We start from the raw sequence: 113,669 nt of genomic DNA, 5'->3' as shown, positions 1-113,669 counted from the left end.
GCCCGGTCAGCGCCACCCAGGAACCGTCCTCATGCGCAGGCGATCGGCGCACCGACACCGTGTCGGGACCGAACTCGGCGTCGACGTATGCCGAGGGATTGAACATCGGATGCAATTCGAGGACCCGCATCGCCCCTTCGATTCCGCCCGGAAGGTCGAGCGCGCGGTGGATACGTTCGGCACCCAACCCGGCCACACCGATCAGCTGCTTGGTGCAGATCTCGGTGGCCAGTTCGGTGTTCGCACCAGCCCGGGCACCCACCGCCAGAATGAACGACAGGTTCAGCAGGTGCATCTGTAGGCACACCTCATCGGCGATGCGAACCAGCGCCGAGTGCGAGAACGCCGCGAAGTCGAAGTCCGACAGCAGCGGCCCCGAGTAGTCGGACGCGCCCTCATCGGATGGGTCGATCGGATCCAAAACCGTTTGGGCCGCCCGGGTCCGGCCGATCACCTCGAGCGCCGGGATGTCGTCGACCTCCGGATAGGACTCGTCGATGATGACGGTCCAGGCGCAGTGCGGCTGCCGGTCGGCCGGGGTCCGGGGCGGCCGGTGGATCGGACGCACCTGGCATTTGCGGTTGGTGGCCAGCGCGGTGGCATCGAAGGTCGGATCTTCGATGTCGTGGCACATGCCGCGCACGTAGTCCTCACCCATCGGCTCGACGTCGAGCAGTGCCCCGCAGTGATCGAGGTGGAACTCGCCGTGCCAGCGGTCATGGACCGTGTAGCGGAAATCCATGAACTGCGGCGGGGCGCCGATGTCGAGCTGCAGCCCCTTGAAGATGGTGATGATGTCGACGCCCTCGTACTTGAGCGCCTTCTGCATCCGTCTGGTGTAGATCGGGCTGGACGCGGCCCATTCCTCGATGGCGATCTGCAGCATTTCGGGCCTGCCGAAATTGCTGATGCACCAGGCCATCCCGGAGCGGTCGATCATCTGACCCATGAGCAGCAGCTCGGGCACCAGCGTGACCAGCTGGTCGCGGGTCAGCGAGGCATACCTACTTGTCATCGAGCTCGCTCCCGGTGTTCATCTTGACCGCGGCGTTGACGTTGGCGCGCCGGTCCTCCTCGAGCCCCTTCTCAGCGGCCTTGCGGCGCTTGGCCACCACCTTGGACACCGTGCCGTTGAGACCGGAGCCGAGCGGGAAGCCGAGGTACTGGGTCAGGAAGATCGCGACGTCCTTGAGCTCTTCCTCGGTGAACTCGCCGTTGAGCAACGCGGCATTGACCTGGATCTCGGCGAGGTCCTGCGAACCGACGGCGGTCACCGCGGACAACGTCATCAGCCGCTTCTCACGCATCGACAGGCCAGGCTTGGTCCAGATGGTGCCGAAAAGGTGGTCGACGGTCAGATCGAAGTACGGATCGCCTTCGATGTTCGGCATCTCCCAGCCGTAGACCTCGTTCATCTTGGCCAGACCCTTGGCGCGCAACTCGTCCATCGTCACTCCTGATCGTTCTTGTGCGGTACGCCGAGGCCGTCGGCCAGCCTCTGCAAGGCCACTTGGGCCAACGGAAGATCCACTCCCACCACCTCACCCAGCCCCAGAGCCAGGCTGAGGTCCTTCTCCCCCAGTCCCCGGGTGTGGGTGAAGGCGTCGTAGAGCCAATGATCCGGGGTCAGCTCGGTCATGTTCTCGCGCACGATGATGGCGCCCGGACCGCTGGTCAGCGCATCGGTGTGACGCACCACGCGGCCCAGCGCACCGAGGTCCAGCCCGGCCGCCTCGGCCAGCTTCATGGCCTCGCACGCCGCGGCGTACGAGGTGAAGGTCAGCATGTTGCGGGCCAGCTTCATCCGGGTGCCGGCACCGGGCTCGCCGGCGTGGATCACCATCGTGCCGAACTGCTTGAGCGCTGGCTTGATCCGCTCGTAGACGGGCCGCTCGGCACCGACCATGATGGCCAGCTCACCCTTCTCGGCGGCCGCGCCACCGCCGCTCACCGGGGCGTCGACGATGTGGATACCTTGCGGCTTGTACTGCTCGGCGAGCTCGGCCGCGGTGGTGTCGCTGATCGTCGAGTGGATCACGATCACGGTGTCCGGCTTGACCTTTGGCGCCAGGTCCGCGATCACTGAACGCACCTGCTCGTCGTTGAGCACCGTGATGCTGATGATGTCGGCCTGGGCGACATCCGCGACGTCGTCCGCCAGTGTCGCGCCGAGTTCCTCGAACGGCGCCATGGATTCGGCCCGCACGTCGTACACGACGAACCCGCCCGGCCATTCAGCCAGGCGTTTGGCCATCGGGGCACCCATGTTGCCCAGGCCGATGTATCCGTACTTCACGGGGCTGGCCGGCTCCTCGCGCGAGCGCTCGTCGGTGCTCATGACCGGATGATCTGTCCGCCGTCGACGTTGAAGATCTGGCCGGTGATCCACTTGGCCTGATCGCTCAGCAGGAACAGGCACATGCCGACGAGGTCTTCGGGCTGACCCATGCGGGACAACGGGATTCCCTTGACGATGTCGTCCACCATCTCCTTGGGCGTGGTGGTGCGGTTGGCCTCGGTGTCGATCGGGCCTGGTGCGATGGCGTTGATCCGGATGTTCTGGCCGCCCAGCTCACGTGACAACTGCTGGGTCAGGCCGTTGATGCCGACCTTGGCCAGGCCGTAGTAGTTGGCGTACAGCCACGCCGCGGTCGAGGACTGGTTGACGATCGCGCCGCCGCCACGCTTAGCCATCTTGCGGTACACCGCGCGGGTGCAGACCAGCGCGCCGTCGAGGTTCACGCTCATGAACTTCTTGTAGTAGTCCCAGTCGACGGTGAGCAGGAAGTCGAGCTTCATGCCGCCGAAGATCGCGGCGTTGTTGACCAGGTAGTCGATGCCGCCGAACTCCGAAAGCGTCTGCGCCGCCATGTCCTTGGCCGAATCGATGTCGGAGACGTCGACCCGGACTGCCAGCGCGTTGCCACCCTCGCCCTTGATGCCGTCGGCGACCTTCTGTGCACCTTCGGTGTTGATGTCGGCCACCACGACCGCGGCACCTTCGCGGGCCAGCGCCTCGGCGTAGGCCTGGCCGATACCGCCACCGGCCCCGGTGACGATGGCCACCTTGTTATCGAACTGTCCCATCGAAAATCTCCTCAGTCCTCTAGTTCGCGAGCGTCGCGACGCACTTGATTTCGGTGTATTCCTCGAAGCCGGCCAGGCCCATCTCGCGGCCGACTCCGGACTGCTTGTAGCCGCCGAACGGGGCATCGGCCGAGTACCAGATGCCGCCGTTGACGTTGACGGTGCCGACGCGCATCCGGGCGGCCACGGCCTGAGCGCGGGCGTCGTCGCCGGAGAACACGGTGCCCGACAGGCCGTACGGCGAGTCGTTGGCGATCCGCACGGCGTCGTCGTCCCCGTCGTGGGCGATCACGGTCAGCACCGGCCCGAAGATCTCCTCGCGCGACACCCGGGCGTTGTTGTCCAGGCCGGCGATCACGGTCGGTTCGATGAAGAACCCGGTGTCCAGGTCCGCGGGACGCCCACCGCCGCAGGCGAACCGGCCGCCTTCCTGCAGAGCGAGATCGAGGTAGGACTGCACCCGGTCGCGCTGGCGGGCCGAGATCAGCGGGCCGCACACCGTCCGCTTGCTGTTGGGGTCACCGGGCTTGATGCCGCCCAGGGTGGCGGCAGCGGCCTCGACGGCCTCGTCGTAACGGGCCCTCGGCACCACCAGGCGGGTGGTGATCGCGCAGCCCTGCCCGGCGTGCATGGCCACCGTGAAGGCCGCCATCGAGCAGGCCCCGGCCAGGTCGGCGTCGTCGAGCACCAGGAACGCCGACTTGCCGCCCAGCTCGAGGAACACCTTCTTGAGCGTGAGCGCCGCGTCGGTCATCACCGCGCGTCCGGTATTCGTCGACCCGGTGAACGAAACCATGTCCACCCGAGGATCTTTGGACAGCAGCGCGCCCACTGAGTGATCGTTCGAGGTGACGATGTTGATCACGCCGGCCGGGAAATCGGTCTGCTCGGCGATGATCTGGCCGACGGCGGCGGCCGCCCACGGGGTGTCCGGGGCCGGCTTGAGGATCAGGGTGTTACCCGCGGCCAGGGCCGGGCCGACCTTGGCCAGGTTGATCTGGTGTGGGAAGTTCCACGGGGTGATGGCGCCGACGACACCGACCGCCTCCCGGGCGATCTTGCGGTTGGTCGGGATGCCCTGCGGGGTGGCGTGGCCGAGATCGGTTGTCCACTCGTAGTTCTCGGCGGTGTCGGCCGAGAAGGCGAGATCGTCGATCGGGCCTTCCAGTTGCGCCCCGGCGGTGAGCATGCGCGGGGCACCCACCTCGGCGATCGTCAATTCCCGCAATTCCTCGACATTTTCGCGCAACGCGTCACGCAACTGACGCAGGCAGCGCACCCGGAGCGCGGTGTTCGTCGACCAGTCGGTGTCGTCGAAGGCACGGCGGGCCGCTTCGATGGCATTGCCCATGTCCTCGGCATTGGCATCGGCGGCGACGCCGAGCACCTCCTCGGTGGCCGGGTTGACGGTCTCGAACACTCCGCCGCCCCCGGCGACGAGTTTCCCGTCGATAAGCAGTTGACTCTGGCGATCGGCCAGTACCGGCATCGGTGAACTCCACTTCAGAAGATTCTGGACAACTGTCCGGCTGTCTCGTTTCGAACGATAGCCGCAGACGATGTCGAGCCGCAAGGGCCGGCCCCTCCAGGGCCCATACGGCGCCAGAATATGCAGTTCATTGCCGCCTTTCGGGATCCGCACTTGCCCAACCTCGATATCGTCGGATAACTTGGACATGTGTCCAGCGATGCGGTGTCTGCAGTCACAGAACCAACTCCGGAGCCAGACAAGGAGGCCCCGCGCAACCGCCGGCAGGAGGAGACCTTCCGCAAGGTCCTGACCGCCGGAACCGAGATGTTGCGTGAATCGTCGTATGCCGATCTGACGGTGCGTGCGGTCGCCGCACGCGCCGGGGTCGCACCGGCCACGGCCTACACCTACTTCTCGTCGAAGAACCATCTGATCGCCGAGATGTACCTGGATCTGGTCAGCCGGTGCCCATACTTCACCGACGTCAACGACTCCATGACCACCCGTGTCGACAAGGCGTTGCGGGCGCTGACGCTGGTCGTCGCCGACGAGCCCGAGGTGGCGGCCGCCTGCACCACAGCCCTGCTGGGAGGCGGCAGCGATCCGGCGGTGCGCAAGGTGCGTGACCGCATCGGTGCCGAGATCCACAAGCGCATCCGTTCGGCCGTCGGGCCCGATGCCGATTCCCGGATCGTCTCCGCACTGGAGATGACGTTCTTCGGCGCGCTGGTCAACGCCGGCAGCGGCGCCTTCACCTATCACCAGATCGCCGACCGATTGACCTACGTCGTCGGCCTCGTCCTCGGGGAGGACAAATGAGCCTGAGCCTGGGAGAGGACAAATGACCTTGAATGCCGTCGAGCTGATCTTCGATCCGTACGACTACGACTTCCACGAGGATCCGTACCCGTACTACAAGCGGTTGCGTGACGAGGCCCCGATCTACCACAACGAAGAACTCAAGTTCTGGGCGCTCTCCCGGCACAGCGACGTGCTGCAGGGTTTTCGTAACAGCGTCACGCTGTCCAACCGGCACGGCGTGTCCCTCGACCCGATCTCACGCAACGACGAAGCGCACCGCGTCATGTCGTTCCTGGCGCTCGACGATCCCGGCCACCTCCGGCTCCGCACGCTGGTGTCCAAGGGCTTCACCCCGCGGCGCATCCGCGAACTGGAGGGCCGGGTCACCGAGATCGCCCACCAGCATCTCGACACCGCCCTGCAGAGCAGCACATTCGATTTCGTAGACGATTTCGCGGGCAAGCTGCCGATGGACGTCATCTCCGAGCTGATGGGTGTGCCTGAAGAGGACCGGGTTCGGATCCGGGCTCTCGCCGACGGTGTCATGCACCGTGAGGACGGCGTCGCCGATGTCCCCGAATCCGCGATCGCCGCGTCCGGGGAGCTGCTGGTCTACTACGCCGACATGGTCAAGCAGCGCCGCAAGAACCGCAGCGACGATCTGACGTCGGCGCTGGTGGAAGCGGAGATCGACGGCGACCGGCTCACCGACGACGAGATCATGGCATTCCTGTTCCTCATGGTGGTCGCCGGAAACGAGACGACCACCAAACTTCTTGCCAATGCCGCATATTGGGGCTACAAGAACCCCGACCAGCTGGCTCCGGTGTTCGACAACCACGACCTGGTCGTGCCGTGGGTCGAAGAAACCCTGCGCTATGACGCCTCCAGCCAGATCCTGGCCCGGCTGGTCACCGAGGACCTGACGTTCTACGACACCACGGTTCCCGCAGGGGATGTACTGGTACTGCTGATCGGCTCGGCCAATCGCGACGAACGCGTCTTCGAGAATCCCGACGACTACCGGATCGATCGCGAGATCGGTCCCAAGCTGGTGAGTTTCGGCAGCGGCGCCCACTTCTGCCTCGGCGCGCACCTGGCGCGCATGGAGGCCCGGGTGGCGCTGACCGAGTTGTTCAAGCGAATCCGCGGATACGAGGTGGACGAGGCCAACGCCGTCCGCGTCCACTCCAGTTCCGTCCGCGGATTCGCACATCTTCCAATCACGGTGGAGGCACGCTAAATGGCCCGTTTCGAACCCCATCCCGATCGCCGACCGGCCATCGTGGCCGGCGCGTCGTCCGGTATCGGCGCCGCCACGGCGACCGAACTGGCCGCGCACGGGTTCCCGGTCGCCCTCGGCGCACGCCGCGTCGAGAAATGCCAGGAGCTCGTCGACCAGATCACCGCTGCCGGCGGCGAGGCGATCGCATTGCCGCTCGATGTCACCGACGCCGAGTCGGTCAAGTCGTTCGTGCACAGTGCCACCGAGGCACTCGGCGACATCGAGCTGCTGGTGGCCGGCGCCGGCGACACCTTCTTCGGCCAGCTCCACGAGATCAGCACCGACGAGTTCGAGAACCAGGTCCAGATTCACCTCATCGGCGCCAATCGCCTTGCCACCGCGGTGCTTCCGGGCATGGTCGAGCGCCGCCGCGGCGACATCATCTTCGTCGGCTCCGATGTGTCCCTGCGTCCGCGCCCGTACATGGGCGGCTACGGCGCCGCGAAAGCCGGACTGCTGGGCATGGCCAAGACCCTGCAGATGGAACTGGAGGGCACCGGTGTGCGCGCCTCCGTCGTCCACCCCGGGCCCACCAAGACCGCCATGGGCTGGAGCGCGCCGATGGACAAGGTCGGCGAGATGCTGGAGGACTGGGCCAAGTGGGGCCAGGCCAGGCACGACTACTTCCTGCGCGCAGCCGATCTCGCGCGGGCCATCACCTTCGTCGCGGAAACTCCCCGCGGCGGCTTCATCGCCGAACTGGAGATTCAGCCCGAGGCGCCACTGTCCGACGTCAAGGATCGCCAGAAGCTGAGAGTGGAAGGCTGAGAGAAACATGACGAGCTCTGAACTCAAAGAAGTTCAACGGGTTTCAGGTGGCGAGGAAGAGCACGGTCACCTTGAAGAGTTCCGCACCGACCCGATCGGCCTGATGCAGCGCATTCGTGACGAATGTGGTGACGTGGGCTGGTTCCAGCTGGCCGGCAAGCAGGTGGTGCTGCTGAGCGGTGCGGAGGCCAACGAGTTCTTCTTCCGCTCCAGCGACAGCGAACTGAACCAGGCCGAGGCCTACCCGTTCATGACCCCGATCTTCGGCGAGGGCGTGGTGTTCGACGCGGACCCGGAGCGCCGCGCCGAGATGCTGCACAACACCGCGCTGCGCGGTGAGCAGATGAAGGGTCACGCCGCCACCATCGAGCACGAGGTGCGGCGGATGATCGAGAACTGGGGCGACGCGGGCGAGATTGATCTACTGGAGTTCTTCTCCGAACTGACCATCTACACGTCGACGGCCTGCCTGATCGGGCCGAAGTTCCGCAATCAGCTCGATTCCCGGTTCGCCAACTACTACCACCTGCTGGAGCGCGGCACCGATCCGCTCTGCTACGTGGATCCGTATCTGGACATCGAGAGTTTCCGGGTGCGCGACGAGGCCAGGGCCAACCTGGTGGAGCTGGTCCAAGAGGTGATGAACGGGCGAATTGCCAATCCGCCCACGGACAAGAGCGATCGTGACCTGCTCGACGTTCTGGTGTCGATCAAGGACGAGGAGGGCAATCCGCGCTTCTCTGCCAACGAGGTCACCGGCATGTTCATCTCGCTGATGTTCGCCGGCCACCACACCAGCTCGGGCACGTCGTCCTGGACTCTGATCGAGCTGCTGCGCCATCCGGATTTCTACGCCAAGGTTCAGAACGAGCTCGACGAGCTGTACGCCGACGGCCAGGAGGTGAGTTTCCACGCGCTGCGCCAGATTCCCAACATCGACAATGCGCTCAAGGAAACCCTGCGCCTGCACCCGCCGCTGATCATCCTGATGCGGGTGGCACAGGACGAGTTCGAAGTGGCGGGCTTCCCGATCCACAAGGGTCAGATGGTGGCCGCGTCCCCGGCGATCTCCAACCGGATCCCCGAGGACTTCCCCAACCCGGACGCCTTCGACCCGGACCGGTACGAGAAGCCGCGCCAGGAAGATCTGATCAACCGGTGGACCTGGATCCCGTTCGGGGCCGGCAAGCACCGCTGCGTGGGAGCCGCATTCGCCCAGATGCAGATCAAGGCGATCTTCTCGGTCCTGTTGCGCGAGTACGAGTTCGAGATGTCACAGCCGGCCGAGAGCTACCAGAACGACCACTCGAAGATGGTGGTGCAGCTGGCCCGTCCGGCAAAGGTCCGCTACCGCAAGCGAGTCAAGGATTAGTCCCATGGGCTGCTATCGCGTTGAGCTCGACGAGGATCTGTGCCAAGGCCACGCCATGTGTGAGTTGGAGGCTCCGGACGTGTTCCGGGTGCCCAAGCGCGGCGTCGTCGAGATCCTCGACTCCGAACCCCCCGACGAACTCCGCGATGCCGTGGAGATGGCCGTCGAGATGTGTCCTACCCGCGCTCTATCCATCACAGAGAAGGAATGACAATGGCGTCAAGAAACGAGCTCGAAGCCTGGTCCGACCGCTGGCTGAAGGCCAACCAGGAAGCCGAGAAGGCCGGTGACTGGAAGCCGCTGGCCGATTTCTACACCGAGGATGCCACCTACGGCTGGAACATCGGGCCCAAGGAAGACGTGATGTGCGTCGGCCGCGACGAAATCCGCGACGTGGCACTGGGTCTGGAGATGGAAGGCCTGGAGAACTGGGTCTACGAGTACCAGCGGGTGCTGATCGACGAGAAGCAGAACGAGATCGTCGGTTTCTGGAAGCAGATCGCCAACAAGAGCGACGGCAGTCGCGATGAGATCTACGGCATCGGCGGCAGCTGGTTCCGGCTCAACGATCAGTTGCTCATCGAGTGGCAGCGGGACTTCTTCGATTTCGGCCACGTGCAGAAGGCGTTCCTGAAGCTCATCGAGTCCGGCGACCTCACCCCCACCATGCAGAAGCGCATCGAGCGCAGCCTGGCCGGCGAGAAACTGCCCGGCTACTACCCGCTCGGCGAAGCTCCGGTGAAGATCTGGTAGTCCCTTGCCAAGCAGTTGCTTGGGGGTGGGTGTGACCCACGCAACTAATAGCTCTAGTCTGTGGTCAACGGCTCTAGTGGAAGGCACACGCGATGAAGACCAAAGGCGCTCTCATCTGGGAGTTCAATCAACCTTGGACGATCGAGGAGATCGAGATCGGTGACCCCGTCAAGGACGAGGTCAAGATCCAGATGGAAGCCTCCGGCATGTGCCATTCGGACCACCACCTGGTGACCGGCGACATCCCGATGGCAGGGTTCCCGGTGCTCGGCGGCCACGAAGGCGCAGGCATCGTCACCGAGGTCGGCCCCGGCGTCGACCACATCCAGCCCGGCGACCACGTCGTGCTGTCATTCATCCCGTCCTGCGGTGAATGTCCGGCTTGCCAGGAGGGCCTGCGTAACCTGTGCGATCTCGGCGCGGGCCTGCTGGCCGGCACCGCCGTGTCCGACGGCACCCATCGCATCCACGCGGTCAAGAACGGCCAGCCCGTCATCCCGATGACCCTGCTGGGCACCTTCAGCCCGTACATGGTGGTGCACAAGAGCTCGGTCGTGAAGATCGATCCGTCCATCCCGTTCGAGGTGGCCTGCCTCGTGGGCTGCGGTGTCACCACCGGCTACGGCTCGGCCGTGCGCAGCGGGGACGTCCGCCCCGGCGACGACGTCGTCATCGTCGGTGTCGGCGGTGTCGGCACCGGTGCACTGCAGGGTGCGCTGGCCGCCGGTGCGCGCAATGTCTTCGCGGTGGATCCCGTTGAGTTCAAGCGGGACAACGCGCTCAAGTTCGGTGCCACCCACGCCTACCCGGACATCTTCTCCGCGATGGCCGGCGTCGCCGAGGTCACCCAGGGCCGGATGGCGCACAAGACGATCGTCACCGTCGGCGAGCTCAAGGGCGAGGACATCGACCACTACATGAACATCACCGCCAAGGGCGGCACCGTGGTGGCCACCGCCGTCGCGAACATGGCCAGCAACGACGTGAAGCTCAACCTGTCGATGCTGACCCTGCTGCAGAAGCGCCTGCAGGGCACCATCTTCGGCGGCGGCAACCCGCACCACGACATCCCGCAGTTGCTCAGCATGTACAAGGCCGGCCGGCTGAACCTCGATGACATGGTCACCCGGCAGTACAAGCTCGAGCAGATAAACGACGGCTACGCCGACATGCTCGAAGGTCGCAACATCCGCGGCGTCATCCGTTACACGGACGCCGACCGCTAAACCCCCATCTCACGCGAAACGGCATTCCAGCAGGAGAAGTCCGACAAGACGCCTGCCGGAATGCCGTTTCGGCATATCTAGGAAGGAAACTCGTGACCGAAACACAAACCGAGACACCCGTAGTCGTCGCCTCACGCTCGTCGTGGAGGTGCGTGCAATCGGGTGATCGTGAGGGCTGGCTGGCGCTCATGGCCGACGACATCCTGGTCGAGGACCCGATCGGTGAGGCCGTCACCAACCCCGACGGCACCGGCATTCGCGGTAAAGAGGCGCTTGCGGCGTTCTATGACACCAACATCGGGCCCAATGAGCTGACCGTCACCTGCGAGGAGACGTTCCCCTCCAGCTCGCCGAACGAGATCGCTTACATCCTGGTGCTGCGCACCAAGTTTCCGAACGGGTTCACCGCCACCGTGCGTGGCGTCTTCACCTACAAGGTGAACGACGAAGGACTGATCACCAACCTGCGCGGCTACTGGAACCTGGAGGCCATGCAGTTCGCGCAGGAGGACGGGAACTGACCACCGGGTCGCTGGCCGGCCGCGGCGCGATCGTGGTCGGCGGCACCCGCGGTATCGGGCTGGCGGTTGCCGAACTCCTTGCCGCCCAGGGTGCGGGTGTGGTGGTCAACGGCCGCGACACCGACGCGGCAGAGGCGGCCGCACAGCGGATTTCCGGTGTCGCCCATGCCGGTTCACCTGCCGACCCGACGGTGGCCGATGCGCTCGTCGACACCTGCGTCGCCGAGTTCGGCCGGGTCGACATCCTGATCAACTGTGCCGGGACCGCCGAACCCGTCGGTTCATCCATTCTGAACGTGACCAGTGCCCAGTTTCACGACCTGCTCGACGCGCATCTGGGCACGGTGTTCGAAACCTGTCGCGCGGCGGCACCGAAGATGGTGGCCCAAGGCGGCGGCGCCATTGTCAACACGAGTTCCTTCGCGTTCCTCGGCGATTACGGCGGCAGCGGCTACCCGGCCGGTAAAGGTGCGGTCAACGGGCTGACCCTGGCCATTGCCGCCGAGCTCAAGGAACACGGGGTGCGGGCCAACGTGGTGTGCCCCGGTGCCCGCACCCGGTTGTCCACCGGGTCGGACTACGAGCAGCACATCGCCGATCTCAACCGCCGCGGCCTGCTCGACGACGTCAGCATGCAGGGCGCGCTGGACGCCGCTCCGCCGGAATACGTCGCCCCCACATACGCCTACCTGGCCGGCGACGAGGCCAGAGACGTGACCGGCCGCATCTTCATCGCCGCGGGCGGGTTCATCGGCGAATTCGCCCGACCCTCAACCGGTTTCATCGGCTATCGCGACCATCACAGCACCCCGCCGTGGACGGTCGAGGAACTGCATGCGACCATCTCCGGGACGTAACGGGTCAACCGGGTCAGGACGCTTCGCGCTCGCGCTTGGCGGCCTCGCGGGCCAGCAGGCGGTCGCGCTGTTCCTCGAACTTGACCACCTTCGTCTGCAGGTCCTCCAGGAACGCCCCCAGCTGATCCCGCCGGGCCTCACCGACGGGACTGAAATCGGTGCGCTCGAAGATCCGCCACTTGCGCAGGTTCGGCATCACAACCTCTTCGAGGTGCTGACGCAGGTCGTAGATCCCGTGCTTGGCCATCAGCACACCGTTGCGGCGGAAGTCCGGCATCCCCTGCCCCGGCATCCGGAAGTTCTCGACGACCGCGCCGACGGCGTCCAAGGCCTGGTCGGGCGAGAGTTCGAGGGCGGCCTCGCACATGTTCCGGTAGAAGATCATGTGCAGGTTCTCGTCCGCGGCGATGCGCTGCAGTAGGCGGTCGGCGATCGGATCGTCACAGACCTTGCCCGTGTTGCGGTGGCTGACCCGGGTGGCCAACTCCTGGAAGGTCACGTAGGCGACCGACATCAGGAATTCTGAGTTGTGCATGGCCCGCTCTTCGTCGGTGGACGTGAAGCCGTTGGTCACATGCTCCATGCGGGCTTGTTCCAGCGCGACGAGGTCGACGCCGCGGGTGACCACCAGGTAGTCCCGAATGGCGATGCCGTGCCGGTTCTCCTCGGCGGTCCAGCGATTCACCCATGCGCCCCAGGGCCCGTCCTGGGAGAAGCTTCCGGCGGCCTCACGGTGATACGACGGCAGGTTGTCCTCGGTGAGCAGGTTGGTGATCATCGCCGCGCGGGCCACGTCACTCAGTTGCGACTGCTCGGGATCCCAGTCCCGGCCCCCGGCGGCGGCGAAGCTGCTACCCGACTCCCACGGGATGTAATCGTGCGGGTACCAGTCCTTGGTGGTGGCCAGATGCCGGTTGAGGTTCTGCTCCGCTATCTGCTCGAGCTCGGCCTGCAAAACCGCATCGGTCAGCTCCTGCTGCATGAATCCCCTTAAAGCCGATGTACGACGACATCGGACTAGCTAAAATCCCCCGCCCCGTTCAGCAAACGATAGAGCACGATCGGCGATAACGACGACTCCGCGCGCCGCGTCAAACGCCCGGCAGGCCCAGATCGGGCTCTCACTATGCTTGGCGACATGGCGTCCGTCTTCACGAAGATCATCAACGGAGAACTGCCCGGGCGATTCGTCTACGAAGACGATGACATCGTCGCGTTCCTGACCATCGCACCGATGACTCAGGGCCACACGCTGGTGGTTCCCCGAGCCGAGATCGACAACTGGCAGGACGTCGAGCCCGCGGTGTTCGGCCGGGTGATGGAGGTGTCACAGCTGATCGGCAAGGCTGTGTGCCAGGCCTTCGGTGCACAACGTGCCGGCGTGATCATCGCCGGCCTCGAGGTGCCGCACCTGCATGTGCACGTGTTCCCGGCCTACAACCTGGCCGACTTCGGCTTCGCCCACGTCGACCACAATCCGTCGGCCGAATCCCTCGACGCCGCGCAGGCAAAGATCAAAGCCGCGCTGGCAGATCTGCAATCCTCGGCAAGCTGACGGTGAACCGGCAGCCCTGACCTGGCCCCGTGGTGACCTTGACGGTGCCTCCGTGCGCCAGCACCAGGGAATGCACGATCGAAAGGCCAAGGCCGGTGCCGCCGCTCGCGCGCGTTCGTGAGGTGTCCGCGCGGTAGAACCGTTCGAATACCCGGCGCGCGTCGTCCTGGCTCATGCCCGGACCTTCGTCGCACACCTCGATGATGGCGTGGTCGTCGTCGGTGCCGACGCGCACTGTGATCCCCGCGGTTTCGGGGGTGTGCTGCACCGCGTTGGCGACCAGGTTGCTCAGCACCTGACGTAACCGGGCCTCGTCGCCGAGAACCTCGGGAGTTCCGGGACCGTCGAACACCTCCATACGCACCCGCCGCTTCGGGGCGATCGACTGGGTGTCGTGCACGGCGTCGGTGGCCAGGGTGAGCAGGTCGACGCGATGCTGATCCAACGGTCGCTGGGCATCCAGCCGGGCCAGCAGCAGCAGATCCTCGACCAGCAGGCCCATCCGCCGCGACTCGCTCTCGATGCGTCCCATCAACATCTCGACGTCGCGGGCGGCTCCCTGTCGGTACAGCTCGGCGAATCCGCGGATGGTGGTGAGCGGGGTCCGCAGCTCGTGGCTGGCGTCGGTGATGAATCGGCGCATCCGTTCCTCGGACGTGCGCGCCTGCTCGGCAGAGGCGTCCGAAGACGCCACCGCCCGCTGGATCTGGGCGAGCATGCCGTTGAGCGCCGACGACAGCCGGCCCACCTCGGTACGCGGATCCCGTTCGGGCACACGGCGATCCAACTGTCCCGCGGCGATGGCCGCCGCGGTTTGTTCCACTTCGACCAGCGGACGCAAGCTCCGGTGCACGACGGCGTAGCCGACGATGCCGAGGACCAACAGCACCACAGTGCCGATGCCCACCTGCGACCAGATCAACGCACGCACCGACGACTGGACGTCGGACAGGTCGATCGCGACCGTGGTGCGTTCACCGTTCGGGCCCTGCACCGTCATCGCCCGCCACTGCACATCGGATTCGCCGACGGATTCGACGGTCACCGGGACGGGCCCGACGTCGTTGTCGTCGGGCAGTGACGGTTCCGCCTCCCGGTCGTTGATCGCGATCCAGGTTCTGCCGTCCTGGTCGACGCCGCGAACGTAGAAGTTCGACGGCGGGCGGGCCGGGTTCGGGCCTTCCAGGGGCGTCGAGGGCAGTTGACGCGGCTCCTGGGCCCAGCTTCCCGCGGCGTCGAGCAGCGTCTGGTCGATGCGGCTGACCTCGGTGTGCCGCATGATCGAGGTCACCGCGACGCCGGAGGCGAGCAGCCCGCCCGCCACCAGGACGAGGGCCACGGCCACCAGGCTGATGCGCAACGGCACACCGCGCCGTTCTACCCGGTCTAACACTCCAAAAGTATGCCGCTGGCAGCGTCAGCGTCAGCGCGGCTCGCGCAAAACATAGCCAACACCGCGCAGGGTGTGCAGCAGCCGCTTGTCGCCGGTGTCGATCTTGCGGCGCAGGTAGGAAACGTAAGACTCGACCACGTTGACGTCGCCGCCGAAGTCGTAGCGCCACACGTGGTCGAGGATCTTCGGCTTCGACAGCACGGTGCCCGCGTTGATGATGAAGTAGCGGAGCAGGGTGAACTCGGTCGGCGACAGCGATACCGGCTCGCCGGCCTTCCACACCTCGTGAGTGTCCTCATCGAGCTCGATGTCGGCGAAGGAGAGCTTGGCGCTGCGGGGTTCCTCGACGCCCCGACCGGACCGGCGCAGGATCACCCGCAGCCGGGCCACCACCTCTTCGAGGCTGAACGGCTTGGTCACGTAGTCGTCGCCGCCCAGGGTGAGCCCGGCGATCTTGTCCTGCAGGCTGTCGCGAGCGGTGAGGAACAGCGCGGGCGCGTCGATGCCGTCGGCGCGCAGCCTGCGCAGCAGCCCGAAGCCGTCCATGCCGGGCATCATCACGTCGAGGATCACCGCATCTGGCCGTACTTCCCTGGCCTTGTCCAGCGCGGCGGCGCCGTTGGAGGCCGTGTGCACCTCGAAACCCTGGAACTTGAGGCTGACGGACAGCAGCTCCACGATGTTGGCCTCGTCGTCGACAACGAGGATTCGGGCTTCGGGGACGCTCTCAGGAACTGCAGGCATGGCCATTCCCTGATGTTGATCGTGCCTGTTGAACTCAACCTGCATGCACGCTGTGCACTTCCTGTGAGTTTAGCTGTGATGCGGGTAACTACACTGACGCCCATGAACCTCGGCAAGACGCTGGTCCAGGTTGCTACCGCCCCCGTCCGCATCGGGTTGGCCGTGGCCGACGCCGGACTCGGCATCGCCAACGAGACGCTCAATGCGGTGCAGCGCGGTATCACCGATGCCAACCCACTCAACGGCAGGTCATCGATGGCCTCGCTGTTCGGCATCGACGATGCGGTCGAGCGCGCGAACCGCTTGGCGCGACTGCTGGACGACGACGCGCCGCTCGGCCGGGCACTGGCACCCGAAGGCCCGATCAACCGTTTGCTGCGCCCGGGCGGCATCGTCGACCAGCTGACTGCCGAGGGTGGCCTGATGGACCGCTTGACCGCGGACAACGGCGCCGTGGCCCGAGCGGTCGCCCCCGGCGGCCTGGTGGACCAGGTCACCATGGAAGGTGGCCTGCTGGACCGGCTGACCACCGAGGACGGCGCCGTGTCCCGGGTAATCGCGCCCGGCGGACTCGCCGATCAACTGCTGGCCAATGACGGCCTGTTCGAGCGGGTGCTGCGTGAGGACGGGGTGGCAGATCGCCTGCTGGCCGAGGGCGGCCTGCTGGACACTCTCACCGATCCCGACGGCCCGCTGCTCAAGCTCGCCGATGTGGCCGACACCCTCAACCGGTTGGCGCCCGGACTGGAAGCACTCGCGCCGACGATCGACGCTCTGCACGAGGCGGTCATCACGCTGAGCCAGGTGGTCAACCCGTTGAGCAACATCGCCGACCGCATCCCGCTACCGCGCCGATCGTCCCGGCGATCCTCCCCACGGCCGGTCGCCTCCCAGCGAATTATCGACGCCGACGACTGACCCGCTAAACTAGGCCGCGTTCGACCCGCCTCCGTAGCTCAGTGGCTAGAGCGTCGCTCTTGTAAAGCGAAAGTCGTCGGTTCAATCCCGACCGGGGGCTCCAACATTGGCGGCGGCCGCTTGTCGGTGCCTCCTCGTAGCTTCAATCCATGAGGCTCTGTCGCGGTTGCGGTTCACCACTTTCGAAGCGCAGCCAGAAGGTCTACTGCGGTAATGCGTGTCAGGCAGCAGCCCGTCGCGACGCCTGGACGAAACAGTGGCTCGAATCCGGCGAGGCACGTATCAACAGCCACCCCGGTCACTACGTCCGGGACTACATCGCCGACGCTCAATCGGGCTGCTGCGCGATCTGCGGCGCAACGAGCGTCTGGCAGGACCTTCCTCTGACGTTGGTCATGGACCACATCGATGGAAACCCGACCAACAATCGACGGGAAAACCTGCGCCTGGTCTGCCCGAACTGCGACTCGCAATTACCGACGTACAAAGCCCGCAACCGCGGCAATGGGCGCTACTACCGCCGTGAGCGCTACGCCAACGGACAGTCGTTCTGAGTGCCACCGCATTCGCAATGCTGGGATTCGGACTGCGACTCATTCAGAACCACGCGGGCACGGCAAACCAGTTCTACTACTTCGGTTTTGCTGTGTTCTTCTTGGCGCTCGTGCTGTACCGGGAGGGCCGCGCAGTGAAACCCAACGGCGACGGCCGATGATCGGTCTCAGACCAGTCCCCGGCCGATCATCACGAACGCCGCCAGGGCAAACAGGACGGTGTTGATCAGGACGCTGCGCGGTTCGTGTAACCGGCTGTGCGCCCAGGCAGCGCCGACCATCACGACGCACAATCCAGCGGCCGCCAATGGGGTCAGCGCCGCACCGATACCGGTAAGCCCGGGCGCAATCAGCCCGATCACCGCCAGAAGCTCCATCCCGGCGGTGAAACGGACGACGGGCATGGGGAACATGGCCACGCCGGTTTGACCGGTGTCCAGCAGTCGCTGCCGCGCCATCGTGAGTTTCGCGGTGCCGGAGACGGCGAATACCGCGGCCAGCACCAGTTGGGCGCTCCATAACGCGATGTTCATGGTCGTATCCCTTCTGTCTTGGTTATCTAGACCGTTGACGAGGGAGAGCGCCCGGTTGTGACAGCGCGCCACTGTCACGAAGTGCCGTGCCGGATCGTCTGGATTGGCAAGAGACGAAATTCAGGAATGCGCTGAGCTTCCCCGCAGGATCGCGATCAACTGCTCACGGCTGTTCGCCCCCACGCGCTGGGACGCCCGAAACAGGTGGCCTTCGACGGAGCGCACCGACATCGTCAACCGGTCGGCGATCGCTTTGTTCGACAACCCTTGGGCGGCAAGCGAGATGACCTCTCGCTGTCGTCCCGTGAACGGTTGCGGTGTCGCCACGGCACGCAACGCGGGCGTGAGTGCACCGTGGCATTCGTCCGCCAGCCGCTCGGCCACGGCGGCGGCACTCAATGCCGCACCGCGCAAGCCGGCTCGTTGATGCGCTATGACGGCGTGCGCTGCGGCGTCGGCGGCTGCTACCCGATCGCCGAACGCCTCGTATCGCCGGGAAGCGGCAAGCAGCCCTTCCCCGCTGCCCGCAGCGAGCGCGGCGGCGTGCGAGGCGGCAGCCGAGGCCCGGGGACCCTGCACCCGTTCGGCGAGTTCAGCCAGCCGTGCCGCAGTGGTGGCGTCGCCGAACTGTGTCGCGGTCTGCAGGAGTACCACTTCCCAGGCGGCCCGTCCGCGCGCGGCTTCACTGATCGCCATCTCCCGAACGATCGACACTGCTTGCGAGACAGCACCTTCAGCGGCACAGACCCAGGCCTCGGCGATGGACTTCTCGGCGTCCCATTCGCACGCGTCACCGTCCCACCAGTGCAGCGCTTCCAGGTCGTCCAGCGCGCGACGCGCCTCGGCCGGCTTGCCGGCCATGCCGGCGACGGTTGCCGACCACGACAGGGCGAAGCCCTTTATCTGCTTGCCCCCGCTGCCTTCCAAGCGACCGATCGTTTCGTGCAGCGCGCGTTGCGCGGCGGCGAGATCGCCCTGACTCATCGCCGACAGGCCGGCCAGGAAGCTGTGCCAGGCCTGCTGGAAGGGCACGTCGATGGTGTCGCGCCGGATGCGGGCGATCGCGGCAGTCAAGGACGGCAGCGCACCCGCGAGTCGATACGCGATGCCTTGCAGCACGGCCAGCGGCATCCGCAGGTGCGAGACCTCCGCCGACATCTCGGCGCGGCGGTAGCCCGCGTCTGCCGCCGACTCGATCCCGTCGATACGTCCGAGGTCACCCGCACCGGTGATGACGGCCCAGGTCACCAGCATGAAGGCGATGTCATTGTCCGGCGAGTCCGCGAGTACAGTCTCGGCCCGCTCCAAAGCACTCGCCGCCCGTCCCCGGACCAAGTCGATCAACGCCCCGAAAGCACTGGAGATCGCCTGTGCGCCTTCGTCATCGGCGGGCAGGACATGCAGTTCCGCTTCGGCGCCGATCGCCCGGCCCTGCGCGGCGGCGAGATTGAACGCCCGCAGGGTCGCGACCCGGATCCGGTCCGGCCCGGCCGTCTGGCCGGCCAGCTCGGCAAGGACGTCCTCGGCCTCCTCGGTCCGTTCCTGCCAGGTGATCGCCATCGCGTACACGAGTTTGGCCTCGACGCCGCCGCCGGCGGCCGCGGCCCGTTGGGCCAGCATCTCGGCGAGTGGAAGGTCCAGCAGCTGCATGGCCGCTGACGCCGCGGCGACGAGCAGCCCGGCGTGCGGTGCGAGATCCGATTCGATGACGAGCACCGCACGTCGCACGAGGTCTCGCGGATCACTCGAATCTCTTCGAGCGAGTTCGGTGGCGATCCGGCCACGTAACCGTCGCAGTTGAAGGGATCCCGTGCGGCGGACCTCGCCGAGAAGCGGGTGCGCGAGCCGCACGGACTCCGGTTGGGTACCGGCGTCGACGGTAACCAGGCCGAGCGTTTCCGCCTCGGCCACCGCGTCGGCATCGGTGACCGCGGCCAGCACATCGGTTTCCAGCGGCTCGGCCACGGTGAGGGTGTCGAGAACTTCCCGAACGGGCGCGGATACCTGCGCGATCCTCGCCTCGAGCAGTTCGGTGAGGGTCGGTGAGAGCCGCGGCCTGCCGTCCCACAGCCACATCCCCGAACGCCGGGCGAAGCGACCGGCGTCGACCTCGCTTTCGAGCAGGTGCCGCAGGTAAAGCACATTGCCCTGGGTGTACTGCCAAAGACGCTGTGCGGTAAACGATTCCACTGGCCCGTCCAGGACGCTTTCGACGAGTGTCACGATCTCCGACGGCGACAACGGCTGTAATTCCAGGCGTTCCAGGTGCTGGTCTTTCCAGATCGCGGTGATGGCGTCGGGGGCGGATTCTCCCGAGCGGATGGTGACGATGACGGTGGCCAGCCGGCGGGTGACCAGCTGATGAACCGTGAAGGCCGAGAGCTCATCCAGCAGATGCGCATCATCGACCCCGACCACCACCTCCCCGTCTCCTTCGGGCCCGGTCAGCCCGTCTATCACCTCACGTACCCGGCGCAGCGGGTCCGGGCCGAAGTCACTGGCGACGTCGGCGAACGCACCGAGCGGGACGCTGCGTGCCGATGCGGTGCCGACGATCCACCGCCGGGTCGTCACGCGCGGAACACATTGCGCCACAGCCTCTCGCGCGATGCGCGTCTTGCCCACCCCGGCGGCACCCGACAGCACGATGCCGCGAGCCCGGTCGGCAGGCGCCCGCAGCGCGTCAGCGATCACCTGCAGCTCCTCAGAGCGCCCCACCAGCGGCCACCGGCCGATCACGGCCAGAGTCTAACCGTCGCAACCGTCTTGCGAAGGCTGTCCGCGCGCGGCCGCAAGTTTGGCCTCGGCCACCCGCATGAACATCGGCAGTGCCTCCGGTGCGAGCCCGAGGCATTCGGCGATCACGTCGTCGGCAATCCCTGCCGCGCGCAAGCGCAACGCCATCGCGTACGGCAACGGCAACCGCTCAAGCGCACCGACCCGATCCGCATCGATTGCCATCAACCCAGACTGACCGCGGCTCGGGGGTGACACTGGGGTAATCCGCTACCCCAGTCACGCGGCGCGGTCAGACCCGGGTGGTCAGCTTCCGCAGGGTTTGGTACTCGCTGTCCTTGTAGGGCCGTCCATCGGGTTGCAGCAGGTCGCTGAACCACACGTTCGGCACCTTGGTGTAGGGCTTGTCCCAGGAGTCCCACGGGAAGTAAGTCTGGGTCTTGCCTGCCACCAACCCCCAGCTGTAGGCGCCGACGTTGTGTCGCTTGGCGACGGGCAGCACGCCCTCGACCGTGCTGCCCTGATCCCGGGCCAGGTATTCCGTGCACAGGATCGGCCGGCCCAGCGGGGCGAGTTCGGCTATGCGAGCCTCGAATTCGGCGGGGCCGGCATAGGAGTGGAACGAGATGACGTCGGAGTTGTCGAGTTGAAAGCTGTCCATCTCGCTGCGGCTTCCGCGATCCCAGCTGCCCTGCCAGACGCCACTGGTCAGCGGCTGCACGGCATTGACCGAGCGCGCCCAGGCGAACACCTGCGGCAGCAGACCGCCCACGGCATCGATCTTGTCCTTGCGTTCGACCTTGCGGTACTGCTTGGCGGGATTGTCCGGCTCGTTCCACAGATCCCAGCCCAGCACCCGGTTGTCGTTGCGGAACTGGCTCATCACACCGACCACGTAATCACGCAGGACGGGCCGGTAGCGGGGATCGTCGATGCGCTGCGCTCCCGGGCTCTGCACCCAGCCCGAGTTGTGCACGCCGGGCGTCGGGGCCCGTTGCGCGCCGAGCTGAGGGTTCGGGTCCCAGCACGAATCGAAGAACACGAACAGCGGCTTGATTCCCTGACGCGCCGCGATCCCGACGAAATTGGCCAGCCTGCTTTGGAATCCGGCACGATCCTGCGCCCACAGCAGATCGTGCAGGAAGACCCGGACGGTGTTGAACCCGAGGAGCCGGCACGCCCCGAGCTCACTGTCGATGCGTCGCGCATCGTAGGTGCCCGGCGAGAACATCTCGATCTGGTTGATCGCGTTCGACGTGATGAAGTTGGTGCCGACCAGCCAGCCCTGCGCCTGGTACCACGCGTTGGCCCGCTCGACCGGCCATTGGCCGGGCGCCGCGCCGGCGCGCGGGATCACCGGAAGTGGGGCCAGTACCTGGGGTAGAGCCGCTGCTGCTGCCAGTACCAGCGGGATCTTGAGGGCCGTTCGACGGTGCACTTAGTGAACATAGTGTGGCTCAGCAAAGAACCCTTGCTCACGGATGACATTGCAACCATTGAGGTTTCAGATTGTTATCAACTCGGCACCGTCAGAGCCGGCCGACCGTGAAGTCAGCGGCCTGGCCCGGCATACCGTTGAGCACATAAGCCGTGTGCGCGAAGTTGGGAACCCCGGCGGGTGTTCCGTCGCAGATGGTGTCACCGGGCTCGCACAACTCGATGGTCTTGTCCTTGTAGCGGGGACCGATGACCATCTGCGGTGCGCCGATGTCACGCATGAACTCGTCGGACGGCGTGCCGAGCAGCACCACCGAGGCCACGTGGTCGGCGACCTCAGGCGCCATGGGCGCGGGGATGTATTGCTTGTACTCGGCCGGGATACCGTCCGGCACAGTTGCCGCGGTGGTGTAGCCGGCTACCACGGCACCCTGGGAGTAGCCGCCCAGGACCACCTTCGTCTTGGGACAGTCCCTGGCCGTCGCCTTGATGTGGTCGGACGCATCCCGGATGCCGTCGACCACCGTTCGGGCGAACTCGATGCGGTCACCGAAATTTCCGCTGGCCTGATAGTTCACCGGATACACCTCGACCGAACGCTCCCCGACCCGTGCCCGCAGTGCGTCCACGAAGGACTGTCCCGGGCCACCGACGCCGGGCGGCTCATAGGTGCCTCGGGCGAACACCACCTCGACGTCGGGGCACGGTGGCTGCGCCGACGCGACGGGCATGGGTGCAATGGGGGCGGCGCAGGCGGCGATCAGCACCGCGCCCTGGAACAATTTGAAGACGTTCATTTCGACTCCACGCCTACCGGATCGTGACGAACGTTACGGTTCCCCATGCTGACACATTCCAAACCCGGATACAGCCCGTTTGGTTACGGACGGAACTATTGCAACGGTACGTCCAGGTACGGCCGCGGATCGGCTGCGCCCGGCCCGTCGAAATGCCACCACTCCCCCGAGTACACGGTCAGCCCGCCGGCGGCCATCGCCTCACGCAATCGGGTCCGGTTGGCTTGCGCGGCAGGGCTGATCCCGTCGGTCGCGTAGGCCAGACTGCGCGGCGTGAAGTCGTCGAACCCGGTTCCCATGTCGAGGAGAGAGCCACCGCCGGCGATCGTGACGTCCACCGAGCGGCCGGCCTCGTGGCTGCGCGCGTACGCCGACGGCCGGGCCACCCAGTTGGGATTGGACACCACCTCGAACATCTTGACCTGCACCTCGTGCGGTCGATAGCAGTCCCAGAACACCAGGGTCTGCGGTCGGAGCGCCGCGGCGGCGGCCGATAGGCCGGGGGCCATCGACTCGTGCACCAGACACGGCGCCCCGGGTGGGTAGAGCCGCTGGCCGACGAAGTTGTCGCTCGTCGCATACCGCAGGTCGATCACCGCGTCGGGAACCACGGTGCGCACGTCGACCAGCCCGGCTTCGGCCGCCGGCCTCGCGAACGCCGCAGGCGCCCCGACCACCGGAACGGCGACGGCCGCGGCCGTCAGTAGCGTGGCCGCCACCAGCCGGCTTGCTGCGGAAATGACACTCTCTTCTTCAGGCATATTGCTTTCCGATGTACGATAACCACACTCTTGATCAGGCGCCGGAGCCTCCGGCGGCCATTTGCTTACGCGCAGAAGTAACCGACGGATTGGAGCGATCCTATGGCGTCAGCCGTACCGGAGACCGTCGCAACCCGCTATGCCGGCAGACGGGTCGAGCGGGTCGAGGACACCCGCCTGCTCACCGGGCGTGGCACGTACGTCGACGACATCAGCCGGCCCGGCATGCTGCACGCCTGCTTCGTCCGCAGCCCCTACGCGCACGCCAAGTTCACCGGCATCGACGCCACCGCAGCCCTGGCCCTTCCCGGGGTACATGCGGTGCTGACCGCAGCCGACCTGAACCCCGAGGTCAAGGAGGCCTGGCACGCCGTCGCGGGCAAGGATGTCCCCGACACTCCGCGGCCGCCCCTGGCCGAGGGCGAGGTGAAGTTCGTCGGAGATCCGGTGGCCCTGGTCATCGCCGAGAGCCGCTACATCGCCGAGGATGCCGTCGACCTGGTCGACGTCGACTACGAGCCGCTGCCCGCCATCGCCGACTTCCGGCAGGCGCTGACGTCCGAGGTGTCGGTCCACGAAGCCTTCCCGGACAACAACGCCGGAGGTATGGCAGGCATGCCGCCGGACGAAGAGGTCTTCGGCTCCGCCGCGCACGTGGTGAAAGAGCACATCTACCAGCAGATGCACGTGCCGGTGCCGATCGAGACGCGAGGCATGGTCACCGAGTGGTCGGCAACCTCCGGCGAGCTGACCATCTGGGCCTCCACCCAGACGCCGCACGAACTGCGCGCGTTCGCGGCCCGGCTGCTCGGTATCCCCGCCCAGCACGTGCGGGTCATCATGCGCGACACCGGCGGCGGGTTCGGCCAGAAGGTCGTCCCGATGCGCGAGGACATGTGCATCATGCTGGCTGCCCGGCGCGTACCGGCCGCGCTGAAATGGATCGAGGACCGCCGCGAGAACCTGATGTCGGCCGGCCAGTCCCGCCACGTCGACGGCGACGTGCGCATGGCGTTCGACGACGATGGCACCATCCTGGCCGCCGACATCGACTTCATCCAGGACGTGGGCTCGTACCCGACCCCGTATCCGGTGCTGACCACCGCGGCCATCGGCATGTTCTTCCCCGGCCCGTACCGGGTGCCCAAGGCCAGCTTCAACTACAAGACGGTGTTCTCCAACACCGCGGGCCTGCATGCCTACCGCGGGCCGTGGCAGTACGAAACGCTTACCCGCGAAATACTTCTCGACATCGCCGCGCGCAAGATGGGCATGGACCCCGTCGAGCTGCGACGCAAGAATCTGCTCCGCCGCGACGAGATGCCGTATTTCAACCCCAACGGCATGCCTTATGACCACGTCGCCCCGATCGAGACCTTCGAGCAGGCCGTCAAGATCCTCGACCACGAGGGCTTCCGCAAGGAGCAGGCCGAGGCGCTGGCCCAGGGCCGCTATCTGGGCCTGGGCTTCTCCGCATACATCGAGCCGACCGGGGCGGCCACCGGCCACCTGGCCAGCGAGGGCTGCACCATCCGGATGGAGCCGACCGGCAAGATCAACGTCTACGTCAACGGCGGGTCCACCGGAAACAGCCTGGAAACCACCGTCATTCAGCTCACCGCCGACGCCCTGGGCGCCGACATCGACGATGTCGCGACCATCCAGGGCGACACCGCGGTGACGCCCTACGGTGCCGGCACCCAGGGCAGCCGCAGCGCCCCGATGACCGCGGGTGCGGTCAACGAGGCGGGCACCATCTTGCGCCAACAGCTCGTCGCGATGGCCGCGGCCCGCCTCGAGGTCGAGGAATCCGAGATCGAACTCGGCGGGTCGAAGGCGATTGCGCGCAACGATCCCGAAAAGCGGGTCAGTTTCGCCGATCTCGCCTTCCGCGCCCATTACGAGCCGCAGATGCTGCCGCCGGGCATGTCAGCCTCGCTGGAGGCCACCGCCCGCTACACCGCACCGCCGACAGCTCCGATCCACTGGGCCAACGCCACCCACGCCTGCACCTGCGAGGTCGATGTCGTCACCGGGCACGTCACCCTGACGCGTTACATCGTCAGCGAGGACGTCGGCCCGATGATCAACCCCAACGTGGTCGAAGGCCAGATCGCCGGCGGCACCGTGCAGGGTATCGGCGGGGCCCTGCTGGAGAAGCTGTCCTACGACGCTGCCGGAAATCCGTTGTCCTCAACCTTTGTCGACTATCTGCTGCCCACCGCCACCGAGGTCCCGACGATCGAGTACGGCCACGTCGAGATCCCCGGACCCGGTGTCGGTGGATACAAGGGTGCGGGTGAGGGCGGCGCCATCGGCTCGACGCCCGCGGTCATCAACGCCGTGAACGACGCGTTGGCCCCGCTCGGCGTCACCCTCACCACTCTGCCCGCCACCCCGGCGGCCATCGTCGACGCCATCGAACGCTCGCAGGAGAACCAAGGAAGGGATCACTGATCGTGGAGCTCAACAACGAATTCCGGGTCGCGGTACCTGCGGCGAGAACCTGGGAGGTGCTCACCGACGTCCAACGCGTCGCGCCCTGCCTGCCCGGCGCCACCCTGCTCAGTGTCGACGGCGACGATTTCACCGGTGCGGTCAAGGTGAAGGTCGGCCCGATCACGGTGTCCTACAAGGGCGATGCCACCTTCCAGGAGAAGGACGCGGCGGCGCAGCGGGTGGTGCTCAAGGCCAACGGCAAGGAGACCCGCGGCAACGGCACCGCGTCAGCGATCGTGACCGCCCAACTGAAGGACGAGGGCGCCGACTCCACACTCGTGGTGGTGACCACCGATCTGGCCATCTCCGGCAAGGCCGCCCAGTTCGGCCGCGGGGTGCTGGCCGATGTGGCAGGCAGCTTGATCGACCAGTTCGCCAAGAGCCTGGAAGCCGAACTTCTCGGCGAGACGAAGCCTGCTGAAACCGGCTCGGCCGCAACCGGAGCCGAACAGGCCCCGCAGGAGGCCGCCCCGATCAACGCGCTCTCCCTGGCAAAGGTGATGGCGGTGCCCATGGCCAAGCGATTCGCCCCGGCCATCGGCGCGGTGGCCGCAGCAGGCGTGCTCGGCTTCCTGGTCGGCCGGGCCGGGCGCGGCAAGCGGAAGAGCACCGGGGTGAGCACCGAGGACCTGCAGGCCGCACTGCTGCGGTTGGTGTCATGAAGCCCGCCCCCTTCGCTTACCATCGGCCCGCCACGGTCACCGAGGCGGTGGCGATGCTCGGCGAGTACGGCGAGGACGCCAAGATCCTGGCCGGTGGTCAGAGCCTGGTGCCGATGCTGGCCATGCGCCTGACGCACTTCGAGAACCTGATCGACATCTCGCGACTGTCTGAACTGAACGACATCTCCCTGCAGGGCAACGAGATCCGGATCGGCGCGGCGACCCCGCACGCGATGGTGGGGCTGGACGACGAGATCGCCGACTCGGTGCCGCTGCTGACCTTGGCCACACCGCACATCGGCCACTTCCAGATCCGCAGCCGCGGCACCCTCGGCGGCGCGATCGCGCACGCCGATCCGGCAGCCGAGTACGCGGCGGTCGCGCTGGCTCTCGACGCGACCATCGAGGCGACGTCGTCCCGCGGCACCCGTCAGATCCCCGCCGCCGAGTTCTTCACCGGCCTGTGGGAGACCGCGCTGGCCGCCGACGAGATCCTGACCGCCGTGCACTTCCCGGTGGCATCGGGCCGCAGCGGCTTCGGACTCGCCGAATTCGCCCGACGCCACGGTGATTTCGCGATCGCCGGTGCGGTGGTCGGATTCGAGCTCGATGAGGACGATCGGATCACCCGCTGCGGTATCGGCCTGCTCGGGCTCGGCTCCACCCCGCTGCGGGCCACCCCGGCCGAGTCGGCGGTGATCGGCACCCCGATCGGCGGTATCACCGCTGACGAGATCGGCCGGTTGGCGATGTCCGAGCTCACCGACATTCCCTCCGATCTGCAGGGCTCGGCCTCGTACCGGGCCCGGGTCGGGGCCGCCATGGTTTCCCGCGCCTGGACCCAGGCGACCACGCACGCCGAGGAGGCCCTCAATGCATGAACTGCCGGTTGCGGTTTCGGTCAACGGGCGGGACTACCAGGGTGTGGTCGAGCCACGCGTCACCCTGGCCGATTTCCTGCGGGAGAACTGCGGTCTCACCGGTACCCACCTCGGCTGCGAGCACGGCGCCTGCGGCGCCTGCACGGTCATGCTGGACGGGCAGGCGGTCCGCTCGTGTCTGGTGTTCGCGGTTCAGGTGGACGGTCAGGAAGTGACGACGGTCGAGGGCATCGCAGGCCCGGACGGGGAGCTGTCCCCGGTCCAGGCCGCGCTCAAGGAGTGCCACGGCCTGCAATGCGGCTTCTGCACTCCGGGGTTCGTCACCTCGATCACCGCGATGCTGCGCGACAACCCGAACCCCACCGATGAGGAGATCCGCGAGGGGCTTTCCGGCAACTTCTGCCGCTGCACGGGCTACCAGGGGATCGTCAACGCCGTGCACCGGGTTTGTGACCACGCCGAGGACAGCACCGAGCTCAAGCCCCTAGGTCAGCAATAACTTTCGCGATGCGACGGGCCCGGGTCTCAGCCGCCTTGGCTCCTTCCACCGACGTGACGTGTGCCTTCTGCTTGCTGTAGGACAGGCGCCCCCACTGCTCGGCAGCGCCCGGTGACCCGTCGAGGGCGGCCCGCAGATCGTCGGGCACCGTCACGGTTCGCGGCTCGGCGTCGACGGTCAGCTCCACGGCGATGGCATCCCCACCGCCGATGCCCGACTCCCTGCGGCGCTCGGCGCTGAACGGGATCAGGAACTTGCCGCCCATCGGGGCGATCGTCGAGCGGTACCGGTAGCCGTTCACGTCGACCACCACAGCCGGGCGTTTACCCGCGGCCAGTGCCTCCACCACCTCGGCGGGAACTTCGATTCCGGTGTTGTTGCCGTCCTGGAACATCACTGTCGAGAACTTCATGGCGCCTCCCGTCGCCAACGTAGTCGGTAAAAGTGGAGGTATGAAGATCGGATTCGTCGGCCTGGGCAACATGGGCGCGGCCATGGCCGCCAACCTGCTCACGGCCGGACACGAGGTCACTGCGTACAACCGCTCCCCCGACAAGGTGGCCGCGCTGGTCGCCCAGGGCGCCCGCCCGGCCGCCTCGGTCGCCGACGCCTGTCGGGGCGACGTGGTCGTCACCATGCTGGCCAACGACGACGCGGTCCGGGCCGTCACATTCGGCGATCACGGCATCGTCGCTTCGTTGTCCGAGGGCGCCGTCCACGTCTCGTCGTCGACGATCAGCGTCGCCCTGGCCGACCAGCTCACCTCGGCCCATGCCGATGCCGGGCAGGGTTTCGTCGCCGCCCCGGTGTTCGGCAGGCCCGAGGCCGCCGCGGCAGCCAAGTTGTTCGTCGTCGCGGCCGGAGCCCCGGCCACCGTGGCTGCGGCGACCCCGGTGTTCGAGGCGATCGGGCAACGCACCTTCGTCCTCGGCGAGGAACCCCGCGCCGCGAATCTGGTGAAGATCAGCGGGAACTTCCTGATCGCCTCGGTGATCGAATCTCTCGGCGAGGCAATGGCTCTCGTGGGCAAGGCCGGGGTGGACAAGCAGCAGTACCTGGAACTGCTGACCTCCACGCTGTTCGACGCCCCGGTGTACCGCACCTATGGCGGGCTGCTGGCCCGCGAGGAGTTCAGCCCGGCCGGCTTCGCCGCCACGCTCGGCCTCAAGGACGTCAAGCTGGCACTGAGCGCGGGTGAGGAGCTACAGGTGCCGCTGCCCGTCGGGAGCTTGCTGCGGGACCGCTTTCTCACGCTGCTGGCCACGGGCGGCGGCGATCTGGATTGGTCGGCGGCGGGTGCGCTCAGCGCGTGGGAGGCCGGAGGGGAGCATCCGGCCTAGCACACGTCTACTCGCTCGGGACGACTCCACGGAGGCCGTCGACGCCGTACAGCGGCTCCAGCATCCCGGAGATGTCGGGCCCGCGACGCAGGCTGTGCCCACCGTCGACACCGATGGACTGGCCGGTGATCCAGCCCGCGGCGTCGCTGAGCAGGAACACCGCGAGGTTGGCGATGTCCTCGACCTCACCGAACCGCGGCATCGGTGTGCAGGCCTGGTAATCGTCGCTGGCTGCCGGCAGCTCGAAGACCGGTCCGACCATCTCGGTCCGGGTCAACCCGGGCCGAATGCTGTTGAACCGCACCGAGGACGGTCCCATCTCGTCGGCGGCCAGTTTGAGCAGATGGTCGAACGCCGCCTTGCTGACGCCGTACGCGCCGAACCAGCGGTGGGTGTTGGTCGAGGCGATCGATGAGATGCCGACGAACGAGCCGCCGCCGGCACGGACCATCTCCCGGCCGGCGTGCTTGATCAGGTACATCGTTCCGTTGACGTTCAGATCAACGGTCTGGCGCCACAGTTCGGAGTCGATCTGGGTGATCGGGCCGATCGTCAGCGAACCACCGGCGCTGTGCACCACACCGTGCAGTTGGCCGTTCCAGGCGGTGGCCACGTCGACCGCGCGGCGGACCTCGTCCTCGTTGGTGACGTCGGCAGGCTCGTAACGCACGGATCCGGGTCCCTGGGCGGCGAGCTCGTCGGCCGCCGCACTCAGCTTGTCGGCGTTGCGCCCGATCAGCAGGGCGTTGCCGCCGGCGGCGACGATGGCAGCCGCGGCACCCTTGCCGATGCCGCTACCACCACCGGTGACCAGATAAGTTCGATCCTCTAACGAAATCTGCATGGTCATGGTGTATCACGCCGAGCGGGCTTGGGAGCCCCGAGCGTCCGCCAGTCGGGAACATCGGGCGGCATGCCCACCGGCCAGCGGTTCTCGTTGGCAGACGCCCAGTGCGCGTGCCCGAGTTCGTGGATATGGAAGGCATGACGCAGCGCTTCGGTGAAGCCCATCGCGTCGCTGGCCGCGTTCACGGAATCCTTGACCAGCAAGGCCGCCATCGTCGGCCGCTCGGCGATGCGCCGGGCGAATTCCAGTGTCTTGTCTTCGAGTTCGTCGCGTGCGAACACCTTGGACACCATGCCCAACCGGTACGCCTCGTCGGCATCGATCGAATCACCGGTCAGCAGCAGCTCTTTGGCCTTGCGGGCGCCGAACTCCCACGGGTGGGCGTAATACTCGACCCCGGGCATACCCATCCGTACCCCGACGACGTCACTGAACTTGGCGTCGTCGGCGGCCACGATCAGGTCGCAGGCCCAGATCAGCATGAGGGCCGCCGAGATCGCATTGCCCTGCACCTGGGCGATGGTGATCTTGCGCAGATCACGCCAACGCCGGGTGTTCTCGAAGTAGAAGTGCCACTCCTGCAGATAGGTCCGCTCGGTGACGCCTGCGGCGGTGGCACCGTGGGAGCGGAACGTCGGGTGCTGCGTCGGCCCCGGCTGACGCTCGGCCAGCGCCTCTTCGGAACCGAGATCGTGGCCCGCCGAGAAGTTCTTCCCACGCGCGGCCAGGATCACCACGCGGACCGCATCGTCGGCCTCTGCCCGGCCGAACGCCTCGTCGAGTTGCACCAGCAGCGTCCGGGACTGAGCGTTCTGGGCATTCGGTCGGTTCAGCCAGATCCGGGCGATGCGTCCGTCGTCGAGCGTCTCGTATTCGACCTGGCGGGCTGTGTCGTCGGGACTGACCATTTCGGACCACCTCTTAGGCAGGGTAAGCAAGTTACAGACTGCACATTACGTGTATCACGTAACCGGGCTCACACCGGGATCACAGCTATCGCGCAGGCGCTTCACAGTATCGACCGGACGTGCGCCGGAGCCGACGAAATTCACGGCCATTTACCCTTGTAGAGCGTAGGATATCGATGAGATTCGACAGAATTATCGATCGTCGTCAAACCACCGCGGCCGGGTAATCAGCAAACCATTCAAGGCCCCCGAGAGAAAGCATGGCAATGGCCATCTCCCCGCTTTTCGTCCGCCGCTTCGCCGTCGCGGCAGGCATCGCCGCGGCCATCGCCGCAGCCCCCGCCCTCACGGTGTTGTCGACACCGTCTCAGTCACTGGCCTCGTGCCCCAACGGGGAGACCGAGGACACCTTCACCAACGTGTGCGTGCCCGACATCGTGCCGAACTCCCCCGGCAATTTCAGCAGCGTCGCAGGCAATCCGGATCTGCCCGCGGTGAACGCGCCGGACGGCGGCGGCTCCATCCCCTGCACCGGCGCCAACTCCGGCGAGTGCATCGGACTGGCCGAGGAGCAGCAGGCCGAGGGTCCTGAGCCCGTCCCGCAGTCGACGGTCGGCAGCAGCCCGACCGTGCACGGTTCGATCGGCTGACACAGCCCCACCGCAGAGACCACACAGTGAACCCTCAGCAGTCCTAGACTGCTGAGGTGAATTCACGTGTCGCGGCTGCCGCGCTGTCCATCGCCGGCGCCGGTTGTGCGTTGTCCCTGTGGCTGGGGGCGCCGACCGCACACGCGACGTGCACGTCCGGTGAGGAAGAGGACGTCTACACGACCACCTGCACCCCGTTCCTGGTGCCGAATTCGCCGTCGCCGTTCAGCGGCATCCCCGGCAATCCGGATTTGCCGGCGGTCAACCTCCCCGGGGGAGGCGGAGCGATCCCTTGCACTGGCCACAATGCCGGCGAGTGCATCGGACTGGCCGAGGAGGACGAGGCCGAAGGGCCGCAACCCATTCCGCGCTCAACTATCAGCGCCAGCCCATAGCAGTCTGGGGCGGTTTCCCAGCCAACTCGTAGATCTGATGCAGATCTTTCACAGTCTCCATACAATCCCACCAACACAACAATCGAATACCTAGAGAAAGCAATGACGATGGCGACGTTCCCGATCTCGATGCGACGACTGATCTTTGCCGGTGGATTTGCGGTCGCCGCAGCCACCGCCCCTGCGATCGCAGCCTTCGCCGTACCCATGTCGTCCGGCCCGGCGGTCGCCTGCCCGTCCGGTGAAGAGGAAGACCTCTACAGCGGCCTGTGCGTCCCGCACACCGTGCCGAACTCGCCCGGCTCGTTCAGCGCCACCCCGGCCAACCCCGATCTGCCCTCGGTCAACCTGCCCGGCGGCGGCGGCTCCATCCCCTGCACCGGCGCCAACTCCGGAGAGTGCATCGGCCTGTCCGAGGAAGCACAGTCCCAGGGCCCGCAGCCGGTCCCGGAGTCCACCGTGGGCAGCAGCCCGACAGTGCACGGTTCCATCGGCTGATGGCGTGGGGCGACCGGGGCTCTCCCGGTCGCATACAGTTGTGTCATGCCTGCGAAATCTGAAACCGCCGAGATCGACGACGTCGAGCCTCTCGCCGACAGCACCGCCAGCCAGGCCCGCCGCGTCGTCGCGACCTACGCCACCGACGCTGACGAGTGCCGGATGTTCCTGTCCATGCTCGGCATTGGGCCCTCGAAAACCGAGGCGTAAGTGAGTCCGGAGGGCGGCCACACGGCCGCCTCCGGTAGCTCCGACTTTGTCGTGGTGGCCAACCGGCTGCCCATCGACATGGAGCGGTTGCCGGATGGCAGCACGACATGGAAGCGCAGCCCCGGCGGGCTGGTGACCGCGCTCGAGCCGCTGCTGCGTAAGCGTCGCGGCGCGTGGATCGGCTGGGCCGGTATCCCCGACAGCGGCGAAGAGCCCATCTACGAGGAAGACCTGCAGCTCTTCCCGGTGGAGCTGTCGGCGCAGGATGTCGCGGACTACTACGAGGGGTTCTCGAACGCCACCCTGTGGCCGCTGTACCACGACCTCATCGTCAAGCCCGTGTACCACCGCAAGTGGTGGGACGCCTACGTCGACGTGAACCGGCGCTTCGCCGAGGCCACAGCCCGGGCCGCCGCGCCCAATGCGACGGTCTGGATCCAGGACTATCAGCTGCAGCTCGTTCCCAAAATGCTGCGCATGCTGCGCCCCGACCTCACCATCGGCTTCTTCCTGCACATTCCGTTCCCGCCGGTCGAGCTGTTCATGCAGATGCCGTGGCGCAGCGAGATCGTCGAAGGCCTGCTCGGGGCCGATCTGGTCGGATTCCACCTGGCCGGCGGTGCGCAGAACTTCCTGGTCCTGGCCCGGCGCCTGGTCGGGGCCAACACCACACGGGCCTCGATCGGCGTGCGCTCACGCTTCGGCGAGATCTCCTACGGCTTCCGCACCGTCAAGGTCGGAGCCTTCCCGATCTCGATCGACTCGGCCGATCTGGACGCCAAGGCGCGCAACCGGACGATCCGGCAACGTGCCCGGCAGATCCGCGCCGAGCTCGGCAACCCGCGCAAGATCCTGCTCGGCGTCGACCGACTCGACTACACCAAGGGCATCGATGTCCGGCTGCGCGCGTTCTCCGAGCTGCTCGAAGAGCAGCGGGTCAAACGCGACGACACCGTCCTGGTCCAGCTGGCCACCCCCAGCCGCGAGCGCGTCGAGAGCTACAAGGCGATGCGCGAGGACATCGAACGTCAGGTCGGGCACATCAACGGCGAGTTCGGCGAGGTCGGGCATCCCGTTGTGCACTACGTGCACCGCCCGGTGCCGCGCGACGAGCTCATCGCGTTCTTCGTCGCGGCCGACGTCATGCTGGTCACCCCGCTGCGCGACGGCATGAATCTGGTGGCCAAGGAGTATGTGGCGTGCCGCAGTGACCTGGGCGGGGCGTTGGTGCTGTCCGAATTCACCGGTGCGGCCGCCGAGCTGCGTCAGGCCTATCTGATCAATCCGCACCATCTGGAGGGCGTCAAGGACGCCATCGAGGCCGCGCTGGAGCAGAGCCCGGAAGAGGGCAAGCGGCGGATGCGGGCCCTGCGCAGGCAGGTGCTGGCCCATGATGTGGACCGCTGGGCCCGCGCGTTTCTGGCCGCGCTGGGAAGCGCGAATTCAGCCTGAGCGCTGGGAAGCGCGCTAGATCGGGCTGATCGCGTTGATCAGCCAGTTCCCGCCGATCTTGCGGTAGTCGACCCGCAGCCGGCTGCCGTCGTACAACGGCTGGCGGGACTGGTCGGTCACCGTGCGGTTCATGTACACCAGCACCGACCCCGACTCACGTTCCGCGGTCATCACGCCGACGCCGACGACACTGATCTGGACCACGAGCTGACGCTTGCGTGCCTCAGGGATCACCTTGGCGGTGGCGTCCTGTTCGAACTTCTGCCGGAAGTCCGGGGCGAGCAGCGGATAGGTTTCGGTCAAACTGCGCTCGACGGTCTGATAGTCGTAACCGAACACCTTCGGGATCTGTTCAGCCGCCACGCCCGGCAACTCGGCTCGGGCAACCTCCTGGCCGCGCTGCACCACGCGGTTCCAGTACAACGATCCGCCGACCGCGCCGAGCGCGACGAAGGCCACCGTGAGGAGGCCGATCAGCAGACCAACGAACTTCGAACGCATCAATTTCCACCGTCTGGGTACTTGAGGTCGTATCCGGTCATGTGCCCGTTGTCGTCCTCGTGCACGATCACCCGCAGCCGGTACGGCCGGGTCGGGGAATTGACCCCGTCCATGTCGCTGACTGTCACGCGCACCGCCACCAGCACCGAGGCATTGTTGGCGATCTCATCGACCTTCTCCAGCGCCGCACCGTTGACCACGGCTTCCGAGCTGGCCTGGGTATCACGGAACAATGCCTTGAGGTTGTCGGCGTTGTTGCCCTGACTCATCATGTCGCGCAGCGGCCCACTGGTCCCGTCGATGAAGCGCTTCACGCTCTCATCGATGGTGTTCTGGGTGTAGGTGAACATGTTGATCACGGTCTGCTTGCCCGTGTCGACGAAGCGCTCGTTGCGGGCCTGCATGTCGTCGACGCCACGCTGCTGATCGCTCATGACGTAGGCCAGCGTGCCCAGCGCGGCGCTGGCCACTGCCAGCGCCAAGACCGCCACCACCGCCACGAGCCGGCTGTTGGCACGGCGGCGCGGCGGCGCCTTCAGCGGGGTGAGCTTCGGCGCTCTGGTCGCGGCGCCGGTCGATGAATCGACCGCCACAGCGGGTGCGGTCACCTCCACCGCGGCCGCGGCCCCGGTGGGGCCGGCCGCCCTGGACGCGCGCCTACGCGCCGGCCTCGCGTTCGAGGCCGTTTCTTCCGTCATCAAGCCTGCCTTGGATCCAGCATCAGGTCTACCCAGGTCTCCGCCGGGTGCAGATTGTCGGCGCCGGCTGCATACACACCGGTGCCGCCATCGGCGTCAGCGAAGACCCCACTGTGCTGATCGTAGGTGCCCGTCGCGGGTGCGCTGGCCAGAGGTGGTGCCTCGGCCGGCAACGGTGCATCCGGAGCCGGTGCGGGAGCGGGCGCCGGAGCTTCCGGTGCCGGTGCCGCTTCGGGTGCGCCCGGAGGTGTCCGGCCATACGGCGGCACGAGCTGGTCCGGCGGCGCGAAGTACGGCCACGGCGGGGGCTGCGGACCCGGCTTGTTCGGCGGCACCGGCAGCGGGAACGGCGCGTGCGGCGCGGGGCCCGGCCCCGGTTCCACACCCGGCGGCAGTTGCACCACCGGCGGGCCCGGATCCGGATCGACCTGCGGCGGGATCATCGGGAACTTGTTGGGCGGCAGGATGTTGCGCCCGTCCTCGATCGGGGTTCCGTACGGCACCGGCGGGCCACGCCACGGATTGGTACCCACCGGGATGTAGCCGTTGGGGTCGCGGCACAGCTGGACCGTGGGCGCGCGCTTCCCCGGGAACTCCTGGCACGGATAGTTACGCGCACCGCGCACCACGGCCGGATCGTTCTGCGCGGTCTTGCAGTACATGTCGGTCGGCAGATCCCGCAGCGTCAGATCGGCGGGGGACCGCGTCTGTGTCGGCGGGAGGAAGCCAGTCAGGCACGGCGGGGCGTCGCCCAGGTCGACCTTGAAGTCGAGCTTGCCGCCCTCGTCGGTGGGAACACCGCCCGCCACGGTGTTCAACGCCGCCATCAGGGCCGGGAAGATCACCAGCGCCTGCTCGAGCGACTTGCTGTAGATCACGCCGATCCGGCCGAAGTTGGCCAGGTTGGCCGCCAGCACCGGGAAGGTCGGGCGGATACCACTGAACGCGGTGTTGGCCGCCTCGGTGGTGCCGGGAACGGTCTTCAGCGTGGTACGCAGCTGCGGGTCGGCCTTGTTGACCTCGCCGGTGAACCGGGCGAGCCCGTCGGCCAGCGAGCGGATGTTGTCACCGCTGCGCATCTGGGCTTCCAGGAACGGCCCGGCCTGATCGATCAGCTGGGTCGTCTCGCCGGAGCTGGCGTTGGCCTCGTCGATCAGCAGGCGCGATGACTCGATCAGCCGCGCCAGTTCCGGCCCGGATCCGTTGAACGCCTTGAATGTCTCGCGCAGCAGGTCCTGCAGCCGGCTGTTCCCGATGCTGCTGACCAGAGTGTCGGCCTCGTGCAGCATGCCGGCGATGTCCTGGCCCACGCGGGTGTTCTGCTGATCGATGGTCGCGCCGTTGCGCAGCTTGTCGGTCGACGGGGACTCCGGCGGAATCAGATCGATGTACTGCTCACCGACGGCCGACACACTCTTGACCGTCGCGGTGACGTTCTCCGGAATCGCCGTGCTGCTGTTGAGCTGCATTCTGGCGACCACGCCGTCGGGGGCCAGCCCGACCGAATCAACCCGGCCGACCGTGACCCCGCGGTAGGTGACGTTGGCATTCTGGTAGATCCCGCCGCCGGTGACGAAGTTGGCGTTGACGTGATACGTGCCGATACCCACGGCGGCGGGCAGATGCAGATAGAACAGCGAGATCGCACTGACGGTCAGAACGGTGACGACCCCGAAGATCATCAACTGCATACGGGTCAGCCGGTCGATCATTTCGGCTTCTCCTCGTGCTGGGTGGCAGTTCCGGCGGGGATCTTGAACGGGTCGGCGGCCTGTCCGGACAGGTTGGCCATCTGTCCAGTCAGCCAGTCCGGCGGGTTGATCACCTCGTCGAGGTGCTTCATGTTCGGGTCGAACCCGCCGGTGGTGAATATCGACTCACCGAACCGGCGCAATGTCAGGTCGAAGGTGACGAACACATTCAGGTAGTCACCGCGGACCGCGTTACGCAGGTACTTGTAGTGGAACGGGAATGTCGGCAGGAACTCAAGGTCCTTGATGAAATCGTCGGCGTTGTCGTTGAACGCCTTGATCACCGGGTAAAGGTCCTTGATGTCGGCCGCGAAATCGTCCTTGGTCTGCGACAGGATGCGCGAGCCCACCTCGGCGAAGCCGCGCAGCGCGGTGAACGCCTCGACGATGTTGGACCGATTGTCGTTGAGCACCTTCAGCGCACCGGGCAGCGTGTCCAGCGTGCGACCCAGGTTGTCCTTGCTACGGGCCAGGATCGACGCGAACCGGTTCAGCCCGTCGGCGGCGGCGATGATGTCGTTGGTCTGCTGGTCCAACGACGAGGTCAGCTCGGCCAGGCGCGGGATCAGCTCGGCGAAGCTTCCGGCCCGCCCGGCCACCGCGGCATACGCCTCATCGGTGATGTCCTGCAGCGCACCGAGATTGCCCTTGTTCACCACCATGCCCAACGAGGACAACACTTCCTCGGTGGTCGGGTAGCGGCTGATCTTCGACAGCGAGAGGCTGGCCCCGTCGCGCAATTGCCCCTGGGGAGGTTCGTCCACCGGCTCGGACAACTGGACGTGCTGCGAACCCAGGAGCGACGTCTGGGCAACGCGCGCAACGGCATTCGCCGGGAGCTTCACGTCACCGTCCAGAGACAGCTGGACCGCCGCGTAGAAGGTTCCATCCGGGCGCTGCATGGCATCCAGGCCGGACACGCTGCCCACCGTGACGTCATCGACCATCACCGGCGAGTTCTGCGGCAGGGTCGCCACGTCGGGCAACTCCACGGTCACCGTGTAGGACCCCGACCCGTGGCCGGCGGTGCCCGGCATGTTGAGCGAGTTGAGTCCGCCGAACTGGCAGCCGGCCAGCAGCATCGCGCCACTGCCGATCGCCAGCGTGCGTCCGCCGAACCGGGATGCCTTACCCCTCAATGCCTTACCCCTCATCATCCGCCGGCACCAGCCTCAGCAGGAGCAGGCGCAGCCTCAGGTCCCGGTGCGGGCGCCGGTCCCGGCGCGGGACCGACTCCTGTCCCGGGTGCCGGTGCGGGTGCATCCGGCGGCAGGATCAGCGAACTCAGCGTCGCGTCGTGCGGGATCTGCGGCGGCGTCACGCCGGGATTGTTCTGCCACTGCAGGTACGGCACCGGGGTCTCCGACTTCGCCTCGGTCTGCGGGGTGTCGTAGATGATCTGCCCCTTGTAGGCCGTGATGCTGTTGACCGGGTGGAACAGCACCGGCGGGTAGTTCATCGTGATCCGGCGCAGCACCGGACCCATGCGCTGTCTGCAGATCTCGGCGCGCTTGTAGTTGTCCGGGTTGGCGCCGATGTCGAACGTGCCACCACAGATGAACTGCGTCGGGTTGGCGAAGTTGGGCAGCGACAGCAGACCACCGACGGTGCCCTGGGCCGGGTTGTAGATGTTGTAGAAGTTGGCCAGGCCGTTGGGCGTGACGTGCAGGATCTGCTCGATGTCGTCGCTGTGATCGGTGAGGATCTGAGTGAAGTCCGCGAGCTTGCCGACCTGCGCGATCAGCGCATCGTTGTTCTCGTTCAGGAACCCACGCACGTCGCCCAGTGCCTGGTTCAGCGTGGCCAGGGTCTGATCGAGACCGCTGGAGCTGTCCGCCAGCACCTGCGAGACAGATGACACGTGATTGGTGAACTGCACGATCTGTTCGTTGCTGTTGGCCAGCGCGTTGACGAGGACCTGCAGGTTCTTCACCGTGCCGAACAGGTCGGTGCGCGAATCACCCAACCGGCCCGCGGTCTGGGACAACTCACGTAGCGCGTTGCGGAACGAGTCGCCGTTGCCGTCGAACGTGGTGGCAGCCTGATCCACGAACGCCGCGATCGGGCCCTGGACCGAGTTGGCTTGCGGCCCGAGCTGCGAACTGAGCTGGGTCAGTTGCTCTTTGACCTCGTCCCATTCGACGGGGACACCGGTGCGGTCCAGGCCGATCGACGCGCCGTCGGCCATCACGTCGCCTTCGGTGTAGGCCGGTGTCAACTGGATGAACCTGGCCGACACCAGGTTCGGCGAGAGGATCAACGCCTTGGCATTGGCAGGCACCTTGATGCCGCGGTCGAGGGTCATCTCGATCTTGACGTCCGAGGGCCTGGGCTCGATCGAGTCGATCGTGCCCACCGGCACACCGACGATCCGCACCTCGTCGCCCGGGTACAGCCCGACCGCGTTGGTGAAGTACGCCGTGAGCTTGGGACCGGTCCGAGACGGCCACACCTGGTACACGCCGACGGCGAGGACCGCCAGCAGCAGCGCGGCCAGCCCGATCCGCAGCCACCGGTTGCGACCGGACACTGAACTCTCTTGTGTCATGGCGATTTCGGCCTAACGATCGTGCGTTCGGAGATGTAGCCACGCAGCATGTCGGCGAGGCTGTCAGGCAGCTTCCCTGGCTGGAAGTAAGTGTCGAGCAGAACCTCGGACATCGACGCCGGCGGCAGACCGTACAGGTTGATGTTGAAGCCCGGACCGTTGCCGACCACCTCGGCGAGCGTGGTCGCGTACGGCGGCAGCCTCTTCAGCGCCTCGCCGATGTGCTCTTTGCGCTCCAGCAGGTTGTCCATCACCAGGTTGAGCTTCTCGAGGGCCGGCTTGAACTCCTTGCGGTTGTCCGCGACGAATCCCGAAAGCTGTTTGGACACAGCGTCGATACCGGCGATCAGGTTGCTCAGCGCCTGCCTGCGCTCGTCGAGCGCGGCGAACAGCTGGTTGCCGTCGGTGACCAGTTGGTTGACCTGCCCGGCCCGCGCGGCCAGCAGATCCGACACCCGCTTGGCGTGCGCGAGCAGTCCCTCGAGGGCCTCGTCACGCTTGTTGATGCTGCGCGACAGGTTGGCGACGCCGTCCAGCGCACCTCGCAACTGCGGCGTGGCATCGCGCAGCGTGTCGGTCAGGGTCGTCAGGGCCTGCTCGAACTTCGGCTTGTCCAGTTCGGACACGTTCTGCCCGAGGTCCTGCAGCGCGGTGTTGAGCGTGTAGGGAGTCGTGGTGCGCCCCAACGGGATAACCGTCGAGGTCCCGCTGCCCTTCGGCGTCACCGACAGCGACTTCTGCCCGAGCACGGTTTCGGTCTTGATCGCCACCAGCGATTGATCGCCGATCTTGATGTTGCGGTCCACGGTGAAGCTGACCTTCGCGGTGTCGCCGGCCAGTGCCACCCCGGTGACCTTGCCGACCGCGATGCCGGAGACGTTGACGTCGTTGCCCGGGTCGATCCCGCCGGCGTCGCTGAAATACGCGTCGTACTTCTTGCCCTGCGGGAAGAAGGGCAGCCCGGTATAGCCGAAGGACACCAGCACCACACATGCCACCAGGGCGATGCCGAAGATCCCGGTGCGTAGTGCTGTATCGCCGTCGCGCTTAGCCATTGTCCGAACACCTCCCCTTCGACGGGTCCGGCGGGCCGCCGAACGGAATCAGAATGTCGCTGCCTGCCGGACCGTTGACCTTCATCCGGATCGAGCAGTAGTAGATGTTGAAGAACGAACCGTAGGCGCCGAGTCCGTTGAGCCGCAGGTAATTCTCGGCGAGCGGTTCGATGACCTTGTTGACGTCGGCCTTGCGTTCATCGAGGCGCTGCGCCAGCGGGCGCGCGTTCTCGATGACGGCCTGCAGCGGACGTCGCGACTTGTCCAGCATGTCGGTCAGGTCGTTCTCCGCCGAGGCCAGTGGTCCGATTGCGCCGGCGATCGGGTCGCGCCCCTCAGACAGGCCGGAGATCAGCTTCTGCAACTCATCGACGCTGGAGTCGAACTGCGCGCCCTTCTCGTCGACCGTGCCGAGCACCGTGTTGAGGTTGGTGATCACGTCACCGATCAGCTGGTCGCGGGCGGCCAGATTCTGGGTGAACGCGCTCGTGCTGGTCAGCATGTTGGCCAGGGCCCCGCCCTGGCCCTGCAGCATCTCGATCACCGCGTTGGAGATCTCGTTGACCTTGTTGCCGTCGAGGCCCTTGAGCACCGGACGCAACCCACCCAGCAGTGCATCGAGGTCCAGCGCCGGCTGGGTGTTCTGCTGCGGGATGGTTGAGCCGGGCGGGAGCTTGCGCAGTTCGCCGGGACCTGAGGTGATCTCCAGATACCGGTCGCCGACGAGGTTCTCGTAACGAACCTTGGCCTGGCTCGACGTGTAGAGCTGGTAGCGCTTGTTGACCAGGAACTTCACATCGACGGTGTTGTCCTGGTTGAGCTTGACGTCCTTGACCGTGCCGACCGGCACGCCCGCGATCCGGACATCCTGGCCTGCCTTCAGCCGGGACGCCTGGCTGAAGGTGGCGTGGTAGCCGTTCTCCGAGGCGAACCGGAATTCGCCGAACACCACGACCAGCATGGCCGCAACCAACAGCATCGCGATGGTGAAGATGCTCACCTTGAGCATGGTCCGGTCAGGACGCGCACTGGACGCCATCAGAAGCGATCCCTTTCCGCGAACGCACCATTGAACAAGAACTGCAGCGTCGCCGGGGCATCGAACTGCACTTCGGTGTTCGGCTGGAACGGCACATAGGCGTTGTCGGTCACCAGGAACGGCGAGTGGTACCAGCTACCGCCGAACTGCTTCGACGGAAGGTCCGGCAAGCCACGGCAGTTGGGGCCGCCGGACGCGTTCACGATCGGCAGGCTCTCCGGATAGGTGTAAGCCGGCGCGCCGGGCAGGAAGTTCGACGAGACGAACAGGCCGGGTCGGATACCACCGATGATCGGCGCGAACCGGTCGACGCCGATCGACACACCCTTCAACACACAGCCGAACTCTGGTGAGTAGTCACTGGCCACCTTCAACGGGGCGCGCAGTCGCTGGATGGCGGCGATGTAGTCGTCGGCGGCCGGCTGCAGCGTCGCGGTGCCGTTGTTGGCCAGGCCGGTCGCGGCGAGCAGGGTGGCGTTGAGGTTGGCCTGCTCATCGACGATGGTCTTGTTCAGGGCGGGCACGTTGTCGACCACGCGGGCCAGGTCCGGCCCGGCGTCGCCGTAGATGTTGGCCACCACGGCGGCCTTGGCGAAGTCCTCGCGCAGGGTCGGCAGCTTCGGATTGATCTGGGCCAGATAGCCGTTGAGGCCGGTGATGGCGGTGCCGAGGTCGTCCCCGTGGCCGCGCAGGCCCTCTCCGAGCGCGGTCAGCGTGGCGTTGAGGCTGACCGGGTCGATCTTGTTGAGCACATCCGACAGCGTCTGGAACAGGGTGTTGACCTCGAGCTGCACGTCCTTGGCGGCCACCGTGGCACCGGGGCGCAACGACGTCGACTGCGGCTTGTCGGGCGCAAGGAACTCCACCGACTTCGCACCGAAGATCGTGTTGCCCGCGATCCGCACGGTGGCGTTGGACGGGATGTACCGCATCTCACCGCGGTTGATGGACAGCGTCAGCTTCGCCTCGTTGCCCGCGTACGCGATGTCGCTGACCTTGCCGATCTGGATGCCGCGGTATTTCACCTTGGCGTCGCGCTCCATCACCAGGCCGGCCCGCGGCGCGGTCAGGCTGACGGTGTCGGTCGGCACGAAGGCGGCGGTGTAGGACAGGTAGGTGAAGACCACCGCTGCGGCCACGATCGCGCTCAGGATCGCGGCGGCGATCCTGACATGGCGGCGGTGCTTGGAGTTTGCGTCAGACATAGAGATTCCTGCCACCTACCCGGAAAGGTTGAAGTTGCCGGACGCGCCGTAGACGGCCAGGGAGATGAACAGCGTGATGGTGACGACGACGATCAGCGAGGTGCGCACGGCCTGGCCGACTGCCACACCCACGCCGACCGGGCCGCCGGAGGCGTTGTAGCCGTAGTAGGTGTGCACGAGCATCACCGCGACGGCCATCACGATTGCCTGAAGGAAGGACCACAGCAGGTCGCTGGGTATCAGGAACGTGTTGAAGTAATGGTCGTACAGGCCTGCGGACTGACCGTTGATGAACACCGTGGTGAACCTCGCGGCGAAGAACGCGGCCAGGACCGACAGCGAGTACAGCGGCACGATTGCGATCAGGCCCGCCAGCAACCGGGTGGACACCAGATAGGACACCGCGTGCACGGCCATTGCCTCGACGGCGTCGACCTCCTCGGCCACCCGCATCGCGCCCAGCTGGGCGGTGGCGCCCGCGCCGATCGTTGCGGCCAGGGCGATACCGGCGATCACCGGGGCGACGATGCGCACGTTGAGGAAGGCCGACAGGAAGCCCGTGAGGGCCTCGATGCCGATGTTGCCCAGGGACGAATAACCCTGCACCGCAATGACACCGCCGGAGGCCAGGGTGAGGAACGCCGCGACGCCCACGGTGCCGCCGATCATGACCAGCGCGCCCGCGCCCATGGTCATCTCGGCCACGAGCCGAATGGTCTCCTTGCGGTACCGGTTGAGCGCGTTGGGCAGGTACCGAATGGTCTCGCCGTAGAACAGTGCCTGCTCGCCGATGTTGTCGACGACCTTGGGCACGCCGCGGAACAGCCGCCGGAAGCGAAGTGTGGCGTCGTAGCTCATCGCACAAGCACCCGAACCCCGATGGCCGTCATGATCACGTTGATCACGAACAGGCAGATGAAGGCGTAGACCACCGTTTCGTTCACTGCGTTACCGACACCCTTCGGGCCTCCCTTTACGGTCAAGCCGCGGTAGCAGCCGACCAGGCCGGCCACCACGCCGAACAGCAGCGCCTTGATCTCCGCGAGCACGAGCTCGCCGAGCCCGGTCAGCACTGTCAGGCCATTGATGAACGAACCCGGGTTCACGCCCTGCAGGAACACGGAGAAGACATAGCCGCCGGCCAGGCCGATCGCACAGACCAGACCGTTGAGCAGCAGCGCCACGAAGGTCGAGGCCAGCACGCGGGGCACCACGAGCCGTTGGATCGGGTCGATGCCGAGCACGCGCATGGCGTCGATCTCTTCGCGGATGGTGCGGGCACCCAGGTCGGCGCAGATCGCCGTGGCGCCCGCGCCGGCGACCACCAGCACGGTCACCACCGGGCCGAGCTGGGTGATGGTGCCGAAGGCGGTGCCTGCGCCGGACAGGTCGGCGGCACCGATCTCGCGAAGGAGGATGTTGAGCGTAAACGCGACCAGGACCGTGAAGGGGATGGCGACCAACAGCGTCGGCACCAACGAGACCCGGGCAATCATCCAGGTCTGATCCAGGAACTCTTTGAACTGGAACGGTCGACGGAAGATCTTGGCGAAGGTGTCCAAGGACATCTCGACGAAGCCGCCCACGGCCCGGGCCGGAACCGCAAGCTGTTCGATCAACCTGGGCTCCGTTCTCGGGGTACTCGGGTGGGGGAAATTCCGCGGAAACTCGCGTTAGCGAAAATTTGACGGCCACATGACGTAGCCGTTCTCCCACCCCTTGGTCTTACGGTGCTCTTAGTGAGCCGGATCATACTAACTAGAACATGTTCGCAGTGTCAAAGAATTCAAAATCCTCATGTCGGACGCCGTTTTTGCAGCTCAGGGCGTACCGAACCAACCTCTGGTTAGAACACGTTCTACTTCCGTTGAGCGACGGTCAACGAGACCGTCAGTCTCGTGAATCCATCAGCTCCGTCGCTGAGAATCCACGTCCCGAGTCACGATCAGCAAAGTAATCGTGCAGCGTCCCGCTCAGGTCTGCCGGGTTCCAGGCGTCGGAGTCCGCAGTGAAGTGCTTCTCCGCCGTCGGCGGCGCGACCAACGTGACAGTTGGACCATAGACGATGAACAGCTGAGCGTTGACGGCTTCGGACGCCGGCGAGGCCAGGAATCGGACCAGAGTGACGACGTGTTCGGTCGACAGCGGGTCGACCTGTCCGTCGGCCGTCTCAGGCGCGTCACCGAACACGCCGGCGGTCATCGCCGTGCGGGCCCGCGGCGCGATCGCGTTGGCCCGGACGCCGAAGCGCTCCAGGGCGCGGGCCGCCGACACCGTCAGGGCGGTGATGCCGGCCTTGGCGGCGCCGTAGTTGGGCTGACCGACAGGGCCCGACAGTCCGGCCTCCGACGACGTGTTGATGATCCGGCCGTAGACCGTGCCGTCGCCCGCCTTGGCCTTGTTGCGCCAGTAGACGGCGGCGTTGCGGGTCAGCAGGAAGTGGCCGCGCAGGTGCACCGCGATGACCGCGTCCCACTCCTCGTCGCTCATGTTGAAGAGGATCCGGTCACGGGTGATGCCCGCGTTGTTGACGACGATGTCCAGACCGCCCAGACCGTCGGCTGTGGCGACCAGTTCATCGGCGGTGGTGCGCGCGCTGATGTCCCCCGCCACGGCGACACCCTTGGAGCCTGCGGCCGCGATCTCGTCGAGGACGTCAGAGGCATCCAGCGCGCCTGCCATGTCGTTGACCACCACGGTGGCACCGGCCTTGGCCAGTCCGATGGCCTCGGCGCGGCCCAGGCCGGCGGCGGCACCGGTGACCACGGCCACCTTTCCGGACAGATCGATCTGAGCGGCGTCGGTCGTCATCTTGCTCCTCGCGTGCGCGGCATTTATGAATGCCTCTAGTCTTTTCGGATCAGGGCTGCCCGGGGGCATTCGGCGATGGACTGCTCGGCCAGATCTTCCTGGTCGGCAGGCACCGGATCGGACTTGACCACGGCATAGTCGTCGTCGTCAAGATCGAACAAATCGGGGGCAATACCCACGCAGACCGCATTACCTTCGCAGCGATCACGGTCAACTTCTACTCGCATGGCGACCTCCTAACGACGTGTGTACGCACGGGGCTGCGTGCGCGCAGCCACAGAATACGACCACACCTGACGGATACCAGTCCGGCACCGGCCTGGATCCTAAGACTAGAACGTGTTACAACCAGGTGAGAACTCAGGTCTACCAAGCAGTGAGGATGCAGCGCAATGCGGATCGGTTACACCCCCGAGCAGGAGGAGCTGCGTCGCGAATTGCGCGCATACTTCTCCAAGTTGATGACACCCGAACGGGTAGAGGCACTCAGCTCGTCCGAGGGCGAGATGGGTCGCGGCAACGTCTATCGCGAAACCGTCGCGCAGATGGGCAAGGACGGCTGGCTGACGCTGAGCTGGCCCAAGGAGTTCGGCGGCCAGGAGCGTCCGCCCATGGACGGCCTGATCTTCACCGACGAGGCGGCGATCGCCGGCGCCCCGGTGCCGTTCCTGACGATCAACAGCGTCGCGCCGACGATCATGCACTTCGGCACCGAGGAGCAGAAGAAGTTCTTCCTGCCCAAGATCGCCGCGGGCGAGCTGCACTTCTCGATCGGCTACTCCGAGCCCGGCGCGGGCACCGACCTGGCCGCGCTGCGGACCACGGCGGTGCGTGACGGCGACGACTACGTGGTCAACGGCCAGAAGATGTGGACGTCCCTGATCGCGTACGCCGACTACGTGTGGCTGGCGGTGCGGACCAACCCCGAGGCCAAGAAGCACCGCGGCATCTCGATGCTGATCATGCCGACCACCGCCGAGGGCTTCTCCTGGACGCCGGTGCACACCATGTCGGGTGTCGACACCAGCGCCACCTACTACCAGGACGTGCGCATCCCGGCCACCAACCTGGTCGGCGAGGAGAACGCCGGCTGGAAGCTCGTGACCAATCAGCTGAACCACGAGCGGGTCGCACTGGTGTCGTCGCAGCCGATCTACGTCGCGCTGGACGGGGTCCGCGAGTGGGCCCAGAACACCAAGGATGTGCACGGCAAGCGGGTCATCGATTCCGAGTGGGTGCAGCTCAACCTGGCTCGGGTGCACGCCAAGGCCGAGGTGCTCAAGCTGATCAACTGGGAGCTCGCCTCCGCCGACGGCGCGCCTTCTCCGGCTGACGCGTCGGCGGCCAAGGTGTACGGCACCGAGCTGGCCACCGAGGCCTACCGCCTGCTGATGGAGGTGCTCGGCACCTCGGCGACGCTGCGCCCGGACAGCAAGGGCGCGCTGCTGCGCGGCCGCATCGAGCGGTTCCACCGGTCGGCGCTGATCCTGACCTTCGGCGGCGGCACCAACGAGATTCAGCGTGACATCATCGGCATGGTCGCGCTCGGCCTGCCCCGAGTGAACCGGTAAGGACGGCACACCAATGGATTTCAAGACGACCGAAGAGGCCGCCGACCTGGGTGGCCTGGTGCGCACGATCACCGAATCGGTGTGCACGCCAGAACGCCAGCGTGAGCTCGATGGGCTCGAGCAGCGTTTCGACGCCAATCTGTGGGCCAAGCTGGTCGAGGCCGATGTGCTGTCGGCCGCGGCTCCCGAGTCGGTGGGCGGCGGTGGTCTGGGCGTGCTCGAGCAGGCCGCCGTGCTGACCGCGCTGGGTCGCCAGCTGGCCGCCGTGCCCTACCTGGATTCCGTGGTGCTGGGCGCCGGTGCGCTGGCCGCGTTCGGGTCTGAGGAACTGCGCACCGCGTGGGCTCAGCCCGCCGTGGCCGGCGACAAGATCCTCGCGGTGGCCCTCGACGGCGAAATGGGTCAGGGCCCGGTGCAGGCTCAAGCCGACGGTTCGGGCTACAAACTCACCGGTACCCGCACCCAGGTGAACTACGGTCCGATCGCCGACGCGTTCCTGGTTCCGGCCGAAACCGAGTCCGGCACCAGCGTTTTCCTGGTCTCCGGGGATGATCCCGGGGTGACGGTCAGCGTGCTGAGCACCACCGGCAAGGGCAGCGTCGCCCATCTCGAACTGCAGGGCACGGCGCTGGACGCCGCCCGGCTCGTCGGCGGCGCCGAGGTCGCCGAGTGGCTGACCACGCATTCAGCCTTGGGCCACAGCGCCTTCCAGCTCGGTGTGCTGGAACGGGCCCTGGAGCTCACCTCCGAGTACGCCCGCGAGCGCGAGCAGTTCGACCGGCCGATCGGCAGCTTCCAGGCCGTCTCGTCACGACTGGCCGACGGCTACATCGACGTCAAGGGTCTGCGGCTGACGCTGACCCAGGCCGCCTGGCGGCTGGCCGAGGATCTGCCCGCCGACATCGATGTCGCCAGTGCGGCGTTCTGGGCGGCCGAGGCCGGCCACCGCGTCGCGCACACCGCGGTGCACGTGCACGGCGGCGTCGGCATCGACATGGACCACCCGGTGCACCGGTACTTCCTGGCCGCCAAGCAGACCGAGTTCGGTCTCGGCGGGGCGACGGGGCAGTTGCTGCGCATCGGCCGCGAACTCGCGGACACGCCGGTCTAGGCATGGGGGGTCCAACCGCCGGGCCGACGGTCACCGAGCTGCTGGTCCCGTTGGCAGAGGTCACCGACCGTGGCCTCTACCAAGAGGATTCGTTCGTCAGCTGGGCCGACCACATCGCCGCCGGTGCACAACTGGCCGCGGCGCTGCGGGCACGGTTGGACCCCTCCAAGCCTCCGCATGTCGGAGCGCTACTCGGCAACACCACGTTTTTCTCCAGCCTGCTGGTGGCCGCGGGCCTGGACGGGCTGGTACCCGTCGGCCTCAACCAGACCCGCCGCGGTGAGGCACTGGCCCGCGACATCGCCAAGGCCGACTGCCAACTGGTGCTGACCGACCATCCCGAGGCCGTCCCGCCAGGGGTGGATTACATCGACGTCGAATCCGCTGGCTGGGCAACCGAACTCGCGTCGTACCGGGACACCCCGGTGACGTTCGCCGAGTTGGGCGCCGACGACCTGTTCATGCTCATCTTCACCTCGGGGACCAGCGGTGATCCCAAGGCCGTGCGGGTCACCCATGACAAGGTGGCGTTTCCGGGCCAGATGCTGGCCGACCGTTTCGGGCTGGGTCCGGCCGACACCGTGTACCTGTCGATGCCGCTGTTCCACTCCAACGCGATCATGGCCGGCTGGGCCGTCGCGGCCGCGGCCGGCGCGTCGATTGCGTTGCGGCGCAAGTTCTCCGCATCCGGTTTCATGCCCGACATCCGGCGCTACGGCGCCACCTACGCCAACTACGTCGGCAAACCGTTGTCCTACATCCTGGCCACCGACCCGGCGCCCGACGACGCCGACAATCCGTTGCGGATCCTCTACGGCAACGAGGGTGCACCGCGGGATCTCGGCCGGTTCGCCGAGCGGTTCGGTGTGACCGTGGTCGACGGATTCGGTTCCAGCGAGGGCGGTGTCGCGATCGCCCGCACCCCCGACACCCCCGAAGGCGCCCTGGGCCCGCTGACCGACCAGGTGGCGATCGTCGACGTGGAGACGGGTGAGCCGTGCCCGCCCGGCGTGGTCGGCGAGCTGGTGAACCCGACCGGCGCCGGCTGGTTCCGCGGCTACTACAACGATCCCGACGCCGAAGCGGAGCGCATGGCCGGCGGCGTCTACCACACCGGAGACCTGGCCTACCTCGACGAGGACGGCTACGCGCACTTCGCCGGCCGCCTCGGCGACTGGATGCGGGTCGACGGCGAGAACCTGGGCACCGCGCCGATCGAACGAATCCTGTTGCGCCACCCCGATGTTGCCGAGGTCGCGGTGTATCCGATCCCCGATCCGAACGTGGGTGATCAGGTGATGGCCGCACTGGTGCTGACGGCGGGCACCCCGTTCGATGCAGACAAGTTCCGGGCCTTCCTTGCCGAACAGTCCGATCTGGGACCCAAGCAGTGGCCGTCGTACGTCCGGGTCGGCCCCGGGTTGCCGCGCACCGAGACGTTCAAGGTGATCAAGCGACAGTTGTCCGCCGAGGGCACCGACTGCCCCGACCCGGTCTGGCCGATCCCCCGCAAGCCCTGACCCGGCGCGACACCCGCGTCACCCATTTCGATACCATCGGCATCGAAACAGGGAAGGCGTCAACATGCACATCGCAGTGACCGGGGGCACCGGCTATCTCGGGGCCCACACCGTGAAGGGCCTGCTGGCCGCGGGCCATCGCATCCGGCTGCTGGTCGCGCCCGGCTGCGGTGACGACGAGGTCATCGGCCACCTCTCCGGCCTCGGCAAGATGTCCGTGCTCGAGGGCGACATCCGCGACAGCGACACGGTCGGGGACCTGCTGTCGGGGTGCGACGCCCTGATCCACGCGGCGGGCATCGTCGGCACCGATCGCCGGCGCGAGCAGTTGATGTGGGAGATCAACGCGCACGCTACCGAGGCCGTGCTGAACCGGGCCGTCGAGTTTGGCCTCGACCCCATCGTCTCGGTGAGCAGCTACAGCTCACTGTTCCCGCCACCGAACGGGGTGATCTCCGCCGACACCCCGCCGGCGCCGGGCCGCAGCCCGTACGCCCAGACCAAGGCCTACGCCGATGGGGTGGCCCGACGGTTACAGGACGCCGGGGCCCCGGTCGTGGTCACCTACCCGTCGAGCGTGGTGGGTCCGGCGTTCTTCACCGCCGCCGGGGTCACCGAGCGTGGCTGGGCACCGATCGCCAAGGCCGGACTGGCGCCCCGGATGACCGGTGGCATGCAGATGATCGACGTGCGCGACGTCGCGCTGGTGCACGAGCGGCTGATGGCCCCGGGACGCGGACCCAAGCGCTACGTCTGCGGTGGCGTGATGGTGTCGTTCAACGAGATGATCGATGCGCTGGAACAGGGCACCCGCCGCAAGATCCGGCGAATCCCGTTGCCGGGGAGCGTCTTCCGCGGCATCGGCCGGTGCTCGGACCTGCTCGGCGGGGTAGTGCCGCTCGGTGACGGGATCAGCCATGAGGCGGCGCTGTTGCTGACTGCCGCCACCCCCACCGACGATCGGAGCACGCTCGTCGATCTGGACATCGAGGCCTGGCGCTCGCCGCAGGACGCGATACTGGCCTCATTCGGCCGGTGACACACCCAGGGCCCGGCTGAGCAACCGCACCAGCTGCTGGTGCAGCTCGGGGGAATCGTCGTCGATCGCCACCGTGGTGGTGAACAGAGCGGCCCCGGCCGCCATGGACAGCACAGCCTTCGCGTCCGATTCGGACCCGTATCCCCTGGCCGCGAACATCTCGATCGCCGGGCCACTGAACCCGTCCCACAGCGCCGTCCGCAGCGCGGGGTTCTCACGCAGCGCCAGCAGCAGCCCCGGCACCGCCTCGCTCACATCGGGCCGGACGAACAACTGGTGACTGCCACGGACCACCCAGTCGATCCAGCCGGCCAGATCGGTGCCGGAAAACGGTGACATGTCGGGCGATTCGCCGAGTATCGCGTGCAGCACCAACTCGGCTTTCGACGCCCACCGCCGGTTCAGGCTGGACCTGCCCACCCCGCAGCGCGCCGCGACCAGTCGAACACTCAGGTCGTCCCAACCCACCTCGACCAGTAGCTCACGCGTGGCCGCGAGCACCCGCTCATCGATCGAGGTGTCCCGTGGTCGCCCGGCCATTCCCCGATTCAACCGCATGGCGACGCGGGTAGCGTCGGGGACGTGGGCTACCGCGAACACCGTCCGCCGCCGCGCCTCGGGGAACTCGTGGAGTGTCGATGGATCCGGACCGCCCCGGCAGAACCCGGCCGGATACTGCCCGACGGCTGCATGGACCTGATCCAGCTGGACGACAGGATCGTCGTCGCCGGCCCCGACACCACGGCGTTCATCGCCGCGGGCAGCCGCGATCCGGTGCAGGGGTTGAGGTTTCGTCCCGGAATGCTGCCGCGCCTGCTCGGCGTGCCCGCCTCCGAACTGTGCAACACCCGGGTCGACCTGCGGGACCTGCGCCGGGTCGACCATGACGACTCGCTCGACGAGCTTGCCGAAAAGCTGGCCTCGGAACGGTCCCGCACCGAGACCGCGCCATGGCCGCTGCCCGCCCTACGGGACGTCACGCGCCGGCTCGCTGCCGGTGAATCGGTCACCGCGACAGCGCGCCAGGCCGGCTGGTCGAACCGGACGATGCAGCGGCAGTGCTCGGCGGTCTACGGATACGGGCCGGCGACGCTGCGGCGCATTCTCCGGTTCCGCCGCGCGGTCGGGCTGCTCGGCACCGGCCTGAGCGCCGGTGCCGTTGCGGCGGAGGCCGGCTACGCAGACCAACCGCACCTGCACCGCGAGGTCCGCGCCCTGGCCGGGGTCGGGTTACGCCAGCTCCGTCAACTGCCCAGGGCCGCGAACAGGTCCACCGAGGTCCCGTCGGGATCTTCGACGGTGGCGTAGCGCTGCCCCCACGGCGCGTCGAACGGCTTGAGCGTCCCCGGGTGCCCGGCCGCGGTGAGCCGCTCATAGAGCGCGTCGACATCGGCGGGTGCGTCGAGCCCGAAGGCCAGCGCCACCCGCCCGGACCTCGCCGGCGGCGTCCAGCCGGGGTGCATGCCCGCGATGACCTCCTCGGTGTCGAACGCGAGCCGGTTTCCGCCCGGCAACGCGACCTCGACATGCGGACCGTCGGGCTGGGGAACCGCCAACCCGAGGAGCCGGTAGAAATCCAGGGACCGGGACAGGTCCCGGGTGACGATCTCGATGACCGCCGAGTTCAGGTTCAATGCCATAACCGCAGGTTAGGACGCTGACCCGGGCTCGGTCGTGAACAGATCGGACAAGCTGTCCCTTTGTCGGACTGCCGGTACCGAGTAGGTTGAGCCTGACTGTTAGTTACTTGCCAGTAGGGAGTCCCCGATGCCCGCTCCGTCCGCCGCCGACTTCGCCCGCCTGCGCGCGCTCGTCGCCATCGACGACGCTGACGCCCGGCAGTCCAAGCCGATCGAAGAGGTGTTCACCGGCAAGGAGCTGACCACCATCCCGGTCGGCACCGCCGAGGACGTGACCGCCGCCTTCGCCAAAGCCCGCGCCGCGCAGGCCCAGTGGGCCAAACGACCGGTCAAGGAACGCGCCGCCGTGATCGAGCGCTTCGGCGACCTGGTGGCCCGCAACCGGGACTTCCTGATGGACGTGGCCCAGGCCGAAACCGGCAAGGCCCGCTCGGCCGCGCAGGAAGAGATCGTCGACATGATCCTGAACTCGCGCTACTACGCGCGCGAGGCGACGAAACTGCTCTCCCCCAAACGCGTGCAGGGCCTGCTCCCCGGCATCGTCAAGACCGTGGTCAACCATCACCCCAAGGGCGTCATCGGGGTCATCTCGCCATGGAATTACCCCATGGCCCTGTCGATCTCGGACTCCATCCCGGCGCTGCTGGCCGGGAACGCCGTGGTGGTGAAACCCGACAGCCAGACGCCGTACTGCACGCTGGCCAACGCCGAACTGCTGTACCAGGCGGGCCTGCCGCGCGATGTGTTCGCAGTGGTTCCCGGGCCGGGTTCGGTGGTCGGCACCGCGATCGTCGAGAACTGCGACTACCTGATGTTCACCGGCTCCACCGCGACCGGCCGGGCCCTGGCCGAGCAGTGCGGCCGCCGGCTGGTCGGTTTCTCCGCCGAACTCGGCGGCAAGAACCCGATGATCGTGACCAAGGGCGCCAACCTCGACGTGGCCGCCAAGGCCGCGACCCGCGCCTGCTACTCCAACGCCGGGCAACTGTGCATCTCGATCGAGCGGATCTACGTCGAGCGGGAGGTCGCCGACGAGTTCACCGCCAAATTCGGTGAGCAGGTGCGCAACATGAACCTCGCAGCCGGCTACGACTTCACCGCCGACATGGGCAGTCTGATCTCCGAAGACCAGGTCAAGACCGTCTCCGGCCATGTGGACGACGCAAAGGTCAAGGGCGCCACCGTGGTTGCGGGCGGTAATCCACGCCCGGACATCGGCCCGCTGTTCTTCGAGCCGACGGTGCTGACCGGCGTCACCGACGAGATGGAATGCGCACGCAACGAGACGTTCGGCCCGCTGGTGTCGATCTACCCCGTCGACTCGGTGGAGGAGGCCATCGCGAAGGCCAACGACACCGAGTACGGCCTGAACGCCAGTGTGTGGGCAGGCAGTAAAGCCGAAGGCGAGGCGATCGCGGCCCGGATCCAGGCCGGCACGGTCAACGTGGACGAGGGCTACGCCCTGGCCTGGGGCAGCACCGCGGCCCCGATGGGCGGGATGAAGGCCTCCGGCGTCGGACGGCGGCACGGCGCCGACGGCATCCTCAAGTACACCGAGTCGCAGACCGTCTCCACCGCACGGGTGATCAACCTCGATCCCCCGCTGGGCATCTCGCAGACGTTCTGGCAGAAGGCGCTCACCCCGATGATCCGGGCGGTGCAGAAGCTGCCCGGCCGCTAGACCGACGCGGTGATGCTCCGGCGGCAGTTCCTCTACTCGGGGGCGCTCGTGATCGGGACGGCCCTCGCCGCGGGGTGCACGGAACCCGCCGGCGAGGACCGACGCACCTGGCGGATGCCCGACGAAGGCGAACCGCACAAGCGGACCTGGATGGCTTTCGGTGCCGGCGAGGCGATCTGGGGCGCGGCGCTACTCCCGGAAGTGCGCCGCAACTTGGGGACGATCGCCCGGGCCATCGCACAGTTCGAACCGGTCACCATGTTGGTCCGGCCCGAGGAACGTGACCTGGCACGCGAAATTGTCGGGCCCGCAGTGGAATTGGTGGAGGCACCGCTCGACGATCTGTGGATGCGCGATACCGGACCGGTGTTCGTGACGGGCAACGAAACGAATGCCGGCGTCAACTTCAACTTCAACGGCTGGGGTGAGAAACAGGATTTCGATCACGACGCCGGTGTCGCCGATTTCGTGGCGGCGCGAGCGGGTGTCGAAGCGCTCCCCACCGACCTGGTGCTGGAGGGCGGCGGCATCGAGGTGGACGGCGAGGGCACCGCGCTGATCACCGAGAGCTGCGTCCTGAATTCCAATCGCAATCCGCGATGGTCGAAGGCGGATGTCGAGGCCGAGCTTCGGCCCTTGCTCGGCCTGGAGAAGATCATCTGGCTACCCGGTATCGCGGGTAAGGACATCACCGACGGCCACACCGACTTCTATGCGCGGTTCGCCCGGCCCGGCGTGGTCGTGGCCGGGTTCGACCCGGACCCGGAGTCCTGGGACCACGACGTCACCGCGCGTCACCTCGACATCCTCAAGCAGGCGACCGACGCGAAAGGGCGGCCACTCGACGTCGTGGTCATCGATGCCCCCGGAACGGTCCGGCCGGAGTTCGAATCCGACGACTTCGCGGCCGGCTACATCAACTTCTACGTTTGCAACGGCGGCGTGATCGCGCCGGAGTTCGGTGATCCGCAAGCCGATGCCGCGGCGCGACAGACCTTGGAGCGGCTCTTCCCCGACCGCCGCGTCGTGCAGATCAACATCGACGGCATCGCTGCCGGCGGTGGCGGCATCCACTGCACCACCCAGCAGGAACCCGCCTAGCTCGGCGGGGACGACGCGCGACGACGGCGAAGTTCAGCGGAATCCGCGGCGCTTCCGGCGGCAGGGCCCAGCCTTCGGTGCAGGGCACGAGCGCCGGGAAAGCCTGCCAGTCCATGTACGGCAGTTCGGCGAGTGCCTCGATGACGAGCCCGGCCCGCAACAGGGACGTGACAACTTCGGACAGGTCATGGCGCCATTCGTGGTTGCGCACGTGCGTGATCAGACCGTCAGAGTTTTCGGTGTACGTCCCCGCGTCGTCGTAGGTTCGCGCGCCACCGCCGCTGAGGTAGTCGTCGGTGACATCCCACGGCTCGAAGTCCATCGCGCTCAGGATGGGATGGTCGTCGCGGATCAGGAACACCCCGCCCGGCTCGAGCAGGTCGTGGATCGACCGGGCCCAGTTGGCGAGTTCCGGTAGCCACACGATGGTTCCGGCACTGGTCACCACGGTCTCGAAGCGCCGCTGGATCAAGGCCGACGCGAACCGGGCATCGCCCTCTACCCAGGTGATCTCACGGCCGTCCGCCTCGGCGATCCGGGCCGCATGCCGCAGCGAATTCGGCGACAGGTCGACTCCGTGTACGTCGCGCGCACCCAGCCTGGCCCAGGACACCGTGTCGGTGCCGATGTGACATTGCAGGTGCAGGAGCGACCGGCCCGTCACGCCGCTGCCCGGCAGATGCGGCGCGAGCACCTCGAGGTCGTTGCGCACGACCCGCGAGATGTCGGTGGGATCGGCCAGAAACCCGGCCACGTCGTACATCTGGGACCGGGCATGCACGTCGGCCCGGTCATCCCAGTTGGCCCGGTTCGCGGCGAGCGCGTCCAGTTCAGACACTGGGTCACCTCCTCGCCGCGACCCTACCGTTCGGCCGCTAGATCGGGTTGAACGACGAGATCAGCCACTTTCCGTCGAGTTTCGTGAGTCCCACTTTCACGGCGCTGGCGGCCTGCGCCGGTTCGGGGTTGTCGCGGCTCGTCGTCGCCTGGTTCAGGTAGACCAGGACCTCCGCGGTGTCGGCCTGCACCGTGATCGGCGCCGCGCGAACGACCGTGGCGGTGGCGCGGATGTCCTTCTGTTTGGCGGCCGGCGCCACGAACTTGTCGGCGAACTCGCTGTAGTACGTCAGGAAGTCACCGGTCAACCGAGATCGTGCGTCGGCGAAGTCCTTGTCCAAACTGTCTGGCGCATAGGACAACAGCGCCACCGAACCTTCGGACGCCGCGTCGATCACCGTCGTGGACGATCCGGCGATGCCGTGATCGACGCGGTACATGCCGAAGTAGAGCGCCGCCGCGGAGCTCGCCGAGGCCAGCAGTACGCAGACGACCGCGATCGGTCGCCACTGCCGGGCCAGCCGATGGATCCACCGCTCCTGGGGCTGGGCACTCTCCTCGGCGACCACGTCACCGGCCGAGATGCCTTCGACGACATCGACTTCGGGGGTGGCTTCTGAGGTGTCTTCTGCTGTGGCTGTGCTCACGGGATGAACTCCACCTTCGACATCTTGATCTGTTCCCCGTCTTTGACCATGGTGACGCTCAGGCGCCAGTTCCGTGGCTGCTGATTCGCCCCGGCCGAGTTGCTCACCGTGGTCGACGTACTGACGAGGACGACTGCGGAGTCCCCGTCCATCGACTGCACCGCAGAGGCTCCGACCGTGGCCTTCGTCGTCGCCTTCGAGTCCTGCGCCGCTTTCACCAGGTCTTCGGAGGAAGACTCGATGTCGGCCTTGAACTGTCCGGTCGAGTTGTCGAGGATCTGCCGGACGTTGTCCTGGGCCGTGGCGCTGTCGATCGACATCAAGGTGACGGCGGCTTGCGAGGCAGCAGCCGCGAATTCCGCGCGACGCTGCTGTTCGCGGTCGGCTTGCTGGTGGTACCAGATCACGTATCCGCCTGCCGCGATCAGCGCGCCGCTGACCAGGATGGCGGCGCCGGCGAGCAACGTCGCGAGCCGCGGACGCCGGCTGCGTTTTTCACGTGGCGCTTCGCCGGCGTCCCCGGGATCGTCGGTTTCGGATTCGGCCGACGGCGTGACGTCGACGGCATCGTCGAGCACGGCTGCCTCAGTTTCCTGGTCAGTTTCCTGGTCGGAGCGGCTGAGTAACCGCATAGTGCACCTCCGGTTGGTATCGGCCGGTCGCGAATGACGCCGATTACCGCGGGCGCCTCATGGCCGATGTGACTGCTGCCACACGGTAGTGCGGCAGCTGAGCGTGCCCGGCCCGATGTCCCACCCAGCGGACAAATCCATGCCTGGTGAACGGCTCCCTCACCAGTTCCGCAGCGAACACAACGCCCCTTTGGCCCCGGCAGCGCGGTCGACGACGATTCCGTCGATGGCCATTTCGCACGTCAGGGTCGCCGGAGTTTGCGGGGCCAGGCCGGCCGTGGTGACGGTGACCATGGCCCACTTCATCGGGTCGGCGAGCGTGGTCTCGCGGACCCAGGGCTTGCCCGGTTCCAGCGTCAGATCGTCCTTGGGGCTGAATTCGTAAGGATTGTGGCTGTAATCCGCCCACGTCGGCGGGTCGACCTCGCGGAAGTAGATGCCGACGGTCGTCGGCTGCTCGGCGGTGACCGTATAGGTCACGCGATGCATCATGGGGGCCTCGTCGGCGTGTGACGGTGTCGCCAACGCAAGGCCCGCGCCGAGGGCGGCGACGAATGCGGTCACCGCGACCGCACGCTCAGAGGTCGCCACGGAGCCACCTGGCCGATCCGTCACTGGCCACGCAGCTCAGGAAGAGTCCGTCGGGCGCCTGCGCGACAGTGTTCTCGAAACCTTGGCACGGCGAATTCTCCTCACGAATACCCTTCAACGGCGGTGAGCGGAAGTAGCGCGGCTCGTACCGGCGCGGTGATCCGCAGAAGACCAGCCGGCCCCACGAGGTGGTTCCGAAGACGTAGTACGCCGTATCCCCACACGGCGCGCCGAGCACGACGCCACCGGTGATCCCGGGTACGCACGACGGTTCGCTACACCCGAGAGGTTCTGCGCCCGCAGGGGCTGGGGCGGCCATCGCCGCCGCGACGAGCAACCCCGCCGTTACTGCCACCGGTATCCGCACGTACGACACTGTGGCACGGCTGAATCCGGTTGCCGGCCCATGGCCCACTAGGTGGGACATTGTTCGTCAAAAAAACGACAGAAGTAGCACAGTTAGCACAGCCGCGGCGACCGCCGCTGGCCCGTGTACAGAGGAGTTTGGTCATGCGGGTGTCGAAGACATTCATTGGCGCAGGGGTGCTTGCCGCCGCTGCGGTGGGTGGCTTGTGCAGCCCTGTGGCCGAGGCATCCCCGAGCGATTGGGGTCTGAACGGGACCTACATCGCCACGTCAAACGGCGAGTGGGCCAAGTCGAACGACATCTTCCACGACGAGGCCAGCATTCGCGGGACCTGGACGATCTCCACCACATGCAGTTACCCGAGTGAATGCACCGGCACGGTCGACACCGACTGGGGTTGGAGCGCACCGATTTACAAGAAGAGTGGCGTCTGGTACGTCAAGAAGACGGTGGACAACTGGCAGACGTGCGGCGACGGCACCGCAGGCCCGGGTCTGCAGGTCTACCGCTTCTTCCCCTCGAACGAGGGCGCCACCGCGGTCGATCCGGCGTCGACGACCCTGCTGGGCGAGGATTCGACCACGGGCGTCAGCGGGTCGTGCGGCACCAGCAAGGTCGTCTTCATCACGATGCCGTTCAAGCTTGTGAAAGCGGCCTGACTGGAACGCTTTTCAGCTGGCCGACCAACCCGAAAGCCCCGCGATGGATTCCATCGCGGGGCTTTCGGTTCAGGTGGTGAACAGGTCCTGCCAGGTCTGGTCACCCGTGCGCGGCACCAGGTCGGTCTGGCGGTACACCTTGCCGTCCGGGGTGGCGTAGCGGCCGGTCCGCGGATCGTACGTGGCGACCGCCACCGACGGACCGTCAGATCCGTTGGGGCTGAACGCGCTCGGCGCCATCACCGGCGCATCCGGGACCGGTGGCACCTCACCCGCCGGCGGTGCGGCAGGCGCCTCGGCCGGCGGCGCCTCAGCTGGTGGCGCAGGAGGTGTGGCTGCCGGCGGACGCGGGGTGCCCTCGACGGGACCGTGGATGAACTTGTCATGATCGACGCGGGAATCCGGTGCGATCCCCTGCGCGAGCAGGTTGGGATCGATCGGGTAGGGGCCGAGGGCGTGCTGGCGCATCGCCAACGGCTCGTAAGGCTGGTCGCTGTTACAGATTTCGACGGTGGGAGCACGCTTGCCGGGCTTCCCCATGCACGGGTAGTTGCGCGCGCCGCGGACACCGATCGCCGAATCCTGCGGCAGCTTGCAGTACAGCCCATCGGGAGTGTCGATGTCGGTGGTGTCCTCCGGGGACCGCCACGATGACGGCGGCAGGAACCCGACTGTGCATGCCGGTGGGTCGCCCATCGTAAGTGTGAAGTCGCCCAAGGACATACCGATCGGATTGTTCTTCGGCGCACCGTATGACTGCGTTGATGCGATGGACGGTGGCAGAAGTACCAGGAGCTGTTCCAGCGAGGGGCGGTAGGTCACCCCGACCTGACCGAGGCTGGTGAGGTTGGCCAGCAGCAGCGGCAGGGTCGGCTTGACCTGGTTGAACAGGCGAGAGGCTTCGTCGGCAGCACCCGACCCCTCCTTGAGGAGCGTGCGCACGTGCTGGTCGTCGTCGGCGACCTGCTTGGTCACCCCGGCCATGCTTCGTGCCCACGTGCGGATCGCCTCGACCGACTCAGCCTGCCCATCGAGGAGCGGCGCCCCGTCGTCGATGAGCGCACGGGACTGATCGGAAGCCGCGTTCGCCTCGGCGATAAGTCGGGACGAGGAATCCAGTAATGCTCCCATGTCGTTTCCGGTGCCGTTGAAGGCCTTGAAGGTTTCGTCGAGCAGCGGGCTGATCTTGTCCTTGGGGATGCTGCCCATGAGCGAACTGACCTGATCGAGCATCGGCCCCACGGCTTGGGGGATCGATGTGCTGGAGGCCGGGATGACCGACCCGTCGTGCAGATACGGTGCCGAGTCGTTGCGGGGCTGCAGGTCGACGTACTGCTCACCCACCGCCGACACGCTCAGCACGGCGGCGTGCAGGTCCGCCGGGATCTTGGGCGACGTGTTCAGCGACAGCGTGGCTTCCGCGCCGTCACGGGTGGGCCGCACCTCGGTGACCTTCCCCATCTGCACACCGCGGTAGGTCACGTTCGAGAACTGGTACAGTCCACCGGTTCCCGACAGTTGCAGGGTCACCGTCATCCGCCCGATGCCCAACAGGGTGGGAGCCTGCAGATACACGATGCCCATCAGGGCCATGCCGATCACCGATGCCACCGCGAAGATGGCCAACTGGATTCGGACGAAACGGGTGAGCATCAGTTGCCGCCTTCGCTCGGTGCTGCAGGGTCAGAAGGCACTACTGCCACAGGAGAACCGGGCTGCGGTTCCGGGGCGGGCACCGCCGCCGGGTCCGCCGGTGCCGTCTCAGCGGACTGCGCAACCGGAGCCGCCGGTGCCGGTTCACCATCGGCCGGAGCCGGGTCGATCAGCGGCGGCATCGTGGCCACCGAATCAGGCGGCGGCGGAGTCAGCGGCATGCCAAGCGGGTCCTTCGTGTAGTTGGCATACCAGGGGTCACCCGGCGCCGGCGTGAGGGGCAGTCCCTCCTGGCCCCATCGGGTGCCCAGGAACAGTCCCCGCTTCAGCCTCGGAATGGTGAAGTCGAAGGTGATGAACTGGTTGAGGTAGTCCCCGCGGATGGCCCGGTCGATGAAGTTCTGCGGGTAGGGGTATGTCGGCGCGTAGGCCAGCACAGTGCCCAAATTCGGGCCAACGTCAGCCAGTGCCTTGACGGTCGGTTCGAGGTTGCGCAGGTTGGTCAGCAGGTCGTCGCGTGTCGCATTGACGAGGTTGGTCGCGGTTTCGCTGAACTTGCCGAACTTCTCCAACGCGGTGGTGATGCGAGGGCGTTCCTTCACCAGCACATCGAGCGCCGGTGGGATCCGTTGCAGCGCCGTGGTGATCACCTCCTGCTGTCCGGACAGCGTGCCGGCCAGTCGGTTCAGCGCATTGATGGAGGCGTTGATGTCGTCTCGCTGGTTTGCGAACATCCCGACGATGTCATCGAGCCGGGTGAGCAGGTCGCGGATCTGGTCCTCACGGCCGTTGAGCGCCGCGTTGAATTCGGTTACCAGGTCACCGATCTTGCCCAGGCCGCCACCGTTGACGAGCACGGACAGCGACGACAAGGTCTGTTCGGTCGACGGATATGTCGAAGTCTGGTTCAGCTCGAGGGTCGCGCCCGGGGACAGCCGTCCAGACGGCGATTGCCCCAGCGGCGGATCGAGCGCGATGTGCATGGAGCCCAGCAAGCTGGTCTGCCCGACGGTGGCGACCGCGTTGGCCGGAACGACGACGTCGGGTTTGACCGACACCTCCACGTCCGCGTGCCAACCCTTCACCACCATCCGGGAGACGCTGCCGACGATGACGTCACTGATCATCACCGGCGAATTGGCTTCCAGTGTCCCGATATTGGCGAGTTCGACGTGGTAGGTCGTGGCGTCGGCCCCGCGCCCCACCGTGCCGGGCAGGGGCAGCGAATTCAGCCCGTGGAACGCACAGCCGGTTAGGGTCGCCGCCGCACAGGCGGCGACCGCGGTCAGGCGCGTCAGCGACCGCCGAGTGATCATGGGGTGCCTCCTGGGGCCGGCGGTGCCGGGATCGGTGCGGCTTCGGCGGGTAGCAGCATGTCGCGCAACGTCTTCGGTGCTTGCACCGGAGGATCCGAGACGACCGGCGATCCGGGATACGCCGCGGGTGAGGTGTTCGCGGGCAATCCGTTGGGTGCATACGCACCGGGCCCTCCAGCCGGGGGCGCACCCCAGCCGGCCGGCGGCGCCACGTCATTGGCACCGGTGTAGGCCGACACGGCCGGCGGCAGATCCTGGTAGGGCTGCGGACGTCCGCCTGCTCCGCCGGGTGCCAGATTGGGATCGGTGTACACCAGGTTTTCCGGGCTCGGCGACTTCTTCAGATAGGCGTTGAACGGCATCGGCATGTGGTTGAAGTTGAGCAACGACAGGGCCGGCCCGAGATACTGGGCGCACAGCTTGGACGATTCTGCCGCGGTCGCGTTCTTGACCGCCCCGATCGCCGAGCACACCACCGACAGCGGGTCGGAGAAGTTCGCCAGTGCGAACGCACCGACCGCACTGCCACTGTCGGGGTTGTAGATGTTGTAGCCGTTGGCGATCGCATTGGGAGCGACGTGTAGGACGTTCTCCAGCTTGATCTTGTTGTCCACCAGGTTCTGGGTCACGTTGTTCAGCCGCTCCAGTTGCTCGGCGGTCTGGTCGCGGCTGCCCGCCACGAATCGCCGAACATTGCCGACGGCGTCCGCCAGGTTGGTCAGTGCGCCGTCCAGATCGGAGCGGCTCTCGTCGACGACACTGGTGACGTTGGCGAGATGACCCTGGAACTCCACGATCTGGGCGTTGCTGTCCCGCAGGGCCGTCACGAAGACCTGCAGGTTCTTGATGATGCCGACGACATCGCCGCTCCCCTGGCCCAGGATCTTTGCGACACCGGACAGCTGGCTGATCGCTTCGTGCAGCTTCTCGCCGTTGCCGTTCATGGCTGCGGCGGCACTGTCGACGAAGCGGCTCAGCGAGGTGGCCGAGGCTCCGTTGATCGGCCCCAGATCGGACGCCAACCGCATCAGCTGGTCCTTGACCTGGTCCCACTCGACCGGCACCGCGGTGCGCTCGACCCCGATCTGCGCACCGTCGGCCATCGTCGGGCCTTCGTCTTCATAGGCCGGTGCCAACTGGACGTACCGGGCCGCAACGAGGTTCTGCGCCATCAGAATTGCCTTGGCGTCGGCCGGGATCTTGACGCCGCGATCGACGGCGAGGGTGATCCGTGCCTGCCCGCCGACCGGCTCGATGCTCTTGATGGAGCCGACCTTGACCCCGGCGACACGAACCTCGTCACCCGGGTAGATCGCCGTGGCAGAGGTGAAGTACGCGGTGATGGTGGTGGGCTTGAAGGCGGTCTGCCGCACGATCATCACCGTGCCGGCCAGGGCCAGCACGGCCAGCAGCACCAGCACGGTGCGGCTGATCCGCTTGCGGTTACGGGCGATCATCGACTTCCTCCAGGAATGCCGTTGTGGGGCCACGGGAATTCGGCGCGCGGGCCGGCATTGTCCGGCGGCTGACCGGCATTGGTGCCGCGGCGGAACCCGAACGCGTAGTCCAGGAACGGCTGGATGGTCTGCGCGGGATTGAGGTTCGCGACAAAGGCGTTGTAGTAGAAGCCGTTGTTCACCGATTCACCCTGGGTGACCTGATATTTGGCGAGACCTGCCAGGGCTCCGGCGATGTTGTCGCGGTTCTTCTCCAGCATCGCCGTCACCGCGTTGAGCTGCTTCAGGGTGGGGGCGAGCTCTTCCTCGTTGTCGTGGACGAGTCCGGACAGTTGCTGCGACAGTGCCGAAGTGTTGGCCAGCAGGTTGACGATCGCATACCGGCGCTGGTCGAGCACCCCGGTCAACGCGTTCGCGTCCAGCAGCAGCGTGTTGACCTGTTCACTGCGCTTCGACAGGATGCCGGTCACATCGGCCGCACTCTTGAGCAGGTTGGACAGCGACTCGTTGCGGCTGTTGAGCGTCTCCGACAACCGGGACAGGCCTTCGAACGTCGGCCCCAGCTGGGGTGCCATCCGGTCGATGGTGTCCGACAACGTATCCAGGGACTGCGTGAGCGCGGCCGTGTCCGTGCCCGCGGTGTTGTTGGTGAAGTCGCCGACGGCGTTGGTCAACGAATACGGCGATGCCGTCCTGGTGATCGGAATCGTGTCCGAGGCACGCATCGTGCCGGCGCCTGCCGGTTCCAGGGTCAGCATCCGGGCACCGAGCATCGTCCCGGTGCGGATGTGCGCGGTGGTGTCGGAGCCGAGCCGCACCTTGCTGTCGAGGGTGAAGGTCACCAGCGCCTTGCCGTGACTCAGGCTGACATCGGTGACCAGGCCTTTGGTGACTCCGGAGATCTTGACGTCGTTACCGGTGGTGAGCCCGCCGGCCTCGGCGAACAGTGCGTTGTATTTGACCGACGTGGCCCACGACCAGAGCGCCTGCGGCTGGAGTCCGACCGCGATGATCATCGCGATCAGCACGATGCCGATGAGCCCACTCCGGATGAGGTGCGATCCACGGTATTTCAGCATCAGGGCTCCCCACAGCGTCCGGAGTTCTGCATGATCCACGGGAAGTACGCCGTGCGCCCCTGCAGGTCGGTGACTCTGACATTCATGCCGCACACGTACTGGTTGATGAAGCTGCCGTAGGCACCCAACCGGACCAGCTTGCGGTAGTTCTTGGGCGCGTTCTGCAACGACAGGTCCAGACGCGCCATGTCGTCCTCGTTGGAGAGCAGCGGCGCCAGCCGGGTGAGTTGATCCACGGTGCCCGACAGCGGCGGGCGCGCCTGCGTCATCAGGTCCGCCAGGGAGGCGGTGCCGTTGTCGAGGGCGTTGATGGCTTCTCCGATGGGATCGCGTTCCTGTGACAGACCGGTGATGAGCTGTTGCAGCTGCTCGACGGCACCGGAGAACTTGTCGCCATCCTTGGCCACGGTTGCCACCGTGGTTTTCAGGTTGTCGATCAGCTGTTGCACGGTCTGCCCGTTGTCGGCGAGCGCCTGGGTGAACGAAGTCGTATGGGACAGCAGCGATTCCACCGTGCCGCTCTGACCCTGCAGAATCTGGATCAGCGAGTTGGTCAGGGCGTTGACGTTCTGGGCGTTGAGACCCTGGATCACGGGTTTGAGCCCGCCGAGGAGCAGGTCGAGGTCCAGCGCCGGTTCGGTGCGCTCCACGGGGATCTGGGAGCCCGGCGGCTGGAGCTTGGTCGATCCCGGGCTGTCGAGCAACTCCAGATACCGGTTGCCGACCAGGTCCAGGTAGCGCACCGCGATCTTGGTGGCAGTCGTCATGACGACTTCGCGGTCCGAGTCGAAGTGCACCAGGACGGTGTTGTCAGGTTGCAGCTCAACGTCATTGACGGTGCCGACGCGGATACCCGCCACGCGTACCGAGTCGCCGGCCTTGAGGCTGGACGCGTCGCTGAACACCGCCGAATAGCCGTTGGTCGACCCGGTCCGGTACTGGCCCATGATCGCGAACAATGCTCCGGTCAGGAGCAGCATCGTCACTCCGAACACGCCGAACTTCACAGCGGTCCCTCGGGTGCGCGTCATCCCGGTTGTCCAATCTGGGTGGTGTTGCGCGGCGGGCCGTCGAGCGGGCCGTACAGCGCTTGCTTGAGTGCGTCGGAGTTCAGCAGGATGCCCTGATTGCCGTACTGCGCCGGGTTGGCGTCGATGTCGGTGACGATGAACGGCGGCCGCTTCTCGAAACCGACCTCGGGCAGGCCCTGGCACTGCGGTCCGCCGGTGGCGGCCACCTTCGGCAGGTTGCCCGGGTAGCGGTAGCGCTCGGTGCCCAGCAGGAACGAATCGAGCAGCATGACGCCCGGCAACGGCTGCGGCGGACCGAGGGCCAGTGGCTCCATGCCCTTGAGCGCGCAGTTGAGCGCCGAGTTGTACTGGTTGGTGAGATTCGTGGTCGGCACCAGCAGGCGCATGGCGTCGGTGATCCCGGCACTGTTCGTCGTCAGCACGTCGTTGCCGATATCGGCCAGCCCGATCGCGCTGAGGAGCGCCGCGTCCAGATCGTTTCGCCGATCGAAGACTGTGTCACTGAGCCGGGTCGCGTTGCGGATGGTGTCCGTCAACTCGGGCCCGACATCGGCGTACGCATTGAACACCTGTGGCGCGACGGCGATCTCATGGCTCATCGTCGGCAGGCTGGGGCCGATCTTGGCCAGCAGCGCGTCCAGGTCGACCATCGTCTGACCCATCTTGTCGCCGCGGCCGTCGATCGCCTGGGCCATCGCGCCCAGCGTCTCGTTCAACTTTTCCGGCTGGATCTGCGCCAGCACCGACACCAGTTGCTCGAACACCGTGTTGATCTCGACGGTGGTGTGCGTCGCGTCCAGGACCTGGCCGGCGTACATCGATTTCGACGACGGATCGGCCGGCGGGACGAGTTGGACGAACTTGGCGCCGAACACAGTGGTCGAGGCGATCTCGACACCGGTGTTAGCCGGAATCAGCTGCAGATCATCGGGATTCATCGCCAGCTTCAGAGCTGCCTGACCATCGGGCAGGGTCTCGATCGCCACGACCTTGCCGACCTGCGCACCGTGCAGTTTGACCTTGGCATCGGGGTTCATCACCAGGCCGACCCGCGGCGAGATGACGGTCACCGACGCGGTGGGGGCGACACCGCCGCGGAACAGCACGATGGCCCCGACGACGATCGCGGCGATCACCAGGACCGTGATCAGTCCGCTCAGTTGACGTTTAGCGTCACGCGACATCAGATGCCTTCTCTAGCCGGAGAGGTTGAAGTTGCCGTTGGAGCCGTAGACGGCCAGGGAGACCAGCAGCGTGATCGAGACGACGACGATCAGCGACGTCCGGACGGCATTTCCGACCGCCACGCCCACGCCGGCTGGGCCACCGGTGGCGAAAAATCCGTAGTAGGTGTGCACCAGCAGGATCGCCAGGGCCATCAGCAGCGCCTGCAGGAAGGACCAGAGCAGATCGATGGGGTTGAGGAACGTGCTGAAGTAGTGCCCGTACAGACCGCCCGACTGCCCGAGCAGCACGACGGTGGTGAACTGGCTGGCCAGGAACGACAGGATTACTGCGATCGAGTACAGCGGCGTGATCGCGATCATCCCCGCCACGATGCGGCTGGACACGAGGTACTCGACCGGCCGGATGGCCATCGATTCCAGGGCGTCGATCTCTTCGTTGATCCGCATCGCGCCGAGCTGCGCCGTGACACCGGCGCCGAAGGTGGCGGCCAGGCCGATACCGGCGACGATGGGGGCCGAGATCCGTACGTTGATGAAAGCCGCGAGGAACCCGGTCAGCGCTTCGATGCCGATGTTGCCCAACGAGCTGTACCCCTGGATCGCCAGGACGCCGCCGGTGGCCAGGGTCAGGAACCCCACGATGACGACGGTCCCGCCGATCATCGCCAATGTGCCTGCACCCATGCTGATTTCGGCTACCAGCCGGATGACCTCCTTGCGGTAGTGCATCGCCGCGTGGGGCATGCCGGCCAGGGCCCGGCCGTAGAACAGAACGTGGTCACCGATGCCACCGAGCACGGCCCCCGGCCGGCGTACGGCACGGGACAGGCGCGGGTAGGCCGACTGGAGTACCGCCGTGGTCGCCGTCATCGGGTCGTCATCTGGATGCCGATGGCGGTGACCACCACGTTGACCACGAACAGTGCCATGAAGGCGTAGACCACCGTCTCGTTGACGGCATTGCCCACCGCCTTGGCGCCTCCACCCGAGACGGTCAGACCGCGATAGCAGGCGACCAGTCCGGCGATGAGGCCGAACAAGGCCGCTTTGACACAGGAGATGACGACCTCCGGAATGCCGGTGAGCAGGGTGATGCCTGCGGCGAAGGCGCCCGGGTTGACGTCCTGGACGAACACCGAGAACAGGTATCCGCCAAGGATTCCGATGATCACGACGACGCTGTTGAGGAGCAGGGCCACCAGTCCGGAGGCCAGCATCCGCGGGGTGACCAGACGCTGGATCGGATTGATGCCCAGCACCTCCATGGCGTCGATCTCTTCGCGGACGGTGCGCGACCCGAGGTCGGCACACATCGCGGTGGCACCGGCGCCGGCGACGATCAGCACCGTCACCATCGGACCGACCTGGGTCACGGCGCCGAAGGCCGCACCCGCCCCGGAAAGATCCGCCGCACCCAGTTCGCGCAGCAGGATGTTGAGGGTGAACGACACCAGCACGGTGAACGGGATCGCCACCAGCAGCGTCGGCGCCATCGACACCCGCGCCACGAACCAGGATTGGTCCAGAAATTCGCGCCATTGGAAGGGTCTGCGCACCACGAATCTGGCGGCGTCCACCGACATGGCGAACAACCCACCCACCCCCTCGAGTGGGCCGGCGAGCTGTCGCTGCAGCATCGGATCTCCGTTCTGTGTAGCTCACACGAGAGGGGGTCGTATGACCCAGACCACTCGTCTCGACCGGGAACAATCGCAGTTAATTTCCGGCTTCACCATCGGCTGTCCCGCCCACCGGGAAAACAACCCTTCGGGGGGTGTTTCTCGCCAGTCACCGGTGAGCGGACCATGTCGTTGCCGGCCCCGCTGACCGCGTGTGAGCCTCGAGGTGTCGAGCCATCGAGACGAAAGAAGATCCGTGTCGCAATCCGCTTCGGTCACCCATCACACCAGTGCGCCAGATGCCTTACGCGAGGTCCGCACGAGCGCGGGCGCTCTGCATTACTACGACGTCGGTAGTGGTCCGACCGTGCTGTTCCTGCACGGCTCGGGGCCCGGCGTCACGGGATGGCGCAACTTCCGCGGCGTGCTGCCGACATTCGCCGAACGCTTCCGGTGCCTGGTTCTCGAATTCCCCGGTTTCGGCGTCTCAGACGATTGGGGTGGGCACCCCATGGTCACCGCGCAGGGTGCAGTCACGCCGTTCCTCGATGCGCTCGGGATCGAACGGGTGGACATCGTCGGCAATTCGATGGGCGGCGGTGTCGGTATACATACGGCGATCAACTCGCCCGAGCGGGTCGGCCGCCTGGTGACCATCGGCGGGATCGGCACCACGATCTTCTCCCCCGGTCCCAGCGAGGGCATTCGGCTGCTGCAGGAGTTCACCGAGGATCCGACGCGTGCGCGCCTGGTCGCCTGGTTACGGTCCATGGTCTACGACCAGTCGTTGGTCACCGAGGAGCTCATCGAAGAGCGCTGGACCCTGGCGACCGATCCCGAGACGCTGGCCGCCGCCCGCCGGATGTACGGAAAGGCCGCGTTCACAGCGACGATGGCGGCCATGGCGGCTTCGGACCGGCCCATGCCGTGGGCCAGGATGCACAAGGTGGCCGCACCGACGCTCTTGACCTGGGGACGCGATGACCGCGTGAGTCCCCTTGACATGGCACTGATTCCGATGCGCACGATTCCGAACGCAGAACTTCACGTGTTCCCGAACTGCGGGCACTGGGCCATGATCGAGGCGAAAGCCGCCTTCGAGTCAGTGGTTACGACCTTCTTGCGGCGAGGCGACTGACGTCCAACCGCTGGAGACCGGCCAGCACCATGCCGATTCCAGACCGGTGCGCCGCTATCAGCTCGTCAAGTTCGTGCGGTTCCTTGGCATCGGTCCACCAGATGTACGCGTTACTGCTGACGTGGACGATGAGTCTGCTCGGCAGCGCGCGTATGAACGCGTCGTCACCCAATTCGAAATGCCGCGCCAGGAACTCGGTGATGGCGTCAGCCAGGTTCTCGCTCCACTCCATCCATCGCAAGCGATACTGGGGCGTCTCGGCAACGAGCGCCATGAGTTTGCGAGCGATCTCGACCGACTGCCGGTGCTGAGCCCCCGCTGACTGCCGATGCCGTACCTCGACCGTGAACATGTCGACGAGCACGTCTACCGGGTCCGAATCTGCTGCAGCACAGGCCAATAGATCGCGCATGTTGTTCTCACTTCGCCGGAACAGAGGTCCCAGGACATCTTCTTTGACCGGGAAGTGGCGGTAGAACGTACGCGTCGCGATGCCGACCTCGGCGCAGATGCGCTCCACGGTCGCCGTGGTGTCGCCGTCTGCGATGAAGATGTCGCATGCGGTCCTGGCGATATCGAGCCGCAATTCTTCAGCGCGACGCTCGGTGAGCGTCGGTCCCTTACTTCTGGGCATTCGACGATTGTCGTCGCAACAAGCTGCGAGGCACGTGGCCTCCTTTACTTCGCGGCGGTGATGTGCCTAGACTCACACCTGTCACGTTGTGACACATATGCAGAGTATGACAGGTATGGAGGTGTTGTGCCAACATCGAATGACGACGGAACTCCCATAGCGATGCTCGATCGCGTTGCTTCCCTTCTGGACGTCTTCGGTGCACGACAAGCGCTCTCACTGGCGGAGATCAGCCGGTATTCCAACGTGCCCCGCTCATCGGCCCATCGCATCCTGCAGGGCCTGGTGCAGTTGGGCTGGGTCGAACGTCAGGGTGCCAAATACGCGCTGGGACTGAGGATGTTCGAACTCGGCAGCCAGGCAGTGCGGCAGCGCCGGATCCCCGAAGCGGCACTCCCCGTGATGGCGGATCTGCATCGACGCACCGGCCTGACGGCACATCTGAGCGTTCTGGCGGACACGCACGTACTGCACATCGAACGCTTCGGCGGGTGGCCCAGCCAAGGCAATTGTTGGCAGGTCGGGTCCAAGCAGCCCCTCGAGCAGAGTGCGGCCGGACGGGCGCTGCTGGCGCAGCTCGACGAGTCGGACTGGCCGGAATTGCGATACGCGGTGACCTCGCCATACGGCATTCGGAACCGGGCGGAGTTGGATCGAAACCTGGCCACCGTGCGTGCCCGTGGTGGCGTCGCCGTCGACGCCGAGGGTTGCGAGTTGGGTGTCACCGTCGTGGCAGCCCCCATCGGAGTGAGCGAGGGTGGCAATCGGTTCGCGTTGTCGCTGTGCGGTCCCGCCAGGACCACACGCGTCGAACCCGTTGCCGCCGCGGTGCACAGCGCGTCATGGGCCATCTGCCACAGCCTGTCCAGCGTGCCGCGCAACGGCGCCAGACAAGTACGCGCAGCGCATCGCGCGGTGACACCGGCCATGATCCATCGAACCGCCGAGGCCACTGTGGCAGCGGTCGGCGCCAGGTGACGAGAACCTAGCCGCGCAGATACCTCAGGGCATACCGAGGAAGCCGGGACACGGGTACCCGCTTGGGCCAATCGGCCGGCCGGAAATAGGCATCCGACCCGCCATCGACGAAGATGACACTGCCGCACAGGAACTCGGCCGCATCAGAGAGCATGAAGACCATCCATTCCGCGAGATGATCGGGGTTGCCGAAGCCCCCGACCGGGACCGGGAAGGACCGCACCGCCTTCGCTTCTCGGGGAGACGCGAGCTGCTTCTCCAGCAGTGGAGTCCTGATCGCCCCTGGGGCTAACGCGTTGAGCCGGATCCCGGCCGCAGCCCAGTCCGGCGACACCGCATGCCGCCGTACCCAACGCGATACGGCAATCTTGGACGCGCCATAGGCGAACGACGGTCCGATCGAACGGTATCGCCGCAAGGTCCTCACCGCACCGTCGAGGTCACCACGCAACATCGCCCGTACCGCGCGGTGCGGCACCATCGGCATCGTGGTGCTCGAATTGCTCCCGACGACGACCACCTTCGCGTTGCCGCCTGCCGCAAATGCGGCCCGCCACTTCTGCAGCAGGTCGACCACACCGAAGTAGTTGACCGACAGGATCAGCCGCACGGCCTCACGGTCAGGCAACGGGCCCACACCCGCGGCCATGATCGCTCCGTCCAGCCGTCCACCGCACAATTCGAGCACCGCGGCCACGGCCTCCGAGCGGCCGTGCGCTGTCGAAAGATCAGCGATCACCTGGGCTTCGCGGAGATCGACTCCGATGACGAAATGCCCCTCGGCCCTCAACCGCTCCGCCGCCGCCCGGCCCATCCCGGAGGCCGCTCCCGTAACCACATAGGTGCCCATGTTCACCAGTCCTGCCAGGGAATGATCGTGTTCAGGGGCGTCTCGATGACGCATTCTCCGGTCGTCGTTGCACCAGAAGCGTTCCCGTTCAGGCATTCGGCGATGCGCCCGGTGACATCTGCCGGATCTTCGTCGAGGTAGAGCAACCGGATGCGCAAGCCGCCGGGCGGATCTGCGGCCTCCGACGATCGGAGGCCGAGGCCATTGTTCTGATGATGATCCAGCGTGAACGTCCACGCCCCGGCGACACCATCGAGATCCAACAGTGCGGGAATCGCCACCCGGTCCTCCCACCGGTGGTGGTCGTGAGCATCGGCGGCGTAAGGTTCGGTGAACCGGGTCATCGTCAGGTGCAGACCTCGGTTGGGGCGATACGGGATGACGCCAGGCGATACCAGCGCCGACTCGGCCGCATAACCTTTCACCGGCCGGAAGAACGCCAGCACCGTGCGGCGCACGCCCGGAATCATGGGGCCGCGGCCCCACTGGAACGAGTCGGCGCCAAGCTGTTCCCACGCGCGCACCGACGGCCCGACCGGGGACCGGAACCAGTACATCGCTACGTAATCGGTATCGGCCTGTTCGGGCTCGGCCGTTGAGACAGCCCGGCACCCGGCAGGGCGACTCCACCGGTCACCCCACGCGATTCCGGGTAGGGCGAGGTTCTCCGGTCGATGGTCGAGTTGATGCCATTCGTTGTAGCGCCGGTGTTCCTCGGGCCCGCCCCCGTCCAGGGCGACGAACGAGAAGAAGACCAACGGGCAGTCGGAAGCGGACATAATGGTCTCTCAGATCTGTTCGGGGACTGCTGATCCGGCCAGTCCGAGGTTGAGCAGGGCGTGTGCGTACGGATTCCCGTTGAGCAGCCGACTGGTGCGCGTGGTGATCTGCCATCGGCCGTCGAGACGTTCCAGCACGAAATGATTGGCGGTCGCCCGCCAGACCCGGTAGCCGGACCCGCCGTCGCTCAACAGCACCAGTAATTCACACACCGCGACCGCGGAGTCCCCGCTGACCGTGACCACGGCCGGCCCGAGAAAATGGCAGCAGCCGGTAGCCACCAGATCCTGATGCCCGGCCGAACTCACCATGTCGTGCACCCCACGCCGACCCGTCATCAGCCAGTCCTCGACGTCATAGGTGCCGTCATTCGACCACAGCGCGGCCGCCCGGTCGGCGTTGCCGGCATCCACTGACGGGCCGTATGAGGCAAGAAGTTTCGTGATTGCCAGTTCGTCCTCCAGGCGTTGCAGCCGGGTGAGGATCTCTTGTTCGATACTCATAGTCCCTCCTGGATGTCGCGCAACCGGGCGAGCTGGTCGCAGTAATGGTCCGCATTGTCGGCACGCACCGCGTAGGTGATGGCGGTGGCGCCCGCATCACGCAGGGTCGCGAGCCGCGCCCGGGTACCCACCGGATCGGCCTCGGGATCCACCTTCGCTGAGAGCAATACCTCAAATCCAGGGGGCAGATCGACGCCGGCGAGAAGTTCCCGCACCTCCCGCGCGGACAAGCCGAACGGCATCCAGCCGTCGGCCAATTCCACCGCCCGGCGCAATGATCCGGAGCTGCGACCGCCGACCCAGATCGGCACCTGCAGCTGCTCGGCGTGAGGAAGCACCGTCACACCCTGGAAGTCGTAGAACGCCCCGTGGTAGCGCGGCGTCGCGGTGGACAACGACGCCCGTAATGCGCGAAGAGCATCGTCGGCTCGTGCGGCCCGTCCCGACCAGGCCGCGCCGAGAAGGTCGAATTCTTCTGTGAGAGACCCGATTCCAACACCGAGGACAAGCCGTCCCGCGCTGACCCGGTCCAGGGTGCCGTAGCGTTTGGCGATCTCCAGCGGGTGGTGATATCCGAGGACCAGAACCGACGTGGCGAGCCGGATCTGTCGGGTATGCGCGGCAAGGAAACCCAGGGTGGCCAGCGGGTCCCAGTAGACCGCGCCGCGTGTGGCGGCTTCGGCCGACGGAACGGCAACATGCTCTGAACAAGTCAGGTAGTCGAACCCGAGATCGTCGGCAACAGCCGCGATCCGGGCCAGATCATCGATCCCGGCTTCGGCCTCCCACGACGACGCAGCGCCTGGAACCTGTACCACCACGGGCGTCGACAGGCCGATCCGCACGGTCAGTGCGCCCCCGCGATGAGCGCCGCGATCGCCCGATGAGTTTCCAGCACCACGCGGCTTCGGTCCGGTGCACTGTTGGCTTCAGCGCGGTCGGCGTTGCCGCCGGCGACCCACACCGGTCCATCCGCCAGGTGCTCGAGACCCTCGGCGGCTACCTCGGCAGGCTCGTTGACGAGGATCCCGGGAGCATCAAAATTCAACCCGACGCGCTCCATCGCGGGAGTGCGTGTCACCCCCAACACCAGCTCGAGGACGTCGACGTTGCGCTCACGCAGCTCCAGCCACAGGCTTTCGGCGAACATCCGGGAGAACGCCTTGGCTCCGGCATAAATGGAGTGCCGCCAAGCACCCATGTACCCCGAGAGCGATCCGACGACCATGATTCCGCCGCGGCCGCGATCCGCCATGAGGCGTCCGTAGTGCTGCACCATCTCCAGCATGCGGGTCACGTTGAGGTCGGTGACCTTCTGGAACTCGCTCAGGTCGGTCTCGAGGAACAGCTCGTTGCACGTGCTCGCACCTGCGTTGTAGATCAGCAGCCCTACGTCTAGGTCGGCGGTGCCCTCGGCGATCCGCGAAACGGCCTGTGGATCAAGCAGGTCGACCGAGATCACCCGCACCTCGACACCGAGCTCACGGCACTGGTCGGCGGCTTCGTTCAACGGTCCCGGTTTGCGGGCGATCAGCACCAGGTTGAACCCGTCTTCGGCGAGTTGGCGGGCGAACTCCGCGCCTACTCCTTCGGAGCCCCCGGCGATGACGGCCCACGGTCCGTACTTGACCAGATCAGGCATTGCTTCTCCTAGCGTTGGGTACTTCCGGCATCTACCGGCAGAGTGATCGCAGTGATGTAGCGCGCTTCGTCGGAGGCCAGAAACAGGCTGGCGTTCGCGACGTCGAGAGGTTGCACCCACGGGATGGCCAACATATTCATCCCGGTCGCGGCCGTTGCGAATTCGTCGCGGGTCACAGGGCGGTCCAAGTCGGGCCGAAAGCCGCGCCGGACCGAGTCGTTCTGGATCAACGGTGTGTCGACATTGGTCGGGTGGACACAGTTGACCCTGACGTTGTGCGGCGCCAGATCGTGGGCCAGGCTACGCATCAGTCCGACGACACCGTGCTTTGCAGCGGTGTAATGCGCAACGCCGACGAGCCCCCGAAGGCCCGCAATCGAACTGATCAACACCACCGAGCCCGCGCCGCGGTTGATCAGATGAGGCACCGCGGCCGTACAGGTATTCCACACACCGGTGAGATTGATGTCGAGCATGGTGGCCCAGGCTGCTTCGGACAGTGCGACGGCCGCTCCCCGCGAAGTGATTCCGGCAGTGGCACAGACGATGTCGAGTGCGCCGAACTGCTCCACTCCCCGGTCGACCGCAACCCGGAGGTCGTCGGCGTAACGAACGTCGACGATGTCGGTGACGATACGCCCGCCGGCTTCCTCGACGAGATGCGCGGTTTCGGCCAGATCGTCCGGTGTGCTGTGTGGCACCTCCACGGACTCGATCGGCCCGCACACATCGACGGCGATGATGTCCGCGCCTTCCTGGGCGAAGCGCAGTGCCTGCGCACGACCGATACCGCGGGCCGCACCGGTGATCAGCGCCGTCTTGCTCGTCAGCCGACCGGTCATGTCGTCTTCTGAGTCAGGCCGGCATCGACCACGAGTTGTGTGCCGGTGATGTAGCGGGCCTGATCGGAGGCCAGGAAGAGGACGGCGTTGGCCACGTCGACGGGTTCGACCCATGGCACCGGAAGCAGATTGCGGGCGGTCAGGACTTCCATTGCGTCGGCTTCGGTGGGGTCGGTCAGGTCGGGTCGCAGCCGTTGGTAGGTTTCGGGATTGCGCACCATCGGTGTGGCGACGGCCCCTGGGTGCACAGTGTTGACCCGGATACGCTGTGGTCCCAGCTCGTTGGCCAGTGTGCGGGCCAGGCCCACCACGGCGTGCTTGCTGGCGGTATAGGCCGCCGTGCCGGCAGTACCGCGTAAACCGTTGGTGGAGCTGATGATCACCACTGACCCTCCGTCGGCGCCGATGTGGGGAACGCCCGCGGTGACGGTGTGCCAAACCCCGGTCAGGTTGATGCCCAGGTTGCGTTGCCACTCTTGCCTGGTGATCTCCCACGCCGGCCTGTTCGGCGTATGGATACCCGCATTGGCAACGATGACATCGAGACGGCCGAACGCTCGGACCCCCGCGTCCACCGCAGCTGTGACATCGGCGAGGCTGCTGACATCCGCCAGCCCGGTGACACCTTGTCTGCCCCGCTGCTGCACCCGCTCGGCCGTCCCGAAGAGGCCGTCCGCCGCCTCCGGGCGGTCGAGCATGATCACGTCAGCTCCGGCGTCGGCGAAACGCTCGCAATGCACGCGCCCCGTACCACCGCCCGCGCCGGTGACCAGGACGACCTTGTCCGCCAAGCCTGTCACTACGGTGCCTTCAGCAGATCGAATCCCTTGTACCCGGCTGCCGCGGCCTCGTTGCAGATGTCGAGGTACACCCCGAAGCCCCCGATGAAGAGCATGAACATCCGAGGTTTACCGGGCACGTTGGCGCCCATGTACCAAGAGTTGGCTCTGGTGAACAACGTCGCTTCGGCGCGCTGGGCGCACTCGGCGATCCAGCTGTTGACGGCCTCGGGGGTGGGCTCGATCGCGGCATAGCCATGACGGTCCAGATAGCCGATGGCATCGGCGATCCAGTTCACATGCGCTTCGGCGTGCAAAACCATGTTCGCCAACACCGCCGGCGCCCCGGGACCCGATACCAGAAACAGGTTGGGGAAGCCGTCGGTGCCCAACCCGAGATAGGTGCGCGGCCCGTGCACCCAGTCCTCGACCAGCTTCTCGCCACCGCGGCCCACGATGTCGACCTTGGCCAGTGTGCCGGTCATCGCGTCGAATCCGGTGGCCAGTACCAGCGCATCGATGTCGTAATGCGCGTCAGAGGTGTTGATTCCCGTGTGATCGATCGACTCGATGGGCGTCTTGCGGACGCTCACCAGCGTGACATTGGTCCGGTTGAACGTCTCAAAATAGTTGGTGTCGGTGCAGATTCGCTTCGTGCCGATCGGATGATCGCTGGGGATCAGAGCCTCGGCCACATCGGGGTCATCGATGGTGGCACGAATCTTGTTCTCGTAGAACTTGCGGGCCTCGTCGTTGGCCTCCAGAGAGATCATCTGGTCACTGAAGGTCTTGGAGAACAGCACTCCGCCGAGTTCCCAACGCTTTTCGAATGCCTCGTACCGCTCCGCAGGCGTGGCGTCCATGGTCAGCTTGGGGTGCGGTACGTGCGGTGAACCACCACCGCTGCGCCACGACATCCGGCGACGCTCGGCGTAGTTGGCCTTGATCTCCGCGATCTCCTCGCCGGACAGCGGCCGGTTGCCCGCCGGGACGCTGTAGTTGGGCGTCCGCTGGAACACGTAGAGCTGTTCGGCCTGTTCCGCGATGATCGGAATGGACTGTATTCCTGACGATCCGGTGCCGATCACGGCGACGCGCTTTCCGGTGAAGTCCACTTCCTCATGCGGCCAGTGGGCGGTGTGGTAAACCGCCCCGCCGAAGCTATCCAGACCCGGAATGTCGGGCGTCATGGCCGCCGACAGTGGGCCGGTGGCCATCACCACGAACCTCGCGTCGACAGTTTCACCCGTGTCGGTGCTGATGCTCCAGCGCAGCCGCTGCTCGTCGAGAACCGCGGCGGTGACCCTGGTCTCGAAGGTGATGTCCCGGCGTAGGTCGAGCTTGTCGGCGACCCAGTTGATGTAGCGGAGAATCTCCGCCTGGGTGGCGTACTTCTCGGTCCACGTCCACTCTTGTTGGAGCTCATCGGAGAACGAGTAGCAGTAGTCGACGCTTTCGACGTCACAACGCGCACCGGGGTACCGGTTGAAATACCAGGTGCCACCGACTTCAGGGGCAGCCTCGAAGACGCGCACCGACATTCCCTGCGACCGGAACTTGTGCAGCGCGTACAGGCCACCGAAGCCCGCGCCGACCACCACCACATCCACAACGCTCTTCGATCCACTGCTCACACGGCGTACGGTAGGCGGCCGTCCCGACCTTGACCTCCGAAGTTCCCGGTCACCGGACGGACAGACCCGACGTCCCGACCACCGGAACTGGCGGGTTGGCGCCATGGGCCCCTAGCGCCAGAATCTCGGCCCATGACCGATGCGAGCATTCAGGCCAGCCGTGGGGTTCTTGTCACGGTGGCTGACGTCATCGATGAAAGCCCCGATGCCCGTTCGCTGGTCTTCACGATCCCCGAGGACCAGCGTGAGCGGTTCTCCTATCTGCCCGGGCAGTTCTTGACGCTGCGGGTCCCCAGCGAGCTGACCGGTTCGGTCGCCCGCTGCTATTCGCTGGCAAGCTCGCCGCACACCGACCCTGCACCGAAGGTGACCATCAAGCGCACTGCCGATGGATATGGCTCGAATTGGTTGTGTGACAACGTCACTGTCGGTGACACGATCGAAGTCCTGCCGCCCTCGGGTGTGTTCACACCGGCCACCCTCGACGCCGATTTCCTGTTGTGGGCGGCGGGAAGCGGTATCACGCCGGTGATGTCGATCCTGAAATCGGTGCTGTCGGCAGGGACCGGACGGGTGATCCTGTGCTACGCCAACCGCGACGAACGCTCGGTGATCTTCGCCGACGAACTTCGCGAACTCGCCGCACGTTACGCGGGCCGCCTGACGGTGCTGCACTGGCTGGAATCGATCCAGGGCCTGCCCACCCGGGCCCAGCTGAGCGGATTCACGCGGACCGTATTCGCCGGGGCGGCCGGCTTCGAGTCGTTCGTCTGTGGTCCCGCACCGTTCATGGCGGTGATCAAGGAGACGCTGGCCGAGGCCGGAGTGCCGCGAGAGCGGGTTCACCTCGAAGTATTCCAATCGCTGTCGGGCGATCCGTTTGCCAATGACATCCCCTCGGCCGCAACCGATTCTGACGACAGTGACGCCGTCGCACTCCAGGTCGACCTGGACGGAAACAGTCACCGCCTTCGGTGGCCCCGGCGCGCGACGCTGGTCGACGCCTTGATCAGCTCCGGCGTCGACGTGCCCTACTCCTGCAGAGAAGGGCAGTGCGGATCCTGCGCGGCCACAGTGGTGCGCGGCGAGGTGGACATGGCCAGTTGCGACATCCTGGAGCCCGAGGACCTCGCCGACGGCGTCATCCTCGGCTGCCAGGCCCGGCCCGCCTCCGACGACATTCACATCGAGTTCTGAGCCGACGTGGTCGGCACATTTCCACTGACCGGGATTAGGCCCCGCCATCGGTATCAAAGCGGTACACCATCAGTACAGCCCTCGACGATAGGACCAGACAATGACTGAGCGGGTAATCGACCGGGTGCGCGACATCGCCGAACAGCTGCGCAACCAGGGTGCCGAAGCCGAGAAGATCGGCAAGCTCACAGACGAGACAGTCAAGATGATGAAGTCGGCGGGCAACATCCGCCTGCTACAGCCGAAGGCGCACGGCGGCTTGGAAGTCCATCCGCGCGAGTTCGCCGAGACCGTCATGGCCACTGCCGCGCTGGACCCCTCGGCCGGCTGGATCAACGGCGTCGTGGGCGTGCACCCCTACCAGCTCGCCTACGCCGATCCCAGGGTCGCGGCCGAGATCTGGGCCGACGATGTGGATACCTGGGTCGCTTCTCCCTACGCTCCGCAGGGTGTTGCCAAGCCGGTCGACGGCGGCTACATCTTCAACGGCCGTTGGCAGTTCAGCTCCGGCACCGATCACTGCGACTGGATCTTCTTGGGTGCGATGCTCGGCGACGCCGACGGTAAACCACTGATGCCGCCGCAGATGCTGCACATGATCCTGCCGCGCAAGGACTACGAGATCGTCGAGGACTCGTGGAACGTGGTGGGGCTGCGCGGAACCGGGTCCAAGGACGTCATCGTCAAGGATGCCTTCGTACCGTCCTACCGGACCATGGACGCGACGAAGGTCATGGACGGTACAGCCCAGCGGGAAGCCGGGATGACCGACACCCTGTACCTGATGCCGTGGTCGACGATGTTCCCGCTGGGCATCAGCGCGGCCACCATCGGCATCGCAGAGGGCGCGCTGGCAGCCGCACTCGACTACCAGCGTGAGCGGGTGAACTCGAGCGGTGTGGCGATCAAGGACGACCCCTACGTGATGTACGCGATCGGCGAGGCCGCCGCGGACATCAACGCCGCTCGGCAGGAACTCTTGGCCAACGCCGACCGCATCTACGACATCGTCGACTCGGGCAAGGAAGTGTCCTTCGAAGACCGGGCAGCAGGGCGACGGACCCAGGTACGAGCGGTGTGGCGCGCGGTGTCGGCCGTCGACGAGATCTTCGCCCGCTGCGGCGGCAACGCCGCCCGGATGGACAAACCGCTACAACGGTATTGGCGTGACGTGCACGTCGGTCAGGCACATGCGATCCACGTTCCGGGCACGGTCTATCACGCTTCCGCCCTGAGCTCGTTGGGCGTGGACCCGCAGGGCCCGTTGCGGGCGATGATCTGAGAGGCGCTTCCTATGGGACTGATCAAGAGCCTGGGCTACGTCACCGTTGCCGCCTCCGACATCGAACGCTGGCGGCAGTTCGCCTTCGATGTGCTGGGCTTTGCGAAAGGACGCGGGCCCGACGAGTCGGCACTGTATCTGCGGATGGACGAGCGCGCAGCCCGCATCATCGTCGTGCCCGGCGACGTCGACAAGATCATGACCGTCGGTTGGGAGGTACGCGACCACGCCGACCTTGAACAGGTCAAAGCCGCACTCGATGCCGCGGAGGTGCCGTTCAAGCAGCTGTCGCTCGACGAAGCCGACGCGCGACGGGTCGAGGAGGTCATCGCGTTCGATGATCCGGCAGGCACCGCCCTGGAGGTGTTCCACGGCGCGGTCCTCGACCACTCCCCCGTCGTCACACCGCACGGTGCGAAGTTCGTCACCGGCGAGCAGGGCCTGGGCCACGTCGTACTACCTGCGCTCGACGTGAACGGGCTCTTCCAGTTCTACACCGAGGTACTGGGTTTCAAGTCGCGCGGCGCTTTCCGCGTCCCGGTGCCACCGGAGTTCGGGCCCGTCCGGGTGCGATTCATGGGAGTCAACCAGCGTCACCACAGCCTCGCGATCTGTCCGGCACAGAATCTGCGCGACCCGGGGCTGATCCACCTCATGGTCGAGGTGGACACCCTCGATGCCGTCGGCCAGGCCCTGGACCGCGTCAACGCCGAGGGGTTCCAGCTGTCATCCACACTGGGCCGCCACACCAACGACAAGATGGTGTCGTTCTATGTGCGCGCTCCAGGAGACTGGGATATCGAGTTCGGCACCGAGGGCATGCGGGTCGACGAAACCTATTACACCGCTGAGGAAATCACCGCCGACAGCTACTGGGGTCATCAGTGGGTGTCAGACCTTCCGGCGGCGATGCGCCCGTGACGTTCACCGACGACATCCAGCCGATCCCTGTCGGCGCGATCACTGACTGGGCCGATGAAGCCGACGTGGTGATCGCCGGCTACGGCGTTGCCGGCGCAGCCGCCGCGGTGGAGGCGACACACACCGGAGCCGAAGTACTGGTACTCGAACGCACCGGGTCGTGGGGCGGCGCCGCATCGATGGCAGGTGGGTTCATCTACCTCGGTGGCGGCACCGCTCTCCAAAAGGCGTGCGGCTTCGAGGATTCGGTCGACAACATGGCCGCGTTCCTCAACGTAGCCATGGGCCCGGGCGCAGATGCGCAGCGCATCGCCGATTATTGCGGGGGAAGCGTCGCGCACTTCGACTGGCTGGTGAGCTGCGGGGTGCCGTTCAAGGCCGAGTTCTTCGGAGAGCCCGGCTGGGAGCCCATGGGTGACCAGGGCCTCATGTACAGCGGCGGGGAGAATTCCTACCCGTTCAACACCATCGCTGCTCCGGCTCCGCGCGGCCACGTACCCCAGATGCAGAACAAGAAGCAGGGCGAGTCCAGCGCGGGATACATGCTGATGAAGGGTCTGGTCGACACCGCCACCGCGGCCGGAGCCCGGTCGTTGTACGACGTGCGCGTGCAGGCCTTGATCGTGGAGTCGGACGGCCGAGTCGTCGGGATCCGGACCCGGCGCTATGGCACCACGATGGACATCCGGGCCCGACGGGGGGTGGTACTGGCCACCGGAAGTTTCGCCTACAACGAAGCCATGGTGGCTCGCTATGCCCCACGGATTGCCGGCCGGCCGGCCGCCTCGATCGAGCAGCACGACGGGCAGGCGATCCGGATGGCACAGGCGCTCGGCGCCGATCTGGCCCACATGGACGCGACCGAGGTGGCGTTGTTCATCGATCCGCAACAGCTGGTGCGCGGGATCCTGGTCAACGAACGCGGCCAGCGCTATGTCGCCGAGGACACGTACCCGGGCCGGGCCGGCCAGCTGACGCTGTATCACCAGAACAACACCGCCTACCTGATCATCGACGGCGACGCGCAGGAGGAGGCGATGGCCTCGCTGTCACCGCTGCTGATGATGCGGCCGCCGACGTGGGTGGCAGACACCGTCGCCGATCTCGAAGCGGAGATCGGGCTGCCACCGAACTCTCTGCAAGCCACCGTCGATGCCTACAACGAGGGTGCGGCCCGCGGCGAGGACCCGCTGTTGCACAAGAAATCGCAGTGGCTCAAGCCGATCAAATCTCCCGTGGGCGCCATCGATCTCCGCGAGAGCACCGGTGGTTTCACCCTCGGCGGTCTGCACACGACGCTCAATGCCGAGGTGCTCCATGTCAGCGGCGAGCCCATCCCGGGCTTGTTCGCCGCCGGACGGTGCACCGCGGGACTCGCGGCATGGGGCTATGCGAGCGGCGTATCCCTGGGCGACGGGAGTTTCTACGGACGCCGGGCCGGACGGGCCGCGTCTCAGGCATAGCCGCTGCTCACGCCCTTGCAGGCATCGTCAGATGCATCGACCCCCGCCGCTATGCGGCGGGGGTCTCTTCATGACCCCGATCGCATTCGGCTGTTCATGTGACAGCACCCACATCAATATGCTACAAACAGGCATATGACTAATAGTCATATGCCTGTGGCACATGACTCCAGAGTGGGAGGTCCCTCATGACAATGGCTGTCGAGAAGGCCGGCGAGACGCCCAGCGCCGTCATCGACCGGGTTTCCCTGGTTCTCGATGTCTTCGACGGACCGGGCCGGCTGACATTGGCAGAGATCGTGCGGCGGACCGGGCTGCCGCGTTCGTCGGCCCACCGCATCCTGGAGCGCCTCGTTCACCTACGGTGGCTGCGCCGCGACGGCCGTGACTACGAGTTGGGCATGCGGCTGGTCGAGCTGGGCTCGCTGGCCCTGCATCAAGACCGCATCCATCAAGCGGCGATTCCGTTGCTCCGCGATCTGCACCGGGCCACCGGACTGGTCGTCCACCTCGCGGTCCTCGACGGTTCCGACGTGGTGTACCTGGAGAAGATCGGTGACCAGATGGTGGCGGCCATCCCGACCCGGATCGGAGGACGCCAACCCGCGCACTGTACGGCGGTCGGCAAGGCGATCCTGGCCGACAACCCATCATGCGAAGTCGACTTCACCGAACGTAAGACGCGGTTCTCGATCAGCGGTGAGCGGCAGCTGGTCGCCGAGCTGGCCAAGGTCCGCGCGCACGGGGTGGCGTTCGAGCGCGAAGAATCACTGGCCGGATTCGGGTGTGTCGCAGCGCCGATCGGCCCGATCGGGGCTGCCGTCGCGGCGGTGTCGGTGTGCGGCCCGATGAGCCGCATGACCTTTGACCACCGGCTGGCGGCTCCGGTGCGGATGACCGCGATGGGTATCTGGCGCAATGCCGAAGTCGGCCCTCGACAGGTGGTCCCCACTTTGCAGCCGCTGCGGCCGCTGCGCGTCACGAACACTGTTTCAGGCGCCAACGGGTTGCGGGCTTCGACCGCGCTACTGCCGGCATGACCCTCGATCCTCAGATCGCGGATCTGATCGAAACCCTCGATTCGGGCTTCCCTCCGGTACACACGATGACGGGCGCACAAGCCCGTGCGGCGATCCGCGCCCGCTTCGTCGCAAACCCTCAACCCGAGCCGGTCGGCTCCGTGGCCGACGATCAGGTGGCGGTGGACAACGGCCGTGTCGACGTCCGGATCTACCGCCCCGATGCACCCGGCCCGCTTCCCATGCTGGTCTACGCCCACGGTGGCGGGTTCGTGTTCTGCGACCTCGACAGTCACGATGGGTTGTGCCGCAACCTCGCCAATCTCATTCCTGCCGTAGTGGTTTCGGTGGGCTACCGATTGGCGCCCGAGCACCGGTGGCCCACTGCTGCCGAAGACCTCTACGCCGCTACTTGCTGGGCTGTCGAGCACGCCGCCGAGTTGGGCGCCGACCCGGTACGGGTGGCGGTGGGCGGCGACAGCGCGGGCGGCAATCTCGCGGCCGTGACCACAATGATGGCCCGTGATCGCGGCGGACCGGAGCTGGCCGCCCAACTTCTGCTGTATCCGGTGATCGGTGCGGATTTCGACACCGACTCGTACCTGGCGTTTGGCCAGGGCTTCTACAACCCTCGCCCGGCACTGCAGTGGTATTGGGATCAGTACGTCCCCACCGTCGCGGATCGCCAAAACCCCTATGCCTCACCGCTACACGGTGACCTCGGCGGGTTGCCGCCTGCGGCTGTCGTGCTCGCGGGCCACGATCCGCTGCGGGATGAGGGCATCGCCTACACCGATGCCCTCGAGGCGGCCGGGGTACCGACTGTGCGGTGCGCGTTCGACGGTGGCATCCACGGATTCATGACGATGCCGATGCTCGACATCGCGCACCAGGCGAGGCGACAGGCCGGCGACGCGCTAGGTGAGCTGCTCGGCCGGTAGCACGGCACCGTACCGCTGCTCGGGGTCGAGTACGCAGTGGGTCCGACCGAACACCGTCACCATGCACTTGTTGTTGTGATTGCAGCGGCCGCGGGACGCGGGTCCGGAGATCATCGTGTTGACCCGGGCCGGTTCCCGCAGCAGGGCCCGCCCCATGGCGAAGAAGTCGAACCCTTCCCGCATGCCTATCTCAAGGTGCTCGCGATCGTTGATGCCGCCCAGCAGAATCAGTTTGGTGTTGCGCATCAACGGAACGAACTGCCGGGCCGCCTCGAGCATGTAGAGGTCTCGATACGGGTAGACACCCATCGTCCGCTTGCCCACCAGTCTGATGGCCGGGCGCAAGGCCGGCGGCATCACCTTCGCGAACTCCTTGACCGGGACGTCGCCGCGGAACAGGTACATGGGCTTGTACACCGACGAACCCTGAGTCAGCTCGATCGCATCGAGGGTGGCATCGGCATCGAGAAGTTGAGCTGTCCGCAACGCCTCGTCGATCCAGATGCTGCCGGGAAGACCGTCGTCCATGTCCAGCTTGGCGATCACCGCGATCTGGTCACCGACCACCTCGCGAACTCGTGCCGCGATCTCCCGCACGAGCCGCGAGCGGTTGTCGATGTCACCGCCGTACTCGTCCTTGCGTCGATTGATCAGCGGGCTCAAAAACGAGCTGGGCAGATAGAGGTGCCCGAAGTGCAGTTCGACGGCGTCGAATCCGGCGTCGACCGCCACCTGGGCTGCCGCACCGAACTGGTCGATCACGCGAGCGATCTCGGCGCGGGTGATCTCGCGGCAGTAGGCGAAGGAGGTCGGGTTGACGAATCGGCTCGGTGCCACCGCGGTGACGCCGGTCAGCTTTTTCTGCGCCACCACCCCGGCATGCCCGAGCTGCGCCGAAATGGCTGCTCCCGCAGCGTGCACGGCGTCAGTGAGCCTTCGCAGGCCCGGCAGCGCCTTGCTGTCCATCACGATCTGGCCAGGTGCGCTCGCCCCTTGGGGAGACACACAGCAATAGGCGACAGTGGTCATCCCGACCCCGCCCTCGGCGAAGCTGCGATGGAAGTCGATGAGGTCGTCGGTGACCAGGCCGTCGGGCGAGCGGCCTTCTGATGTGGCGGCCTTGATCACACGGTTACGCAGTGCCACCGGACCCAACTGGGTGGGGCTGAACGGATCGGTCATCGGCACACCTTCGCGCTGACCCCCTCCGCCGTCAACGGTGGTTTCCCGATGGTCGGGAATGCGCGCGGCCCGTCGTGATGGCCGGCCGTAATCTCGTTTCATGACCGAGGTTTTCGTGATCGATCGGGTGGTCACCGCGCCGGGCTGTGCCCAGAAGTTCATCGACACCTACCTGGCCGGGTATGCCCCTGGGGCGCGCGAACGCGGTATGACATTGCGCGATGTCCTGGTCAGTCCACCCATCTGGTTCGAGGACCGATCCAACGTGGTGACGATCACCTGGACGCTGCCGAGCCCTCAAGCCTGGTGGCAGATGACCTGGCAGGGTCGGCCCGACCCTTCTGTGGCGCGTTGGTGGGACAGCATCGCCGACCTTGTCCTCGAACGTAGCCGCAGTGTTGCCTCCGCGGCCGATGACGTCACCGTCCCTGCTACCCCACTTGCCGCGCCCGGCACATCAGCGGGACCCGCCACGGTCGGAGTCACCCGTCTGGTCGACGTCGCAGAGTCCGATCGCAGCCGCGTCCTGGTGGCCCTGCGCGATGCCGCTGCACGCAGCGGTGCGCTGCGCGCACTGGTGCAGCCGACGTTGGCGGGATCGCGCAACGGCGGCGACATCCTGGTCCATCTGCGGTTTGCCTGCGACAGCGACTGGGAGAACAGCGGTTTCGACGCCGCGCTGACCGATCCGGCGATCACCCGGGTAAACGGCGTCACCTACCAGGGAAGTCCACTCCGCCGCGGCAGTGGCACCGTGTACCGCGCGCTGCTGCTGCGAGTCCCTGCCGAGGTAGAGGCCGAGACGGTCGCGGCATTCGAACGCGAACTCGCGTCGATGCCCCGATACGTGTCGACGATCGCCGCGTGGCAACTGAGCCGGGTAGAGCAGGCCATCGGCACCAGCGAGTGGACGCACGTCTTCGAACAGGAATTCACCGACGTCGACGGTCTGATGGGCCCCTACCTGATGCATCCGATCCACTGGGCAGTGGTCGACCGCTGGTTCGACCCCGAGACCACCGACATCGTCGTCCGCGACCGGGTGTGCCACAGCTTCTGCGAGCTACCCGCCCCTGTACTCACCTGAGCCTCGGAGGCTATGCGGCTTCTGGTGGTGGTTGGGGTTGGAAGGGTGGGTACCACCACCAGTGGGCGCGTTCCCCGGTCGGCCCGGGGCACGGCCGAACGTCAGGTGGGGGTGTGGTGGGTGGACGGGCCAGCGATCCGCCGTGGAGCTGTTTCCCGGTGTGGTCGGTGACGACGAGTCGGTGTGCGGGACCGGTGATGGTGATCTCGCCGCGGTGGTGGGCACGGTGGTGATAGGGGCAGACCAGGACGAGATTGGTGACAAGTTCCTAATATACCCTCCTGGCAGCCGTCCGGTTACCCCGAGATAGGTAGGTGCCGGGCCACCGACGACACACTCCGGGGCCTTAAAAATCATTGGTCTCCTAACCCTGTTGGGGTCCAGGCTGGTGGTCGAGCATCGGTGTCCGGTATCTGATCCCCACGGAGGCACTGCTGATAATGGCTGAACAACGCCAACTACATTTGGCCGGGTTTTTCTCGGCCGGCAACGTCACTCACGCGCATGGCGCGTGGCGCCATGTTGGTGCCACGAACGGATTTCTGACTGGCGAGTTCTACAAGCAGATTGCACGGACCCTGGAGCGGGGAAAGTTTGACCTGTTATTTCTTCCCGATGGCCTGGCCATCGAAGACAGCTATGGTGAGAACTTGGAGACCGGGGTCGGCCTGGGTGGCCAGGGCGCGGTGGCGCTGGAGCCGACCAGCGTGATAGCGACTATGGCTGCGGTGACGGAACGTTTGGGTCTGGGCGCTACGGTTTCCACAACGTACTACCCGCCGTATCACGTGGCTCGGGTGTTTGCCACGCTCGACAACCTGTCTGATGGCCGGATCTCGTGGAATGTGGTCACGTCGCTCAACGACTCGGAAGCACGCAACTTCGGCGTGGACGAGCACCTTGAGCACGACATCCGATATGACCGCGCTGACGAATTCTTGGAGGCAGTCAAGAAGCTATGGAGTTCTTGGTCCGAGGATGCCTTGTTGTTGGACAAGATTGGCGGTCGGTTCGCCGACCCCAAGAAGGTTCAATACGTCAATCATCGTGGCCACTGGTTGTCCGTCCGTGGCCCCTTGCAGGTTCCACGGTCACGCCAGGGCGAACCGGTGATCCTGCAGGCCGGCTTGTCACCGCGCGGGCGTCGCTTCGCGGGGCGCTGGGCCGAAGCAGTATTCAGCGTCTCGCCCAACCTCGACATCATGCGCGCGGTCTATCAGGACATCAAAGCTCACGTTGCGGCCGCGGGACGTGACCCGGAGCAAACAAAGGTGTTCACCGCGGTAATGCCAGTACTCGGTGAGACTGAGCAGGTGGCCCGTGAGCGTCTGGAATATCTCAATTCTCTGGTCCATCCCGAGGTGGGTTTGTCGACGTTGTCGAGCCATAGCGGTTTGGATCTCTCCAAGTATCCGCTGGATACGAAGTTTTCCGACATCGTCGCCGATCTCGGTGATCGTCACGTGCCGACCATGTTGCAGATGTTTTCTGCGGTGGCCGGTGGCGGTGCGGACCTGACGTTGGCCGAGCTGGGTCGACGATACGGCACCAACGTCGGGTTTGTACCGCAGTGGGCCGGAACTGCCGAACAGATCGCTGATCAATTGGTTAGTCACTTTGAGGCCGGGGCCGCTGACGGATTCATCATTTCGGCGGCGTATCTGCCTGGGATTTACGAGGAATTCGTCGACCAGGTGGTGCCGCTGCTGCAGCAACGTGGTGTGTTCCGTACTGAGTACGAAGGGGCAACGCTGCGTGAGCACCTTGGGTTGGCTCGGCCTGAAGTTGGGAGCATCTGATGACCACCACGGGCATAGATCGAGATATTCTTGCCTACAGCAATTGCCCGGTTCCTAACGCGTTGCTGACAGCGCTGGAGTCAAACCTGTTGGCTGGCAACGGTATTTCGCTGAATGTGCTGAGCGGCGCGCAAGCTGGGTTGCATTTCACCTACGATCATCCCGCCTACACCCGTTTTGGTGGCGAAATTCCACCTCTTATCAGTGAGGGCCTGCGAGCACCAGGACGCACCCGTCTGCTGGGCATCACACCTCTGGCCGGTCGGCAAGGGATCTATGTCCGTGCTGACAGCCCGGTGACATCACCCGAGCAGCTGCGGGGTCGGCGGGTGGGTGTGTCCGGCGCAGCGATCCGCATTCTCACCGGCGAGTTGGGTGACTACCGGCAATTGGATCCGTGGCGGCAAACACTGATCGCGCTGGGCACCTGGGAGGCGCGGGGACTTTTGCAGACCCTGCATATCGGAGGCATCGGGATCAGTGACGTCGAATTGGTGCGTATCGAAAGCCCTGGCGTCGACGTGCCCGAAGAGCGGCTGGAAGCAGCGGCCAGTGTCAAAGGCGCTGACCTGTTTCCCGACGTGGCCGCCCACCAGAGCGACATCCTGAGTAGTGGCAACGTTGATGCGCTATTCACGTGGTTGCCCTGGGCGGCGGAGCTAGAAGACCTCAGCGGCGCGCGGGTACTCGCCGATCTCGGCGACGACAAACGAAACCGGTATGCCAGTGTTTGGACGGTCAGCGCCCAGTTGGTTGACGAGCGACCCGACCTGGTGCAACGACTCGTCGATGCGGCTGTCCAAGCCGGCCGTTGGGCACAGGCCCACCCCGAGGACACCGTTGGCATCCATGCCGCCAACCTCGGGGTAGCACCTTCGGCGATCGGACGCGGTTTCGGCGCTGATTTCGCCCAACATCTGATCCCAACGCTTGACGACTCGGCGCTGGCCGTTGTCGACCAAACTCAACAGTTCCTCATCGACCACAATCTGCTCGACCGTCCGGTGGACCTCACACAGTGGGCAGCACCGCAATTCCTCACCCAATCCGCGACTGGAGAACAGCAATGACGTTGACCGATGACACCACCACGGCACAGAACAGTAGGCATGGCGACCCAATCGAGGTCGCGCGCGAGCTGACGCGAAAGTGGCAAACTACCGTCGTCGAGCGCGACAAGGCAGGTGGTTCGGCAACAGAAGAGCGTGAGGATCTACGCGCCAGTGGGCTGCTCTCGGTGACCGTTCCCCGGCACCTGGGCGGTTGGGGAGCCGACTGGCCTACCGCCCTGGAAGTGGTGCGCGAGATCGCCAAGGTCGACGGATCCCTTGGGCACTTGTTCGGATACCACCTCAGCACCCCAGCCGTTATCGATCTGTGGGGTTCACCCGAGCAAAAGGAACGCCTGCTTCGTCAACTGGCCGAAAACAATTGGTGGACCGGAAACGCCTCCAGCGAGAACAACAGCCACATCCTGGATTGGAAGGTGACGGCCACCCCGGCCGATGACGGCGGGTACTTTTTCAACGGCATTAAGCACTTCAGCAGTGGCGCCAAGGGCTCAGATCTGCTCTTGGTGTTCGGTGTGATACCGGAGGGTTTCCCACAGCAAGGTGCCATCGTAGCGGCGGCCATTCCCACCACCAGAGAAGGCGTTCAGCCAAACGATGACTGGCAGGCGCTGGGGATGCGGCGCACCGACAGCGGCACCACCGAATTCCACAATGTTGCGGTCCGTCCCGACGAGGTGCTCGGCAAACCCAATGCCATCCTCGAGGCGTTCCTGGCGTCCGGGCGCGGAAGCCTGTTCGGCCCGATCGTGCAGTTGGTGTTCTCCTCGGTTTACCTAGGGATCGCGCGCGGAGCGCTCGAGACAGCCCGCGAGTACACCCGAACGCAGGCACGTCCTTGGACGCCGGCCGGGGTCACTCAAGCCGTCGAAGATCCGTACACCATTCGCAGCTACGGCGAATTCGGCATCCAACTACAAGCCGCCGATGCTGCAGCCCGCGAGGCCGCACAACTCCTACAGGCCGCGTGGGACAAAGGTGACGCATTAACTTCGCAGGAACGCGGCGAACTCATGGTGCAGATTTCTGGAGTCAAAGCCATAGCCACCCAAGCGGCCCTGGACGTGACCAGCCGTATTTTCGAGGTCATCGGTGCCCGCGGCACCCACCCCAAATACGGATTCGACCGGTTCTGGCGCAACATCCGCACCCACACGCTGCACGATCCTGTCTCCTACAAAATCGCTGAAGTCGGAAACTACGTCCTCAACCAACGCTATCCGATACCCGGCTTCACTTCCTGACCCCGGCGTCGCGCTGCCGGGCACGCGTGAATTCGTCAGATCGGCGGGTCCGTCTTACCCAGTGGTGGCCGACGGTCCCGCCGTTTTGGGTGCAACAATGCGGTCGTTGGGTGACGGTGTGACCCAACCGGATGCGGCTGGCCAAGCGACGGAACGTGGTTCAGAGCAGTCTCATTAGCGCTATTGGTTCGGACTCGACGCCTCGACCCAAGCCGGTTGATCGCCGGTTTGCGCGGCAATGAAGCCTTCGACGATGCGGGTGCAATCTTGGTGGGTGATGACGCGTAGACCGGTCATTCGGGCAAAGACCAGAGGGCCAACAAGTTGACAGAGTGCGAGTTCAATGTCGAGTTCGCCGAGTTGATCGACGCTTTCGGGGCTGTACAGGATTTCGTCGAACGGCCGTCGGTATTGTTCGATCACACGCATCCGCAGAGTGCCTGCACCGGCGTGTTGCACAGTGTTTGGTTCGTGAGTCTCGGCGGGGCCCAACGCGGCCCAGGCCAGGGTGGTGACTTGTACGGGCGCTTCGGCGAACAGGTCGGCTTGGCGGGAGAGCAGTTCGATGAGCCGCTCACGGAGGGTGCCGCTGGTCGGGGCGGGCGGGATGACTTGGGGCAGAAGGCGTTCGAAGGTGGCCGCGAGCAGTTGCGAGGAACTGTTGAAATGGCGGTAGAGGGTGGTGCGGGCGACCTTGGAGGCTTTGGTGACCGCGTCGATGGTGACGGCTTCGATCCCACCGGTTTTGAGCAGGTTGGCCGCGGCGTCGAGCAGTCGGGTGCGTGATCGGGTGCGGCGCGGGTCGACGTCGTCCTCGTCGTCGGGTGTCTCCGCGGGCTGCGTCCCCACCTGACCTCCTGATGTGTTCCGATTGCCGGTGCGTTGCCCCCGCACTCCCGGTTATGGTACCGATAGTAGCGCAGCGAAACTGCTAGTACCGGCGGTCCCGGGTCGGGACGCGGTGGCGGGGCTGCCCGGGTGCGAGGAGGCCGTGATGGGTGTTGATCAGCCGCAGCGGTTGCCGTCGCACACGCCGACCTGCATGGGCTGCGGGTCGGACAATCCGCACGGTTTGCAGCTGGAGGTGTTTCGGTGCGGCGATGAGGTGTTCGCTGATCTGGTGTTCGATGAGCGCCATATCGGTGCGCCGGGGCTGGCGCACGGTGGCGCGATCGCCGCGGCCTGTGATGACGTGCTGGGTTTTTCGTTGTGGATCGCGGCCACCCCGGCGGTGACGCGCCGTTTGACGGTGGACTATCTGCAGCCGGTGCCGTTGGGATGTACGCATCGGCTGACCGCGCGGATCGCCTCCCGCGAGGGCCGGGCGTTGCATGTGGACGGGGTGGGGGTCGGTGTGGACGGTGTCACCCGGTTCACCGCCTCGGCGGTGTTCATCACGGTGGATGCGGCCCATTTCGCCGCCCACGGTGACATCAGCGGTTTCGGGGAGTTGTTCGCCGAGCTGACCCGCTACGGTGGCGCCGGCCCCGACGCGGGGTCGCGGTGAGTGCGCCCACCGCCGCACCCCGGGACCGGGTGCGGCACCCGCGCCGGCCGGCGGACTCGGTGTTGGTGCGTCGCGAGGCGATCCTGGATGCCGCGTGGGCGGTAGCCTCAGCACAAGGTTTTGACGGTGTGCAGATGCGTGCGGTGGCCGCGCAGGCCGGCATTGCCGCCAGCTCCCTGTATCGGCATTTCCGATCCAAAAGCCATCTGCTGGTGACGGTGCTGGCCCGCGAATTCGAACGTCTCGACACCGAATTCGATTGCACTACCGGTGAACTGGCGCCGCAGGCCCGGCTGGGGCGGTTGACCACCCACCTGCACATGGCCTGGCAGGCCAACCCGCACCTGACCGAGGCGATGGTGCGTGCGTTCGTCGTGGCCGACTCCGAGGCCGCCGGCGCGATCGAGCACGCTGTCGCGGTGATCGAGGACATGCTGGCCCGCGCCCTGGGCGGGCCCACACCCAGCGCGCATGACCGTGACGTGGCCAGCCTGATCGCCGACGTGTGGCTGGCCAACCTGATCGCCGTCATCGGCGGCCGGATCGATGCGGACCTGGCCCGCGAGCGCATCGACCGCACAACCCGACAGCTGGTGCACGGCACCGACACCACCACTTAGCGATACTAGTAGTATCGCTGCGCTACTCCCAGTACCATAAAGCGACACAATGACGTGTCGAAAGGGACCCGGGCATGCATACCCCCTGGATCGAGCGGTGCACCGTTCAGCGTGTCTCGTTGCGCGACGGATTGGTGCTCGACCTCGACGATTACAACGAATTGGTGATCGCCACCCCGATCCGGCTGACCCTGCCGCCGATCGGTTCGTCTTATCCCGAAGAGCAGGTCCTCATCGACCCGGGCAACGTCTCGGTCCAGCAGCGTCCGTTGCTGGACCTGGCCGGCGCGGTGTGCACGGGCGCGTGGTGCGACGAGGGCGGCGGGTTGCACCTGGGTTTTTCCCGCGGGCATCGCATCGATGTCGCCCCCCAGGAGGCCGCGACCTCCTGGGAGCTCTACGGCAAACGCCACGGCTACATGGCATGCCTGCCCCGCGGGCGGGTGCGGGTGGTGCGCCACGACCTGCCCGACGACGAATCTGAGGACACCGCAAGTTAATTCACCCCCACCGCGCCCAGCCCCAACCATGGCCCGAAAGGTCGGCGCGGCCCTTCCGATCCTCGTGTGGGACTATTAGTATCGTAGCGATACCGATAGTTTCGTTTCTTGGGAGGCGTGGGGATGGGCGATCGAACCGGAGATGCTGGGCCTTCCCGTGGCCGGCGCGGCGTCGATCTGTCCGGATCTTCGGAATACAGCGCCCGGCTGGGTCGGCTCGCGGCGTTCACGGTGGGCCACAAGGCATTAGTGATCGGTGGATGGATCGCGGCCGCGGTGGTGCTGGCGCTGCTGTTCCCGCAGTTGGAGACGGTGGTGCGCCAACAATCGGTCGATCTGATCCCGCGTGATGTGCCCTCGTTTCAGACCGTGGACCGCATGAGTGAGGCGTTCGGTGAGCAGGGGTCCAAGACGATGCTGTTCGTCGCGATGCAAGACCCGGCCGGTCTGACCCCCGATAATCAGCTGCGCTATCAGGATCTGGTAGGGCGGTTGCGCGCCGATCACGACCATGTCCTGCTGGTCCAGGATCTGCTGGCCGACCCGGTCACCAGAACCCAGGCGGTCAGCGGTGACGGCAAGGCCTGGTATCTGCCGGTCGGGGTGGCCGGCACGCTCGGTGATCCCACCGCGGCCGAATCCGTGCAAGCCGTGCGCGATCTCACCGACACGGCATTCGCCAACACGTCCACCACGGCCTATGTGACAGGGCCACCGGCCACGTTCGCCGATCAGATCGCCTCAGCCGAGCACGACCTGGTGTTCATCTCGATCGCCACCGCCGGGCTGATCGCGCTGATCCTGCTGATCGTGTACCGGTCGGTGTTCACCGCGCTGCTGCCGCTGCTGGTGATCGGGATCAGCCTGGCCGTCGGGCGTGGGGTGCTCTCTGCACTCGGGGAAATCGGCATGCCGGTCTCGCAGTTCACCGTGGCGTTCATGACCGCGATCCTGCTGGGCGCCGGCACCGACTACACCGTGTTTCTGATCAGCCGCTACCACGAACAACGCCGCGCCCAGGTGCCCGCCGAGCAGGCGGTCATCGCGGCCACCGCCAGCATCGGCCGAGTCATCCTGGCCTCGGCCGGCACCGTGGCCCTGGCCTTTCTGGCCATGGTGTTCGCCACCTTGAGTGTGTTCGCCGGACTCGGCCCGGCCTGCGCGGTCGCCGTGGCAGTCGGATTCGCCGCCACCGTGACCCTGCTGCCCCCGGTGCTGGCGCTGGCGGCCACCCGCGGCATCGGCGAACCCAAACCCGACCGCACCCGACGCTACTGGAACAGCGTGGCCGTGGCCGTGGTGCGCCGCCCGGTGCCGCTGCTGGTCATCAGCCTGACCATCCTGGTGGCACTGTCGGCGGCCGCGGCGACCATGACCATCAGCTATGACGACCGCCAAGGACAGCCCGCCACTACCGCCAGCAACCAGGGCTATCAGCTGCTGGACCGCCATTTCCCTAAAGACGTCGTCATCACCGAATTCCTCGTCGTGGAAAACCCGACCGACATGCGCACCGGCAAAGGCCTGGCCGACCTCGACGAGATGGCCTCACGCATCGCCCAAATCCCGGCCGTGACACGTGTTTCCGGGATCACCAGACCGGCCGGGCAACGCCTCGACCAAGCCCAACTGTCCTGGCAGAACGGACAAATCGGCGACAAGATGGCCGACTCGGTCGCCCAGGGCAACGACCGGCGCACCGACCTGGACAAGCTCACCCACGGCGCCGACCAACTCGCCGGCGGCCTGGCCCAACTCGACACCACCGTGCGCACCGCGCTCACCCCCCTGGGCGGTGTACTCACCCAAGCCGGCGCCGCCGGTGAGAGCATGCAGCGCTTCGGCCCGCTGCTGCAACAACTCTCAGCCACCGCACCCGAGGTCGACACCGCCATCCAAGCCGGCCCCGGCATCCGACCCCTGGCCGAACGCGCCCAGAACGCTATCGCCGCCCTCGACCCGCTCGTCACCGCACTCAACACCTCACCGTGGTGTATGACCACCCCGCAATGCGCCCAGATCCGCGACCAGGTCAGTATCCTGACCACCCTGCGCGACGACGGATTCTTCACCCAGCTCGCCACCCTGGGCGACCAGTACAACCCGGCCACCAACGCCACCGTCACCGGCACCCTCACCGAAGTTCAACACACCGTGGCCACCATGAACAACGCCTTCAAAACCCTCGGCAACCCCGAGAACCTGGCCGCTGACATCGGCCGACTCCAACACGGCATCAGCCAACTGGCCTCCGGCGCACGCGCCCTGGCCACCGGCGTGCACACCCTGGCCGACAGCAACATCCAAATGCTGTCCGGGATGAGTCAAATCGCGGCCCAACTGCAAAACTCCGCCCGCGCCACCGCCGGATCCGATGCCGCCACCGGCTTCTACCTGCCCCCCGAAGCCTTCGACAACCGCCAATTCGCCGACGTCGCCAAACATTTCCTCTCACCCGACGGCAAAACCGCCCGCTTCGCCATCGACACCAGCACGGACCCCTACAGCGGCGAGGCGATGAACCTGGCCCGCCAGATCACAGACGTCGCCAACACCGCCCGACCCAACACCTCCCTGGCCCAAGCCACCGTCTCGGTTGCCGGATTCCCCGCCGTCAACTCCGACATCCAACGCCTACTCTCATCCGACTTCACCCAGCTGGCCATCGCCACCCTGGTCATCGTCGGACTCATCCTCATCGCCCTGCTACGCGCCCTGATCGCCCCGCTATATCTGCTGGGCACCGTCGTGCTGAACTACCTGGCCTCACTAGGCATCGGAGTCATCGTCTTCCAATGGATCCTCGGCCACGAAATCGCTTGGCCCGTACCACTATTAGCGTTCATCATCCTCGTCGCCGTCGGCGCCGACTACAACATGCTGCTCGTATCACGACTACGCGAAGAATCCACCCACAACATCCGCGTCGGCGTCCTGCGCACCGTAGCCACCACCGGCTCAGTCATCACCTCCGCCGGCCTGATCTTCGCTGCCAGCATGTTCGGCCTGATGATCGGATCGGTAGCCATCATGATCCAAACCGGACTCATCATCGGCTGCGGACTACTGCTGGACACGTTCCTCGTACGCACCCTCACCGTCCCAGCCATCGCCACCCTGCTCCGCCAAGCCAGCTGGTGGCCACACATGAACCGTCACCCCGCATCGATGCCAGCTAAGCATCTCACCGGTGTGGGCGCGCTGAGCGCAACACGCGGACCGCACCTCCAGATATCGGCGAAGTGGGGTGGCGTCTCACCTGGGGGCGACCATGTACGAAGAATGGATGTGGGGACCGATAGTGGAAACGGGAAAGCAGCTGACCCAGAATCGCTCACATCCGACAACTGATGACCGCGACAACCAACCCGGACGTAGAACCTACTTCGTGGTCACCCAGAGAGACAGAGCTGCTGCGAGTAGCATTGGGTATCCTGCAGGATCGTGGGTACCACGGCCTAACAGTGGAGGCTGTCGCGGGCGCTGCTCATGCCAGTAAAGCCACCATCTACCGGCGCTGGCCCTCGAAATCTGAACTGATCCTAGCGGCCGTCATCGAAGGCACCCGTCAGAGCGCTGTTGCACCCAACACTGGCACCCTGCGCGGCGACTTGTTGTGTCTCGGCCAGATCATCTACAAACAGTGCCGAGACCACGCCAGCACCATCCGGGCAGTGCTTGTCGAGATATCCCGTGATCGCGCGCTCAACAACGTTATGCAAGACCGGTTTCTTCATGAACAGAGAACCCTGGTCCGGCAGGTCCTACAGCAGGCGATCAGCCGCGGCGAGATCGGCGCGTCAACAATCAACGAAGAGCTCTGCGACCTGTTGCCAGGCTATCTGATCTTCCGATGCATCTTTTCCAACCGCCCGCCGACCCATCTCACCATCGAAACTCTGGTCGACAATGCAATCCTCCCGAAACTCATCTCAGCAACTGAATAGCTCCCGCGACGTCGGAGCCACTGTTGTCAGGGAATGCGAGTTCCGCGCTGGAGCGGCCTAGGTGTTGCCTACACGCTTGATACCAGTAAAGAAAGTTCTCACATCGCAGGTCAGAGGGCTGTTTTGCGGCGATGGCCCGGTGGTTCGGCGGCGGACGGAGGGTGAAGCGTAGCGACCGGCGCGGACGGGAGCGCCAGCGGACGGGAGCAGAGGGAGCGAAGCGAAGCCCGCAGGTAGCCGCCACATAGTGGTTGGAGATGGGTGGACGCTCAGTAAGTGCTGCTGCGGTGGAGATACTGCGACGTGATACTGGGGCTCGTAAGCTGGCTGGCATGAGCGGGGCGGTGGCGCAGCGTGCACGGCGGGAGGCCGAGACACGGCTGGCTGAGCAGCCGCGGCGGTTGGCGCATGTGCGGGGTGTGGCCGCTGCGGCGGAACGGCTGAGTCAGCATTTCGCCGGCGAGGCGGCGGATTGTCTGGTGGCGGCGGCGTGGCTGCACGATATCGGGTATGCACCGTCGGTGCGCCGAACCGGTTTTCATCCGCTCGATGGCGCGGTGTTCGTCCGGTCGGCCGGTTTCGGGGAGCTGGTCGCGTCGTTGGTGGCGTTTCATACCGGCGCGCACCTGGAGGCATCCGAGCGTGGCGTCTCCGGTTTAGGGGCTTTCGTCCAACCGCCGCGCGATGTGATGGATGCGTTGACGTTTTGCGATTTGACGACCGGACCTGACGGCACGCCGGTATCAGCTGAGGACCGCCTGCGTGAGGTGTTGGCGCGTTATGGACCGCAGGATCCGGTGCACCGGGCGGTCGATGCTGGCCGCGAGGAGTTGCTGGCGGCGGTGGGTCGGGTGCGCGGCTGGCTGTAACCCCTGCATGGGGTTAGCAGAGGTAGGGGCTGTCGCGGTGTTGCAGGTAGTGCTCGATCCGCAGACGCATCGAGGGATGCATGTCCAGGTCGGCGATGTCGTCGGGATCAGTCCAGGCGATGTCGGTGCTTTCGTGGTCGATGGCCAGCTCACCACCGAGCACCCTGGTGGTGAACAACAAGGAGAATTGTTGGCGGACTTCGCCATCGGTGAATGCCACGACGTGCCGCGGGTTGGTGTAGACACCGACCAGGCCGGTGATTTCGACGTCGAGCCCGGTTTCCTCTTTGACTTCGCGCACAGCGGTTTGTTCGATGGTCTCGCCGATGTCGTGTCCGCCGCCGGGTAGCGCCCACAGGGTGTTGTCGCGGCGTTTGATCAGCAAAATTCGACCGCGTTCGTCAGCGACGATCGCCGAAGCCGAGGGGACGACACTGTTAGGCCGTGGGGCGTTGGGGTCGTTGTAGTAGTCGGTGCGCATCGGCGGGTCAGCCTTTCGTCGTTAGGGGTGTGGCGTGGTCCCACACCTGGGTGAAGGCCTCTTCGAGGGTGGCCCAGAGCCGGGGTTCGTGGTGACGGGACAGTACGAGTACGGGGTTGTTGCGTCCGGGTGAGCCGTAGATGTGGAAGTTGACGATCATGGCGTCATCGACCCGAAAGATGGATGTGTAGAGCGTGGTGTCGTGGGTGCGGATGTCCAGTCCCGGGGTGCCGGCGTGTGGGGCGAGCAGCTCGACTGAGGTGCGGCAGCGGGCGATGACGGCTTCACCGATCCCTTCCTCCACGCCGCGCAGGATCATGGTGGCGGTGTCGGGGTCGCCGACGAGGAATCGCACCGCCACGCCGCGGGCGGCGGCGTCGAGCAGGGTGTCGAGGAATCCGTCGAGGGTGTCGAACAGGAACGTGGCGGCCAGCACGAGGATGTCGATGCTGGTGGTGGCGTCGGCGAAATGCTGCTGCCACGCGCTGATCGGTAGCTGGGTGCGGCTGGCATACAGGGTCGCGGTGAACGGGCCACTTGGTGACATGGTCGCCAATGCGCTCGCCATAGTAGGCGAGTACTGATTGGGCCACAGATCGTGCGGCGTGCAGCCCAGCAGCGTGGCTGCGCGCCGCGCGTTGTCCTCGCGGATGTTGTAGTTGGTGTTGGACAGCCAGCGGCGCACCGTCTTGACATCCACGCTCATCGCGGTGGCAAAGCGCTGCGGGGACAGTCCCTTGGCCTGCAGCCGCTGCATGAGGCGATTGTTGGGGATCGCGGCCGCCTTGCCGTCGTGATCGTCCATCGTCTCAGCGCACATCTTTCCGTGTCGTCTCCGTGTATCGCCAGCGCGTGGCGTCTAGTTTGCCATGCGCGTGGTGCCACCCCGCGGCGGTGATGCCCACGTGATGTCCACGGGTATGTCCCGGTGGTGTCCGGAATGTCGCCGGCGATGTCGGCAATGCCGCTAGATGTCCCTGGCTACGTCGGTGGTGTCCACGTGAACTGAGTTCAGCGCCGCAAGGGCGCATACGGTTCACGAAAGGAACTACAGGACAATGCGTTTGAGAATCGATACGTCAGGGACACGGTTCATCGTCACCCGTGCGGCTGAGCCGCGGCTGAACTTTGAGACCGGCAGCCCCAAAATCGACACTGCCACCGGGCTGCCGCAGCATTCGGTGCAGTTGCTGGCGTTGGATGACACTGGCGGCGAAGTGCTCAATGTGACGGTGGCCGGTGACCCGAACGTCGGGGTCACCCAACCGGTCTCGGTGACCAGCCTGGTGGCCATCCCGTGGGCGCAAGGCGATCGCAGTGGTGTGGCCTTCCGCGCTGATGCCATCACCGGCGCCACAGCCGGCGCCCCGGCGGGTGAGCCGGGGTCGCGCACCCAGAAATAGCACCCGCTGCCGAGGCGCGACACCAGCACGTGCCGCGCCTCGGCCCGGGTCCGCCGTCGACCACTGGCTCGTCCACGCACACACGGAGAACACACCGTCATGGCATCAAACAATAAGAACACCAACAACACTCAATCGGACAATGACGACTGGTTCGGCGATCTGGTCATATCACTGTTGACCGCCGCGGGATATCTGCTGTGGTGGGCCGTGCTGTTCCCAGCGATCAGTGTCCCGATCATCGCCAGCCTCACTCTCGGCATCACCCACGGACCCCGCGCCGGGATCGTCGGTGCCATCGCGTTCGGCGCCGGATATATGGGGTGGGCTTGGCTAGACCCAGGCTCGTTTTGCTCGTGGGTGACCGAACCTGTACGGCGCCGCTGGTTGACCTGGTCGCGCTACACCCGCACCTGGGAATCGACGTGCACCCTGCACGGCCTGACCGCCAAACTTGGTGAGCGCACCCTGACTCCGACCCTGCGCACCGTCACGATCGGTAGAACCACCGATGTGTTGGCGGTGCGGATCGTCACCGGCCAATCCCTAACTAACTGGCACCAACAATCCGAGGCGCTGGCCGCGGCCTGGCGCGCCGACCGGATCACCATCACCGCCACCACACCCGGGGAACTACGCATCGCGCTGATGCGCGGGGACGTGCTGGCCGAACCGATCGCGCTGCCCATGCCTACATCGTCGACTCCGGTGGATCTGGGATCGGTGCGGGTCGGGATCACCGAAACCCGCCACCACTGGCAGATGCCGCTGCTCGGGCATCACCTCCTGGTCGCCGGGGCCACCGGCGCGGGCAAAGGCAGCGTGCTGTGGTCCCTGATCGCCGGGATCGCCCCCGCGATCAAGACCGGGCTGGTCCGGCTGTGTGTCATCGACCCCAAAGGCGGCATGGAACTGGGCGCCGGCGCACCCATGTTCACCGTGTTCAGCCACGACGCCACCGACACCACCCTCCAACTCCTGCGCCAGCTCGTGAACGTGATGCACGCCCGCGCAAATCGTCTGCGCGGCCACACCCGCCTGCACACCCCGACACCGGCCGACCCGCTGTTTGTGGTCCTGATCGATGAGATCGCCGCGCTCACCGCGTATGTGACCGACCGCAAGATCCGCACCGAAATCGAACAACTGCTCGGGCTACTGCTCTCCCAAGGCCGCGCGGTGGGGATCTCGGTGGTGGCCGCAGTGCAAGACCCCGCCAAAGACACCCTGCCGGTCCGGCAACTGTTCACCGTGCGGATCGGGTTGCGGCTGACCGAAGCCACCCAAACCACCATGGTGCTGGGACAAGGAGCACGTGATGCCGGGGCGGAATGCGACCGCATCCCCGATGCCACCCCCGGTGTGGGCTACATGCTCATCGACGGCAGCACCCAATCCGTGCGGGTACGCGCCTTCCACGTCACCGACCACGACATCACCACCCTCGCGGCCCGATTCCGCCGCCCCGCGCGCCGGCCCAGTGGCGACCAGGCCTCAACGACGGGCGACAGTGACACCAACAGAGGTGCCAGCGGTGAATAGCTCCACACCACCGGCCCAGCTCGCCCTGCCAGGCATTCCGGACACGGTCGACACCACCCGGGTGGTCGATGAGATGGTGCGCCGCGCCTCCTCGATGGGATACGAATCCTGGTGGCGACGCGCGGAATCCGTCGGGTTCTGTGCCCATCCCATCCAACTCACGGGCACCGAAGACTACGGACGCCAGCAGGTGGTGTGGACCCGGTGCAACAACCGCCGCGCCCACATCTGCCCCTCCTGCTCAGACCTCTACGCCCGCGACACGTGGCAACTCGTGCACGCCGGCGCCGCGGGCGGCCACCACGACATGCCCGCCGCCGTCGCTGATCGTCCGCAAGTGTTTCTCACGCTGACCGCCCCCAGCTTCGGGGCCGTCCACACCACCACACCCACAGACCCCAGCGGATCCCGACACGGTGTGTGCCGCGATCATGACCGCATCGGTGGCTACCGGCGCTGTTCACATAGAAATCCATTGTGGTGCAGCACTATCCACGACCACACCGATCCACAGGTTGGCCAGCCGCTCTGCCGGGAATGCTACGACTATTTCGGGCATGTGCTGTTCACCTGGCATCTGCCTGAGCTGTGGCGACGATTCACCATCACCCTGCGGCGAGCACTCCGCAGGCATCTGAAAGCCGCCGGGGCCGATCCGGATGACGTGCGGGTCAGCTTTCTCAAAGTCGTCGAAATGCAAGCCCGCGCCATCCCGCACATCCACGCCCTGATCCGCCTCGACCCCTACGAGGATCCCGATCAGACCGGTTGGGAATCACCAATCAGTGCAACCGAACTCGCGATGATCATCCAGCACGCCGCCCGTACCGTCACCCTCACCGTCCACGACCCCACCACCGAGGGCGGCGTGCGGGTGATCGCCTTCGGTCCCCAAATCGATACCCAACCCATCACCGCACCCACTAACTCGACGAATGCGCTGACAGCAGAACATTGTTCACCGGATAGCCGGGCACTGTCGGGCCGGCGGGTTGCTCGCTATCTGGCCAAATACGTGACTAAATCTTTGGCCGATCTCGGGATCAGCGTCCGCCGGCTGTCCACCGAATCGATACCCGACCTGGATGTATCCGAGCATGTGCGGGCCATCCTGACCACCATCAGCGACCTCGCTGACAACGGAGTGTCGGGTATTCGGCGGTGGCTGCACACCCTCGGGTTCCGCGGGCACATCACCAGCAAGTCCCGCCGCTACTCGACCACCATGACCGCACTACGGCAACGCCGTGCCACTTGGACCCGCGAACGCTACGCGAAATCTACTGAACACAAGCATAATCCGGATCGTCGACACGGCGATGATGGCAATGATCTGGTGGCGTGGGAGTTCGACCGCGCCGGTCACGCCAGCCTCGGTGAGCGCACCCTCATCGTCAGCGCGGCGCTACGTCGGATCGACCGGCGCCGCACTGCCCGCGAAGCACTATTGCACCAGCGTGGTGATCTTCCTGTCGAGGTACCCGATGGCTAGCCGGGAGGTGCGATCCGCGGATAGGCAGACTGGAAAGTCTTACAGTCGTCAAGAATTCACCGCCTGGCTTGTCGAATCCTGTGAACGCCAGCACGTCGCGGTCACCATCACCAACCCGGCTGTCCTCGCTGACATCGCCACCCTGCTGCGGTAAGGCGCGGCACAGCGTCAGCTCAGTGCGACCAGGCCGTCACATTCTGACGCTGTTTCCTCGCCTGGTCACAGCGGTCCAATGCTGTTGGCTGGCAATTGATGTCAGGGCCGGCGCCGCAGGCGGGCGAACCCCCGGTTCGAGCCTTGACATCAACTGCCAGTCAACGAATAGTCGAAGGTGACCAGTGAAAATTGCACAACCGTGCACGCAGACGGCGTTCTCTGGAAGTAGGATGCGGATCCCGCGAATACTCCTGCACCAGGAGATTGCTCGGTCAGTCCGTTGAGCCCTTCGTCGATACCCAAAGGGATCGTCGACCGTTCCTATCAGGGTTCGCAAGTGAACATTGCTAGATTTGGTAATGCGCGGAATACAGCGGCATAAAAGCTTGGCTAGGTTTGGATTTCGACGGTTGTGCTGATCTGTTGGGCGACGGGAGCCCATAGGTCAACGTCGACGTGTGGGGATTCGATGCTGACGATGAGTGAGTAGTCAACGCCGTGGTTGCTTTGGTCGTATTTGCGTTGGTTTTTCCACCATCCCGCGACCGGGTACACGGCGATGGCTCCCTTGCTGGCGAGGTTGGCGGCTGGACCTGTCCAGATGTCGGTGTGTAGTGAGCCGGGGGCCTGCTGCAGGTTGCTGCCGAAGAACCAGCCTTTCTCGGTGTCGAGTGCAGGTGGGCGTTGCCCGTCGATACGTGCGCGGGTGTTGATGCGCTGGCGGAACGATTCGATGTTGTCCTCCGGGCGTCGGGTGGCGAACCGTAGGCCATGGGAGGGATAGATATAGCGGCCCGTCCAGCCGCGGCTGGAAGGGTTGGGTTCAACGAAGTAGGACAGGGTCACGCGCATGCGTACTTCGGTTTCGCCTAGCCCTTCGAGTATTTCGGTCGGCCATGGCAGTTGGTGGAGATTCATCTCCCGCACTTTGCCTGAGTTGCTGTCGCGGTCGCGCTCGTAGGGATGGATTCGGGCCTCTGCGATGAGGGTGAGCGCATCGGTGGCGCTACGCAGTGCGCGGGCCGCGTCGGGTACACCCATCCCGTAGCGGCGCAGCAGGCTGGCGAGGCGAGTCTTGTTCGATTCGGTGTTGAAGCGGTTGCGCATGGCGTCGGTCCACTGAGCCGAGTGCACGATCAACCCGCGGATGGTCTCGGGGCGCAGCTGCGGGTAGGCCTGGGAGAGATTGCCGGCGATGGCTGCGACCTGAGCGGTGGCGGCCGAGGTGTCTCGCGTCGCGGTGAAGAAACCGTGTCCCGGGCGTTGGAGGCGGGTTGTGAGCAGAGCGAGATTGGGCGGCGTATCAACGTCTGTGCGGTCCGGTGATACTGCGACGTTGCCGCCATCAGCGACCACATCGGGTTTGAACGGCCATTTCGTGCGGTCAAAGACTACCGACGTGCGGCTGACCGGGGATAGTTCACCCCTCTTGGCTACCGGCACGTAGCCGGCGAAATCAGCTGGTGCGCCGGACATGTCGTCACGATTGGAGTAAGCGCCAACCGTGAGCGCGTTCCACGACTGGGCGGGGTCTTCGACCGGCTCGACATCACTTCGAGCGAGGTGATCATCGGTGCCACGAAGGTCGCGGATGTTGCCGGCCGAGACGAGGAACAGGCGCGGGCGCCGCGGCTCGTCACGGTCGAGGTAGGTGAGCTTGGGATCGCTGTCATCGATGGCCCGGCCGAAGGCCAGAGCGTCGATCGCCGCCGACCACGACGTGGGTCTGCCGGTGTCGATTCGTGTGGTCGGTTCGGTGTCAGTTCCGTCGACGGAGGGGCGGCGCGCAGTGACCGCGAGCATGAACACGCGGCGCCGGGCGGCGGCTTGGATCTCTGGGCGGTCGACCGCGCGAGCAGTGATAGCACCGTAGAGATCACGATCGTTGTGGGCGTTATCGGGCAAGAACTTCACCGACTCCAGGCGGTGAGTCAATTGGACCGGCTGGGTGTCGACGAGTGCGGCGTGCAGGTCTCCGTAGAGGGCCAGGCCTGCCATCTCAGTTCCGTGCGATTGGACGGGCGTGGTCTGCCAGCGCGGGTCTGCGACGTGCAGGTCCGCGGCTCCAATCGAGTCGGTGAGCAGAGGGTGCGTGTCCTGCACGCCAGTGTCGAGGATGCACACCACCGCAGCATCCTTGTCGGCCATCCGTAGACGCGCGCGCAGATCGTCCACCCACTCGGTCTGCTCGGCGGCGGGCAGTTCTGTCAACAAAGTGGCAACGTCGTGCGGTCGGCGCAACTCGGCGATGTCGTCAACTGATTGAAACGTCTGCGCCAGTTGGTCTGCCGAAGCGTATAGCAACACTACGGTGCGGTCACCGAAACCCAGATAGTGCTCACTGGTGCGCAGTTCGTGTTGGACAACAAAGTCGCTGAATCTTGCTTGTTCGCGGCGGTCACGGTTAAGCAGCCACACCTCCCACCAACGGACTTCGGTGGGGTCGTCGGGAAACAATTCATCGGGATCGGTCCATAGTTCGCGGATCGTCGCTCGACGGATCGACTGGATACTCTCAATTAGTGCGGCATTGTCAGCCTTGGTCCGGTCTGCAGACGACACGTAGGCGTCCAACCGTTTGAGGAAGTACTCTTTCTTGCCCCGCGGGATGTACACGGTCGCCATCTGAACGATCCCGTCGGTGGTCTGCGTCTCCCGGACGGCGACCAACTCGGGCTGCTCACCAGAGCGCTGCGGGTCCAGACTTTGCAACGCCAGTTCCAAATCTGGAAACGACACAAACGTGACGTAGGTTCCTGCAGGCTCGATCTCATCGTCGGCTGTAGGCGCGACTGCGGCGTTGAATTCGTCAGTGAGGCGTCGGCCATGCCCCTTGCGATCGCCGGTGAACTCGTGCTTGTCGCCACCGCCACCAGCGCTGGCGAGCGTAAAGGACTCCGATACTGGCGCTACCGACACGACAAGGTGAGGACGATCTCGCTCTGCCATGACGTCTAGATCGCCGACTCGCCGTGGTGATTGGCACGCGGCCGTTCGTGCAGGGCGGCCACCAGGTCGTCGGTGCGCACCCGGGCCCGGCCAGCCAGAACTGTTCGCTTCGCCGCATTCTCTGCTGCAGTCGCGATCTCTCCGTGACTGAGCCCGCGCGCGGCAGCGACGACCCTCGGCCAACTCAGGTTGCCGATTTGGAACCGAGCGAGTCGGTTGCGGATGACGGCCTCGGTGGCCGCGTCGTCGGGCAGTGCGAAGTCCATCACTGTGTCAAATCGGCGATAGAGGGCGTTGTCGAGCAACTTGGGGTGATTGGTGGCCGCGATGATGATGCTGTCCGAGGAATCCTCTTCGAGGAATTGAAGAAAGGAGTTGAGGACTCGGCGGATCTCGCCGACGTCGTTGGGTGCGGCCCGATCTCCGGCAAGCGCATCGACCTCGTCGAACAAGTAGACCCCCCGCGTGTCGATGAGCGCATCGAAAATCAAGCGCAGTTTCGCTGCCGTCTCACCCATGTATTTGGTGATGATTGTGTCCAGCCGCACCGAAAACAGTGGAAGCCCCAACTCGCCGGCAATAACTCGCGCGGTTGAAGTCTTGCCGGTCCCTGGCGGGCCGGTGAGCAGCAACCGGCCCGCGGCCCGAAGACCGTGGCGGGCAAGCATGTCTCGTTGACGCTGCTCAAGCAATACATGCCGCAGGTGCTCGGCAAGACCCGGGGATAACACGAGGTCTGCCAGTCGAGACTCCGGATAGCTGACAGCGAGCAGAGAGCCCAGTTCACCCCGGGGCTGCGCCACCGGCACCACCGAGGCCACCCGCGACTTCACTGCACCACGCTTACGCAACTCGTCAACCAGGTCGCGCAGTTCTTGGGCGAACTTTGCGTGCCCAGCTCGTGCAGCTTTTGCAGCCACCTGCATCGCCACGGCGTAGAACTGGGGGTCGTCGCCCTCGGCGTGGCTCATGACGAGAGCCTTCAACTGGTCATTTGTCGCCACCGCTGACCTCCCTTCGGGTCAAACAACCGTCCTGACCAGCACGGCAGGCCCCGTGAGCTGAGTCTAACGGGCGTGATGACTGCTTCCCGACACCACGCCTGACGCAAGTACACCAACCTGGCCCGACGAGGAATGCCCGAATGCAGCGAATGCCGGGCGCCACACGCAAAGTCGTACGTGTTCTAAAGGCAAAGTTTCGGCATGTACCGACGGACGAGACGTTTACCCAACGGACGAGACGTTCTAAATCCGCCAATGCGGCTGTACCCGGTTGATATCCAACTTGCGCGACCCGGGCGTGCCGGGTGCGATGACGGCGTGATCGAGCACTGATTTGATGATGGCTTGTTGGCGGTCGATGTCAAGGTCATCCCACTGACCGCGCAGCACCTCGCCGCAGCCCACCAGATCCATCACCGCACTGGTGTCGGTGGCCTTGGCGATGTCGCGGCGGGCGCGGGCGATGCGGTCGGTGATGGGGTCGCGGGCAGCGATCCATTCCCGCGCCGACACCGCCCCCTCTGCATACAGCCCGGCCAATTCATCCAAGCGGGCCTGGTCGGCCTCCAACTGGGCGGCCAACGCGGCGACGTCGGCGTCCACACTGGACCTACCTGCTAATGCTCCTGCCAGCTGGGGTGAGTCCAGTCGGGTCAGCACCGCATCGGTGAGCAATTCCTCGACCGGCAGCGCCACCACGGTCAGTCGCCCGCAGCCACCGTGATCGGGACCTTTCAAACACACGTAGCGCCGCACCCGGTTAGTCGGATTGTTATGGCGGGCTTGGGAAAACAACCGATTCCCACACCGCCCGCACCGCAACATCCCCGACAGCAGGTAGGTGCGCGGGGCGCGAGTTTTCGTGACGCTGCGAGCAGTCATCCGGGCAAGGATGCGGTCGCGCTCGCCCGCGGTGATGATCGCCGGCCACGCCGCGGCGCCGATCACCTCACCATGATGCTCCCGGAGCCCGGCGATCCGTCCGGAGGCCAAAATGTTGCGCACCGTGGTGGTCTGCCACGACTTCGACGCGGGCGGGGCCACACCGGTGTCGCTGAGCCAGATGGTCAACGACCGGATCGACGCACCCGCGAGATACCGGTCGACCATCTCCCGCACGATCTTGGCTTCCTCAGGGCGCAGGGTAATTTTGTCGGGCTCGTATCCGAAAGGGCGCGCCGGGCCGTGCGGCAGGCCTTTTTCGGCGTTCTGCAACATCTTGCGGCGGATACGCGCGGATTTGCGGCCAGATTCTTTGGCGGCGAACGCGGCGAAAATCCGGGCCATGAACAACCCGTCATCGTTACCCAAATCGATGTCGGCGGTCACGGTAGCGACATCACGCACCCCGACCGACTCACACAGCGTCACGAAGTCTTCCAACTCGACCGGACGGCGATGTAGCCGGTCGAGGTTGTAGACGATCACCGCATCCCGCGCACCGGATTTCAGGTCATCCAGCATGCGGGCGTACTCGCGGCGCGGCTTTCCCGAATACGCTGAGACATCATTGTCGACGTACTCGTCACCGATCGGCCAGCCTCGCTCCGCGGCGAGCTTGCGGCAGTCTTCGAGTTGACGGGCGACCCCCAGGCCGGTGCCCTCCACATCGGCTGAGATGCGGGCGTAGATCGCCGCGGACCGCGCCCCGACACGCTGAGCTGGAGTTTTCGCTTTCCCCATGAGGGTAGTTTAGCGATATTTCAGCTTATCGAGGTCGGTGGGGCCGCCGTCCTCCCAGTGCACGATGTGATGTGCATGCAGGCCGCGGGTGGCTCCGCAGCCGGGCACCACACAGCACCGGTCACGGTGCTCCAAGGCACGGCGCAGTCGTCGGCTGATGGTGCGGGTGCCGCGCCCAACGCTGATCGGTTGGCCGTGGCGTTCGAGCCACACCTCACAGATGGCATCGCACAACAGGTATTGGCGCTCCTCATCGGTCAGCACCGGGCCAAGATGCAGGGCGGCGATGCGGTCGGTGAGGTTCAGATGGACCGCGACGGTGGTGTGTTGCCCGTGCGGGCGGGCGGCCACGTCGGCATCCCAACCCGCCTCGACCAAGCTCATGAACGCATCGACTGTGCCCGGGAACGGCGGCGCCTGCTCATCGCCCGCCTCGTGGTCACGTTTCCAATCGGCCACCAGCGCATCGTGATGCGACCGCAGGGCGGCCTCGAATGTCGCCGCTTCCAGCCTCGGTAGCCGGATCCGCCAGGTGGTGTATTCGTCGTCAGGGCCGGGGATCTTGGTGATCTCCCGCTGCGGTTCGGGTTTCGGATCAGGTTGAGGGCGGGGCTCGAGCTTGATCGCGGTACGCAACTGACCAACGGTAGCCGCCGAAGCCAACTCGGCGTAATGCTCATCGGAACCATCTGCTGCCTTCTCCGCGATCACCCCGACCTGATCCAGCGACAGCCGGCCGTCCCGCATACCTTCGGCGCACCGGGGGAACTCGTCGAGCCGCCGCGCCACCGCCACCACAACCTCGGCGTTGCGCGGTGAGACACCGGTCTTCCAGGCCACCATGGCCGATACCGAGCGGGCTCCGGTCATCCCGCACAGTTCGTCACGGTCGATCTTAGCCACGATCTCCACGATCCGACCATCGATCGCATTGCGCTGACCACACAGCTGCGACAACTCGTCGAACAACACCTCCAACCGCTGCTTCGGACCCAACTCGGAGTCCAAAACAACTGCGGCCGAAGACATAACCCCATCAAAGCAGACAGGTCCGACAAGTTTTCGAACCAGAACGGCGACAAAAAACGACGGTGATCGGACCTCAGACTCCCGCGGGCAGGATGTTGGGATTCGACGCCGCCGGCGGCTGCAGTGGCGGCAACACCGCGCCGCCGTCCAGCGAGTGCACCGGAAGTTGTTGTGACCACGGGTAGTGCAGGCTGAAGGCAACCAGCCCCGTCCGGTCGGCAGCGGGCAGGTGACACATCGCGAGCACTGTTTCGGCAAGGTACTCAACGGGTTCGGTCGGAAACGTATCCGGAATCAGCGACGCCGCCCCGGGGGTGCGCACCGCCGTCGACGGACCGACGCAGTTCACCGCGACGTTGGCGTCGAGCAGCTCAGCCGCGACACCTTGGGTGAACCGGTGCAGTGCCGCCTTACACGATGCGTAGATCACGTCGCCCGCGGTCTTGTTGTAGTCCCGGTACGGCCGCACCGGGGCCACACCGGTCACCGATCCGATGTTGACGATCCACCCCGCTCCCTGGGCACGCATGTGCGGCACAGCGGCTTTCGTCAATGCGAACGGCGTCTTGAGGTAGTGCTCCACGGTGCGGTCGAACGTCTCGACCGGCATCTCTTCGACGACCGAATAGTCGGCGTAGCCGGCGTTGTTGACCAGAATGTCCAGCCGGCCCGTGCGCTCGACGACGGCATCGATCAGGCTGTCCCGGGCTGCACTGTCTTCCAGATCGGCGGCCAACCCGAAGGCAGATCCCCCGGCGGCTTCGATGAGGGCGATGGTCTCCTCGATCGTCCCGGGGATCGCCTCGGTGACCCCGGCCCGGGTGGACGGAGTCGGGACGTAGGCGCGGGCGGTCACCGCAACCGTCGCGCCTTCAGCCGCCAGTCGTTGTGCGATGGCACGCCCGATACCTCGGCTGCTGCCGGTGACCAATGCCGTTCTGCCGGCCAGTATCTGGCTCATCGGAGAATGAAATCCTCTTCGATCGGGGCACGGTGCTGGTGCCACAGGTCCACCAGGCGGTACGGCGTGGCCACCACAACACGTCCGGAGCCCGACCGGTAATAGGTGTGGGCGTTCGGGGTGTGACACCAGACGGTGCCCTGCATCGTCTCGTCGATCCCGTCGACGTAACTCTGGAACGCGGATTGGGTGACTTCCATCGTCGATGCGCCGCGCAACGCCATCAGCTGCAGGCACTCCACGATGTAGTGCGCCAGCACCTCCATCGAGAAGTTGGCCCCCGCACCATGTCCGGGGCTGTAGTTCGGTGCCGAGGTGATGAAGAGGTTCGGGAAGCCCGGCACCGTGCCGCCGCGGTATGCGCGCGGGCTGTCACCCCATTCCTGGGCCAGGGTCTTGCCGTCACGCCCCCGGATGTCGACCGTGGACAGGAAATCCAAGTGGTAGCCGGTCGCGTAGATGATCACGTCGAGATCGATCTGCCTGCCGTCGGCCGTGACGATGCCATGCTCGTTGATCGCCGCGGGTTCACTGGCTTCGACGTCGACATGTTCGCGGGTGAGCGCCGCGTAGTAGCCGCCGGGATCGCGGATGATCCGCTTGCCGTACGGCGCGAAATCCGGAGTGACCTTCTTCGCCAATTCGCTTCCGGCGCCGAACATCCGATCGATGTAATCCAAGCACAGCTGCAGCAGCACGTCGTTGGTAGGCGAGATCGACAGGTGCGTCTTGGACCAGTCTGGGTCCTGCAGGATGATCGGGTAGTTGTTGTCGGCGGTACCCCAGTACGACTTGAGCCGGTGCCACATCGCGTAGTAGGGCAGCACCCGTCCCAGATAACGACGGTGTTCGGGAACCTCGTCGGAGAGCCGCTTGCGCGGCGCCACCCAGTGCGGCTGGCGTTGGAACACGGTCAGGTGCTCAACCTCGTCGACACAGGCATCGACGATCTGCACCGCCGTGCAACCGGCGCCGATCACCGCGACCTTCTTACCCGCCAGATCCAGTGCCGGATCCCATTGGGCTGAGTGAATACTGGTGCCCGCGAAGCTGTCTCGTCCATCGATCTCGGGGAACCTGGGTCGGTTCAGATAGCCGGCAGCGGTCACCACGACGCTGGCGTAGTCGACGTCCTGGGTGCCGTCGGCAGTGCGCGAGTGGATCTGCCACTGCCGTCGCGCTTCGTCCCACCACAAGGCCTCGACCTCGGTGCCGAACCGGATGTGGCGACGCAGATCGTGTTTGTCGGCCAGCGAAACCAGATACGCCTGGTACTCCGCGCCCTGCGGATAGTAGTTCGACCAATCCGGATTCACCTCACGCGACAACGAGTAGTACGCCGATGGCGTGTCGACGCCGATGCCGGGATAGGTGGTGGTCAGCCAGGTGCCGCCAACCTCCTGGTTGCGGTCGAAGATCTGGAACTGCACACCTTCCTCGGCTGCCGCCAGCGCCACGGCCAGACCGGCGATGCCGGCACCGATGATGGCCACGGTGGTGGTCTGGGGAATCGGTGTGGTGCGCGGCAAGGTGGGCTGTGACGGGCGGAAACCGCCCTGCTCCAACAGCAGATCGACTTGTTCGTCGTCGACCGGGCCGCCCAGCGCGATCGGCAGCAGGCTGGCGAAGAAAGCACGGTCGTCGGCCGCAATCGCATCGTCACGGCGTGGTCGGCCCAACGCGGCGATGATCTCATCGGCCAGTGTCTCGGCGGTCTGAGGGTCGGTCGATCCGGCCCTCTCGGGCGGGTCGGGCACGTGATCGATCTTGGCTGCATACCGATCG

The 113,669-nt window shown here is 65.9% G+C and carries 113 protein-coding genes, 1 tRNA gene and 2 pseudogenes (2 of these 116 running past the window's edge); 52 read left to right on the top strand and 64 right to left on the bottom strand.

Annotation, left to right across the window (positions count from 1 at the left end):
- The 5 genes in view from G6N57_RS10410 to G6N57_RS10390 are tightly spaced (at most 19 nt apart) and all read right to left on the bottom strand, a layout consistent with a single transcriptional unit that may run on beyond the window.
- Positions 1–1,015, bottom strand: the 5' portion of a protein-coding gene (locus G6N57_RS10410) for a hypothetical protein (RefSeq protein ID WP_077740352.1). 212 nt of this gene lie to the left of the window's left edge; only the first 1,015 of its 1,227 coding nucleotides appear in the window; the start codon lies at positions 1,013–1,015; its stop codon lies beyond the left edge, outside the window.
- Positions 1,005–1,448: a carboxymuconolactone decarboxylase family protein gene (locus G6N57_RS10405; protein WP_077740351.1), complete on the bottom strand. Its 444-nt coding sequence runs from the start codon at positions 1,446–1,448 to the stop codon at positions 1,005–1,007. The genes G6N57_RS10410 and G6N57_RS10405 overlap by 11 nt, the downstream gene beginning before the upstream one ends.
- 2 nt (positions 1,449–1,450) lie before the next feature.
- Positions 1,451–2,338, bottom strand: a complete 888-nt coding sequence (locus G6N57_RS10400) for an NAD(P)-dependent oxidoreductase (RefSeq protein ID WP_077740350.1) — start codon at positions 2,336–2,338, stop codon at positions 1,451–1,453.
- Positions 2,335–3,087 carry an SDR family oxidoreductase gene (locus tag G6N57_RS10395; protein WP_019344176.1) on the bottom strand — a complete coding sequence of 251 codons (753 nt, stop codon included), beginning with the start codon at positions 3,085–3,087 and terminating at the stop codon, positions 2,335–2,337. The genes G6N57_RS10400 and G6N57_RS10395 overlap by 4 nt, the downstream gene beginning before the upstream one ends.
- Before the next feature lie 19 nt (positions 3,088–3,106).
- Positions 3,107–4,576, bottom strand: coding sequence for an aldehyde dehydrogenase (locus G6N57_RS10390; RefSeq protein WP_077740349.1), 1,470 nt, complete (start codon positions 4,574–4,576; stop codon positions 3,107–3,109).
- 189 nt (positions 4,577–4,765) lie between these two features.
- On the opposite strand from G6N57_RS10390, the gene G6N57_RS10385 reads away from it, so the two are divergent.
- From G6N57_RS10385 to G6N57_RS10345, 9 genes are all read left to right on the top strand, one after another.
- Positions 4,766–5,377: a TetR family transcriptional regulator gene (locus G6N57_RS10385; RefSeq protein ID WP_077740348.1), complete on the top strand. Its 612-nt coding sequence runs from the start codon at positions 4,766–4,768 to the stop codon at positions 5,375–5,377.
- Between the two features lie 22 nt (positions 5,378–5,399).
- Entirely contained in the window at positions 5,400–6,602 is a 1,203-nt protein-coding gene (locus G6N57_RS10380; protein ID WP_077740347.1) for a cytochrome P450, read from the top strand.
- Positions 6,603–7,412: an SDR family oxidoreductase gene (locus G6N57_RS10375; protein ID WP_077740346.1), complete on the top strand. Its 810-nt coding sequence runs from the start codon at positions 6,603–6,605 to the stop codon at positions 7,410–7,412. It begins immediately after the preceding gene.
- A 7-nt stretch (positions 7,413–7,419) separates the two neighbouring features.
- Positions 7,420–8,784 (top strand): lanosterol 14-alpha demethylase, encoded by a 1,365-nt coding sequence (locus G6N57_RS10370; protein WP_077740345.1) that lies wholly within the window; start codon positions 7,420–7,422, stop codon positions 8,782–8,784.
- 4 nt (positions 8,785–8,788) lie between these two features.
- Complete coding sequence (locus G6N57_RS10365) at positions 8,789–8,995, top strand: ferredoxin Fdx (protein WP_003879849.1); 207 nt, start codon at positions 8,789–8,791, stop codon at positions 8,993–8,995.
- A 2-nt stretch (positions 8,996–8,997) separates the two neighbouring features.
- The gene (locus tag G6N57_RS10360; RefSeq protein WP_064848664.1) at positions 8,998–9,537 is read left to right on the top strand and encodes a nuclear transport factor 2 family protein; all 540 of its coding nucleotides are present in this window, start codon (positions 8,998–9,000) and stop codon (positions 9,535–9,537) included.
- 92 nt (positions 9,538–9,629) lie between these two features.
- Positions 9,630–10,763 carry an NDMA-dependent alcohol dehydrogenase gene (locus tag G6N57_RS10355; RefSeq protein ID WP_003879847.1) on the top strand — a complete coding sequence of 378 codons (1,134 nt, stop codon included), beginning with the start codon at positions 9,630–9,632 and terminating at the stop codon, positions 10,761–10,763.
- Between the two features lie 92 nt (positions 10,764–10,855).
- On the top strand, positions 10,856–11,284 hold the full coding sequence (locus G6N57_RS10350; protein ID WP_077740344.1) for a nuclear transport factor 2 family protein: 429 nt from the start codon (positions 10,856–10,858) through the stop codon (positions 11,282–11,284).
- A gap of 29 nt (positions 11,285–11,313) precedes the next feature.
- Positions 11,314–12,141: an SDR family NAD(P)-dependent oxidoreductase gene (locus G6N57_RS10345; protein WP_077740343.1), complete on the top strand. Its 828-nt coding sequence runs from the start codon at positions 11,314–11,316 to the stop codon at positions 12,139–12,141.
- Positions 12,142–12,154: 13 nt separating this feature from the next.
- Here G6N57_RS10345 and G6N57_RS10340 read toward each other — a convergent pair whose 3' ends face one another.
- Entirely contained in the window at positions 12,155–13,123 is a 969-nt protein-coding gene (locus G6N57_RS10340; protein ID WP_077740342.1) for an acyl-ACP desaturase, read from the bottom strand.
- Between the two features lie 156 nt (positions 13,124–13,279).
- Between G6N57_RS10340 and G6N57_RS10335 the strand changes: the two genes are divergently transcribed.
- Positions 13,280–13,696, top strand: coding sequence for an HIT family protein (locus tag G6N57_RS10335; protein ID WP_075920589.1), 417 nt, complete (start codon positions 13,280–13,282; stop codon positions 13,694–13,696).
- On the opposite strand, the gene G6N57_RS10330 is transcribed toward G6N57_RS10335, so the two are convergent.
- Both G6N57_RS10330 and G6N57_RS10325 read right to left on the bottom strand, forming a co-directional pair.
- Positions 13,656–15,089: a sensor histidine kinase gene (locus G6N57_RS10330; RefSeq protein ID WP_077740341.1), complete on the bottom strand. Its 1,434-nt coding sequence runs from the start codon at positions 15,087–15,089 to the stop codon at positions 13,656–13,658. The genes G6N57_RS10335 and G6N57_RS10330 overlap by 41 nt on opposite strands.
- A gap of 30 nt (positions 15,090–15,119) precedes the next feature.
- Entirely contained in the window at positions 15,120–15,839 is a 720-nt protein-coding gene (locus tag G6N57_RS10325) for a response regulator transcription factor (RefSeq protein ID WP_003879841.1), read from the bottom strand.
- Between the two features lie 96 nt (positions 15,840–15,935).
- Here G6N57_RS10325 and G6N57_RS10320 point away from each other — a divergent pair, with 96 nt between their 5' ends.
- The 3 genes from G6N57_RS10320 (at position 15,936) to G6N57_RS10310 (ending at position 17,305) form a co-directional block, all read left to right on the top strand.
- The gene (locus G6N57_RS10320; protein ID WP_077740340.1) at positions 15,936–16,751 is read left to right on the top strand and encodes a hypothetical protein; all 816 of its coding nucleotides are present in this window, start codon (positions 15,936–15,938) and stop codon (positions 16,749–16,751) included.
- A 27-nt stretch (positions 16,752–16,778) separates the two neighbouring features.
- A tRNA-Thr gene (locus G6N57_RS10315) sits at positions 16,779–16,854 on the top strand.
- Positions 16,855–16,900: 46 nt separating this feature from the next.
- Positions 16,901–17,305 (top strand): HNH endonuclease, encoded by a 405-nt coding sequence (locus G6N57_RS10310; protein ID WP_077740339.1) that lies wholly within the window; start codon positions 16,901–16,903, stop codon positions 17,303–17,305.
- A 167-nt stretch (positions 17,306–17,472) separates the two neighbouring features.
- Here the strand turns inward: G6N57_RS10310 and G6N57_RS10305 are convergent, their stop codons facing one another.
- From G6N57_RS10305 to G6N57_RS10280, 6 genes are all read right to left on the bottom strand, one after another.
- A complete protein-coding gene (locus G6N57_RS10305) occupies positions 17,473–17,838 on the bottom strand; it encodes a DoxX family protein (RefSeq protein ID WP_077740338.1) in 366 nt (121 codons plus the stop codon).
- 120 nt (positions 17,839–17,958) lie between these two features.
- Positions 17,959–20,577, bottom strand: coding sequence for a LuxR C-terminal-related transcriptional regulator (locus tag G6N57_RS10300; protein WP_077740337.1), 2,619 nt, complete (start codon positions 20,575–20,577; stop codon positions 17,959–17,961).
- A gap of 9 nt (positions 20,578–20,586) precedes the next feature.
- Complete coding sequence (locus G6N57_RS10295) at positions 20,587–20,799, bottom strand: hypothetical protein (protein WP_077740336.1); 213 nt, start codon at positions 20,797–20,799, stop codon at positions 20,587–20,589.
- 67 nt (positions 20,800–20,866) lie between these two features.
- On the bottom strand, positions 20,867–22,012 hold the full coding sequence (locus G6N57_RS10290; protein WP_174814474.1) for a glycoside hydrolase 5 family protein: 1,146 nt from the start codon (positions 22,010–22,012) through the stop codon (positions 20,867–20,869).
- Between the two features lie 91 nt (positions 22,013–22,103).
- Positions 22,104–22,808 (bottom strand): cutinase family protein, encoded by a 705-nt coding sequence (locus G6N57_RS10285; RefSeq protein ID WP_077740335.1) that lies wholly within the window; start codon positions 22,806–22,808, stop codon positions 22,104–22,106.
- A 95-nt stretch (positions 22,809–22,903) separates the two neighbouring features.
- A complete protein-coding gene (locus G6N57_RS10280; protein ID WP_077740334.1) occupies positions 22,904–23,569 on the bottom strand; it encodes a M15 family metallopeptidase in 666 nt (221 codons plus the stop codon).
- A 102-nt stretch (positions 23,570–23,671) separates the two neighbouring features.
- On the opposite strand from G6N57_RS10280, the gene G6N57_RS10275 reads away from it, so the two are divergent.
- From G6N57_RS10275 to G6N57_RS10260, 4 genes are read left to right on the top strand one after another with little or no spacing between them, the layout of a single operon-like run.
- Positions 23,672–26,026, top strand: coding sequence for a xanthine dehydrogenase family protein molybdopterin-binding subunit (locus G6N57_RS10275; protein WP_077740333.1), 2,355 nt, complete (start codon positions 23,672–23,674; stop codon positions 26,024–26,026).
- 2 nt (positions 26,027–26,028) lie between these two features.
- Positions 26,029–26,730 (top strand): SRPBCC family protein, encoded by a 702-nt coding sequence (locus G6N57_RS10270; protein WP_077740332.1) that lies wholly within the window; start codon positions 26,029–26,031, stop codon positions 26,728–26,730.
- The gene (locus tag G6N57_RS10265; protein ID WP_077740331.1) at positions 26,727–27,611 is read left to right on the top strand and encodes an FAD binding domain-containing protein; all 885 of its coding nucleotides are present in this window, start codon (positions 26,727–26,729) and stop codon (positions 27,609–27,611) included. The genes G6N57_RS10270 and G6N57_RS10265 overlap by 4 nt, the downstream gene beginning before the upstream one ends.
- Positions 27,604–28,110 (top strand): (2Fe-2S)-binding protein, encoded by a 507-nt coding sequence (locus G6N57_RS10260; protein ID WP_077740330.1) that lies wholly within the window; start codon positions 27,604–27,606, stop codon positions 28,108–28,110. Before G6N57_RS10265 ends, G6N57_RS10260 begins: the two co-directional genes overlap by 8 nt.
- Here the strand turns inward: G6N57_RS10260 and G6N57_RS10255 are convergent.
- Positions 28,088–28,522 (bottom strand): YdeI/OmpD-associated family protein, encoded by a 435-nt coding sequence (locus tag G6N57_RS10255; RefSeq protein ID WP_077740329.1) that lies wholly within the window; start codon positions 28,520–28,522, stop codon positions 28,088–28,090. The two genes, G6N57_RS10260 and G6N57_RS10255, sit on opposite strands and share 23 nt — an antisense overlap.
- Positions 28,523–28,562: 40 nt before the next feature.
- On the opposite strand from G6N57_RS10255, the gene G6N57_RS10250 reads away from it, so the two are divergent.
- On the top strand, positions 28,563–29,450 hold the full coding sequence (locus tag G6N57_RS10250) for an NAD(P)-dependent oxidoreductase (protein ID WP_077740328.1): 888 nt from the start codon (positions 28,563–28,565) through the stop codon (positions 29,448–29,450).
- A gap of 7 nt (positions 29,451–29,457) precedes the next feature.
- Here G6N57_RS10250 and G6N57_RS10245 read toward each other — a convergent pair whose 3' ends face one another.
- Together G6N57_RS10245 and G6N57_RS10240 are read right to left on the bottom strand one after the other, a co-directional pair.
- The gene (locus G6N57_RS10245; protein ID WP_077741879.1) at positions 29,458–30,294 is read right to left on the bottom strand and encodes an SDR family oxidoreductase; all 837 of its coding nucleotides are present in this window, start codon (positions 30,292–30,294) and stop codon (positions 29,458–29,460) included.
- Between the two features lie 2 nt (positions 30,295–30,296).
- A complete protein-coding gene (locus G6N57_RS10240; RefSeq protein ID WP_077740327.1) occupies positions 30,297–31,205 on the bottom strand; it encodes an enoyl-CoA hydratase in 909 nt (302 codons plus the stop codon).
- A gap of 266 nt (positions 31,206–31,471) precedes the next feature.
- Between G6N57_RS10240 and G6N57_RS10235 the strand changes: the two genes are divergently transcribed.
- The 5 genes from G6N57_RS10235 to G6N57_RS10220 all read left to right on the top strand — a co-directional run bounded on the left by G6N57_RS10235 (position 31,472) and on the right by G6N57_RS10220 (position 34,410).
- Positions 31,472–31,855: an intersectin-EH binding protein Ibp1 gene (locus G6N57_RS10235; RefSeq protein WP_077740326.1), complete on the top strand. Its 384-nt coding sequence runs from the start codon at positions 31,472–31,474 to the stop codon at positions 31,853–31,855.
- Positions 31,856–31,911: 56 nt separating this feature from the next.
- On the top strand, positions 31,912–32,250 hold the full coding sequence (locus G6N57_RS10230) for a hypothetical protein (protein ID WP_077740325.1): 339 nt from the start codon (positions 31,912–31,914) through the stop codon (positions 32,248–32,250).
- Positions 32,251–32,358: 108 nt separating this feature from the next.
- Positions 32,359–32,748, top strand: a complete 390-nt coding sequence (locus G6N57_RS10225; RefSeq protein ID WP_077741878.1) for an intersectin-EH binding protein Ibp1 — start codon at positions 32,359–32,361, stop codon at positions 32,746–32,748.
- A gap of 45 nt (positions 32,749–32,793) precedes the next feature.
- Positions 32,794–32,958 (top strand): hypothetical protein, encoded by a 165-nt coding sequence (locus tag G6N57_RS31650; RefSeq protein WP_097925806.1) that lies wholly within the window; start codon positions 32,794–32,796, stop codon positions 32,956–32,958.
- Positions 32,959–34,410 (top strand): alpha,alpha-trehalose-phosphate synthase (UDP-forming), encoded by a 1,452-nt coding sequence (locus G6N57_RS10220; RefSeq protein ID WP_077740324.1) that lies wholly within the window; start codon positions 32,959–32,961, stop codon positions 34,408–34,410.
- Positions 34,411–34,425: 15 nt separating this feature from the next.
- Here the strand turns inward: G6N57_RS10220 and G6N57_RS10215 are convergent, their stop codons facing one another.
- The 12 genes from G6N57_RS10215 to G6N57_RS10160 all read right to left on the bottom strand — a co-directional run bounded on the left by G6N57_RS10215 (position 34,426) and on the right by G6N57_RS10160 (position 46,245).
- Positions 34,426–34,911, bottom strand: coding sequence for a mammalian cell entry protein (locus tag G6N57_RS10215; RefSeq protein ID WP_077740323.1), 486 nt, complete (start codon positions 34,909–34,911; stop codon positions 34,426–34,428).
- The gene (locus tag G6N57_RS10210; protein WP_165777755.1) at positions 34,911–35,609 is read right to left on the bottom strand and encodes an Rv1363c family protein; all 699 of its coding nucleotides are present in this window, start codon (positions 35,607–35,609) and stop codon (positions 34,911–34,913) included. Before G6N57_RS10210 ends, G6N57_RS10215 begins: the two co-directional genes overlap by 1 nt.
- On the bottom strand, positions 35,609–37,321 hold the full coding sequence (locus G6N57_RS10205; protein WP_097925804.1) for an MCE family protein: 1,713 nt from the start codon (positions 37,319–37,321) through the stop codon (positions 35,609–35,611). Before G6N57_RS10205 ends, G6N57_RS10210 begins: the two co-directional genes overlap by 1 nt.
- Positions 37,318–38,442, bottom strand: coding sequence for an MCE family protein (locus G6N57_RS10200; protein WP_097925803.1), 1,125 nt, complete (start codon positions 38,440–38,442; stop codon positions 37,318–37,320). Before G6N57_RS10200 ends, G6N57_RS10205 begins: the two co-directional genes overlap by 4 nt.
- Positions 38,443–38,513: 71 nt before the next feature.
- A complete protein-coding gene (locus G6N57_RS10195; protein ID WP_077740321.1) occupies positions 38,514–39,908 on the bottom strand; it encodes a virulence factor Mce family protein in 1,395 nt (464 codons plus the stop codon).
- Positions 39,905–40,963 carry a virulence factor Mce family protein gene (locus tag G6N57_RS10190; protein ID WP_077740320.1) on the bottom strand — a complete coding sequence of 353 codons (1,059 nt, stop codon included), beginning with the start codon at positions 40,961–40,963 and terminating at the stop codon, positions 39,905–39,907. The genes G6N57_RS10195 and G6N57_RS10190 overlap by 4 nt, the downstream gene beginning before the upstream one ends.
- Positions 40,956–42,002, bottom strand: a complete 1,047-nt coding sequence (locus G6N57_RS10185) for an MCE family protein (protein WP_077740319.1) — start codon at positions 42,000–42,002, stop codon at positions 40,956–40,958. Before G6N57_RS10185 ends, G6N57_RS10190 begins: the two co-directional genes overlap by 8 nt.
- Positions 42,002–43,207 (bottom strand): MCE family protein, encoded by a 1,206-nt coding sequence (locus G6N57_RS10180; RefSeq protein ID WP_077740318.1) that lies wholly within the window; start codon positions 43,205–43,207, stop codon positions 42,002–42,004. The genes G6N57_RS10185 and G6N57_RS10180 overlap by 1 nt, the downstream gene beginning before the upstream one ends.
- A 15-nt stretch (positions 43,208–43,222) precedes the next feature.
- Positions 43,223–44,065 carry an MlaE family ABC transporter permease gene (locus G6N57_RS10175; RefSeq protein WP_077740317.1) on the bottom strand — a complete coding sequence of 281 codons (843 nt, stop codon included), beginning with the start codon at positions 44,063–44,065 and terminating at the stop codon, positions 43,223–43,225.
- The gene (locus G6N57_RS10170; RefSeq protein ID WP_036447442.1) at positions 44,062–44,826 is read right to left on the bottom strand and encodes an MlaE family ABC transporter permease; all 765 of its coding nucleotides are present in this window, start codon (positions 44,824–44,826) and stop codon (positions 44,062–44,064) included. The genes G6N57_RS10175 and G6N57_RS10170 overlap by 4 nt, the downstream gene beginning before the upstream one ends.
- Positions 44,827–45,097: 271 nt before the next feature.
- Positions 45,098–46,018, bottom strand: coding sequence for a 3-oxoacyl-ACP reductase (locus G6N57_RS10165; RefSeq protein ID WP_077740316.1), 921 nt, complete (start codon positions 46,016–46,018; stop codon positions 45,098–45,100).
- A gap of 35 nt (positions 46,019–46,053) precedes the next feature.
- Positions 46,054–46,245, bottom strand: a complete 192-nt coding sequence (locus G6N57_RS10160) for a ferredoxin (protein ID WP_036391771.1) — start codon at positions 46,243–46,245, stop codon at positions 46,054–46,056.
- Positions 46,246–46,410: 165 nt separating this feature from the next.
- On the opposite strand from G6N57_RS10160, the gene G6N57_RS10155 reads away from it, so the two are divergent.
- The 4 genes from G6N57_RS10155 (at position 46,411) to G6N57_RS10140 (ending at position 51,259) form a co-directional block, all read left to right on the top strand.
- On the top strand, positions 46,411–47,589 hold the full coding sequence (locus tag G6N57_RS10155) for an acyl-CoA dehydrogenase family protein (RefSeq protein WP_036447440.1): 1,179 nt from the start codon (positions 46,411–46,413) through the stop codon (positions 47,587–47,589).
- A gap of 13 nt (positions 47,590–47,602) precedes the next feature.
- Positions 47,603–48,700, top strand: coding sequence for an acyl-CoA dehydrogenase family protein (locus tag G6N57_RS10150; RefSeq protein WP_077740315.1), 1,098 nt, complete (start codon positions 47,603–47,605; stop codon positions 48,698–48,700).
- 2 nt (positions 48,701–48,702) lie between these two features.
- Positions 48,703–50,220, top strand: a complete 1,518-nt coding sequence (gene fadD17, locus G6N57_RS10145; protein ID WP_077740314.1) for a long-chain-fatty-acid--CoA ligase FadD17 — start codon at positions 48,703–48,705, stop codon at positions 50,218–50,220.
- A 64-nt stretch (positions 50,221–50,284) separates the two neighbouring features.
- Positions 50,285–51,259: an NAD-dependent epimerase/dehydratase family protein gene (locus G6N57_RS10140; RefSeq protein ID WP_077740313.1), complete on the top strand. Its 975-nt coding sequence runs from the start codon at positions 50,285–50,287 to the stop codon at positions 51,257–51,259.
- Here the strand turns inward: G6N57_RS10140 and G6N57_RS10135 are convergent.
- Positions 51,245–51,799, bottom strand: a complete 555-nt coding sequence (locus tag G6N57_RS10135) for a TetR/AcrR family transcriptional regulator (protein ID WP_077740312.1) — start codon at positions 51,797–51,799, stop codon at positions 51,245–51,247. The genes G6N57_RS10140 and G6N57_RS10135 overlap by 15 nt on opposite strands.
- Before the next feature lie 42 nt (positions 51,800–51,841).
- Here G6N57_RS10135 and G6N57_RS10130 point away from each other — a divergent pair, with 42 nt between their 5' ends.
- Entirely contained in the window at positions 51,842–52,567 is a 726-nt protein-coding gene (locus tag G6N57_RS10130) for a helix-turn-helix domain-containing protein (protein ID WP_077740311.1), read from the top strand.
- Here G6N57_RS10130 and G6N57_RS10125 read toward each other — a convergent pair.
- A complete protein-coding gene (locus G6N57_RS10125; RefSeq protein WP_077740310.1) occupies positions 52,504–52,899 on the bottom strand; it encodes a VOC family protein in 396 nt (131 codons plus the stop codon). The two genes, G6N57_RS10130 and G6N57_RS10125, sit on opposite strands and share 64 nt — an antisense overlap.
- A gap of 127 nt (positions 52,900–53,026) precedes the next feature.
- Between G6N57_RS10125 and G6N57_RS10120 the strand changes: the two genes are divergently transcribed.
- Positions 53,027–54,580: a succinic semialdehyde dehydrogenase gene (locus G6N57_RS10120; protein WP_077740309.1), complete on the top strand. Its 1,554-nt coding sequence runs from the start codon at positions 53,027–53,029 to the stop codon at positions 54,578–54,580.
- 12 nt (positions 54,581–54,592) lie between these two features.
- On the top strand, positions 54,593–55,681 hold the full coding sequence (locus G6N57_RS10115; RefSeq protein WP_077740308.1) for an agmatine deiminase family protein: 1,089 nt from the start codon (positions 54,593–54,595) through the stop codon (positions 55,679–55,681).
- On the opposite strand, the gene G6N57_RS10110 is transcribed toward G6N57_RS10115, so the two are convergent.
- The 5 genes from G6N57_RS10110 to G6N57_RS10090 form a co-directional block, all read right to left on the bottom strand.
- Positions 55,614–56,519 (bottom strand): class I SAM-dependent methyltransferase, encoded by a 906-nt coding sequence (locus G6N57_RS10110; RefSeq protein WP_234815598.1) that lies wholly within the window; start codon positions 56,517–56,519, stop codon positions 55,614–55,616. The two genes, G6N57_RS10115 and G6N57_RS10110, sit on opposite strands and share 68 nt — an antisense overlap.
- 37 nt (positions 56,520–56,556) lie before the next feature.
- Entirely contained in the window at positions 56,557–57,165 is a 609-nt protein-coding gene (locus G6N57_RS10105; protein ID WP_077740307.1) for a twin-arginine translocation pathway signal, read from the bottom strand.
- On the bottom strand, positions 57,162–57,797 hold the full coding sequence (locus G6N57_RS10100) for an Rv1363c family protein (RefSeq protein WP_174814473.1): 636 nt from the start codon (positions 57,795–57,797) through the stop codon (positions 57,162–57,164). Before G6N57_RS10100 ends, G6N57_RS10105 begins: the two co-directional genes overlap by 4 nt.
- Positions 57,798–57,956: 159 nt before the next feature.
- Positions 57,957–58,388, bottom strand: a complete 432-nt coding sequence (locus G6N57_RS10095) for an Rv2576c family protein (RefSeq protein WP_322790659.1) — start codon at positions 58,386–58,388, stop codon at positions 57,957–57,959.
- Entirely contained in the window at positions 58,375–58,755 is a 381-nt protein-coding gene (locus G6N57_RS10090; protein WP_077741875.1) for a hypothetical protein, read from the bottom strand. The genes G6N57_RS10095 and G6N57_RS10090 overlap by 14 nt, the downstream gene beginning before the upstream one ends.
- A gap of 143 nt (positions 58,756–58,898) precedes the next feature.
- Between G6N57_RS10090 and G6N57_RS10085 the strand changes: the two genes are divergently transcribed.
- Complete coding sequence (locus tag G6N57_RS10085; protein WP_077740306.1) at positions 58,899–59,414, top strand: Rv2253/PknI dimerization domain-containing protein; 516 nt, start codon at positions 58,899–58,901, stop codon at positions 59,412–59,414.
- Positions 59,415–59,483: 69 nt separating this feature from the next.
- Here the strand turns inward: G6N57_RS10085 and G6N57_RS10080 are convergent, their stop codons facing one another.
- Genes G6N57_RS10080 through G6N57_RS10045 form a run of 8 tightly spaced genes read right to left on the bottom strand, consistent with a single transcriptional unit; the run spans position 59,484 to position 68,774 of the window.
- Positions 59,484–61,067 carry an MCE family protein gene (locus G6N57_RS10080; RefSeq protein ID WP_097925802.1) on the bottom strand — a complete coding sequence of 528 codons (1,584 nt, stop codon included), beginning with the start codon at positions 61,065–61,067 and terminating at the stop codon, positions 59,484–59,486.
- Complete coding sequence (locus G6N57_RS10075; protein WP_077740305.1) at positions 61,067–62,383, bottom strand: MCE family protein; 1,317 nt, start codon at positions 62,381–62,383, stop codon at positions 61,067–61,069. Before G6N57_RS10075 ends, G6N57_RS10080 begins: the two co-directional genes overlap by 1 nt.
- Positions 62,380–63,840 carry an MCE family protein gene (locus G6N57_RS10070; protein ID WP_077740304.1) on the bottom strand — a complete coding sequence of 487 codons (1,461 nt, stop codon included), beginning with the start codon at positions 63,838–63,840 and terminating at the stop codon, positions 62,380–62,382. Before G6N57_RS10070 ends, G6N57_RS10075 begins: the two co-directional genes overlap by 4 nt.
- Positions 63,837–64,919: an MCE family protein gene (locus G6N57_RS10065; RefSeq protein WP_075920539.1), complete on the bottom strand. Its 1,083-nt coding sequence runs from the start codon at positions 64,917–64,919 to the stop codon at positions 63,837–63,839. Before G6N57_RS10065 ends, G6N57_RS10070 begins: the two co-directional genes overlap by 4 nt.
- On the bottom strand, positions 64,919–65,950 hold the full coding sequence (locus tag G6N57_RS10060; protein ID WP_077740303.1) for an MCE family protein: 1,032 nt from the start codon (positions 65,948–65,950) through the stop codon (positions 64,919–64,921). Before G6N57_RS10060 ends, G6N57_RS10065 begins: the two co-directional genes overlap by 1 nt.
- A complete protein-coding gene (locus tag G6N57_RS10055) occupies positions 65,947–67,134 on the bottom strand; it encodes an MCE family protein (protein ID WP_077740302.1) in 1,188 nt (395 codons plus the stop codon). The genes G6N57_RS10060 and G6N57_RS10055 overlap by 4 nt, the downstream gene beginning before the upstream one ends.
- A 12-nt stretch (positions 67,135–67,146) precedes the next feature.
- Complete coding sequence (locus tag G6N57_RS10050; RefSeq protein ID WP_075920536.1) at positions 67,147–68,007, bottom strand: MlaE family ABC transporter permease; 861 nt, start codon at positions 68,005–68,007, stop codon at positions 67,147–67,149.
- Entirely contained in the window at positions 68,004–68,774 is a 771-nt protein-coding gene (locus tag G6N57_RS10045) for an MlaE family ABC transporter permease (RefSeq protein WP_029110801.1), read from the bottom strand. Before G6N57_RS10045 ends, G6N57_RS10050 begins: the two co-directional genes overlap by 4 nt.
- A gap of 238 nt (positions 68,775–69,012) precedes the next feature.
- Here G6N57_RS10045 and G6N57_RS10040 point away from each other — a divergent pair, with 238 nt between their 5' ends.
- Positions 69,013–69,894 carry an alpha/beta fold hydrolase gene (locus G6N57_RS10040; protein ID WP_077740301.1) on the top strand — a complete coding sequence of 294 codons (882 nt, stop codon included), beginning with the start codon at positions 69,013–69,015 and terminating at the stop codon, positions 69,892–69,894.
- On the opposite strand, the gene G6N57_RS10035 is transcribed toward G6N57_RS10040, so the two are convergent.
- Positions 69,866–70,528 (bottom strand): TetR/AcrR family transcriptional regulator, encoded by a 663-nt coding sequence (locus G6N57_RS10035; protein WP_077740300.1) that lies wholly within the window; start codon positions 70,526–70,528, stop codon positions 69,866–69,868. The two genes, G6N57_RS10040 and G6N57_RS10035, sit on opposite strands and share 29 nt — an antisense overlap.
- Before the next feature lie 126 nt (positions 70,529–70,654).
- On the opposite strand from G6N57_RS10035, the gene G6N57_RS10030 reads away from it, so the two are divergent.
- The gene (locus G6N57_RS10030) at positions 70,655–71,506 is read left to right on the top strand and encodes an IclR family transcriptional regulator (RefSeq protein ID WP_077740299.1); all 852 of its coding nucleotides are present in this window, start codon (positions 70,655–70,657) and stop codon (positions 71,504–71,506) included.
- Between the two features lie 7 nt (positions 71,507–71,513).
- On the opposite strand, the gene G6N57_RS10025 is transcribed toward G6N57_RS10030, so the two are convergent.
- The 8 genes from G6N57_RS10025 to G6N57_RS09990 are packed head-to-tail and all read right to left on the bottom strand — an operon-like array spanning position 71,514 to position 78,536.
- The gene (locus G6N57_RS10025) at positions 71,514–72,356 is read right to left on the bottom strand and encodes an SDR family oxidoreductase (protein WP_077740298.1); all 843 of its coding nucleotides are present in this window, start codon (positions 72,354–72,356) and stop codon (positions 71,514–71,516) included.
- Between the two features lie 2 nt (positions 72,357–72,358).
- Positions 72,359–73,135: a hypothetical protein gene (locus tag G6N57_RS10020; protein WP_077740297.1), complete on the bottom strand. Its 777-nt coding sequence runs from the start codon at positions 73,133–73,135 to the stop codon at positions 72,359–72,361.
- Between the two features lie 9 nt (positions 73,136–73,144).
- Positions 73,145–73,639 (bottom strand): nuclear transport factor 2 family protein, encoded by a 495-nt coding sequence (locus G6N57_RS10015; protein WP_077740296.1) that lies wholly within the window; start codon positions 73,637–73,639, stop codon positions 73,145–73,147.
- Positions 73,636–74,484: a TIGR03619 family F420-dependent LLM class oxidoreductase gene (locus tag G6N57_RS10010; RefSeq protein ID WP_077740295.1), complete on the bottom strand. Its 849-nt coding sequence runs from the start codon at positions 74,482–74,484 to the stop codon at positions 73,636–73,638. The genes G6N57_RS10015 and G6N57_RS10010 overlap by 4 nt, the downstream gene beginning before the upstream one ends.
- Before the next feature lie 2 nt (positions 74,485–74,486).
- Positions 74,487–75,281 (bottom strand): SDR family NAD(P)-dependent oxidoreductase, encoded by a 795-nt coding sequence (locus tag G6N57_RS10005; RefSeq protein WP_077740294.1) that lies wholly within the window; start codon positions 75,279–75,281, stop codon positions 74,487–74,489.
- 8 nt (positions 75,282–75,289) lie between these two features.
- Positions 75,290–76,123 (bottom strand): mycofactocin-coupled SDR family oxidoreductase, encoded by an 834-nt coding sequence (locus G6N57_RS10000; RefSeq protein ID WP_077740293.1) that lies wholly within the window; start codon positions 76,121–76,123, stop codon positions 75,290–75,292.
- Positions 76,120–76,923, bottom strand: a complete 804-nt coding sequence (locus G6N57_RS09995; protein WP_077740292.1) for a mycofactocin-coupled SDR family oxidoreductase — start codon at positions 76,921–76,923, stop codon at positions 76,120–76,122. Before G6N57_RS09995 ends, G6N57_RS10000 begins: the two co-directional genes overlap by 4 nt.
- Entirely contained in the window at positions 76,923–78,536 is a 1,614-nt protein-coding gene (locus G6N57_RS09990; protein WP_234815597.1) for a flavin-containing monooxygenase, read from the bottom strand. Before G6N57_RS09990 ends, G6N57_RS09995 begins: the two co-directional genes overlap by 1 nt.
- A 132-nt stretch (positions 78,537–78,668) precedes the next feature.
- On the opposite strand from G6N57_RS09990, the gene G6N57_RS09985 reads away from it, so the two are divergent.
- From G6N57_RS09985 to G6N57_RS09960, 6 genes are all read left to right on the top strand, one after another.
- Positions 78,669–79,733: a ferredoxin--NADP reductase gene (locus G6N57_RS09985; protein WP_077740290.1), complete on the top strand. Its 1,065-nt coding sequence runs from the start codon at positions 78,669–78,671 to the stop codon at positions 79,731–79,733.
- A gap of 100 nt (positions 79,734–79,833) precedes the next feature.
- Positions 79,834–81,015, top strand: coding sequence for an acyl-CoA dehydrogenase family protein (locus G6N57_RS09980; protein ID WP_077740289.1), 1,182 nt, complete (start codon positions 79,834–79,836; stop codon positions 81,013–81,015).
- A 12-nt stretch (positions 81,016–81,027) separates the two neighbouring features.
- Complete coding sequence (bphC, locus tag G6N57_RS09975) at positions 81,028–81,936, top strand: biphenyl-2,3-diol 1,2-dioxygenase (protein WP_077740288.1); 909 nt, start codon at positions 81,028–81,030, stop codon at positions 81,934–81,936.
- A complete protein-coding gene (locus tag G6N57_RS09970) occupies positions 81,933–83,399 on the top strand; it encodes an FAD-dependent oxidoreductase (RefSeq protein WP_077740287.1) in 1,467 nt (488 codons plus the stop codon). The genes bphC and G6N57_RS09970 overlap by 4 nt, the downstream gene beginning before the upstream one ends.
- A gap of 188 nt (positions 83,400–83,587) precedes the next feature.
- Positions 83,588–84,439: an IclR family transcriptional regulator gene (locus G6N57_RS09965; protein WP_077740286.1), complete on the top strand. Its 852-nt coding sequence runs from the start codon at positions 83,588–83,590 to the stop codon at positions 84,437–84,439.
- A complete protein-coding gene (locus G6N57_RS09960) occupies positions 84,436–85,359 on the top strand; it encodes a LipP1 family hormone-sensitive lipase (RefSeq protein ID WP_077740285.1) in 924 nt (307 codons plus the stop codon). Before G6N57_RS09965 ends, G6N57_RS09960 begins: the two co-directional genes overlap by 4 nt.
- On the opposite strand, the gene G6N57_RS09955 is transcribed toward G6N57_RS09960, so the two are convergent.
- Complete coding sequence (locus G6N57_RS09955) at positions 85,336–86,541, bottom strand: NADH:flavin oxidoreductase (protein WP_077740284.1); 1,206 nt, start codon at positions 86,539–86,541, stop codon at positions 85,336–85,338. The genes G6N57_RS09960 and G6N57_RS09955 overlap by 24 nt on opposite strands.
- A 490-nt stretch (positions 86,542–87,031) precedes the next feature.
- Between G6N57_RS09955 and G6N57_RS32240 the strand changes: the two genes are divergently transcribed.
- Positions 87,032–87,628 (top strand): Dabb family protein, encoded by a 597-nt coding sequence (locus tag G6N57_RS32240; RefSeq protein WP_322790684.1) that lies wholly within the window; start codon positions 87,032–87,034, stop codon positions 87,626–87,628.
- Positions 87,629–87,638: 10 nt separating this feature from the next.
- On the opposite strand, the pseudogene G6N57_RS32020 reads toward G6N57_RS32240, so the two are convergent.
- Positions 87,639–87,890, bottom strand: a pseudogene (locus tag G6N57_RS32020) (hypothetical protein); the annotation flags it as partial.
- Positions 87,891–88,068: 178 nt separating this feature from the next.
- Between G6N57_RS32020 and G6N57_RS09945 the strand changes: the two are divergent.
- From G6N57_RS09945 to dszC, 3 genes are read left to right on the top strand one after another with little or no spacing between them, the layout of a single operon-like run.
- A complete protein-coding gene (locus tag G6N57_RS09945; protein ID WP_005099785.1) occupies positions 88,069–89,427 on the top strand; it encodes a dibenzothiophene-sulfone monooxygenase DszA in 1,359 nt (452 codons plus the stop codon).
- Positions 89,427–90,497, top strand: a complete 1,071-nt coding sequence (locus tag G6N57_RS09940; RefSeq protein WP_023900526.1) for an ABC transporter substrate-binding protein — start codon at positions 89,427–89,429, stop codon at positions 90,495–90,497. Before G6N57_RS09945 ends, G6N57_RS09940 begins: the two co-directional genes overlap by 1 nt.
- Positions 90,494–91,741 (top strand): dibenzothiophene monooxygenase, encoded by a 1,248-nt coding sequence (gene dszC, locus G6N57_RS09935; RefSeq protein WP_023882538.1) that lies wholly within the window; start codon positions 90,494–90,496, stop codon positions 91,739–91,741. Before G6N57_RS09940 ends, dszC begins: the two co-directional genes overlap by 4 nt.
- A 180-nt stretch (positions 91,742–91,921) precedes the next feature.
- On the opposite strand, the gene G6N57_RS09930 is transcribed toward dszC, so the two are convergent.
- Positions 91,922–92,590 carry a TetR/AcrR family transcriptional regulator gene (locus tag G6N57_RS09930; protein WP_011725686.1) on the bottom strand — a complete coding sequence of 223 codons (669 nt, stop codon included), beginning with the start codon at positions 92,588–92,590 and terminating at the stop codon, positions 91,922–91,924.
- Positions 92,591–92,735: 145 nt separating this feature from the next.
- Between G6N57_RS09930 and G6N57_RS09925 the strand changes: the two genes are divergently transcribed.
- From G6N57_RS09925 to G6N57_RS09900, 6 genes are all read left to right on the top strand, one after another.
- Positions 92,736–93,248, top strand: a complete 513-nt coding sequence (locus G6N57_RS09925) for a PaaI family thioesterase (RefSeq protein WP_031344738.1) — start codon at positions 92,736–92,738, stop codon at positions 93,246–93,248.
- A 59-nt stretch (positions 93,249–93,307) separates the two neighbouring features.
- On the top strand, positions 93,308–93,868 hold the full coding sequence (locus G6N57_RS09920) for a TetR/AcrR family transcriptional regulator (protein ID WP_005099718.1): 561 nt from the start codon (positions 93,308–93,310) through the stop codon (positions 93,866–93,868).
- 74 nt (positions 93,869–93,942) lie between these two features.
- Positions 93,943–94,368 (top strand): DUF6188 family protein, encoded by a 426-nt coding sequence (locus tag G6N57_RS09915; RefSeq protein WP_003882618.1) that lies wholly within the window; start codon positions 93,943–93,945, stop codon positions 94,366–94,368.
- Between the two features lie 123 nt (positions 94,369–94,491).
- Positions 94,492–97,719: an MMPL/RND family transporter gene (locus G6N57_RS09910; RefSeq protein ID WP_024455269.1), complete on the top strand. Its 3,228-nt coding sequence runs from the start codon at positions 94,492–94,494 to the stop codon at positions 97,717–97,719.
- Positions 97,719–98,315 carry a TetR/AcrR family transcriptional regulator gene (locus tag G6N57_RS09905; RefSeq protein WP_019732906.1) on the top strand — a complete coding sequence of 199 codons (597 nt, stop codon included), beginning with the start codon at positions 97,719–97,721 and terminating at the stop codon, positions 98,313–98,315. The genes G6N57_RS09910 and G6N57_RS09905 overlap by 1 nt, the downstream gene beginning before the upstream one ends.
- Positions 98,316–98,647: 332 nt before the next feature.
- Positions 98,648–99,184, top strand: a complete 537-nt coding sequence (locus G6N57_RS09900; RefSeq protein ID WP_019732905.1) for an HD domain-containing protein — start codon at positions 98,648–98,650, stop codon at positions 99,182–99,184.
- A 13-nt stretch (positions 99,185–99,197) separates the two neighbouring features.
- On the opposite strand, the gene G6N57_RS09895 is transcribed toward G6N57_RS09900, so the two are convergent.
- Complete coding sequence (locus G6N57_RS09895; protein ID WP_011725682.1) at positions 99,198–99,665, bottom strand: NUDIX hydrolase; 468 nt, start codon at positions 99,663–99,665, stop codon at positions 99,198–99,200.
- A 7-nt stretch (positions 99,666–99,672) separates the two neighbouring features.
- Positions 99,673–100,470: a hypothetical protein gene (locus tag G6N57_RS09890; RefSeq protein WP_011725681.1), complete on the bottom strand. Its 798-nt coding sequence runs from the start codon at positions 100,468–100,470 to the stop codon at positions 99,673–99,675.
- Positions 100,471–100,723: 253 nt separating this feature from the next.
- Here G6N57_RS09890 and G6N57_RS09885 point away from each other — a divergent pair, with 253 nt between their 5' ends.
- From G6N57_RS09885 to G6N57_RS09875, 3 genes are all read left to right on the top strand, one after another.
- On the top strand, positions 100,724–101,068 hold the full coding sequence (locus tag G6N57_RS09885) for a hypothetical protein (protein WP_019732904.1): 345 nt from the start codon (positions 100,724–100,726) through the stop codon (positions 101,066–101,068).
- A gap of 99 nt (positions 101,069–101,167) precedes the next feature.
- Positions 101,168–102,610, top strand: coding sequence for an FtsK/SpoIIIE domain-containing protein (locus G6N57_RS09880; protein WP_019732903.1), 1,443 nt, complete (start codon positions 101,168–101,170; stop codon positions 102,608–102,610).
- Entirely contained in the window at positions 102,603–104,102 is a 1,500-nt protein-coding gene (locus G6N57_RS09875; RefSeq protein WP_011725678.1) for a replication initiator, read from the top strand. Before G6N57_RS09880 ends, G6N57_RS09875 begins: the two co-directional genes overlap by 8 nt.
- A gap of 546 nt (positions 104,103–104,648) precedes the next feature.
- Here G6N57_RS09875 and G6N57_RS09870 read toward each other — a convergent pair.
- The 6 genes and pseudogenes from G6N57_RS09870 to G6N57_RS09845 all read right to left on the bottom strand — a co-directional run.
- Complete coding sequence (locus G6N57_RS09870; RefSeq protein WP_023882498.1) at positions 104,649–107,207, bottom strand: S8 family peptidase; 2,559 nt, start codon at positions 107,205–107,207, stop codon at positions 104,649–104,651.
- A gap of 5 nt (positions 107,208–107,212) precedes the next feature.
- Positions 107,213–108,211, bottom strand: a complete 999-nt coding sequence (locus tag G6N57_RS09865; protein WP_011725675.1) for an AAA family ATPase — start codon at positions 108,209–108,211, stop codon at positions 107,213–107,215.
- A 243-nt stretch (positions 108,212–108,454) separates the two neighbouring features.
- Entirely contained in the window at positions 108,455–109,894 is a 1,440-nt protein-coding gene (locus G6N57_RS09860) for a recombinase family protein (protein ID WP_011725674.1), read from the bottom strand.
- A gap of 21 nt (positions 109,895–109,915) precedes the next feature.
- Positions 109,916–110,923, bottom strand: a pseudogene (locus tag G6N57_RS09855) (HNH endonuclease signature motif containing protein); the annotation flags it as partial.
- Between the two features lie 73 nt (positions 110,924–110,996).
- Entirely contained in the window at positions 110,997–111,884 is an 888-nt protein-coding gene (locus G6N57_RS09850; protein WP_077740281.1) for an SDR family NAD(P)-dependent oxidoreductase, read from the bottom strand.
- Positions 111,881–113,669 carry the 3' portion of a flavin-containing monooxygenase gene (locus tag G6N57_RS09845; protein WP_077740280.1) on the bottom strand. It continues 137 nt past the right edge of the window, so 1,789 of the gene's 1,926 nt are visible here — the last part of the coding sequence; its start codon lies beyond the right edge, outside the window — the gene reads right to left on this strand; its stop codon occupies positions 111,881–111,883. Before G6N57_RS09845 ends, G6N57_RS09850 begins: the two co-directional genes overlap by 4 nt.

It is taken from the genome of Mycolicibacterium boenickei (assembly GCF_010731295.1).
Classification (GTDB): Bacteria; Actinomycetota; Actinomycetes; order Mycobacteriales; family Mycobacteriaceae; genus Mycobacterium; species Mycobacterium boenickei.
The sequence above is the reverse complement of the archived record's forward strand: the minus strand, read 5'-3'. Positions and strand labels throughout refer to the sequence as shown.

Coding starts and splice junctions, on each gene's coding strand:
- G6N57_RS10405 (WP_077740351.1), bottom strand. CDS start 1,448: ATGGACGAGTTGCGCGCCAAGGGTCTGGCCAAGATGAACGAGGTCTAC.
- G6N57_RS10400 (WP_077740350.1), bottom strand. CDS start 2,338: ATGAGCACCGACGAGCGCTCGCGCGAGGAGCCGGCCAGCCCCGTGAAG.
- G6N57_RS10395 (WP_019344176.1), bottom strand. CDS start 3,087: ATGGGACAGTTCGATAACAAGGTGGCCATCGTCACCGGGGCCGGTGGC.
- G6N57_RS10390 (WP_077740349.1), bottom strand. CDS start 4,576: ATGCCGGTACTGGCCGATCGCCAGAGTCAACTGCTTATCGACGGGAAA.
- G6N57_RS10380 (WP_077740347.1), top strand. CDS start 5,400: ATGACCTTGAATGCCGTCGAGCTGATCTTCGATCCGTACGACTACGAC.
- G6N57_RS10375 (WP_077740346.1), top strand. CDS start 6,603: ATGGCCCGTTTCGAACCCCATCCCGATCGCCGACCGGCCATCGTGGCC.
- G6N57_RS10370 (WP_077740345.1), top strand. CDS start 7,420: ATGACGAGCTCTGAACTCAAAGAAGTTCAACGGGTTTCAGGTGGCGAG.
- G6N57_RS10365 (WP_003879849.1), top strand. CDS start 8,789: ATGGGCTGCTATCGCGTTGAGCTCGACGAGGATCTGTGCCAAGGCCAC.
- G6N57_RS10360 (WP_064848664.1), top strand. CDS start 8,998: ATGGCGTCAAGAAACGAGCTCGAAGCCTGGTCCGACCGCTGGCTGAAG.
- G6N57_RS10355 (WP_003879847.1), top strand. CDS start 9,630: ATGAAGACCAAAGGCGCTCTCATCTGGGAGTTCAATCAACCTTGGACG.
- G6N57_RS10340 (WP_077740342.1), bottom strand. CDS start 13,123: ATGCAGCAGGAGCTGACCGATGCGGTTTTGCAGGCCGAGCTCGAGCAG.
- G6N57_RS10335 (WP_075920589.1), top strand. CDS start 13,280: ATGGCGTCCGTCTTCACGAAGATCATCAACGGAGAACTGCCCGGGCGA.
- G6N57_RS10325 (WP_003879841.1), bottom strand. CDS start 15,839: ATGGCCATGCCTGCAGTTCCTGAGAGCGTCCCCGAAGCCCGAATCCTC.
- G6N57_RS10320 (WP_077740340.1), top strand. CDS start 15,936: ATGAACCTCGGCAAGACGCTGGTCCAGGTTGCTACCGCCCCCGTCCGC.
- G6N57_RS10310 (WP_077740339.1), top strand. CDS start 16,901: ATGAGGCTCTGTCGCGGTTGCGGTTCACCACTTTCGAAGCGCAGCCAG.
- G6N57_RS10305 (WP_077740338.1), bottom strand. CDS start 17,838: ATGAACATCGCGTTATGGAGCGCCCAACTGGTGCTGGCCGCGGTATTC.
- G6N57_RS10295 (WP_077740336.1), bottom strand. CDS start 20,799: ATGGCAATCGATGCGGATCGGGTCGGTGCGCTTGAGCGGTTGCCGTTG.
- G6N57_RS10285 (WP_077740335.1), bottom strand. CDS start 22,808: ATGAACGTCTTCAAATTGTTCCAGGGCGCGGTGCTGATCGCCGCCTGC.
- G6N57_RS10280 (WP_077740334.1), bottom strand. CDS start 23,569: ATGCCTGAAGAAGAGAGTGTCATTTCCGCAGCAAGCCGGCTGGTGGCG.
- G6N57_RS10275 (WP_077740333.1), top strand. CDS start 23,672: ATGGCGTCAGCCGTACCGGAGACCGTCGCAACCCGCTATGCCGGCAGA.
- G6N57_RS10265 (WP_077740331.1), top strand. CDS start 26,727: ATGAAGCCCGCCCCCTTCGCTTACCATCGGCCCGCCACGGTCACCGAG.
- G6N57_RS10260 (WP_077740330.1), top strand. CDS start 27,604: ATGCATGAACTGCCGGTTGCGGTTTCGGTCAACGGGCGGGACTACCAG.
- G6N57_RS10255 (WP_077740329.1), bottom strand. CDS start 28,522: ATGAAGTTCTCGACAGTGATGTTCCAGGACGGCAACAACACCGGAATC.
- G6N57_RS10250 (WP_077740328.1), top strand. CDS start 28,563: ATGAAGATCGGATTCGTCGGCCTGGGCAACATGGGCGCGGCCATGGCC.
- G6N57_RS10245 (WP_077741879.1), bottom strand. CDS start 30,294: ATGCAGATTTCGTTAGAGGATCGAACTTATCTGGTCACCGGTGGTGGT.
- G6N57_RS10240 (WP_077740327.1), bottom strand. CDS start 31,205: ATGGTCAGTCCCGACGACACAGCCCGCCAGGTCGAATACGAGACGCTC.
- G6N57_RS10235 (WP_077740326.1), top strand. CDS start 31,472: ATGGCCATCTCCCCGCTTTTCGTCCGCCGCTTCGCCGTCGCGGCAGGC.
- G6N57_RS10225 (WP_077741878.1), top strand. CDS start 32,359: ATGGCGACGTTCCCGATCTCGATGCGACGACTGATCTTTGCCGGTGGA.
- G6N57_RS31650 (WP_097925806.1), top strand. CDS start 32,794: ATGCCTGCGAAATCTGAAACCGCCGAGATCGACGACGTCGAGCCTCTC.
- G6N57_RS10215 (WP_077740323.1), bottom strand. CDS start 34,911: ATGCGTTCGAAGTTCGTTGGTCTGCTGATCGGCCTCCTCACGGTGGCC.
- G6N57_RS10210 (WP_165777755.1), bottom strand. CDS start 35,609: ATGACGGAAGAAACGGCCTCGAACGCGAGGCCGGCGCGTAGGCGCGCG.
- G6N57_RS10205 (WP_097925804.1), bottom strand. CDS start 37,321: ATGATCGACCGGCTGACCCGTATGCAGTTGATGATCTTCGGGGTCGTC.
- G6N57_RS10200 (WP_097925803.1), bottom strand. CDS start 38,442: ATGCTGCTGGCCGGCTGCCAGTTCGGCGGACTCAACTCGCTCAACATG.
- G6N57_RS10195 (WP_077740321.1), bottom strand. CDS start 39,908: ATGACACAAGAGAGTTCAGTGTCCGGTCGCAACCGGTGGCTGCGGATC.
- G6N57_RS10190 (WP_077740320.1), bottom strand. CDS start 40,963: ATGGCTAAGCGCGACGGCGATACAGCACTACGCACCGGGATCTTCGGC.
- G6N57_RS10185 (WP_077740319.1), bottom strand. CDS start 42,002: ATGGCGTCCAGTGCGCGTCCTGACCGGACCATGCTCAAGGTGAGCATC.
- G6N57_RS10180 (WP_077740318.1), bottom strand. CDS start 43,207: ATGTCTGACGCAAACTCCAAGCACCGCCGCCATGTCAGGATCGCCGCC.
- G6N57_RS10175 (WP_077740317.1), bottom strand. CDS start 44,065: ATGAGCTACGACGCCACACTTCGCTTCCGGCGGCTGTTCCGCGGCGTG.
- G6N57_RS10165 (WP_077740316.1), bottom strand. CDS start 46,018: ATGACGACCGACGCCGCTCAGATCGATCTGTCCGGAAAGGTGGCCGTG.
- G6N57_RS10160 (WP_036391771.1), bottom strand. CDS start 46,245: ATGCGAGTAGAAGTTGACCGTGATCGCTGCGAAGGTAATGCGGTCTGC.
- G6N57_RS10155 (WP_036447440.1), top strand. CDS start 46,411: ATGCGGATCGGTTACACCCCCGAGCAGGAGGAGCTGCGTCGCGAATTG.
- G6N57_RS10150 (WP_077740315.1), top strand. CDS start 47,603: ATGGATTTCAAGACGACCGAAGAGGCCGCCGACCTGGGTGGCCTGGTG.
- fadD17 (WP_077740314.1), top strand. CDS start 48,703: ATGGGGGGTCCAACCGCCGGGCCGACGGTCACCGAGCTGCTGGTCCCG.
- G6N57_RS10140 (WP_077740313.1), top strand. CDS start 50,285: ATGCACATCGCAGTGACCGGGGGCACCGGCTATCTCGGGGCCCACACC.
- G6N57_RS10135 (WP_077740312.1), bottom strand. CDS start 51,799: ATGGCCGGGCGACCACGGGACACCTCGATCGATGAGCGGGTGCTCGCG.
- G6N57_RS10125 (WP_077740310.1), bottom strand. CDS start 52,899: ATGGCATTGAACCTGAACTCGGCGGTCATCGAGATCGTCACCCGGGAC.
- G6N57_RS10120 (WP_077740309.1), top strand. CDS start 53,027: ATGCCCGCTCCGTCCGCCGCCGACTTCGCCCGCCTGCGCGCGCTCGTC.
- G6N57_RS10115 (WP_077740308.1), top strand. CDS start 54,593: ATGCTCCGGCGGCAGTTCCTCTACTCGGGGGCGCTCGTGATCGGGACG.
- G6N57_RS10100 (WP_174814473.1), bottom strand. CDS start 57,797: ATGCGGTTACTCAGCCGCTCCGACCAGGAAACTGACCAGGAAACTGAG.
- G6N57_RS10085 (WP_077740306.1), top strand. CDS start 58,899: ATGCGGGTGTCGAAGACATTCATTGGCGCAGGGGTGCTTGCCGCCGCT.
- G6N57_RS10080 (WP_097925802.1), bottom strand. CDS start 61,067: ATGCTCACCCGTTTCGTCCGAATCCAGTTGGCCATCTTCGCGGTGGCA.
- G6N57_RS10075 (WP_077740305.1), bottom strand. CDS start 62,383: ATGATCACTCGGCGGTCGCTGACGCGCCTGACCGCGGTCGCCGCCTGT.
- G6N57_RS10070 (WP_077740304.1), bottom strand. CDS start 63,840: ATGATCGCCCGTAACCGCAAGCGGATCAGCCGCACCGTGCTGGTGCTG.
- G6N57_RS10065 (WP_075920539.1), bottom strand. CDS start 64,919: ATGCTGAAATACCGTGGATCGCACCTCATCCGGAGTGGGCTCATCGGC.
- G6N57_RS10060 (WP_077740303.1), bottom strand. CDS start 65,950: ATGACGCGCACCCGAGGGACCGCTGTGAAGTTCGGCGTGTTCGGAGTG.
- G6N57_RS10055 (WP_077740302.1), bottom strand. CDS start 67,134: ATGTCGCGTGACGCTAAACGTCAACTGAGCGGACTGATCACGGTCCTG.
- G6N57_RS10050 (WP_075920536.1), bottom strand. CDS start 68,007: ATGACGGCGACCACGGCGGTACTCCAGTCGGCCTACCCGCGCCTGTCC.
- G6N57_RS10045 (WP_029110801.1), bottom strand. CDS start 68,774: ATGCTGCAGCGACAGCTCGCCGGCCCACTCGAGGGGGTGGGTGGGTTG.
- G6N57_RS10035 (WP_077740300.1), bottom strand. CDS start 70,528: ATGCCCAGAAGTAAGGGACCGACGCTCACCGAGCGTCGCGCTGAAGAA.
- G6N57_RS10025 (WP_077740298.1), bottom strand. CDS start 72,356: ATGGGCACCTATGTGGTTACGGGAGCGGCCTCCGGGATGGGCCGGGCG.
- G6N57_RS10020 (WP_077740297.1), bottom strand. CDS start 73,135: ATGTCCGCTTCCGACTGCCCGTTGGTCTTCTTCTCGTTCGTCGCCCTG.
- G6N57_RS10015 (WP_077740296.1), bottom strand. CDS start 73,639: ATGAGTATCGAACAAGAGATCCTCACCCGGCTGCAACGCCTGGAGGAC.
- G6N57_RS10005 (WP_077740294.1), bottom strand. CDS start 75,281: ATGCCTGATCTGGTCAAGTACGGACCGTGGGCCGTCATCGCCGGGGGC.
- G6N57_RS10000 (WP_077740293.1), bottom strand. CDS start 76,123: ATGACCGGTCGGCTGACGAGCAAGACGGCGCTGATCACCGGTGCGGCC.
- G6N57_RS09985 (WP_077740290.1), top strand. CDS start 78,669: ATGACCGATGCGAGCATTCAGGCCAGCCGTGGGGTTCTTGTCACGGTG.
- G6N57_RS09980 (WP_077740289.1), top strand. CDS start 79,834: ATGACTGAGCGGGTAATCGACCGGGTGCGCGACATCGCCGAACAGCTG.
- bphC (WP_077740288.1), top strand. CDS start 81,028: ATGGGACTGATCAAGAGCCTGGGCTACGTCACCGTTGCCGCCTCCGAC.
- G6N57_RS09965 (WP_077740286.1), top strand. CDS start 83,588: ATGACAATGGCTGTCGAGAAGGCCGGCGAGACGCCCAGCGCCGTCATC.
- G6N57_RS09960 (WP_077740285.1), top strand. CDS start 84,436: ATGACCCTCGATCCTCAGATCGCGGATCTGATCGAAACCCTCGATTCG.
- G6N57_RS09955 (WP_077740284.1), bottom strand. CDS start 86,541: ATGACCGATCCGTTCAGCCCCACCCAGTTGGGTCCGGTGGCACTGCGT.
- G6N57_RS09945 (WP_005099785.1), top strand. CDS start 88,069: ATGGCTGAACAACGCCAACTACATTTGGCCGGGTTTTTCTCGGCCGGC.
- G6N57_RS09940 (WP_023900526.1), top strand. CDS start 89,427: ATGACCACCACGGGCATAGATCGAGATATTCTTGCCTACAGCAATTGC.
- dszC (WP_023882538.1), top strand. CDS start 90,494: ATGACGTTGACCGATGACACCACCACGGCACAGAACAGTAGGCATGGC.
- G6N57_RS09925 (WP_031344738.1), top strand. CDS start 92,736: ATGGGTGTTGATCAGCCGCAGCGGTTGCCGTCGCACACGCCGACCTGC.
- G6N57_RS09915 (WP_003882618.1), top strand. CDS start 93,943: ATGCATACCCCCTGGATCGAGCGGTGCACCGTTCAGCGTGTCTCGTTG.
- G6N57_RS09910 (WP_024455269.1), top strand. CDS start 94,492: ATGGGCGATCGAACCGGAGATGCTGGGCCTTCCCGTGGCCGGCGCGGC.
- G6N57_RS09905 (WP_019732906.1), top strand. CDS start 97,719: ATGACCGCGACAACCAACCCGGACGTAGAACCTACTTCGTGGTCACCC.
- G6N57_RS09900 (WP_019732905.1), top strand. CDS start 98,648: ATGAGCGGGGCGGTGGCGCAGCGTGCACGGCGGGAGGCCGAGACACGG.
- G6N57_RS09895 (WP_011725682.1), bottom strand. CDS start 99,665: ATGCGCACCGACTACTACAACGACCCCAACGCCCCACGGCCTAACAGT.
- G6N57_RS09890 (WP_011725681.1), bottom strand. CDS start 100,470: ATGGACGATCACGACGGCAAGGCGGCCGCGATCCCCAACAATCGCCTC.
- G6N57_RS09885 (WP_019732904.1), top strand. CDS start 100,724: ATGCGTTTGAGAATCGATACGTCAGGGACACGGTTCATCGTCACCCGT.
- G6N57_RS09880 (WP_019732903.1), top strand. CDS start 101,168: ATGGCATCAAACAATAAGAACACCAACAACACTCAATCGGACAATGAC.
- G6N57_RS09870 (WP_023882498.1), bottom strand. CDS start 107,207: ATGGCAGAGCGAGATCGTCCTCACCTTGTCGTGTCGGTAGCGCCAGTA.
- G6N57_RS09860 (WP_011725674.1), bottom strand. CDS start 109,894: ATGGGGAAAGCGAAAACTCCAGCTCAGCGTGTCGGGGCGCGGTCCGCG.
- G6N57_RS09850 (WP_077740281.1), bottom strand. CDS start 111,884: ATGAGCCAGATACTGGCCGGCAGAACGGCATTGGTCACCGGCAGCAGC.